This is a genomic window from Micromonospora sp. CA-240977 (assembly GCF_050942285.1).
GTDB lineage: Bacteria > Actinomycetota > Actinomycetes > Mycobacteriales > Micromonosporaceae > Micromonospora.
The window spans coordinates 1-111,425 of sequence record NZ_CP192055.1 but is presented as its reverse complement, the minus strand read 5'-3'; the positions used below and the strand labels follow the sequence as shown (position 1 = coordinate 111,425).

General features: G+C 70.9%; 109 protein-coding genes, 4 tRNA genes and 1 riboswitch (1 of these 114 running past the window's edge). Of the genes, 50 read left to right on the top strand and 63 right to left on the bottom strand.

Features of this window, described 5'->3' with window-relative positions; genetic code table 11:
• Nucleotides 1-281 carry the 3' portion of a PAQR family membrane homeostasis protein TrhA gene (gene trhA, locus ACQPWW_RS00565; RefSeq protein WP_433128055.1) on the top strand. Its footprint begins 397 nt before the window's first position, so only the last 281 of its 678 coding nucleotides appear in the window; its start codon lies beyond the left edge, outside the window; its stop codon occupies nt 279-281.
• Nucleotides 282-568: 287 nt separating this feature from the next.
• On the opposite strand, the gene ACQPWW_RS00560 is transcribed toward trhA, so the two are convergent.
• Nucleotides 569-856 (bottom strand): DUF6458 family protein, encoded by a 288-nt coding sequence (locus ACQPWW_RS00560; protein ID WP_433128053.1) that lies wholly within the window; start codon nt 854-856, stop codon nt 569-571.
• A gap of 112 nt (nt 857-968) precedes the next feature.
• Here ACQPWW_RS00560 and ACQPWW_RS00555 point away from each other — a divergent pair, with 112 nt between their 5' ends.
• Nucleotides 969-1,508: a SixA phosphatase family protein gene (locus ACQPWW_RS00555; RefSeq protein ID WP_433128051.1), complete on the top strand. Its 540-nt coding sequence runs from the start codon at nt 969-971 to the stop codon at nt 1,506-1,508.
• A 45-nt stretch (nt 1,509-1,553) separates the two neighbouring features.
• On the opposite strand, the gene ACQPWW_RS00550 is transcribed toward ACQPWW_RS00555, so the two are convergent.
• From ACQPWW_RS00550 to ACQPWW_RS00535, 4 genes are all read right to left on the bottom strand, one after another.
• On the bottom strand, nt 1,554-1,823 hold the full coding sequence (locus tag ACQPWW_RS00550; protein WP_030487564.1) for a DUF6458 family protein: 270 nt from the start codon (nt 1,821-1,823) through the stop codon (nt 1,554-1,556).
• 288 nt (nt 1,824-2,111) lie between these two features.
• A complete protein-coding gene (locus ACQPWW_RS00545; protein ID WP_433134039.1) occupies nt 2,112-3,968 on the bottom strand; it encodes an acyl-CoA dehydrogenase in 1,857 nt (618 codons plus the stop codon).
• 117 nt (nt 3,969-4,085) lie between these two features.
• Nucleotides 4,086-5,210 (bottom strand): PP2C family protein-serine/threonine phosphatase, encoded by a 1,125-nt coding sequence (locus ACQPWW_RS00540; RefSeq protein WP_433134037.1) that lies wholly within the window; start codon nt 5,208-5,210, stop codon nt 4,086-4,088.
• Between the two features lie 104 nt (nt 5,211-5,314).
• Nucleotides 5,315-5,947: a septal ring lytic transglycosylase RlpA family protein gene (locus tag ACQPWW_RS00535; RefSeq protein WP_433128049.1), complete on the bottom strand. Its 633-nt coding sequence runs from the start codon at nt 5,945-5,947 to the stop codon at nt 5,315-5,317.
• A 187-nt stretch (nt 5,948-6,134) separates the two neighbouring features.
• Between ACQPWW_RS00535 and ACQPWW_RS00530 the strand changes: the two genes are divergently transcribed.
• A complete protein-coding gene (locus ACQPWW_RS00530) occupies nt 6,135-6,686 on the top strand; it encodes a phosphoribosyltransferase family protein (RefSeq protein ID WP_433128047.1) in 552 nt (183 codons plus the stop codon).
• 49 nt (nt 6,687-6,735) lie between these two features.
• A complete protein-coding gene (locus ACQPWW_RS00525; RefSeq protein ID WP_433128045.1) occupies nt 6,736-7,167 on the top strand; it encodes an ASCH domain-containing protein in 432 nt (143 codons plus the stop codon).
• A gap of 97 nt (nt 7,168-7,264) precedes the next feature.
• Here ACQPWW_RS00525 and ACQPWW_RS00520 read toward each other — a convergent pair whose 3' ends face one another.
• Nucleotides 7,265-8,146 carry an LLM class flavin-dependent oxidoreductase gene (locus ACQPWW_RS00520; RefSeq protein ID WP_433128043.1) on the bottom strand — a complete coding sequence of 294 codons (882 nt, stop codon included), beginning with the start codon at nt 8,144-8,146 and terminating at the stop codon, nt 7,265-7,267.
• A 48-nt stretch (nt 8,147-8,194) separates the two neighbouring features.
• On the opposite strand from ACQPWW_RS00520, the gene ACQPWW_RS00515 reads away from it, so the two are divergent.
• The 4 genes from ACQPWW_RS00515 to ACQPWW_RS00500 all read left to right on the top strand — a co-directional run bounded on the left by ACQPWW_RS00515 (nt 8,195) and on the right by ACQPWW_RS00500 (nt 10,504).
• Nucleotides 8,195-8,689, top strand: a complete 495-nt coding sequence (locus ACQPWW_RS00515) for an N-acetyltransferase family protein (RefSeq protein WP_433128041.1) — start codon at nt 8,195-8,197, stop codon at nt 8,687-8,689.
• Nucleotides 8,690-8,740: 51 nt separating this feature from the next.
• Nucleotides 8,741-8,935, top strand: a complete 195-nt coding sequence (locus ACQPWW_RS00510) for a hypothetical protein (protein WP_433128039.1) — start codon at nt 8,741-8,743, stop codon at nt 8,933-8,935.
• Nucleotides 8,936-9,123: 188 nt separating this feature from the next.
• Entirely contained in the window at nt 9,124-9,828 is a 705-nt protein-coding gene (locus tag ACQPWW_RS00505) for a dihydrofolate reductase family protein (protein ID WP_433128037.1), read from the top strand.
• A 31-nt stretch (nt 9,829-9,859) separates the two neighbouring features.
• On the top strand, nt 9,860-10,504 hold the full coding sequence (locus ACQPWW_RS00500) for a dihydrofolate reductase family protein (RefSeq protein ID WP_433128035.1): 645 nt from the start codon (nt 9,860-9,862) through the stop codon (nt 10,502-10,504).
• Between the two features lie 75 nt (nt 10,505-10,579).
• Here the strand turns inward: ACQPWW_RS00500 and ACQPWW_RS00495 are convergent, their stop codons facing one another.
• Nucleotides 10,580-10,945: a VOC family protein gene (locus ACQPWW_RS00495; protein WP_433128033.1), complete on the bottom strand. Its 366-nt coding sequence runs from the start codon at nt 10,943-10,945 to the stop codon at nt 10,580-10,582.
• A gap of 161 nt (nt 10,946-11,106) precedes the next feature.
• On the opposite strand from ACQPWW_RS00495, the gene ACQPWW_RS00490 reads away from it, so the two are divergent.
• The 4 genes from ACQPWW_RS00490 to ACQPWW_RS00475 all read left to right on the top strand — a co-directional run bounded on the left by ACQPWW_RS00490 (nt 11,107) and on the right by ACQPWW_RS00475 (nt 14,046).
• Complete coding sequence (locus ACQPWW_RS00490) at nt 11,107-11,862, top strand: hypothetical protein (RefSeq protein WP_433128031.1); 756 nt, start codon at nt 11,107-11,109, stop codon at nt 11,860-11,862.
• Entirely contained in the window at nt 11,859-12,212 is a 354-nt protein-coding gene (locus ACQPWW_RS00485) for a transcriptional regulator (RefSeq protein WP_433128029.1), read from the top strand. Before ACQPWW_RS00490 ends, ACQPWW_RS00485 begins: the two co-directional genes overlap by 4 nt.
• Before the next feature lie 143 nt (nt 12,213-12,355).
• Nucleotides 12,356-13,300: an ATP-binding cassette domain-containing protein gene (locus ACQPWW_RS00480; protein ID WP_433128027.1), complete on the top strand. Its 945-nt coding sequence runs from the start codon at nt 12,356-12,358 to the stop codon at nt 13,298-13,300.
• A complete protein-coding gene (locus ACQPWW_RS00475) occupies nt 13,297-14,046 on the top strand; it encodes an ABC transporter permease (RefSeq protein ID WP_433128025.1) in 750 nt (249 codons plus the stop codon). Before ACQPWW_RS00480 ends, ACQPWW_RS00475 begins: the two co-directional genes overlap by 4 nt.
• Here ACQPWW_RS00475 and ACQPWW_RS00470 read toward each other — a convergent pair.
• Nucleotides 14,030-17,167, bottom strand: coding sequence for a BTAD domain-containing putative transcriptional regulator (locus ACQPWW_RS00470; protein WP_433128023.1), 3,138 nt, complete (start codon nt 17,165-17,167; stop codon nt 14,030-14,032). The two genes, ACQPWW_RS00475 and ACQPWW_RS00470, sit on opposite strands and share 17 nt — an antisense overlap.
• A gap of 37 nt (nt 17,168-17,204) precedes the next feature.
• Complete coding sequence (locus ACQPWW_RS00465; protein ID WP_433128021.1) at nt 17,205-17,591, bottom strand: winged helix-turn-helix transcriptional regulator; 387 nt, start codon at nt 17,589-17,591, stop codon at nt 17,205-17,207.
• A 102-nt stretch (nt 17,592-17,693) separates the two neighbouring features.
• On the opposite strand from ACQPWW_RS00465, the gene ACQPWW_RS00460 reads away from it, so the two are divergent.
• From ACQPWW_RS00460 to ACQPWW_RS00440, 5 genes are all read left to right on the top strand, one after another.
• On the top strand, nt 17,694-18,317 hold the full coding sequence (locus ACQPWW_RS00460) for an NAD(P)-dependent oxidoreductase (RefSeq protein WP_433128019.1): 624 nt from the start codon (nt 17,694-17,696) through the stop codon (nt 18,315-18,317).
• Nucleotides 18,317-18,739, top strand: a complete 423-nt coding sequence (locus ACQPWW_RS00455; RefSeq protein ID WP_433128017.1) for a nitroreductase family deazaflavin-dependent oxidoreductase — start codon at nt 18,317-18,319, stop codon at nt 18,737-18,739. The genes ACQPWW_RS00460 and ACQPWW_RS00455 overlap by 1 nt, the downstream gene beginning before the upstream one ends.
• A gap of 36 nt (nt 18,740-18,775) precedes the next feature.
• Nucleotides 18,776-19,825, top strand: a complete 1,050-nt coding sequence (locus ACQPWW_RS00450; RefSeq protein ID WP_433128016.1) for a S66 family peptidase — start codon at nt 18,776-18,778, stop codon at nt 19,823-19,825.
• A 124-nt stretch (nt 19,826-19,949) separates the two neighbouring features.
• Nucleotides 19,950-20,228, top strand: coding sequence for a hypothetical protein (locus ACQPWW_RS00445; protein WP_433128015.1), 279 nt, complete (start codon nt 19,950-19,952; stop codon nt 20,226-20,228).
• 247 nt (nt 20,229-20,475) lie between these two features.
• Nucleotides 20,476-21,291: a cellulose binding domain-containing protein gene (locus tag ACQPWW_RS00440; protein WP_433128014.1), complete on the top strand. Its 816-nt coding sequence runs from the start codon at nt 20,476-20,478 to the stop codon at nt 21,289-21,291.
• Between the two features lie 231 nt (nt 21,292-21,522).
• On the opposite strand, the gene ACQPWW_RS00435 is transcribed toward ACQPWW_RS00440, so the two are convergent.
• Both ACQPWW_RS00435 and ACQPWW_RS00430 read right to left on the bottom strand, forming a co-directional pair.
• Nucleotides 21,523-21,596: transfer RNA gene (locus ACQPWW_RS00435), tRNA-Gly, on the bottom strand.
• Between the two features lie 166 nt (nt 21,597-21,762).
• Nucleotides 21,763-22,323, bottom strand: coding sequence for a pyridoxamine 5'-phosphate oxidase family protein (locus ACQPWW_RS00430; protein WP_433128013.1), 561 nt, complete (start codon nt 22,321-22,323; stop codon nt 21,763-21,765).
• A gap of 99 nt (nt 22,324-22,422) precedes the next feature.
• Here ACQPWW_RS00430 and dcd point away from each other — a divergent pair, with 99 nt between their 5' ends.
• Nucleotides 22,423-23,001 (top strand): dCTP deaminase, encoded by a 579-nt coding sequence (gene dcd / locus ACQPWW_RS00425; RefSeq protein WP_433128012.1) that lies wholly within the window; start codon nt 22,423-22,425, stop codon nt 22,999-23,001.
• 62 nt (nt 23,002-23,063) lie between these two features.
• Here dcd and ACQPWW_RS00420 read toward each other — a convergent pair whose 3' ends face one another.
• Complete coding sequence (locus ACQPWW_RS00420) at nt 23,064-24,050, bottom strand: NlpC/P60 family protein (RefSeq protein WP_433128011.1); 987 nt, start codon at nt 24,048-24,050, stop codon at nt 23,064-23,066.
• A gap of 67 nt (nt 24,051-24,117) precedes the next feature.
• Nucleotides 24,118-24,253: riboswitch (cyclic di-AMP (ydaO/yuaA leader) on the bottom strand.
• A 235-nt stretch (nt 24,254-24,488) separates the two neighbouring features.
• On the opposite strand from ACQPWW_RS00420, the gene ACQPWW_RS00415 reads away from it, so the two are divergent.
• A complete protein-coding gene (locus tag ACQPWW_RS00415) occupies nt 24,489-26,468 on the top strand; it encodes an N-acetylmuramoyl-L-alanine amidase (RefSeq protein ID WP_433128010.1) in 1,980 nt (659 codons plus the stop codon).
• A 55-nt stretch (nt 26,469-26,523) separates the two neighbouring features.
• On the opposite strand, the gene ACQPWW_RS00410 is transcribed toward ACQPWW_RS00415, so the two are convergent.
• From ACQPWW_RS00410 to ACQPWW_RS00390, 5 genes are all read right to left on the bottom strand, one after another.
• Entirely contained in the window at nt 26,524-27,534 is a 1,011-nt protein-coding gene (locus tag ACQPWW_RS00410) for an NlpC/P60 family protein (RefSeq protein WP_433128009.1), read from the bottom strand.
• Between the two features lie 167 nt (nt 27,535-27,701).
• Nucleotides 27,702-28,703: a hemolysin family protein gene (locus ACQPWW_RS00405; RefSeq protein ID WP_433128008.1), complete on the bottom strand. Its 1,002-nt coding sequence runs from the start codon at nt 28,701-28,703 to the stop codon at nt 27,702-27,704.
• On the bottom strand, nt 28,696-30,021 hold the full coding sequence (locus ACQPWW_RS00400; protein ID WP_433128007.1) for a hemolysin family protein: 1,326 nt from the start codon (nt 30,019-30,021) through the stop codon (nt 28,696-28,698). The genes ACQPWW_RS00405 and ACQPWW_RS00400 overlap by 8 nt, the downstream gene beginning before the upstream one ends.
• 103 nt (nt 30,022-30,124) lie before the next feature.
• Complete coding sequence (locus ACQPWW_RS00395; protein WP_433134772.1) at nt 30,125-32,323, bottom strand: (Fe-S)-binding protein; 2,199 nt, start codon at nt 32,321-32,323, stop codon at nt 30,125-30,127.
• A gap of 208 nt (nt 32,324-32,531) precedes the next feature.
• Nucleotides 32,532-32,795 carry a cell division protein CrgA gene (locus tag ACQPWW_RS00390; RefSeq protein WP_355028490.1) on the bottom strand — a complete coding sequence of 88 codons (264 nt, stop codon included), beginning with the start codon at nt 32,793-32,795 and terminating at the stop codon, nt 32,532-32,534.
• A 221-nt stretch (nt 32,796-33,016) separates the two neighbouring features.
• Here ACQPWW_RS00390 and ACQPWW_RS00385 point away from each other — a divergent pair, with 221 nt between their 5' ends.
• The 4 genes from ACQPWW_RS00385 to ACQPWW_RS00370 are packed head-to-tail and all read left to right on the top strand — an operon-like array spanning nt 33,017 to nt 36,381.
• Entirely contained in the window at nt 33,017-33,817 is an 801-nt protein-coding gene (locus tag ACQPWW_RS00385) for a DUF881 domain-containing protein (RefSeq protein ID WP_433128006.1), read from the top strand.
• Nucleotides 33,814-35,445: a class E sortase gene (locus ACQPWW_RS00380; RefSeq protein ID WP_433128005.1), complete on the top strand. Its 1,632-nt coding sequence runs from the start codon at nt 33,814-33,816 to the stop codon at nt 35,443-35,445. Before ACQPWW_RS00385 ends, ACQPWW_RS00380 begins: the two co-directional genes overlap by 4 nt.
• Before the next feature lie 4 nt (nt 35,446-35,449).
• The gene (locus tag ACQPWW_RS00375; RefSeq protein ID WP_433128004.1) at nt 35,450-35,728 is read left to right on the top strand and encodes a hypothetical protein; all 279 of its coding nucleotides are present in this window, start codon (nt 35,450-35,452) and stop codon (nt 35,726-35,728) included.
• A gap of 2 nt (nt 35,729-35,730) precedes the next feature.
• Nucleotides 35,731-36,381: an aminodeoxychorismate/anthranilate synthase component II gene (locus tag ACQPWW_RS00370; protein ID WP_433128003.1), complete on the top strand. Its 651-nt coding sequence runs from the start codon at nt 35,731-35,733 to the stop codon at nt 36,379-36,381.
• Between the two features lie 15 nt (nt 36,382-36,396).
• On the opposite strand, the gene ACQPWW_RS00365 is transcribed toward ACQPWW_RS00370, so the two are convergent.
• Genes ACQPWW_RS00365 through ACQPWW_RS00330 form a run of 8 tightly spaced genes read right to left on the bottom strand, consistent with a single transcriptional unit; the run spans nt 36,397 to nt 46,152 of the window.
• On the bottom strand, nt 36,397-37,158 hold the full coding sequence (locus tag ACQPWW_RS00365; RefSeq protein WP_433128002.1) for a SanA/YdcF family protein: 762 nt from the start codon (nt 37,156-37,158) through the stop codon (nt 36,397-36,399).
• A gap of 5 nt (nt 37,159-37,163) precedes the next feature.
• Complete coding sequence (gene pknB / locus ACQPWW_RS00360; protein ID WP_433128001.1) at nt 37,164-38,981, bottom strand: Stk1 family PASTA domain-containing Ser/Thr kinase; 1,818 nt, start codon at nt 38,979-38,981, stop codon at nt 37,164-37,166.
• The gene (locus tag ACQPWW_RS00355; protein ID WP_433128000.1) at nt 38,978-40,387 is read right to left on the bottom strand and encodes a protein kinase domain-containing protein; all 1,410 of its coding nucleotides are present in this window, start codon (nt 40,385-40,387) and stop codon (nt 38,978-38,980) included. Before ACQPWW_RS00355 ends, pknB begins: the two co-directional genes overlap by 4 nt.
• A gap of 1 nt (nt 40,388) precedes the next feature.
• Nucleotides 40,389-41,894: a peptidoglycan D,D-transpeptidase FtsI family protein gene (locus ACQPWW_RS00350; RefSeq protein WP_433127999.1), complete on the bottom strand. Its 1,506-nt coding sequence runs from the start codon at nt 41,892-41,894 to the stop codon at nt 40,389-40,391.
• A complete protein-coding gene (locus ACQPWW_RS00345) occupies nt 41,891-43,381 on the bottom strand; it encodes an FtsW/RodA/SpoVE family cell cycle protein (RefSeq protein WP_433127998.1) in 1,491 nt (496 codons plus the stop codon). Before ACQPWW_RS00345 ends, ACQPWW_RS00350 begins: the two co-directional genes overlap by 4 nt.
• Before the next feature lie 30 nt (nt 43,382-43,411).
• Nucleotides 43,412-44,875: a PP2C family protein-serine/threonine phosphatase gene (locus ACQPWW_RS00340; RefSeq protein ID WP_433127997.1), complete on the bottom strand. Its 1,464-nt coding sequence runs from the start codon at nt 44,873-44,875 to the stop codon at nt 43,412-43,414.
• The gene (locus ACQPWW_RS00335) at nt 44,872-45,357 is read right to left on the bottom strand and encodes an FHA domain-containing protein FhaB/FipA (protein WP_433127996.1); all 486 of its coding nucleotides are present in this window, start codon (nt 45,355-45,357) and stop codon (nt 44,872-44,874) included. The genes ACQPWW_RS00340 and ACQPWW_RS00335 overlap by 4 nt, the downstream gene beginning before the upstream one ends.
• Before the next feature lie 6 nt (nt 45,358-45,363).
• Nucleotides 45,364-46,152: an FhaA domain-containing protein gene (locus tag ACQPWW_RS00330; RefSeq protein WP_007454122.1), complete on the bottom strand. Its 789-nt coding sequence runs from the start codon at nt 46,150-46,152 to the stop codon at nt 45,364-45,366.
• Between the two features lie 206 nt (nt 46,153-46,358).
• On the opposite strand from ACQPWW_RS00330, the gene ACQPWW_RS00325 reads away from it, so the two are divergent.
• From ACQPWW_RS00325 to ACQPWW_RS00315, 3 genes are all read left to right on the top strand, one after another.
• A tRNA-Leu gene (locus tag ACQPWW_RS00325) sits at nt 46,359-46,444 on the top strand.
• A 63-nt stretch (nt 46,445-46,507) separates the two neighbouring features.
• Entirely contained in the window at nt 46,508-47,623 is a 1,116-nt protein-coding gene (locus tag ACQPWW_RS00320; RefSeq protein WP_433127995.1) for an NAD-dependent epimerase/dehydratase family protein, read from the top strand.
• Nucleotides 47,620-48,426, top strand: a complete 807-nt coding sequence (locus tag ACQPWW_RS00315; protein ID WP_433127994.1) for a WecB/TagA/CpsF family glycosyltransferase — start codon at nt 47,620-47,622, stop codon at nt 48,424-48,426. The genes ACQPWW_RS00320 and ACQPWW_RS00315 overlap by 4 nt, the downstream gene beginning before the upstream one ends.
• Before the next feature lie 65 nt (nt 48,427-48,491).
• Here ACQPWW_RS00315 and ACQPWW_RS00310 read toward each other — a convergent pair whose 3' ends face one another.
• Nucleotides 48,492-50,048 carry a S8 family peptidase gene (locus tag ACQPWW_RS00310; RefSeq protein ID WP_433127993.1) on the bottom strand — a complete coding sequence of 519 codons (1,557 nt, stop codon included), beginning with the start codon at nt 50,046-50,048 and terminating at the stop codon, nt 48,492-48,494.
• Between the two features lie 215 nt (nt 50,049-50,263).
• Here ACQPWW_RS00310 and ACQPWW_RS00305 point away from each other — a divergent pair, with 215 nt between their 5' ends.
• Nucleotides 50,264-50,863 carry a hypothetical protein gene (locus ACQPWW_RS00305; RefSeq protein ID WP_433127992.1) on the top strand — a complete coding sequence of 200 codons (600 nt, stop codon included), beginning with the start codon at nt 50,264-50,266 and terminating at the stop codon, nt 50,861-50,863.
• On the opposite strand, the gene ACQPWW_RS00300 is transcribed toward ACQPWW_RS00305, so the two are convergent.
• The 3 genes from ACQPWW_RS00300 to ACQPWW_RS00290 all read right to left on the bottom strand — a co-directional run bounded on the left by ACQPWW_RS00300 (nt 50,831) and on the right by ACQPWW_RS00290 (nt 52,516).
• Nucleotides 50,831-51,232: a hypothetical protein gene (locus tag ACQPWW_RS00300; RefSeq protein WP_433127991.1), complete on the bottom strand. Its 402-nt coding sequence runs from the start codon at nt 51,230-51,232 to the stop codon at nt 50,831-50,833. The two genes, ACQPWW_RS00305 and ACQPWW_RS00300, sit on opposite strands and share 33 nt — an antisense overlap.
• A 211-nt stretch (nt 51,233-51,443) precedes the next feature.
• The gene (locus tag ACQPWW_RS00295; RefSeq protein WP_433127990.1) at nt 51,444-51,665 is read right to left on the bottom strand and encodes a DUF397 domain-containing protein; all 222 of its coding nucleotides are present in this window, start codon (nt 51,663-51,665) and stop codon (nt 51,444-51,446) included.
• Nucleotides 51,635-52,516: a helix-turn-helix domain-containing protein gene (locus ACQPWW_RS00290; RefSeq protein ID WP_433127989.1), complete on the bottom strand. Its 882-nt coding sequence runs from the start codon at nt 52,514-52,516 to the stop codon at nt 51,635-51,637. The genes ACQPWW_RS00295 and ACQPWW_RS00290 overlap by 31 nt, the downstream gene beginning before the upstream one ends.
• Before the next feature lie 628 nt (nt 52,517-53,144).
• Here ACQPWW_RS00290 and ACQPWW_RS00285 point away from each other — a divergent pair.
• Complete coding sequence (locus ACQPWW_RS00285; protein ID WP_357809296.1) at nt 53,145-53,429, top strand: hypothetical protein; 285 nt, start codon at nt 53,145-53,147, stop codon at nt 53,427-53,429.
• A gap of 109 nt (nt 53,430-53,538) precedes the next feature.
• On the top strand, nt 53,539-53,994 hold the full coding sequence (locus tag ACQPWW_RS00280) for a hypothetical protein (protein WP_433127988.1): 456 nt from the start codon (nt 53,539-53,541) through the stop codon (nt 53,992-53,994).
• Between the two features lie 7 nt (nt 53,995-54,001).
• On the opposite strand, the gene ACQPWW_RS00275 is transcribed toward ACQPWW_RS00280, so the two are convergent.
• Together ACQPWW_RS00275 and ACQPWW_RS00270 are read right to left on the bottom strand one after the other, a co-directional pair.
• Nucleotides 54,002-54,865, bottom strand: a complete 864-nt coding sequence (locus ACQPWW_RS00275) for a PASTA domain-containing protein (RefSeq protein WP_433127987.1) — start codon at nt 54,863-54,865, stop codon at nt 54,002-54,004.
• A gap of 166 nt (nt 54,866-55,031) precedes the next feature.
• The gene (locus ACQPWW_RS00270; RefSeq protein WP_433127986.1) at nt 55,032-55,718 is read right to left on the bottom strand and encodes a PASTA domain-containing protein; all 687 of its coding nucleotides are present in this window, start codon (nt 55,716-55,718) and stop codon (nt 55,032-55,034) included.
• 126 nt (nt 55,719-55,844) lie between these two features.
• On the opposite strand from ACQPWW_RS00270, the gene ACQPWW_RS00265 reads away from it, so the two are divergent.
• Entirely contained in the window at nt 55,845-57,260 is a 1,416-nt protein-coding gene (locus ACQPWW_RS00265; RefSeq protein ID WP_433127985.1) for a hypothetical protein, read from the top strand.
• A gap of 25 nt (nt 57,261-57,285) precedes the next feature.
• Here the strand turns inward: ACQPWW_RS00265 and ACQPWW_RS00260 are convergent, their stop codons facing one another.
• Both ACQPWW_RS00260 and ACQPWW_RS00255 read right to left on the bottom strand, forming a co-directional pair.
• A complete protein-coding gene (locus tag ACQPWW_RS00260; protein WP_433127984.1) occupies nt 57,286-58,764 on the bottom strand; it encodes a glutamate--cysteine ligase in 1,479 nt (492 codons plus the stop codon).
• Nucleotides 58,765-59,060: 296 nt separating this feature from the next.
• Nucleotides 59,061-59,642 (bottom strand): YceI family protein, encoded by a 582-nt coding sequence (locus ACQPWW_RS00255; RefSeq protein ID WP_355028515.1) that lies wholly within the window; start codon nt 59,640-59,642, stop codon nt 59,061-59,063.
• 99 nt (nt 59,643-59,741) lie between these two features.
• On the opposite strand from ACQPWW_RS00255, the gene ACQPWW_RS00250 reads away from it, so the two are divergent.
• Nucleotides 59,742-60,248 carry a MarR family winged helix-turn-helix transcriptional regulator gene (locus ACQPWW_RS00250; protein ID WP_433127983.1) on the top strand — a complete coding sequence of 169 codons (507 nt, stop codon included), beginning with the start codon at nt 59,742-59,744 and terminating at the stop codon, nt 60,246-60,248.
• A 229-nt stretch (nt 60,249-60,477) separates the two neighbouring features.
• Here ACQPWW_RS00250 and ACQPWW_RS00245 read toward each other — a convergent pair whose 3' ends face one another.
• The 3 genes from ACQPWW_RS00245 to ACQPWW_RS00235 form a co-directional block, all read right to left on the bottom strand.
• Nucleotides 60,478-63,168 carry an ATP-binding protein gene (locus tag ACQPWW_RS00245; protein ID WP_433127982.1) on the bottom strand — a complete coding sequence of 897 codons (2,691 nt, stop codon included), beginning with the start codon at nt 63,166-63,168 and terminating at the stop codon, nt 60,478-60,480.
• Nucleotides 63,169-63,299: 131 nt separating this feature from the next.
• Entirely contained in the window at nt 63,300-64,448 is a 1,149-nt protein-coding gene (locus tag ACQPWW_RS00240) for an acyl-CoA dehydrogenase family protein (RefSeq protein ID WP_433127981.1), read from the bottom strand.
• Nucleotides 64,449-64,520: 72 nt separating this feature from the next.
• Entirely contained in the window at nt 64,521-66,053 is a 1,533-nt protein-coding gene (locus tag ACQPWW_RS00235; protein ID WP_433127980.1) for an acyl-CoA carboxylase subunit beta, read from the bottom strand.
• A 168-nt stretch (nt 66,054-66,221) separates the two neighbouring features.
• On the opposite strand from ACQPWW_RS00235, the gene ACQPWW_RS00230 reads away from it, so the two are divergent.
• Nucleotides 66,222-66,782, top strand: a complete 561-nt coding sequence (locus ACQPWW_RS00230) for a snapalysin family zinc-dependent metalloprotease (RefSeq protein WP_433127979.1) — start codon at nt 66,222-66,224, stop codon at nt 66,780-66,782.
• Nucleotides 66,783-66,842: 60 nt separating this feature from the next.
• Here the strand turns inward: ACQPWW_RS00230 and ACQPWW_RS00225 are convergent, their stop codons facing one another.
• The 3 genes from ACQPWW_RS00225 to ACQPWW_RS00215 all read right to left on the bottom strand — a co-directional run bounded on the left by ACQPWW_RS00225 (nt 66,843) and on the right by ACQPWW_RS00215 (nt 69,844).
• Nucleotides 66,843-67,754 carry a hydroxymethylglutaryl-CoA lyase gene (locus ACQPWW_RS00225; RefSeq protein ID WP_433134770.1) on the bottom strand — a complete coding sequence of 304 codons (912 nt, stop codon included), beginning with the start codon at nt 67,752-67,754 and terminating at the stop codon, nt 66,843-66,845.
• A gap of 81 nt (nt 67,755-67,835) precedes the next feature.
• Nucleotides 67,836-69,173, bottom strand: coding sequence for an acetyl-CoA carboxylase biotin carboxylase subunit (locus ACQPWW_RS00220; RefSeq protein ID WP_433127978.1), 1,338 nt, complete (start codon nt 69,171-69,173; stop codon nt 67,836-67,838).
• A 71-nt stretch (nt 69,174-69,244) separates the two neighbouring features.
• A complete protein-coding gene (locus tag ACQPWW_RS00215; RefSeq protein ID WP_433127977.1) occupies nt 69,245-69,844 on the bottom strand; it encodes a TetR/AcrR family transcriptional regulator in 600 nt (199 codons plus the stop codon).
• 82 nt (nt 69,845-69,926) lie between these two features.
• On the opposite strand from ACQPWW_RS00215, the gene ACQPWW_RS00210 reads away from it, so the two are divergent.
• On the top strand, nt 69,927-71,150 hold the full coding sequence (locus ACQPWW_RS00210; RefSeq protein ID WP_433127976.1) for an MFS transporter: 1,224 nt from the start codon (nt 69,927-69,929) through the stop codon (nt 71,148-71,150).
• Here ACQPWW_RS00210 and ACQPWW_RS00205 read toward each other — a convergent pair.
• Nucleotides 71,147-72,304 carry an FAD-dependent oxidoreductase gene (locus tag ACQPWW_RS00205; protein WP_433127975.1) on the bottom strand — a complete coding sequence of 386 codons (1,158 nt, stop codon included), beginning with the start codon at nt 72,302-72,304 and terminating at the stop codon, nt 71,147-71,149. The two genes, ACQPWW_RS00210 and ACQPWW_RS00205, sit on opposite strands and share 4 nt — an antisense overlap.
• Before the next feature lie 106 nt (nt 72,305-72,410).
• On the opposite strand from ACQPWW_RS00205, the gene ACQPWW_RS00200 reads away from it, so the two are divergent.
• The 3 genes from ACQPWW_RS00200 (at nt 72,411) to ACQPWW_RS00190 (ending at nt 74,790) form a co-directional block, all read left to right on the top strand.
• The gene (locus ACQPWW_RS00200) at nt 72,411-72,992 is read left to right on the top strand and encodes a TetR family transcriptional regulator (protein ID WP_433127974.1); all 582 of its coding nucleotides are present in this window, start codon (nt 72,411-72,413) and stop codon (nt 72,990-72,992) included.
• A gap of 68 nt (nt 72,993-73,060) precedes the next feature.
• A complete protein-coding gene (locus tag ACQPWW_RS00195) occupies nt 73,061-73,609 on the top strand; it encodes a SigE family RNA polymerase sigma factor (RefSeq protein ID WP_433127973.1) in 549 nt (182 codons plus the stop codon).
• Nucleotides 73,606-74,790, top strand: a complete 1,185-nt coding sequence (locus ACQPWW_RS00190; RefSeq protein WP_433127972.1) for a hypothetical protein — start codon at nt 73,606-73,608, stop codon at nt 74,788-74,790. Before ACQPWW_RS00195 ends, ACQPWW_RS00190 begins: the two co-directional genes overlap by 4 nt.
• Before the next feature lie 85 nt (nt 74,791-74,875).
• On the opposite strand, the gene ACQPWW_RS00185 is transcribed toward ACQPWW_RS00190, so the two are convergent.
• From ACQPWW_RS00185 to ACQPWW_RS00175, 3 genes are all read right to left on the bottom strand, one after another.
• On the bottom strand, nt 74,876-75,778 hold the full coding sequence (locus ACQPWW_RS00185; protein WP_433127971.1) for a sulfurtransferase: 903 nt from the start codon (nt 75,776-75,778) through the stop codon (nt 74,876-74,878).
• A 73-nt stretch (nt 75,779-75,851) separates the two neighbouring features.
• The gene (locus ACQPWW_RS00180; protein ID WP_433127970.1) at nt 75,852-76,298 is read right to left on the bottom strand and encodes an imidazolonepropionase-like domain-containing protein; all 447 of its coding nucleotides are present in this window, start codon (nt 76,296-76,298) and stop codon (nt 75,852-75,854) included.
• Between the two features lie 2 nt (nt 76,299-76,300).
• Nucleotides 76,301-77,068, bottom strand: a complete 768-nt coding sequence (locus tag ACQPWW_RS00175; RefSeq protein WP_433127969.1) for an SGNH/GDSL hydrolase family protein — start codon at nt 77,066-77,068, stop codon at nt 76,301-76,303.
• Between the two features lie 240 nt (nt 77,069-77,308).
• Here ACQPWW_RS00175 and ACQPWW_RS00170 point away from each other — a divergent pair, with 240 nt between their 5' ends.
• Both ACQPWW_RS00170 and ACQPWW_RS00165 read left to right on the top strand, forming a co-directional pair.
• On the top strand, nt 77,309-78,448 hold the full coding sequence (locus ACQPWW_RS00170; protein WP_433127968.1) for a transporter substrate-binding domain-containing protein: 1,140 nt from the start codon (nt 77,309-77,311) through the stop codon (nt 78,446-78,448).
• Nucleotides 78,334-79,503: a hypothetical protein gene (locus ACQPWW_RS00165; protein ID WP_433127967.1), complete on the top strand. Its 1,170-nt coding sequence runs from the start codon at nt 78,334-78,336 to the stop codon at nt 79,501-79,503. Before ACQPWW_RS00170 ends, ACQPWW_RS00165 begins: the two co-directional genes overlap by 115 nt.
• Nucleotides 79,504-79,555: 52 nt before the next feature.
• Here the strand turns inward: ACQPWW_RS00165 and ACQPWW_RS00160 are convergent, their stop codons facing one another.
• Nucleotides 79,556-80,731 carry a TolB family protein gene (locus ACQPWW_RS00160; protein WP_433127966.1) on the bottom strand — a complete coding sequence of 392 codons (1,176 nt, stop codon included), beginning with the start codon at nt 80,729-80,731 and terminating at the stop codon, nt 79,556-79,558.
• Complete coding sequence (locus tag ACQPWW_RS00155; protein ID WP_433127965.1) at nt 80,728-81,258, bottom strand: SigE family RNA polymerase sigma factor; 531 nt, start codon at nt 81,256-81,258, stop codon at nt 80,728-80,730. Before ACQPWW_RS00155 ends, ACQPWW_RS00160 begins: the two co-directional genes overlap by 4 nt.
• A 179-nt stretch (nt 81,259-81,437) precedes the next feature.
• Between ACQPWW_RS00155 and ACQPWW_RS00150 the strand changes: the two genes are divergently transcribed.
• From ACQPWW_RS00150 to ACQPWW_RS00135, 4 genes are all read left to right on the top strand, one after another.
• A complete protein-coding gene (locus tag ACQPWW_RS00150; RefSeq protein WP_433127964.1) occupies nt 81,438-83,207 on the top strand; it encodes a proline--tRNA ligase in 1,770 nt (589 codons plus the stop codon).
• A gap of 56 nt (nt 83,208-83,263) precedes the next feature.
• Nucleotides 83,264-83,689 (top strand): CBS domain-containing protein, encoded by a 426-nt coding sequence (locus tag ACQPWW_RS00145; protein ID WP_433127963.1) that lies wholly within the window; start codon nt 83,264-83,266, stop codon nt 83,687-83,689.
• A 70-nt stretch (nt 83,690-83,759) separates the two neighbouring features.
• A complete protein-coding gene (locus tag ACQPWW_RS00140) occupies nt 83,760-84,188 on the top strand; it encodes a SufE family protein (protein WP_433127962.1) in 429 nt (142 codons plus the stop codon).
• Between the two features lie 20 nt (nt 84,189-84,208).
• Complete coding sequence (locus ACQPWW_RS00135) at nt 84,209-84,844, top strand: DsbA family oxidoreductase (RefSeq protein ID WP_433127961.1); 636 nt, start codon at nt 84,209-84,211, stop codon at nt 84,842-84,844.
• Nucleotides 84,845-84,915: 71 nt separating this feature from the next.
• Here ACQPWW_RS00135 and ACQPWW_RS00130 read toward each other — a convergent pair whose 3' ends face one another.
• The 6 genes from ACQPWW_RS00130 to ACQPWW_RS00105 all read right to left on the bottom strand — a co-directional run bounded on the left by ACQPWW_RS00130 (nt 84,916) and on the right by ACQPWW_RS00105 (nt 89,084).
• Nucleotides 84,916-85,464 (bottom strand): YbaK/EbsC family protein, encoded by a 549-nt coding sequence (locus tag ACQPWW_RS00130; protein ID WP_433134768.1) that lies wholly within the window; start codon nt 85,462-85,464, stop codon nt 84,916-84,918.
• Nucleotides 85,465-85,559: 95 nt separating this feature from the next.
• The gene (locus tag ACQPWW_RS00125; RefSeq protein WP_151487707.1) at nt 85,560-85,754 is read right to left on the bottom strand and encodes a hypothetical protein; all 195 of its coding nucleotides are present in this window, start codon (nt 85,752-85,754) and stop codon (nt 85,560-85,562) included.
• Nucleotides 85,755-85,791: 37 nt separating this feature from the next.
• Complete coding sequence (locus ACQPWW_RS00120; protein WP_433127960.1) at nt 85,792-86,574, bottom strand: SDR family oxidoreductase; 783 nt, start codon at nt 86,572-86,574, stop codon at nt 85,792-85,794.
• Nucleotides 86,575-86,669: 95 nt separating this feature from the next.
• Nucleotides 86,670-87,323, bottom strand: coding sequence for a GAP family protein (locus ACQPWW_RS00115; protein WP_433127959.1), 654 nt, complete (start codon nt 87,321-87,323; stop codon nt 86,670-86,672).
• A 51-nt stretch (nt 87,324-87,374) separates the two neighbouring features.
• Nucleotides 87,375-88,763 (bottom strand): MFS transporter, encoded by a 1,389-nt coding sequence (locus tag ACQPWW_RS00110; protein WP_433127958.1) that lies wholly within the window; start codon nt 88,761-88,763, stop codon nt 87,375-87,377.
• A gap of 60 nt (nt 88,764-88,823) precedes the next feature.
• Complete coding sequence (locus ACQPWW_RS00105) at nt 88,824-89,084, bottom strand: hypothetical protein (RefSeq protein WP_433127957.1); 261 nt, start codon at nt 89,082-89,084, stop codon at nt 88,824-88,826.
• Between the two features lie 217 nt (nt 89,085-89,301).
• Between ACQPWW_RS00105 and ACQPWW_RS00100 the strand changes: the two genes are divergently transcribed.
• The 6 genes from ACQPWW_RS00100 (at nt 89,302) to ACQPWW_RS00075 (ending at nt 97,030) form a co-directional block, all read left to right on the top strand.
• A complete protein-coding gene (locus ACQPWW_RS00100) occupies nt 89,302-93,744 on the top strand; it encodes an HAD-IC family P-type ATPase (RefSeq protein WP_433134766.1) in 4,443 nt (1,480 codons plus the stop codon).
• 51 nt (nt 93,745-93,795) lie between these two features.
• Nucleotides 93,796-94,596: an MBL fold metallo-hydrolase gene (locus ACQPWW_RS00095; protein WP_433127956.1), complete on the top strand. Its 801-nt coding sequence runs from the start codon at nt 93,796-93,798 to the stop codon at nt 94,594-94,596.
• Between the two features lie 64 nt (nt 94,597-94,660).
• Nucleotides 94,661-95,149 (top strand): AAA family ATPase, encoded by a 489-nt coding sequence (locus ACQPWW_RS00090; RefSeq protein ID WP_433127955.1) that lies wholly within the window; start codon nt 94,661-94,663, stop codon nt 95,147-95,149.
• Between the two features lie 183 nt (nt 95,150-95,332).
• On the top strand, nt 95,333-95,818 hold the full coding sequence (locus ACQPWW_RS00085; RefSeq protein WP_433127954.1) for a hypothetical protein: 486 nt from the start codon (nt 95,333-95,335) through the stop codon (nt 95,816-95,818).
• 223 nt (nt 95,819-96,041) lie between these two features.
• Nucleotides 96,042-96,689 (top strand): MOSC domain-containing protein, encoded by a 648-nt coding sequence (locus ACQPWW_RS00080; protein WP_433127953.1) that lies wholly within the window; start codon nt 96,042-96,044, stop codon nt 96,687-96,689.
• A gap of 215 nt (nt 96,690-96,904) precedes the next feature.
• Nucleotides 96,905-97,030, top strand: coding sequence for a hypothetical protein (locus ACQPWW_RS00075; protein ID WP_433127952.1), 126 nt, complete (start codon nt 96,905-96,907; stop codon nt 97,028-97,030).
• 43 nt (nt 97,031-97,073) lie between these two features.
• On the opposite strand, the gene ACQPWW_RS00070 is transcribed toward ACQPWW_RS00075, so the two are convergent.
• The 6 genes from ACQPWW_RS00070 to gyrB form a co-directional block, all read right to left on the bottom strand.
• Nucleotides 97,074-97,149, bottom strand: a tRNA-Ala gene (locus tag ACQPWW_RS00070).
• A 42-nt stretch (nt 97,150-97,191) separates the two neighbouring features.
• Entirely contained in the window at nt 97,192-97,320 is a 129-nt protein-coding gene (locus ACQPWW_RS00065) for a DLW-39 family protein (protein ID WP_357377297.1), read from the bottom strand.
• Nucleotides 97,321-97,363: 43 nt separating this feature from the next.
• A tRNA-Ile gene (locus tag ACQPWW_RS00060) sits at nt 97,364-97,437 on the bottom strand.
• A 151-nt stretch (nt 97,438-97,588) separates the two neighbouring features.
• Nucleotides 97,589-98,500 (bottom strand): DUF3566 domain-containing protein, encoded by a 912-nt coding sequence (locus tag ACQPWW_RS00055; protein ID WP_433127951.1) that lies wholly within the window; start codon nt 98,498-98,500, stop codon nt 97,589-97,591.
• Between the two features lie 4 nt (nt 98,501-98,504).
• Nucleotides 98,505-101,027: a DNA gyrase subunit A gene (gene gyrA / locus ACQPWW_RS00050; RefSeq protein ID WP_433127950.1), complete on the bottom strand. Its 2,523-nt coding sequence runs from the start codon at nt 101,025-101,027 to the stop codon at nt 98,505-98,507.
• A 130-nt stretch (nt 101,028-101,157) separates the two neighbouring features.
• Nucleotides 101,158-103,104, bottom strand: a complete 1,947-nt coding sequence (gene gyrB, locus ACQPWW_RS00045) for a DNA topoisomerase (ATP-hydrolyzing) subunit B (protein ID WP_433127949.1) — start codon at nt 103,102-103,104, stop codon at nt 101,158-101,160.
• Nucleotides 103,105-103,626: 522 nt separating this feature from the next.
• On the opposite strand from gyrB, the gene ACQPWW_RS00040 reads away from it, so the two are divergent.
• Nucleotides 103,627-104,181: a hypothetical protein gene (locus tag ACQPWW_RS00040; protein WP_433127948.1), complete on the top strand. Its 555-nt coding sequence runs from the start codon at nt 103,627-103,629 to the stop codon at nt 104,179-104,181.
• Here the strand turns inward: ACQPWW_RS00040 and ACQPWW_RS00035 are convergent.
• On the bottom strand, nt 104,166-104,666 hold the full coding sequence (locus ACQPWW_RS00035; RefSeq protein ID WP_433127947.1) for a MarR family winged helix-turn-helix transcriptional regulator: 501 nt from the start codon (nt 104,664-104,666) through the stop codon (nt 104,166-104,168). The genes ACQPWW_RS00040 and ACQPWW_RS00035 overlap by 16 nt on opposite strands.
• A gap of 118 nt (nt 104,667-104,784) precedes the next feature.
• Between ACQPWW_RS00035 and ACQPWW_RS00030 the strand changes: the two genes are divergently transcribed.
• Nucleotides 104,785-105,012, top strand: a complete 228-nt coding sequence (locus tag ACQPWW_RS00030; RefSeq protein ID WP_433127946.1) for a hypothetical protein — start codon at nt 104,785-104,787, stop codon at nt 105,010-105,012.
• Nucleotides 105,013-105,021: 9 nt separating this feature from the next.
• On the opposite strand, the gene ACQPWW_RS00025 is transcribed toward ACQPWW_RS00030, so the two are convergent.
• The 5 genes from ACQPWW_RS00025 to dnaA all read right to left on the bottom strand — a co-directional run bounded on the left by ACQPWW_RS00025 (nt 105,022) and on the right by dnaA (nt 111,425).
• Complete coding sequence (locus ACQPWW_RS00025; RefSeq protein ID WP_433127945.1) at nt 105,022-105,636, bottom strand: DUF721 domain-containing protein; 615 nt, start codon at nt 105,634-105,636, stop codon at nt 105,022-105,024.
• Nucleotides 105,626-106,759, bottom strand: a complete 1,134-nt coding sequence (gene recF, locus ACQPWW_RS00020; protein WP_433127944.1) for a DNA replication/repair protein RecF — start codon at nt 106,757-106,759, stop codon at nt 105,626-105,628. The genes ACQPWW_RS00025 and recF overlap by 11 nt, the downstream gene beginning before the upstream one ends.
• A 16-nt stretch (nt 106,760-106,775) precedes the next feature.
• Nucleotides 106,776-107,648 (bottom strand): phosphogluconate dehydrogenase (NAD(+)-dependent, decarboxylating), encoded by an 873-nt coding sequence (gene gnd, locus ACQPWW_RS00015; RefSeq protein WP_433127943.1) that lies wholly within the window; start codon nt 107,646-107,648, stop codon nt 106,776-106,778.
• Between the two features lie 40 nt (nt 107,649-107,688).
• The gene (gene dnaN / locus ACQPWW_RS00010; RefSeq protein WP_433127942.1) at nt 107,689-108,822 is read right to left on the bottom strand and encodes a DNA polymerase III subunit beta; all 1,134 of its coding nucleotides are present in this window, start codon (nt 108,820-108,822) and stop codon (nt 107,689-107,691) included.
• Nucleotides 108,823-109,595: 773 nt separating this feature from the next.
• Nucleotides 109,596-111,425 (bottom strand): chromosomal replication initiator protein DnaA, encoded by a 1,830-nt coding sequence (dnaA, locus tag ACQPWW_RS00005; protein WP_433127941.1) that lies wholly within the window; start codon nt 111,423-111,425, stop codon nt 109,596-109,598.

The window sequence follows — 111,425 nt, the reverse complement described above, 5'->3', positions numbered from 1 at the left end:
TCCTGCCGCACGCGCCGCGGTGGGTGTCCGCGCCGCTCTACCTGGCGCTGGGCTGGGTGGCGGTGGCCATGCTGCCGGAGATCCTGCACGGCGGCGGCGTCGCGGCACTGGTACTGCTGATCGTCGGTGGCGCGATCTACAGCGTCGGCGCGGTCTTCTACGCGCTGCGCCGGCCCAACCCGTGGCCGACCGTCTTCGGTCATCACGAGTTCTTCCACGCCTGCACGCTGCTGGCGGCGCTCTGCCACCACATCGCGATCTACTTCGCGCTGTTCTCCTGACCTCCGCAGGCCAACGAACCCGACCGCGAGCAAACCACCGACACCCCGCGCCCTCCACGCCGACGCCGCGCGCCCTTCATGATCGTGCTCGATCAAGGATGTAGTGGCCTCGCTCGCGCCCAAGGGCACTACAACCTGGATCGAGCACGATCATGGGGCCGTTCGACCCCGCGGCGACCGAGGCGCGTCGGGGCCGGCCGCGACGTCGCGGCCGAGACGCGACGCCGGACCAGAAAGCGAGCCGGGGCCCCGCGACGCTGCGGGACCCCGGAGTTCGCGAGCGAGGATCAGAGCGGCCGGCCCGGCCGACGCACCTCGCGGTACTCCTGCACGACCTGGTTGTCCTGGACCGGCACGACCCGGTCAGCCACCACGCGCTCTTCGCGGACCGGCGCGGCGACCACTGTGCGGCGGCGGCTGTTCCAGAAGTAGAGGGTCGTGATCAGGCCGGCGACACCGGCCAACATCAGCACCCAGCCGACCACTGACAGGTCCAGCCAGCCCAGATCAGCCTCTACGGCGAATGCGAGGATCGCGCCCAGCGCGATCAAGAAGATGCTGCCACCAATGCCCATGTCTCGCTCCTCGGCTCTAACCTGGCGTACGACGCGCCGCGGCCGTCGGTAGGGGTGCGGCATCCATCGACTTACCCAGGCACGGAGATCGCCAATCGGGCAAGCTGGGGGCATGACGGACGCCGACCCCGAGACGCGGACACTGGTGTTGCTGCGCCACGCAAAGGCCGAGCAGGGCAGCGACGCGGCAGACGATGACCAGCGCCCGCTCAGCGCCCGCGGGGAGGCCGACGCGGCAGCGGCCGGTGCCTGGTTGGCGCACCACGGGTTGCTGCCCGACGTGGTGATCTGCTCGACGGCCAGACGTACCCGGCAGACCTGGCACGGGGTGGCGATGGGGATGACCGGGGCACCGCCGGAGGGTGGCCCGGCCGGGCCCCGGCCGACGGTCCGCTACGAGCCCGGCGCGTACGACGCTCACCCGGAGGAGCTGTTGGCGCTGGTCCGTACGGTCGACGCCGCGGCACGCACGGCACTGTTGATCGCCCACAATCCGGGCATTTCGCTGCTCACGGCCCTCCTCGACCCGGAGGGTGCGCCCGATGAGGGTCTGCGGACCGCCGAGCTGGCGGTGCACCGTGGTCGGTTCGCCTGGGCGGAGGTGGGTCGGGCGGGAGCGCCGATCACGGCACGGCACACCGCACGCGGCTGAGCCACCCGTCGATCATCGACGGGTGGCTCACTGTGCGTGCCGGCGTCAGGACGGCGGCGCGGTTGGTGGCGGTGGGTCTGGCGGCGGCGGCATCATCGCCGTCGGATGGGAGAGCCGGTTCTCCTCCACGATGAGGGTCCGGGCCCGCTTCCGTCGGTCCTGCCAGAACCAGACGGTGGTGAGCAGTACCGCCAGCCCGGCCAGGATGAACACCCAGCCGACCGCCCGCACGTCGATCCACCAGACGTTGGCCCTCAGTGCGAAGGTCAGGATCGCGCCGATCGCGATGAGAAAAATGCCGCTTCCTACACCCATGTGCGCTGCACTCCCCCGTGCGGTGGCTCTGGGCGTTCCCTTTCGAGGTCACGCGACGGTTACCCGCCACGCCAGCGGCATACCCGACCGGGCTCGCCCAATACGCGACGCGAGCCGGGCTGAAGCAGAGCGAAGGGGCGGAGAGGGGTGTCGCGGGAGGGAAGCCGGCAGCCCGGGAGGGGCACCCACCCCGAGACACGGCGACGGCCGGCGGGGCAGTGCCCCACCGGCCGTCGGTGTCGGTCCCTGGTGGTGCGACCCGGGACCGTCAGCCGTGCCGTGGCACGGTCAGAAGGCCTCCTCCGGGAGGTCCATGATGTCGAGGTCGGTGCTCTCGATGATCCGCCGGTCGGCGCCGATGCGCGGCAGCACCTCGCGGGCGAAGAAGCGGGCAGCGGCCACCTTGCCGGTGTAGAACGCCTTGTCGCTGGCGGAGACCTCGCCGGCCAGCGCCTTCAGCGCCACGTCAGCCTGCCGCTGGAGCAGCCAGCCGACCACCAGGTCGCCGATCGCCAGCAGGAAGCGCCGGCTGCTCAGCCCGACCTTGTAGAGCGCGCGGGTGTCGCCGCCCTGCGCCTCGCCCAGCCAGCCGGTCAGCACACCGAGGATGTTCTGCACCTCGGCGAGCGCCTTGCCGAGCGCCTGCCGCTCCTCCTTGAGCTGGCCGTTGCCCGCCTCGGAGGAGATGAACTCCTGGATCTCGCCGGCGACCGCCATCAGCGCCTTGCCGTTGTCCCGGACGATCTTGCGGAAGATCAGGTCCAGGCTCTGGATCGCGGTGGTGCCCTCGTACAGGGTGTCGATCTTGGCGTCGCGGACGTACTGCTCCAGCGGGTAGTCCTGGAGGAACCCGGAGCCGCCGAAGGTCTGCAGGGCCTCGTGCCCGAGCATCTCGTACGCCCGCTCCGAACCGACGCCCTTGACCAGCGGCAACAGCAGGTCGTTTACCCGCTTGGCCAGCTTGGTGGCCTTCTCGTCACCGGCGGCCTCGGCGATGGCGACCTTGTCCTGCCAGGTGGCGGTGTAGAGGACAAGGGCACGAAGACCCTCGGCGTACGACTTCTGCAGCAGCAGCGAGCGGCGGACGTCCGGGTGGTGGGTGATCGTGACGCGCGGGGCGGTCTTGTCCGCCTGCTGGATCAGGTCGGCGCCCTGCACCCGGCTCTTCGCGTACTCGAGGGCGTTGAGGTAGCCGGTGGAGAGGGTGGCGATGGCCTTGGTGCCGACCAGCATCCGGGCGTACTCGATGATCATGAACATCTGCCGGATGCCGTCGTGCTTGTCGCCCAGCAGCCAACCCTTGGCCGGTACGCCGTGCTCGCCGAAGGTCAGCTCGCAGGTGTTGGAGACCTTCAGGCCCATCTTGTGCTCGACGTTCGTGGTGTAGACGCCGTTGCGCTCACCCAGCTCGCCGGTGGTCTCGTCGAAGTGGAACTTCGGCACCACGAAGAGCGACAGGCCCTTGGTGCCGGGGCCACCGACGCCCTCCACCCCGACCGGGCGGGCCAGCACGTAGTGCACGATGTTGTCGCTCAGGTCGTGCTCGCCCGAGGTGATGAAGCGCTTCACGCCCTCGATGTGCCAGGAGCCGTCGGGCTGCTGGGTGGCGCGGGCGCGGCCGGCGCCCACGTCCGAGCCGGCGTCCGGCTCGGTGAGCACCATCGTGGAGCCCCACTGCTTGTCGATGAAGAGCCTGGCCCACTTCTTCTGCCGCTCGGTGCCCTCGACGTGCAGCACGTGCGCGAAGGACGGGCCGGAGGCGTACATCCAGATCGGCGCGTTCGAGCCGAGCACCAGCTCGGCGAGGGCCCACCAGAGGGCGCGTGGCGCGTTCGTGCCGCCCAGAGCCGGCGGGAGGTCGAGCCGCCAGAACTCGGAGTCCATGAATGCCTGGTAGGACTTCTTGAACGACGCCGGCAGCGGCGCGGTGTGCGTGGCCGGGTCGAACACCGGCGGGTTGCGGTCACTGTCGGTGTAGCTGGCGGCCAGGTCCTCGCGCGCGAGACGGTCAAGCTCGGCGAGGAAGCTGCGGGCGGTGTCGGTGTCGAGATCCGAGTACGGCTCCTGGCCGAACGACCGGTCGGCGCCGAAGACCTCGAACAGGTTGAACTCGAGGTCCCGCAGGTTGCTCTTGTAGTGGGTCATGCTCACTGGCCCCGCTTCCGGACAGGTGTTACCGATCAGTAACCCCGACTGTATTACTCGCGGGTAGGCAGCGACAAGCGGATCACCCAAGTGACGGCGATTACACACCTGCTCGGCTCAGCTCTCGGCGGCGCCGACCTCCCAACTTGGGACGGCCGCCGCGGCGCCGGTACGAGCACCGACGTACTCCATCAGGACCAGGGCGATGTCGTCGTCGAGCCGGCCGTGGACCCACTCGATCAGGGCGGTCTCCAGGGAGGCCAGCCCGTCGGCGACAGTGCCGTGACCGAGCAGCCGCCAGGCGCGGTCGGCGGTGGGGAAGAACTCACCGTCCCGCCGCGCCTCGCCGAGGCCGTCGGTGAACAGCAGCAGGCGGTCGCCCGGCTCCAGGCGCTCGACGCGGGGGCGGACCACCGGCATGAACCCGAGCGGGGGCGCCGGCGCCGGCGGTTCCAGCGGGATCACCGCGCCCCGGCGCAGCAGCAGCGGTGCCGGATGCCCGCAGTTGACGATGGTGAGCGTGCCGCCGCGCTCCTCGACCAGCGCCGCGGTCACGAAGTCCTCGTCGCCGACGTTGCGGGCCACCGCGCGGTCCAGGTCGGCGACCACGGCGCGCAGGTCGGCCCGCTCGTACGCCACGTGCCGGTAGGAGCCGAGAACGATGCTCGCCAGCCGTACCGCGTCCAGACCCTTGCCACGCACGTCACCGATGATCATGCGGACGCCGTAGGGCGTGTCGATCGCCTCGTACAGGTCACCACCGATCTCGGCCGTCGCGGTGGAGGAGATGTAGCGTCCCGCGACCGAGAGCGTCCCGACCTGCGGCCCGAGCGGACGCAGGACCGCCTGCTGGGCCACCGAGGCGAGCTTGGTCAGCTCGATGATCTGCTCCGCCTGTCGCTGCCGGACCGACGCCACCGCCACCGCCAGTCCGGTGGCGACCGCGACCGAGACCACGTTGACCGGGGTGATCATCGACATCTTCGGCTCAGTCAGGGCGAAACCGGCCCCGGCCAGGGTCGCCATGATGCCCACCCCCAGCACCACCGGCCAGGACGCCACGGCGGCGGCCAGCAACGGTACGGCCGACAACAGCGCGACGTAGTGCGCGAAACGGCCGTCCGCCGCCTCCACCGCCGACACGATCGCGAGCAGGACAAGGGCCGCGCCGAGGCCGGCGCGGGATCCGGGGCTCAGCGGGCGACGGCCCGACTGGAGGAGTCGCGTGGGTACGACTGACAGTTTGCCTGATCGACGTGAATCGGTGAATGAACCTGACCCGTCGTCCGAGAAGGTTCTGTCCGGCCGGCCCGGTTGACCGGCCGAATCGGCGCGACCCGGCCCGGTCAGCCGAGGACCTCGTAGCGGACGGAGAGCGCGCCCACGTCGACCGAGGCGATGGTGGCGAACGCGGCCCGGGAGAGGTCGAGGCAGCGGCCGTCGATGAACGGGCCACGATCGTTGATCCGCACCACTACCGACTTGCCGTTGGCCGGGTTGGTCACCCGGACCTTGGTGTTGAACGGCAGCGTCTTGTGCGCGGCGGTCAGCGCGCTCGGGTTGAACGACTCACCGTTGGCGGTCAGCTGCCCGTCGGAGTAGAACGACGCGCCACACGAGCCGCTCTCCAGCACCTTCGGTGCCGCTGTGGTCTTCTTCGCGGTCGGCTTCGGCTTCGGCGGTGCGGTACGGGCCTTGCCCCGGGAGGCGGCCTGCTGCGACCGGATCGCCGACGGGCTGGCGGACGCGCTCGGCGAGGGGCTGGCGGTCGGGGAGACGGCCGGGGAACTGGGGGTGAGGCTGCTCGCGGCGGTGGTCGGGGCGAGGTCGAAGGTCGCCTGCCCCGACGGGCCGGAACCGGAGGTCAGCTGCACGGCACCGACAGTGCCGCCGACCGCGAGGGCGACGCCGACCGCCGCGGTGGCCACGATGCCCGCCGGGGAGGAGAAGATGCGGGTACGGGAGTGCCTGGCTGCCACCGGCCCGGTCCTTTCGTCGTCTGAACAAACCGGGTCGGACCGTAGCGAGAGAAGCACTTCCGACGTCAACGTGATCATTGTGGTATGCCCGTATTTGCACTGGTACGTGTAGCCGATCATCCGACCCGGGGTGGGCCGGCCGGCCCGGGTGCCGACGCGCCGACCACGGGTGCCGCAGGATGAACGGATGCCCGCTGAGCTGACCGCACGCCTGGCCGCCCTGTTCCAGTGGATCGACCCCGGCCCGGACACCAGTCATCTGGTCAGCGACATCTCCGGCTGGTGGCGGGACCCAACCGTGCTGGCGGAGCTGGGGCCGGCCCTGGTCGCGCCGTACCGGGCCGCCGGGCCGACGGTGGTGCTCGCCCCGGCGGTCACCGGGCTGCTGCTCGGGCCGTTGGCCGCCACCGCCCTCGGGGTCGGCTTCGTGGCCGCCCACAAACCCGGTGACGGGCGGCTGCCGGCCGGACCGCTCACCTGGGCGCAGAGCCCACCGGACTACCGGGGCCGGCGGGTCGACCTGGCCGTCCGGGACCAGCACCTCGGCCCCGGCGACCGGGTCCTGGTGGTGGACGACTGGGTGCGTACCGGCGCGCAACTCCACGCCCTGTACGACATCTGCTCCGCACGCGGCGCCGAGGTGCTGGGCACCGCGGTGGTGGCTGTCGACTGCCCGCCGGAGGTCGCGGCCGAGCTACGCATCACCGGCCTGGTCAACGCGGCGGATCTGCCAGCTTGACTGCGTATTGCGGCGGCGGCGCGCGGCGTGCTGGCCTAGCCTCGGCAGGATGTGGCCTCGGATCGGTGAACTGCGCACCCTCGCCCTCGGTACCCCCGGTGAGCTGCGGGCGACCCTCAACACCCTGGTACTCGCCGGCGTGAAGACGGCGACGGCCGGGCGGCTCGCCGAGTACGCGGAGGAGGGCGAGGAGTTGGAGCACGTCGGCGAACGGTTGGCGCTTGTCGACGACGACGACGCGCTGACCGGCGTGGTGGAGATCACCGAGGTCGAGGTGGTCCGCTTCGCGGAGGTGTCCTGGGACTTCGCCCACGCCGAGGGCGAGGGTGACCGCTCGATCGAGGAGTGGCGGGCCGGGCACTCGGCCTACTGGGCGCGGCTCGGCACCCCGGTCGACGGCGACACTCCGATCGTCTGCCTCCGCCTACGGCTGGTCTCCGGCGGCGAGGGCGGGGTGGCCAGCGGCGACCTCGGCACCTGAGCCGGTCGCGTCGGCAGCGCGGGCTGGCGCTGCTGTCCGCCACCGGCGCTGCCCCGCCACCGGCGCTGTCCCGACCGCCGGCGCTGGTGGTGCGTGGTCAGCCGCGTAGCTCCGGGAGCAGTCGGGTCGCCACGTCCACCAGGACGGCCTCGTCGCCCGCGTACCAACTGCTGGCCCGCGGCCAGTGCGTCACCACGTCGGTGAAGCCCAACTCGGCGGCCCGGCCGACCTGATCGGCGAAGAACTGCGCGCTGCTGAGCGAGAAGACCGGCGCGGCGTCCAGCGAGAGGTAACGGTCCAGAGTGGCCGGATCACGGTCGGCCTCGGCCAACGTCCGGTCCATCCGCGCGGACAGTGCCGCCACGCTGTCCCACCAGCCAGCCAGGTCGTCGTCGTCACCGGTGCCGGTGGTCACCCAGCCCTGACCGAAGCGCGCCACCAACCGCATCGACCGTGGCCCGTTGGCGGCCACCACGAACGGCACCCGGGGCTGCTGCACGCAGCCGGGGTTGTTGCGGGCGTCCACGGCGGCGAACCAGTCACCACGCCAGGTGGTGCCGTCCTCGCGGAGGATCAGATCCAGCAGCTCGGTGAACTCGGCGAACCGTTCGACCCGCTGGCGCGGCGGCAGCGTCTCGCCGCCCAGCACCGCCGAGTCGAAACCGATGCCGCCCGCGCCCAGGCCGAGCAGCAGCCGACCGGCGGAGACGTCATCCACAGTGGTGATCTGCCGGGCGAACGCGGCCGGGTGCCGGAAGTTCGGCGACGCGACGAGGGTGCCCAGTCGGATGCGGGAGGTCACCGAGGCGGCGGCGGTCAGCGTGGACATCGAGTCGAACCACGGGCCGTCGACGAGGTCCCGCCAGCCCAGGTGGTCGTACGTCCAGGCGTGGTCGAAGCCCCACTCGTCGACCTGCCGCCAGCGACGCTGCGCCTCGGCCCAACGCTGGTCCGGCAGAATCACGATGCCAATCCGCATGATCGCCAGCCTAGCCGTGCCCGAACGGGCTGCCCTAGCATCACGCCCATGCGGGGGACCGGCCCAGCCGTGCGACCGGCGAGCCTTTCGGACGTGCCGGCGCTTGTGGAGTTGCGCCTGGCGAACGCCGAAGCGCACCTCGCACTCGACCCCGACGTCTACCGCCTGCCGCAGCCCGAGGCGGTCATCGAGCACTTCACCGCCGTCCTCAACGACGCGACCGGCCGAAACGCGGTTCTTGTCGCTGAGCATGACGGGCAGGTGGTCGGAATGGTCGAGGTGCTGCGCCTGCCCGAACCGCCCGCCCACCAGATCCTTCGCCCCGAGCCCTCGGCGCAGATCCACACGGTGGTGCTCGGCGGGGCACGGGGGCGTGGGGTCGGCTCCGCGCTGCTCGACGCGGCGGACCGGTGGGCCGCCGAGCACGGGCTCTCCTACCTGTCCGCAGGCGTCCACCACCACAACGTCAACGCGGTTCGCTTCTACCGTCGCCACGGCTACGCACCGTCCGGCACCTCGTGGGCCAGACGACCCGCTGGTTAGGGCCAGCGTCAGGGACACCGTCGCCGCCCGAGCTTGGCTACCGTTCCGCGGGTGGACATACGGGAACGACGAGCCGGCACGGTACGGATGGTCGGCAACCTGGCGCTGATGGCGGGTTTTGTGATCTCGCTGCTCAGCATGCCGTCCGGCTCCGAGCAGCTGAAGCCACAGATCCTGGCCGCGTTCCTCATCCTGACCGGCCTCGGCCTGCGGATCGAGGCGGCGATCGTCGACCGGAAGCCCTAGATCCACTGCTGCTGTCGGTCCGCGCCCTCCGGGCATGCCCCACGGTGATCGCCTGGCGGATGACCCAGGCGCCCTGCCTGAGGTGACACGCGTCACACTGTTCCCCGGTAGGGACGTGGTGTTCGGCTCCGACCCCTCGGGGAGCGACACCCGCTGTGAGGTGTCAGCCGAGGAGAGGATCAGGCGCGATGACGAAGGTGACCGCACAGCTGTCGGTGTCGGTGGACGGCTTCTACGCCGGCCCACAGTTCGACGGGAACGGCAACTGGATGGACTCGGCGGAGAGCGCCAAATTCTTCCGGGTCACCCGGTGGGCGACCGAAGCGGCGGCCTGGCGCGAACGGCAGGGCTTCGCCGGCGGGGAGCAGGACACCAACTCCGAGGTGATCGCCGAGTCGTTCGGCGCGGCCGGCGCGTACGTGATGGGGCGCCGGATGGCCGACGGGGGTGAGATCCCCTGGGGTGACGAGCCGCCGTTTCGCGCGCCGGTCTTCGTCGTCACCCACCGCTCCCGCCAGCGACTTCTGAAGGGAGGTGGCACCAGCTTCACCTACGTCACCGACGGCGTGGCCAGCGCCGTCGAGCAGGCGCGCGCCGTGGCCGGTGGCAAGGATGTCGCGGTGGCCGGGGGTGGCGGCCTGGTGCGGCAGGTGCTCAGGGCCGGCCTGCTCGACGAGTTGGAGTTGCACGTCGTACCCGTCGTGCTCGGCACCGGCCTGCGGCTCTTCGACGCGGACCTCGACCTGGGCGACCGGGAGGGAATCGAGCTGACGCCGACCCGCGTCCTCGCCACCCCCGAGGTGACCCACATCCGGTACGCGGTGCGCGGTCGCGCCCCGCTCGTGCTCGACGACCGGGGCAGCGGAGGCGGCCCGACGGTGACCGCGAGCTGAATCCGACCCGTCAACCCGAGAGGGGATCCTCATGCCGCAACTGCTGCGGGTGCAGTGCTTCAACGTTTCGCGCGACGGGTTCGGCACCGGAGAGGGGCAGAGCCTGGAACTGCCCTTCGGCCACGCGGACCCCACAGCGCTGTTCTCCTGGCGTGCCGCCACCGCCAGCTTCGTGTACCGCACCGAGCCGGGCGGCACCCGGGGCCTGGACGACTACCTGACCCGCGACGCCGAGTGCAACATCGGCGCGGAGATCATGGGTCGCAACAAGTTCGGCCCCCAGCGTGGCCCGTGGGAGAACCTTGACTGGCAGGGCTGGTGGGGGGACAACCCGCCGTTCCACACGCCGGTCTTCGTGCTCACCCACCACGTACGCCCGTCCTTCACCCTGGCCGACACCACCTTCCACTTTCTCAACGCCAGCCCGAGCGAGGCGCTGGCCCAGGCGAAGCAGGCGGCCGCCGGCCGGGACGTACGCCTCGGTGGTGGGGTGGCGACCATCCGCGAGTTCATCGAGGCCGATCTCGTCGACACGATGCACATCGCCGTCGCGCCCGTCGACCTGCACCGGGGCGAGCGGCTGTGGGACAGCCCCGACGAACTGCTCGACCGCTTCCACCTCGAGTCGGTGCCCAGCCCGAGCGGGGTCACCCATCTCCTGTTCTGGAGACGATGACCGACCCTCCGCACAAACAGATCTTGGACAGTTTCCGTTCAGGCGTAACGGAAACTGTCCAAGATCTGCGAGGTTTCAGAGCCTGGACAGCACCAGCAGCCGGTTGCCGTCGGGGTCGGTGACCCGTGCGGACCGCTCACCCCAGGGCTGGTCGACCGGCTCCTCGGTGACTGTCGCTCCGCCCGTGCGCAGCGCGCCCACTGCCGCGTCGCAGTCGTCGGCGTAGACGCACAACTCCCAGCGGTGCCAGTCGGCCGGCCCGCCAGCCTCCGGGTTGGCGGCCAGGCCGAGCTCGCTGCTGCCCAGCCGGAGAGCGACGAACTCCGGGGCACCCTCGGCCGGGAATCGGTAGGTCAACTCGAAGCCGACCACGTCCCGGTAGAACGCGATCAGTCGTGGCAGGTCAGGTGTCGTCACGATCGGAAACGCCTCGGTGAACACGAACCACCTCCACGCCGGACCCTAGCCGGTGCCGAGGTCCGGCAGGAACCACCGCTGTCGATCCCCGCGGATGTCATCACCGCGCGGAACGCTTGCGCAAAATGATTTGCGATGCAAACCTATTGGCAGTGCAGTATCGATGCACCAGCCTGGAGGTCACCGTGTCGGACCGATCGAGCACCGCGCCGAACAGCGGCAACACACCCGCAGAGCTGCTGGCCTCGGTGACCGCCCTCCAGCGGCGTACCCGGGCCGTCCGCAACGCGTACTGGCTGCCGCTGTTGCTGTTCGGCCTCCTGATGGCGGCGGCCGCACCCCTGTACGTCGAGTCGGTGGAACCGCTCGCCATGCGTGTCGGCCAGGACAATCCCGCACTGACCGGCCTGGGTGGGGATTTCCTCGAACGCTCGGCGGCGCTCGGCTGGTACTGGCTGGCGGCGCTCATCGGCGGCTACCTGCTGAGCCTCCTGTGGTATCGGTGGCATGGTGTGCGGGTGGGCGTCCAGACACCGGCTCGGCCGTACGTCATCGCCGGCATCGTGGGCACCGTCGTCGGGCTCGTGCTGCCGATCGTGCTGCGGTACCTGCTGCTCAACACGGCGACGGTGATCTCGAGCGGGACCAGTTGGGTGACCACACCACTGCTGGGCATCTCCAATCGCGGCATGATCCCGCACCTGGTCATCGCGGTGGGGCTGCTGGTCCTGGCTCGACTGGAACGCAGCCGTGGCCTGACGGTCGTGGCGGCGGTCTACGCCGCGGCGATCATCCTCGTGACCGTCTACTTCCAGACCACCGACTTCCAACCGGGGGACCTGAACCGCCACAGCTTCCTGCTGGCGGCCCTGCTGCCCGCGCCGATCCTGCTCGTCGGCGGCGGCCTCGCCCTCCACAACACGATCAAGAGGTCCGCGTGAGCAGTAACGCGGAGACCGCCGGCCCGGGCACCGGCGGGCACCCGACGAACGGGCTCAGCGACACCGTCCACCAACGCAACAGGCTCGGCATCCTCACCATCGCGGCGGAGGCCGATCGGGTGGAGGTCGCCTACCTGCGCCAGGCCCTCGAACTCACCGCCGGCAACCTCTCCCGGCACCTCGCCGTGCTGGAGGAGGCGCAACTGATCCAGATCGAGAAGGGCTACCACGGGCGCAGGCCCAAGACCTGGATCAGGATCACCGCCCAGGGGCAGGCCGCGCTGACTGCCGAGATCGAGGCGCTGCGGGAACTCCTCCGACGCCACAAGGAATTCCGGGCCTCCACCTGACGGCCAGCGGGTCCGCGGCGCAGCGGCGTCCGGCCTGAACCGGCAGGCCCTCGCCGTGGACGTCGCCGACACCGTGACCAGTGTCAGTGGCCGTGTCAGGGCCATGTCAGGGGGGTGACAGTCCAGCCGCCGATGGTGGTTGCATGACGAGTTCAGCGATTGCGGTCTCCGGGCTGCGGAAGACCTACAAGGACAAGGTCGTGCTCGACGGCATCGATCTGGATGTCCCTGCGGGCACGATCTTCTCCCTGCTCGGTCCGAACGGGGCGGGCAAGACGACGACGGTGAACGTGCTGACCACGTTGGTGAAGGCCGACGGTGGGACCGTACGCATCGCAGGGCACGACGCCGCCACCCAGGCCAAGGCGGTACGCGCGGCGATCGGTGTCACGGGCCAGTTCGCGGCGGTGGACGAGTTGCTGACCGGCCGAGAAAACCTGGAGCTGATGGTGGATCTCAGCCAGGTGCCCGGCAAGGACGGCAGGCGAGTCGTCACGGAGCTGCTGGAGCGGTTCGATCTGGTGGAGTCGGCACAGAAGCCGGTGTCGACCTACTCCGGTGGCATGCGCCGGAAGCTGGACCTGGCGATGACGCTCGTCGGCGACCCGCGGATCATCTTCCTCGACGAGCCGACGACGGGCCTGGATCCACGGAGCCGCCGCACGATGTGGTCGATCATCCGTGACCTGGTGGCCGACGGCGTGACGATCTTCCTCACCACCCAGTACCTGGAGGAAGCCGATCAGCTCGCCGACCGGATCGCCGTGCTCGACCAGGGGCGCCTGGTCGCCCAGGGCACGCCCGACGAGCTCAAACGCCAGATCCCCGGCACCCACGTCCGGCTCCGGTTCACCACCGTCGCCGAACTCGACGCGGCAGCCCGGGTGCTCGTCGACTCCACTCGGGACGACGAGGCACTGGCCCTGCGGGTGCCAAGCGATGGCGGTACGGCCTCGCTGCGCGCCCTGCTCGACCGGCTCGACGAGTACGCGATCACCGCCGAGGGGTTCTCCGTGCAGACGCCGGACCTCGACGACGTCTTCCTCGCCCTGACGGGCAGCCGCACCCAGGAGGTTTCCGCGAAATGAGCGCCACGTCCCACTCGATCGTCATGCTTCGTCGCAACTTCAAGCACATCACCCGGAACCCGACCTCGGTGTTCAACGCGGTCCTGATGCCGATCGTGATCATGCTGATGTTCGTGTACATGTTCGGCGATGCCTTCAGCGTCGGTGTCGACTACATCGACTACGCCACTCCGGGACTGATGCTGTTGGCGGTCTGCTACGGGCTGGGGGCCACCGCGACCGCTGTGAACTCCGACATGACGAAGGGCATCATCAACCGGTTCAAAGTCATGCACGTCTCCCGCGGTGCGGTGCTGACCGGCCACGTCGTCGCCAGCGTGCTGACCAACCTGGTCGCCATCGCGGCCCTCGTCGGGGTGGCCTTCCTGCTCGGCTTCAGCCCGTCGGCGAGCCTGCTCAACTGGCTCGGCGCGATCGGCGTCATCGTGCTGCTCGGCTTCGCCGCCGGTTGGCTCACCGTCGCCCTGGGGCTTTCGGCGAAGTCTCCGGAAACGGCGGGGCTGGCCTCCGTACCCCTTGTCATGCTGCCGTTCTTCAGCAGCGCGATCGTGCCGGCGGAGAAGATGGGACCCGGGCTGCGGGAGTTCGCGGAGTACCAGCCCTTCACGCCGATCATCGAAACTCTGCGCGGCTTCCTCACCGGCACGCCGTCCGCCGGTGACGTGATCCCCGCCCTCGCCTGGTGCGTCGGCATCGCGCTCGTCGGCTACCTGTGGGCGCGTTCCACGTTCACGAAGCGAGCGTGACCGCGACCAACCGAGTCCAGTCCGTCCGACTGCCGTCCCGCGCCGCCTCGGCGAAGCCCACTTCGCCGAGGCGGCGCAGCACTTCCTGCTCGATCCGGGCCACATCCGGCTGGGAGTGGTCCTGCCGTCCTCGTACCCCGGTGCTCGCGGCGATCAGCCGCGCGGCCTGCTCGTACCGCTCACCGCGCAGCGCCAGGTCCGCGACTCCGACGAGAGCCCGCGCGATCGAGGGCGCGTGCCCCGTCTCGGCCGCCGCCGCGCAGGCCGACGAATGGTGCCCGCGTGCCTCGGCCAGGTCGTCGGCGACATAGCCGAGCAGGTCGTGAGTCAGCAGGCGGACGTGCGCCTCCTTCGCCTCGTCGTGCAACAGGGTGGTCGCGACACCTACCTGTCGGACCACCTCTTCGGCGTCGCCCCGCCAGCGAGCGAGTTCCGCCTGGGACAGAGCCAGCACGGCCAACGCGCCAGGCCAGGTGACCCGCGCCGCACATCGCCGGGCCTCGGCCATGGCAGCCGCGCTCGACTCCTCATCACCGAGCAACCAGTACAGCTGAGCCTGCCGGGACCGCATCCGGATGATGTCCTCGACGGTGCCGACCTCGGTGACGACCGCTGTCGCCTCCTCGTAGTGCTCGCACGCACCGGCGAACTCACCGCGTACGGCAATCAGCTCCGCCAACTCGGTCAGGGCGAAGGAGATCCCGAACCGTTCGCCGAGTGCCCGGAACTCGGCGAGCGCCGCCACGAGATACGCGTCCACGTCCCGGCCGTCCTGGCCGAGGATGATCCGCATCTTGCCGAGTTGCAACCGGGCCAGTGCGCGTACCCAGGGATCCTCGTCGTCAAGTAGTGGTTCCCACGCGGGCAGGATCGCGTCCGGTGCTCGCAGCATGCGTTCCAGCGGGACGACGAGCGCCATCCCCGGGTGGCTGCCGTGGCTGCGCTGGCTGAACTCGTACGCCTTGTGGATCCACTCGGCGGCCTGGTGTTCGTCGCCCGGCCCCGAGTTCACGAAGAGCACGACGAGCGCGTACACAATGGCCCGGATCTCGTCGCTGACGTCACCAGGCGTCTCGGTGGCCGCCGTGATCAACTCCATGCCTTCGGTCCGGTGGCCACCGAGCCACCAGTACCAGCCGGCACTCGCGGCCAGCCGCATTGCCGCGTGCGCTTCGCCGGCGGCGAGGGCGCCGCGCATCGCGGAACCGATGTTGTCGTGCTCGACGTCGAGAATGGCGAGCCATTTCACCTGGTCCGCACGGCGAAGCTGCGGCTCCGCGGTAGCGGTCAGTGCACTGAAGTACTCCAGGTGCGCGTGGCGCGCCACGTCGGACTCCCCCGCCTCGACAAGACGGTGCGCGGCGTACTCCTTGATCGTGCCGAGCATCCGGTAGCGCGGGGCCTCGTCGCCCTCGACGACCACCAGCGACTTCTCGGCCAGCGCGGTGACCAGTTCGAGCACATCCTCCTGCTCGACGTCATCGCCGGCGCAGACCCGTTCGGCCGCTTCCAGGCTCGCCCCGCCCGAAAACACCGAGAGCCGGCGCAGGACCGCCCGTTCGGCGTCGGACAGCAGCTCCCAACTCCAGTCGACCACCGCGCGCAGCGTTCGGTGCCGGGGCAACGCGGTACGGCTGCCGCCGGTCAGCAGGCGGAACCGATCATCGAGTCGCCTGGCGAGCTGGTCGATGGACATGGTGCGCAACCTGGCAGCCGCCAGTTCGATAGCCAGCGGCATCCCGTCCAGCGCCCGACAGATCCGCGCCATCGTCGACAACGTGGGGGCGTCGACCGCCAGATCCCTCCGCACGGCGCCCGCCCGGTCCCGCAGCAGCCGGACAGCGGGAGAGGCTTCGATCCCATCGAGGTCGGCGTGGACGTCCGGCAGGGCCAGCGGCGCGACCGGCCAGAGCGCCTCACCGGTGATGCCGAGCGGTTCCCTGCTCGTCGCGAGGATCCGCAGTCGCCGACACTCCCCCAGCAGCCGGTCCGCGAGCACCGCCGCCGACTCGATGACGTGCTCGCAGTTGTCCAGGATCAGCAACACGTCCCGCTCGCGGATCGCGGCGACGAGCCGGTCGATCAACTCCATGCTCGGCGCCTCGCCGAGCAGAGCGTCCCGGAGTCCGAGCCCCGCGAGCGTCGCCTGCACCACGTCACCGTCCGCGCCGATGGCGGCGAACTCGACAAGCCAGGCGCCGTCCGGCAGGTCGTCGAGCATTCGGCGCGCGGTTTCCGTGGCCAGCCGGGTCTTCCCCGACCCACCCGGCCCGATCAGGGTCGTGAGCCGGTGTTCGGCGACGAGGGCGCCCACCTCGGCAACGGCCTCGTCCTTGCCGATGAAGCTGCTCAGTTCGGCACGAAGGTTGGTCTTCCGGTTCTCATCGCGCCGTCGGACCTGGCCCCGCAGGAGCGCGACGTGCAAGGCCGAGAGTTCCGGCGAGGGGTCGACGCCCAGCGCGTCGGCAAGGGCCTCGCTCGTGCGCTGGTACACGAGCAGTGCCTCGTTGTCTCGGCCGCTCGCGGCGAGGGCCCGCATCAACGCGAGAGCAAGCCGCTCCCGCACCGGATGCGCGGCCACCAGGTCGGTCAGCTCCGCGACCAGCTCCCGGCCGTGGCCGAGGCTGACCTCCACGTCGAAGCGATCCTCCATGGCGGTCAGACGCAGCCTGTCGAGTCGGGTGACCGCCGCGTCGAGTGCCGTGCTGTCGACCAGACCGACGTCCTGCATTGCCGCACCACGCCACAGGTCGAGGGCCCCGCGCAGCCGCCGTACCCGCTGCGGGCCCTCGTCATCGCGGGCCTGGTCGACAAGGCGTTCGAACCGCACGGCGTCGACCACGTCGGGTTCGATCACCAACCGGTAGCCGTCCGTCTGTCCCTCGATCGACCCCTCCGGCAACGCCTTCCGCAGCCGGGAAACCAGGCGGTGCAGGGCGTTCGCCGCATCGGAGGGCGGGTGTTCGCCCCAGATCCAGGTGACGAGGGTCCCCTTCGGGACCACGTGGCCCGGGTTGAGCGCGAGGACCGTCAACAGGCCGCGCAGCCGCGCGCCCGGCACATCAATGAGGGTGCCGTCGTCCGCGCGAACCTCGAATGGACCAAGCATCCCGACCTGCACCTGGCAGATCTTGCCATGAACATGAAAAGTCTCTGTGTCACCGAGCGCTGTGCAGCCGGGTGCCGTTGTCGTACGACTCGCGGGCGTCGAGCAACTCGTCCCAGTGCCGCTCGGTCCAGGCGCAGGCAACCGCGATCGGTTCGAGCATGCTGCGACCCACCGGGGTCAGCTCGTACTCCACGTGCCGGGCAACCTCGGTGACGACTGTGCGCGTGATCAGCCCGTCCCGTTCCAGGGAGCGCAGCGACTGGGTGAGCACCTTGGGGGTGACGCGGCGCAGCGGCACGCGCAGCTCGGAGAAGCGACGAGGCCCCTGCTCCAGACAGCGGATGATGAGCGCCGCCCACTTGTCCCCGAAGCGGATCGGGTTGAGCGAGGACGGGCACAGCTCGTCGAACATGTCGGCGGGCAGCGGTTGCCTCATCGCCAAACCATAACTGGTATCCCGGCGGTAACCACGACCCTCGATAGCGTCGGCGAACCGGCCGAGCGGGAGGGCTCCGGCCTCCACGGAGAGGCGTGAATCATGAGGATCGTGGTCTTCGGCGCGGGCGGCCGAGCCGGACGACGGGCCACCGCCGAGGCGCGCCGACGCGGCCACCAGGTCACCGCGGTGGTGCGCGACCCGGCCGGGCACAGCGACCTGGTCGACGTACGTGTGGTCGCCGGCGACGTCGTCGACGCCGGGAGCATCGCGCGGGCAGCCGCCGGGCACGACGCCGCCATAAGCGCCGCCGTCGACCTGACCATGCCGCCGCACGACTTCTTCACCGCGTCGTCGCGCGCCCTGGCCACCGGCCTGGCCACGGCAGGCGTACGTCGCCTGGTGGTGGTCGGCCTCGCCTCGATCATGCCCGGGGCGTCCGGTGCAGCGCTCATGGACGAGCCCGGCTATCCGAACGAGTACCGGTCCTTCTACCTGGGCCACGCGGCGGGCCTCGACGAGCTTCGAACCTCGGACCTCGACTGGGTGTACCTGGCGCCCGCCGGTGACTTCGACCACGACGGCACGCGCACCGGCCACTACCGGCTCGCCGAACACGGCGACCCGACCAGTCGGATCAGCTACCCGGACTTCGCCATCGCCCTCGTCGACGAGATCGAGGAACCCCGCCACCACCGCACTGCCGCGAGTATCCGGGAGGCGTGATGCCCGAGGTCCACGACAGCCCGAACGCCTGGGTCGCGGAGCACATCCGCCGCTTCGAGGCGACCGGCGGACGGCCCCGGCCCGGAGTGAACGACCTGCTCCTGACGACCCGGGGCCGAAGAACCGGCCAACTGCGCCGCACCGCACTCGTCTACGCACGCGACGGCGACAGGTACGTGCTGGCCGCCTCCAACCGTGGTGCCGAGCACCACCCGGCGTGGTACCTCAACCTGCTCGCCGACCCGTACGTCACGGTGCAGGTCGGTACGGAGACCTTCAGCGCGTACGCGCGCCCCGCCACCGCTGGGGAGCGTCCGCAGTTGTGGCGGCTGATGGTGTCGGCCAGTTCGGAGTACGCCGCCTACCAACGACAGCTCACCCGGGAGATCCCGGTGATCCTCCTGGAACCCGTCTCGAAATGAGATGCGCACTGACGGGCCGCCCGGTTGGATCTCGGCATGGAGCATGAGCTTGTTCGTCCGCGGAAGGCCCGACCCGGCGACCGGATCGCGATTCTCTCGCCGTCCTTCGCCGCGGCTGGCGCGTTCCCCGAGATTCACGAGCAGGCCATGCGACGGCTCGCCGACCTGACCGGCCTCGTGCCCGTCGAATACCCGACCACCCGCAGGGTCGGTGCGACCGCGACGGCACGCGCAGCGGACATCAATGCCGCCTTCGCGGACCCCCAGGTACGCGGCATCCTCGCCGTCATCGGTGGCGACGACCAGATCACGGTCATCCCGCACCTGGACGCCGAACTCGCCCGAGCAGACCCGAAGCCGTTCCTCGGCACCAGCGACAACACCAACCTGCACCACTGGCTCTGGGGCCTCGGCATCGCCAGCTTCTATGGCGGCTCCTCCCAGGTGCACCTCGGCCCCGGGCCGGCCGTGGACGACATCCACGCCCGGTCGCTGCGAGCGGCGTTACTCACCGGCGAACGGCTGGAGATCACCGATCCGGGCGAATCCGAGGATGTCGGGATCGAATGGACCGATCCGCGGGCGTTGACGTCCTTCGGAGAGCGCGAACCGACGCAGCCGTGGAGTTGGCACGGCCCGCGCCGCGCGGTCACCGGCCCCACCTGGGGTGGCTGCCTGGAGGTCATCCAGTGGATCCTGACGGCGGGACGTTTCCCATTTGCTCCGGCGGTCCTACAGGGCGGGGTGCTGGTCATCGAGACGTCGGAGGAGCTCCTCCCCGCGCGCGACGTCGGCTTCATCGTCCGCTCACTTGGTGAACGTGGCTTTCTCAGCGCCGTCGACGCGGTGCTGGTCGCCCGTCCGCCGGTCTCCGACCACGCCCGCCGACCAGCGGCCGCGGATCGCGCACGACTACGTGAGCAGCAGCGTGACACGGTCGTGGACGTGGTGACCCGCTACAACCCGGAGGCAGTCGTCTGCGTCGGCATCCCATTCGGCCACACCCGACCGCAGTGGATCCTTCCCCATGGCGGCCCGGTCACAGTTGATGGCGTGGCACGCCGGGTGTTCGCCGACTATCGATAGCGCTCCTCACCCGAGCAGCGCCGCCGTCAGGCCCAATCTCAGACAGGTGATCCGACGAGCCCATTGATGCCGGTACGGGCGCGTGACCGAGGGCGGGCGTCGTCTGGGGTGGGAGGCTGAGTACGTGGGGCTGAACAAGGAGACGGCGGCGCGGCTCGCCGATGCACGTCTGGCCGAATGGCACCGCGTCAGCTATGGCGAGTGGCGCGCACTGCTCGACGACAAGGACATACGCCAGATCGTCGGCGAGGACGGCGAGCGGTACACCGTGGTCAGCTACGCCCTCGACGACGGCGATGAACGCATCCGCATGGTGGTGGCCGTGGATGACCGGGGCGGGTCAGCGTTCGTTCCGCTGGTGCGCGACGAGATCATGATGCCGGATGGCACCTTCGTCGAATGACCTCTTCGATGTGCTGGGCAGGCAACCGCGCTTGTCGCCGTCCGGCCTCGCTAGACGGCCCGGCAAGTGGCTTGGAGTGACCCCGGACGGCCCGAGCTAATGGCACGCGTTTGAACCACCAAGCGGACGTGGGTGTCGCGAACACGTCAGCGATGGAGACGACCGCCTATCCGATCAATTGACAGATATTGATGGATGCGGTCAACTGGCGACGCCCGTATCCCCCGGCTCACCCAGGAGGACCCTCTTGCGTACGCTCCTGACCCTCGCCGCGGCCGCCGTCTGCGCCGCCGGTGCACTGGCCGTCCCCGCAGCGGCGGCGCAGGCCGATCCGGCCGGCACCGCCCCGGCCGGCGCGACCGCCCCGGCCGACGCCTGCGCCGGTACCGTCCAGATCCAGTCGCTCACCTTCAACCCGCCGCGGGTGGTTCCGGGCCAGGCCGTCACCGCCACGGCCGTCGGGCAGAACTGCACCGCCCAACAGCAACAGGTCTCCACGGCGATCTACGCCCGGTTCGTCGGCTCCACCCCCGGCATCCCCACCGGCTGCCCGGCCCTCCCCTCGCTGCCAGGCTGGGCGGTCACCGTCGATCCGGGCGCGACCTTCAGCTGGCACGACGGTTACTTTGTGTCCACCGGCTGTACGGCCACCGGCCTGGAGGTCACGGTCCGGGTAGAGGACGACGCCACCGGCGCCCTGCTCACCCGGACCGCCACGGTGCCGATCGACCCGCCGCCGGCGGTGCCCTGCACCGTGAGCTACCGCACCGGGAGCGAGTGGCCGGGAGGCTTCACCGCCCAGATCACCATCAAGAACACCAGCACCGTGCCGATCAACGGTTGGACGCTCAGCTTCACCTTCCCCGGTGACCAGCACATCGTCCAGTCCTGGTCCGCCACCGTCCAGCAGAGCGGTGCCACCGTCACGGCCCGGAACCCCAGCTACAACCCCCTGGTGGCGCCGGGCGCCTCGGTGGTCTTCGGCGTCCTGGGCACCTGGCAGGCCAGCGACGCGGTGCCGATCGCGTTCACGCTCAACAACGTCAGCTGCGCCGCCGGGTAGCCCGCGCACCGGACCGCGGGACGTCTGGGCGGCCAGGCGCCCGGGGGCCACTCCCGGCAGGCCCGCCGTCGCAGAGCGCGGATCCTAGGGAAGCCTCAAGCCGAGCAGGCGTCGGACGCGACCGGTCGCCGAGGACGACGGGACGGGCTAATGGCACACCACCCTGTTTCAGCCCTCTGAAACTACGGAAGCCCCGGCGGGACCATCGGTCCTGACCAGGGCTTCCGTGCGTGGAGCGGGTGACGGGAATCGAACCCGCACTGTCAGCTTGGGAAGCTGATGTTCTGCCATTGAACTACACCCGCAAGCGGCACCACTGTACCCGAGTCGCCGAGCCTGTGCACCCAGGCACCCCCGCCCGCCACCTGTCCGCGCCGGCAGGGACGGGTCGGTGCCAGCGGCGGTCGAGGGCTCACCAGCGGTGCCGGCTCCGTCAGTACAGAGCCGGCACCGATGGTCGCTGGGCCGTGGTCAGGCGGCCGTGCACTGGACGTCACGGCTGCGGCGGGTTGGGCGGGTCTGCGGTACGGCGACCGGCGCGGCAGCCGCCGCCGACGGGGCCCGTGGGTCGAGCCAGACCCGAACGGCCGGCCGGGCCGGCGCGAGGCCCGGAATGCCAGCGGTGTGCTGCTCGCGGCGCGTCAGCATCGCCACGTCGACGGTGAACTCGAACAGTTGCCAGTCGACCAGCGGCTCCGCGCGAGCGCCCTGCGCCAACCTGGCGACTCGCGCCGGATCGGTCACCGGACGGGCGCGCCCCGCCACGTACGCCTCGTCGTCGCTCTCCTCCGGAGGGAACGAGTGCAGCGCGTAGCGGCCGTCGCGCTCGAGGTCACGGCGCTTCGGGGAGTCGATGATGAAGCAGAACAGACCCTCGTCGGTGATCACCGGGGAGACCGGATGGACGCGGGGCCCGCCGTCGGCGCGGACGGTGGCCAGGTAGCCGAAGCCCGGCCCGTACTGCTGGAGGAGAACGCGGATCCCGTCGGCGAGTCGGGGCTCGTCGGCGGCGAATTCGGACCAGGAAGCCATGCCAGCATTCTATCGAACAAATGTACGAGCAGCGACCTCGACGCGCTGGTCACCGGCACCGAATCCGGGCACTTTCGGCGGCGCGGCTATGGTGGTCCGATGCTGCTCTCCGACCGCGACCTGGTCTCCGAGATCAAGGCCGGCACGCTGGGCCTGGAGCCGTTCGAGCCCACCCTGGTCCAACCCTCCAGCATCGACGTGCGACTGGACCGACTGTTCCGGGTCTTCAACAATCACCTCTACACCCACATCGACCCGGCGATGCAGCAGGACGACCTGACCTCGGCGGTCGAGGTGCCCGACGGGGAGCCGTTCGTGCTGCACCCCGGGGAGTTCGTGCTCGCCTCGACGCTCGAGGTCATCTCGCTTGGCGACCAGCTCGCCGGCCGACTGGAGGGCAAGAGCTCACTGGGCCGGCTCGGGCTGCTCACGCACTCCACCGCCGGCTTCATCGACCCCGGCTTCTCCGGTCACGTCACGCTGGAACTCTCGAACGTGGCGAACCTGCCGATCACCCTCTGGCCGGGCATGAGGATCGGGCAGCTCTGCATCTTCCGGCTCTCCTCGCCGGCCGAGCACCCGTACGGGTCGGCGGTCTACGGCTCGCGCTACCAGGGGCAGCGGGGGCCGACACCGAGCCGCGCCTGGCAGCACTGGCGCACCTGGCCCACCCGCTGACCCCGTGACGACGAGGGCCCGTCGCGACTCGTCGCGGCGGGCCCTTCGGTCAGCTCTCTCGATCAGCCTGGACGGCCGTAGCTGTGGATCGGGCCGTCGTCGACCTTCTTCATCTTGATCGGTTGACCGGCCTGCGAGGCGTGCACCACCCAGCCGCCGCCGACGTACATGCCGACGTGGTGGATGTCGCTGTAGTAGAAGACCAGGTCGCCGGGGCGTAGGTCGGCCCTGCTGACGTTCTTGGTGGCGCGGCTCTGCGCGGCGGCGTTGTGCGGCAGGGACACCCCGGCCTTCGCCCAGGCGGCCAGCATCAGCCCGGAGCAGTCGTACGAGTTCGGGCCCTCGGCACCCCAGACGTAGGGCTTGCCGATCTGCGCGCAGGCGAACTTGACAGCCGTGCCGGCGGCGCCGCCGGGGTAGCTGCCGGGGCAGGGCGCCGGGCGCAACGGACCGCCGCCACCGCTGCCGTACACCTTGAGGCGCAGCTTCTGCAGCTTGTCGATCTCCTCGTTGATCTGCTTCTTCTTCGCCGCCAGCTGAGCCTCGGTGCGGGTCAGCTGGGCCACCATCTCGTCGAGCGGCGCCTTCTGGCTGGCCAGCTCGTCGCGCAGGTCGGCCACCTCGCGGATGTCCTGCTGCTGGTTGTGCGCGAAGCGGTCGAGTATCTCGAGTTGGCCGACCACCTCGCTGGGTGACTGGCTGCCCAGCACCGCGTTGACGGTCAGCACGGTCTCGCCCTTGTAGGCGCGCACGGCCAGAGCGCTGACCTTGTCCATCGCGGCGTCGACCTGACGCTCCAGCGGGGCGATCCGGGCGGCCAGCGCCTGGGCCTGCCTGCGCTTGGCGGCGAGGTCGATCCGGGTCGCGTTGTGCTGCTCGATGATCGGTTCGAGTTTGTTCCAGTCGGCGTCGATCTGGCGCTCGATCTCGGCGACGGACGGGTCGGCGTGGGCCGCCGTGGCGCTGCCGGTCAGGACGACGGCGACGCCGGCCAGTGCGGCGAGCGCGGTGGTGAAGCGGGACCAGCGTGGGCGCGGCGCGATCGACATCGGGCCGGCTGGTGCCGACCGCTCGGACGACGGCCGCGGGGCATGGAGTGCCACCGGGGTTCCGTACTCCTTCTTCCTGACCGCCTACCGGGTTAGCTGACGGGTTCGGGCGGGAAGTCGGCGCCCTACCGCAGTGGCTGCGGATTCACCCCGAGGGACATGGGTCCCCGGTTCGTTTGGAAACGACTCGGCGGTGTCGGTCCGTTACCACCCGGGCTGGGTGGAGCTGCTATCGGGCCGACGAATGACCAGAGTAGAGACGCTTGTTACCACTCCGCAACCCGTGCGGCCGTGACACTCCGTACCGATCGGAGAGGGTCACCGACCGTACGTGAAGATTTCTTTCCCGACGAGTCGACACATGGAAAGGTATTGACGCGGGCTCCCGGCCGGCGCGAAGGTGGCCTCATCTTCACCCGCGAAAATCTAGGGGGTTCGATGCACCATCCAACCCTGCTCGCCGGCCGGCGCGCACTGCTCGCCGTCGCCGTGGTCGCCGCCGCGACCGCGGTCCCACCACCCACCTACGCCGCCGCCGCACCCGCCGCCGACCGCCAGCAGCAGTACGCCGCCGCGGCGGCCGAGTACGGCGTACCGACCGACGTGCTGCTCGGCGTCTCCTACCTGGAGTCCCGCTGGGACAGCAACGCCGGCACACCCAGCACCAGCGGCGGTTACGGACCCATGCACCTGACCGACGCCCGACACGTGGCCGCGCTGCCCGTGGGGGGCCACCACGACACCGGCACCGAGGACCCGCGCGGCGACGACTCCCGTACCGCGCTGGCACCCGCGCCCCGGCCGGCCGAGGACCCGGCGCCACCCGCCGCCGCGTTGCAGACAGTGGATGCCGCCGCCGCCCTGACCGGCGCGGCCCCCGACGCGCTGCGCACCGACGCGGACGTCAACATCCGGGGCGGGGCGGCGCTGCTGGCCTCGTACCAGCGGGAGTTGGGCGCGCCGGTCGGCGCCGGCACCGACCCGGCCACCTGGTACGGCGCGGTGGCCCGTTACGCCGGCGCGGACAGCGCCGACGCCGCGGCGGCCTTCGCCGACGAGGTCTTCACCACCATCGGCGCCGGCGAGTCGCGGGTGACCGACGACGGCCAGCGGATCACGCTGCCGGCCCGCGCGATCCGTCCGGAGCGCTCCTGGCTGGACCGACTGGGTCTGCGCCGACTCGCCCGCCCGGACGGGCTGGAATGCCCCCGGACCATCTCCTGCGAGTGGATCCCGGCGCCCTACGCGGCGTTCGGCGAAGGGGACTACGGCAACCACGACCTGTCCGACCGGCCGGCCCGGCAGAAGATCGAGTACATCGTCATCCACGACACCGAGGGAAGCTGGGCCACCACCCTGCAACTCGTCCAGGACCCGACCTACGTGAGCTGGCACTACACGCTGCGTTCGGTGGACGGGCACGTCGCCCAGCACGTCCGGACCAAGGATGTCGCCTGGCACGCCGGCAACTGGTACGTCAACGCCAAGGCGGTCGGGCTGGAGCACGAGGGCTTCGCGGCGCAGGGCACCTGGTACACCGAGGCGATGTACCGGACCTCGGCGAAGCTGGTCCGGCACCTCGCGCTGCGGCTGGGCGTCCCGCTGGACCGCCAGCACATCATCGGCCACGACAACGTGCCCGGCACCATCGCCGCGAACGTCAGTGGGATGCACTGGGACACCGGCCCGTACTGGGACTGGACCCACTACTTCGAGCTGCTGCACGCGCCCCGGTTGGACACCGGCACCCCGGCCACCGGTCTGGTCCGGATCGACCCGGACTTCGCCACCAACCAGCCGGCGTTCGTCGGCTGCGTCACCGCCGGTGTGCCGTGCGCGCCACGCGGCTCCTCGGCGGTGGTGCTGCGCTCCGCTCCGGCCGCGGACGCGCCACTTGTCAACGACATCGCGCTCCGCCCGGACGGCAGCCCGAACACCATGGAGGTGTCGGACCACGGCGCCCGTGCCTCCGCCGGCCAGACGTACGCGCTGGCCGGTCGGCAGGGTGACTGGACGGCGATCTGGTACCTCGGGCAACGGGCCTGGTTCCACAACCCGGCGTCCGCGCCCACCGCCAGTTGGACCGTCGGCCTGGTGGCCACCCCGAAACCCGGCCGGGCCACCATCCCGGTCTACGGGCGGGCCTACCCGGAGCAGGCGGCCTATCCGGCCGGAGTGCCCTACCAGACGATCTCGCCACTGCAGTACACGCTGGCCGCCGGGCAGCGGTACGCCGTCGGCGCGGTGCTGCCGGGCGAGTACTACCGGGCCAGCACCATCGACGGCTCCTCACCAGGTGACTGGACGGTGATCCGCGGCAAGAACCGGTACGCGCAGATCCAGTTCGGCCACCGCATCATGTACGTCGACCTGGCCGACGTGCAGCTCCTGCCGTCCCCGCTGGGCGCACCCCGCTGAGAACCGCGACGGCCCCCGGTCGGTGACCGGGGGCCGTCGTGTCGCACGTGGTGGATCAGGGTCTCCGGAACCCGGCGACGGGCATCGTGTTGATGCTCGACACCTGCACCGGTTTACCGGCACGTGGTGCGTGCACCATCTGGTTGTTACCCAGATACAGCCCGACATGACTCAGGCCGGAGAAGAAGAAGACCAGGTCACCGGGGCGGGCATCGGCTCGCGCGACGGCCTTCCCCTCGTTCCACTGGTCACCGGTGTGGTGGGTGAGGTAGATCCCGGCCGCCTTGTAGGCGTACTGGGTCAACCCCGAACAGTCGAACGAGTTCGGGCCGGTGGCGCCCCAGACGTACGGCTTGCCGACCTTGCCGCAGGCGGTTTTGATCGCCGTGCGGGCGGCAGCGCTGACCACTCCGTTGATGGTCGGGCAGGCCGCGGTCACCACCGTGGTCTTCGGCATCGACGCCTCAAGCTGCTTGATCTCGGCGTCGATCTGCTTCTTCTTGGCCGCCAGCTCGTTCTGCTGCTTGGTCTGAGTGGTGATCAGGGTGTCCAGCTTCTGCTTCTCGCCGTCGTACTTGGCCCGCACGGCAAGGACGCCCTCGACCTCCTTGCGCTCCTGCGCGGCCAGCCGGTCGAGGATGGTGAGCTGCTCGGTGAGCGTGTCCGGCTTGGCGCTGACCAGCAGTGCGCCAATGTCGTGCGACGGGCCCGAGATGTAGTAGCGGGAGGCGAGATCGCCGACCCGGTTGAGCGCCAACTCGCTCTGCAACGCCAGCGGCTCGATCTTCTTTTGCAGGTCCGCCGACTTCTGCCGATTTACCTTCAGCTGCGCCCTGACCTTGTTGTACTGCTCGATGGTGGGCTCCAACTGCTCCCACTTCTTGTCGATCTGCGCTTCGATCTCGTCGACCGTGGGCGCGGCGTGCGCCGGGGCGGCGAGCAGGCCCGCGCCGACCACCGCGGCGGCGACCAGGACGAGCAGACGATGACCGGCCCGGCGTAGACCACCAGGCCGAGCAGACGCATTCAGGTCGTGACGATGAGGGGGCATGATTGCCACCGGCACCGACTCCTTTGCAACCGACCGCCGGGCGCCTCGCGTGAGGGAAGGGCCGAGGCAGACGACCCACAGCGGTCGGTGCCCCACATTAGGGAAGCGCGGAGCGGTAATCAAGGCGAGCGCGGTAACCGTCACTGTCGTGCAACCGCTTGCACACCAAGGGTATTGGCGCATCAACCAACGATTGCCGTCAATACGTCATCAAGGGTGACCACACCGAGCGGGCGCCGGCCGTCGCTGACGAGCACCATGTGCCGCCGTTCGCGGCGCATGGCCAGCAGCAGATCCGCCAGCGTACGCTCCGGCGGCACCACCGCCAGCGGCCGGTAGACCTGGGCCGGCACCGGCGATCGGCGACCCTGCCCGGCGTACCCGAGCACGTCCTTGACGTGCACGAAGCCGAGCACCCGACGGGTCGACCGCTGCACCACCGGGAACCGGGACCGGCCGGTCCGGGTCGCCAACACCTCCAACGACGCCGGCGAGACGTCCTCGGCCACCGTCACCACCGTCGACCACGGCTGGAGGGCGTCCGCCGCGGTGCGGCTGTGCAGCGCCAGGGCACCGGTGATCCGGACGTGCTGCTCCTCATCGAGCAACCCCTCGGTGCGGGCCTGCGAGACGAGCCCGGCCAACTCCTCGGCGGTGAACACCGTCTTCACCGCCTCCGACGCCTCGACCCGCCAGATCGCGAGCACCCGGCGGGCCGCCCACTTCATGGCCAGCAGCAGCGGCTTGGTGGCCACACAGAACGCCAGCATCGCCGGGCCGAGCCAGAGTGCGGAGACCTCCGGACCGGCCAGCGTGATGTTCTTCGGCACCATCTCACCGACGACCGTGTGCAGGAAGACCACCACGCCCAGGGCCAGCACGAACGCCACCGGGTGCACCGCCCGCTCGGGCAGGCCGGCCGCGTGGAACGGTGGCTCCAGCAGGTGCGCCAACGCCGGCTCGGCGATCGCGCCCAGGCCCAGCGAGCAGACCGTGATGCCGAGCTGCGCGCCAGCGATCATCAACGGGATCTGGTTCATCGCCGACAACGCCCACCGGGCCCGCTTCGACCCGGCGGCCAACGGCTCGATCACCGTCCGACGGGACGCGATGAGCGCGAACTCACTGCCCACGAAGAACCCGTTGCCGAGCAGCAGCAGGACGGTCACCAGCAGCTCAGTCATCGTCGTCCGGTTCCGCCGGGCGCAACACCCGGACCTGCTCGATCCGGTGTCGTTCCACCTCGACCACTGTGAACTCCCAGCCGTCCGCCTCGACCGTCTCGCCTGCCAGCGGAATGTGCCCGAGCTGGGCCATCAGGAAGCCGGCCAACGTCTCGTAGGGCCCCTCGGGGAGCCGGAAACCGGTCTGCTCGGCCACCTCGTCGGAGCGGAGCACCCCGTCGACAAGCACTGTGCGCTCGCCGCCGGGCACTGTCAGCTCGACCGGGTCGACGTCGTCCACACTCGCCGGGTCGAACTCGTCGGCGATCTCCCCGACCAACTCCTCGACGAGGTCCTCGATCGTCACCACGCCGTCCGTGCCGCCGTACTCGTCGACAACGATGGCCAGGTCGGCCCCGGCCGCCTTCAACGCGGCAAGCACGCCGTCCAGGTTGAGGCTCTCCGGCACGTACACCGGCTCACGTGCCACCGAGCCGACAACTGTCGACGTCCGGTCGGCCAGCGGCACGCCCAGCGCGTCGGGCACCCCCGCCACACCGGTCACCAGGTCCAGGGTCTCCTCGTACACCGGGAACCGGGTCCGCCCGGTCTGCCGGGACTGTTCGAGCAGCTCGGCCACTGTGGCGGTGGCGCGCAGCGCGACCACGTCGACCCGGGGCGTCATCGCCTCGGCGGCCCGCTTGTCGCCGAACCGGATGGTGCGGCGCAACAGCATCGCGGTGTCGGTCGGCAGCGCGCCGGCCCGAGCCGAGATGGCCGCCAACAGGCCCAGCTCCTCCGGCGAGCGGGCGCTGGCCAGCTCCTCCTGCGGCTCGACGCCGAGCGCCCGGACCAGCCGGTTCGCGGAGCCGTTCAACCCCCGGATCAGCCAGCCGAACGTCCGGGAGAAGGTGTGCATCGGACCGGCAGTGGCCAGCGCCGCCGGCATGGGCCGGGCCAGCGCCGCGTTCTTCGGCACCAACTCGCCGAAGAGCATGGAGAGCAGCGTGGCCAGGGCCAACGCCAGGAACGGGGTGAACCGCTCGGTGCTCTCCCCGGCCACCGGGCGCAGCAGCGGGGTGAAGAGCCGCGCCAGGGCCGGCTCGGCCAGGTAGCCGGTGAGCAGCGCGGTGATGGTGATGCCGAGCTGCGCGCCGGAGAGCTGGAAGGAGAGTTCACGCAGCGCCGCGCGTACCGTGAGGGCGGCCTGGTCGCCTGCGGCGGCCCGCCTGTCGATCTCCGCGCGGTCGACAGTGACCAGGGCGAACTCGGCCGCGACGAAGAACGCGTTGCCCGCGGTCAGCGCAACGAAACCGACCAGGGGCAACAGCGCGGTCAAGAGTAGGCCGTCGATGTCGCCTCACCTCGGCGAGATTCTTGCACGACGGCGGCGGACCCTGAGGGCCGCCGCCGTCGATGCGCAGAACCCGGGGGTACGCGCCTCAGCCGCCGACCGGCGCCGTTTCCCTGCCGCCCTGCGGCTGCTCGGGCTTCACCGAACGGAGCAGCACGCTCGCCACGTCGATGACCTCTACCTGCTCGCCGGCGCCCTTGCCGTTGACCCCGTCGTTGAGCATCGTCGAGCAGAACGGGCAGCCGACGGCGACCGTCTTCGCACCGGTGGCCATGGCCTCCTCGACCCGGTCCACGTTGATCCGCTTGCCGATCTTCTCTTCCATCCACATCCGCGCGCCGCCCGCGCCGCAGCAGAAGGAACGCTCGCTGTTGCGCGGCATCTCGGTGAGCTCGCCGGCGATGGCGTCACCGAGAACCTCACGGGGGGCCGCGAAGACCCGGTTGTGCCGACCGAGGTAGCAGGGGTCGTGGTAGGTGACGCCGCCGTCGACCGGCTGCACCGGGGTGAGCTTGCCGGTGGCGACCAGGTGGGCCAGCAGCTGGGTGTGGTGGACCACCTCGAACTCGCCGCCGAGCTGGCCGTACTCGTTGCCCAGCGTGTTGAAGCAGTGCGGGCAGGTCGCGACGATCTTGCGCTTGGCCTTCTCGCGGCCCTCGAACGCCTCGTTCAGCGTCTCCACGTTCTGCTGGGCGAGCATCTGGAAGACGAACTCGTTGCCGATCCGCCGCGCCGGGTCGCCGGAGCAGGTCTCGCCCTCGCCCAGGATCGCGAACGTCACGCCCGCCTCGTTGAGCAGCGTGGCAACCGCGCGGGTGGTCTTCTTGGCCCGGTCCTCGAACGCGCCGGCACAGCCGACCCAGAACAGGTATTCGAAGTCGTCCACCTCGCCGACCCGGGGCACCTCGAAGTCGAGACCCTTGGTCCAGTCCTCGCGGGTGTTCTGCGGGGCGCCCCACGGGTTGCCCTTGTTCTCCAGGTTGCGCAGCATCACGCCGGCCTCGGAGGGGAAACTCGACTCGATGAGCACCTGGTAGCGGCGCATGTCGACGATGTGGTCCACGTGCTCGATGTCCACCGGGCACTGCTCGACGCAGGCGCCGCAGGTGGTGCAGGACCAGAGCACGTCCGGGTCGATGACACCGCCCTCCTCGGCGGTGCCGATCAACGGCTTGTCGGCCTCGGCCAGGGCCAGCACGTCCAGGTGGGCGAGCTGCGCCTGGGTGGCCTTCTCCTCGCCGGTCAGGTCCTTGCCGCCGCCGGCCAGCAGGTAGGGCGCCTTGGCGTACGCGTGGTCGCGCAGGCTCAGCACGAGCAGCTTGGGTGACAGCGGCTTGCCGGTGTTCCAGGCCGGGCACTGCGACTGGCAACGGCCGCACTCGGTGCAGGTGCTGAAGTCCAGCAGGCCCTTCCAGCTGAACTGCTCGACCTGGGCGACGCCGAACTGGTCCTTCTCGGGGTCGGCCTCCTCGAAGTCGAGCGGCTTGCCCTGGCTCGTCATGGGGCGCAGCGCACCGAGGCCGGAGCCGGCCGGCCTGGTCGGCTCACGCTTGAAGAAGATGTTGGGGAACGCCAGGAAGCGGTGCCAGGCGACACCCATCGTGACGTTCAGCGAGATGACGATCAGCCAGGTCATCGAGATAATGATCTTGATGGCGGCGGCGACGCTGACCCCGTCGGCCCAGTCGGGCAGCACCGCACCGACGGCGTGACTGACCGGGGTGGCCCAGAACGGGAACTCGAAGTGGTCCGTGGCGACCTTGAAGCCCCGGATCACGAACCCGAAGATCAGGACCAGCAGCACGATCCACTCGACGAAGTAGCCCTGCCACATTGTCGAGCCGGTGAACCGGGACCGCCCGCCCGGCCGGGTCGGACGGTTGCGCAGCCGGATCGCCATCAGCACCACGATGCCGACCAGGCCCAGCACCCCGATGATCTCAGTGACCAGGCCGAAGATCGTCCAGTGCCCGATGACCGGTAGGCCACCGTCCGTGGTGACCACCTCGAAGTACGCCTCGAGCACCAGCAGCGACAGCACGACGAAGCCGACCATCACGAACCAGTGCGCGGCGCCCACCACGCCCCACTTGAGCATCCGGGTGTGGCCGGCCGTCTCCACAAGCATGGTCCTGGCGCGAGCGACCTTGTCGGTGAACCGTTCCGGTGCGGGCTGCCCGAGCCGGATGACTGCCACCATCTTCAGGACCGCACGCACCGCAAGCCACACCGCAACGGCGGTGATGGCGGCCGCGAGGATCGTGGTGACGATCTGGACGCTGCCCATCGAGTTGGCCTCCCCGGTCTGCTGCCTGATGACCTCGCTCTGCTCGGTCATGCAATGCAGCCTACGCGAAGGTTACCCAGCAGTAACGTGAGTCATCTCGCAGTAGGCCACGCTGCCTGCGGACACCATAGGGGGCCCCACCCGATCCTGCCGGGCAGGGGCACGCTGGGGTGACGTGGGACCGCCGACGCGACGGCCCCGAGCCGGCTCAGCGCCAGCGGGAGAGCAACGCCAGCGAGGCGACCATCGCGCCGAAGCCGACAGCGAGGTTCCAGTAACCCCACGCCATGACCGGGTACTCCTGCTCGGACAGGTAGTAGAGCACCAGCCAGCCGATGCCGACGACGATCAAGGCGACCGCGGTGACGGGCAACCACACCGGGCTAGGCTTGCGCGTCGACGCCGCCGTCGTCGGACGAACGTCCGTCGGCGGGGTGTACACCTTCTTCTTGCGGACCTGAGACTTGGGCACGACGCTCTCCAGAGGGGTGACGACCTCGTCCGGCCTGACAACCGGGCGCGGGGGCGACGGTCCATGGCCAATAATGTTCGACAGCTAGCGTAGTCCCGATTGCCCGTCCGGACCATGAATGGGGTCAGGCCGGTGCACGGAGTGACCGAAAAAGGCGGGACTGTTCGCATCACCGGCCCAGCCGGGGCGGACCGATCCCCGAGACGCGGAAGGAACGCTCGGTGGAGTACACATCCGGCGCAACCTCCTGGCAGAAGGTCCTCCGACGGGCCGCCGCCGGGCTACTGCCCCGGCGACCGCGTCAACGCCGACCGGGCTGGTCGATCGGAGTGCCCCTGATCGCCGCCGCGGCGGGGCTGCTCTTCACCACCACCGCGACCACCGCTGGTGGCACCGCGCTGCGTGAGGACCGACGGCCCCAGCTCAACCAGCTCATCGAGGACCGACGCGAGCAGGTGGCGGCGAGCGAACGCCGGGCCGCCACGCTGCGCGACGAGGTCCAGCAACGGACCAACACGCTGGCCGGCTCGGACGCCCCGATCAAGGATCAGCAGGATCGCGCCCAGGGCAGCCTCCAGGCCGCCGGGTTCACCGCCCTCGCCGGACCCGGGGTCACTGTCGAGCTGAACGACGCGCCGCAGCTCGACCAGACCCAGTCCGACGCCGACAACGACGACCTGGTCGTGCACCAGGCGGATGTGCAGGCGGTGGTCAACGCGCTCTGGGCCGGCGGAGCGGAAGCCATGTCAATCATGAACGTCCGCGTGCTCGCGACCAGCGCGGTACGCTGCGTCGGTAACACCCTGCTGCTCCACGGCCGGGTGTACTCCCCACCGTTCAAGATCGTAGCGATCGGCGATCCCGCTGCCCTCCAGCAGGCCCTCGCCAGCTCTCAGGGAGTCCAGTGGTTCAAGGACGCGGTCGACGACTACCAGCTCGGCTACAAGGAAACGGCATCCACGGTGCGAGTCCCAGCATTCGAGGACTCGACCTCCCTACGCTCGGCCACGGTGCCTGAGTGAGCGCGCCGGACGAGCGTCGCGACGGGCGGCACCGGGACCAGGCCGAGGATCCGACCGCCTTCCTGCCCAAGGTCGACCGGCCCGAGCCGGCACCGGCTCGGCCGACCTCGGCCGGCAACTGGCCCGAGCCGATGCTGCCCACCCGGCCCGAGGCGTCGCGACCGCCGGCCACGCCTGAGCCTCCCCGCCCGGCCGACCCGGTCCCCGACCCCCGGGGTGTCGACGCACCCCCGCCGTGGCCAGGCAGCACCGCCCCCCGACCCGGCCCGCACGGAGGGTTCGACGGTGTGCCCGCGCCCGGCCAGCCGGGGGCGGGCAACCCGGGGCCGATCCGACCCCCCACGCCCACCGGCCCGTCCACCCGACCGGTGCCCGGGGCCGCGGCGCCCACCCATCCGGCAGCGCCGGCCACCGGTGGCGCGTCAGGTGCCACCGGGACTCCCCTGAGCACGCCCGGTGGGAGGCCGACCCGGCCGACGACCTCCGGCACGCCGGGTCAGCAGGCCCCGTCCGGCCCTCCGGCGCCACCGCTCGCCGACTCGCCGACCGCGTTCATCCCCCAGATCGCCGCCCGGCCCGCACGCCCGACCGGCTCCCCTGCCGCTCCGTCCGCGTCCGGTCCGGATGCCTCGTCGTCCGCCGGGCCGACCCGTGCCGCCGCCACCGGGCCGGGCCGTGCCCCCGCCACCGGGCCGGATCGCGTCGCCGACCCGGCCGCCACCGCGTTGATTCCCACAGTGCCCGGCACCCCCACCACCCGCCCACCAACAATGGACTCGACAGCGCTGATGGGTGCCGTTCCCCGCACGGCAGGCCCCCAGGAGCCGACCGGCGGCGACAACCCCGGCGAGCCGCCCCGGCCCCGGCGTGGCGAGCGGGTGGTCCAACTCCGACCGCACCAGACCGGCGAGGGCTACAAGAGCGTCTACTCCGAGCTCACCCGCCCGTCGCTCGGCTCCCGAATCCGCAGCGGTGTCCGCGTCACCGGCGAAATCCTGATCACCTTCGGCCTGGTGGTGCTGCTCTTCGCCGGCTACGAGGTGTGGGGCAAGTCGGCGATCGTCGACGCCCACCAGAACGACCTCAACAGGGCACTCAACCAGGCGTGGGGCCCTACCGACGACCCGACCGTCGCTCCGTCGGTCGGCCCGAGCGTCAAACCGTCGCCCCCGGTACGCGGCAAGCCGCTCGCCGGCCTCTACATCCCCAAGCTCGACAAGAACTGGGTAGTGGTCGAGGGCGTCACCCAGCAGGACATCCGCTTCGCCCCGGGCCACTACCCGGGCAGCGCCCTGCCCGGCCAGGTGGGCAACTTCTCCGTCGCCGGCCACCGCAACCGGGCCACCTTCTGGCGGCTGGACGAGCTCGACGAGGGCGACGCGATCGTCGTCGAGACCAAGACCGACTGGTACATCTACCTGGTGTCGCGGTCGCGGATCGTCCGGCCCACCCAGGTCGAGGTGGTGGCGCCGGTGCCCGGCGAGCCGGACAAGAAGCCGACCAAGCGGATGCTCACCCTGACCACGTGCAACCCGAAGTTCGACAACTACCAACGCCTGATCATCCACGCCGAGCTGGACCGCACCCAACCCAAGTCGGCGGGCCGCCCGGCGGAGCTGGGAGGCTGACCCGATGTACGCGTTCATCTGGCGCAAGCTTCCCTTCGGCCTGGCCGGAAAGCTGATCGGCTCGGTGCTGCTGGTGGCCGCCACGGTGGCCCTGCTCTGGTATGTCGCCTTCCCCTGGGCCGAGCCGCTGCTGCCCTTCGACGACGTGCAGGTCGAGTCCGGCGTCCCCGTGGAGTCGGGCGACAGCGCCCCGGCGATCGGCGACACCCCGGCCGGCGAGGAGCACGAGCTGCCGTACGACACCGACCAGAACAACCCCGCGCCGCCCTCCCCGAGCAGGTGACAATGCGCATCCTGGTGATCGACAACTACGACTCGTTCGTCTTCAACCTCGTGCAGTATCTGGGCCAGCTCGGCGTGGCCTGCGAGGTCCGCCGCAACGACGAGATCGACGTCGACGAGGTGGGCAGGGTGGGCGCGGCCGGCATCCTGCTCTCACCAGGGCCGGGCAGCCCCGACCGGGCCGGCATCTGCCTGGACGTCATCCGCCGGTACGCGGGGGAGCTGCCGATCTTCGGTGTCTGCCTCGGTCACCAGGCGATCGGCGAGGCGTTCGGGGCGACCGTGGCGCGCGCACCCGAGCTGCTGCACGGCAAGACCTCCGAGGTACGGCACCAATCCGTCGGCGTGCTCGCCGGCCTACCCGACCCGTTCACCGCCACCCGGTACCACTCCCTCGCCGTGCTGCCCGACACGCTCCCGAGCGAACTGGAGGTCACCGGCTGGACCGGCTCCGGCGTGGTGATGGCGATGCGGCACCGGACCCTTCCCATCGAGGGCGTCCAGTTCCACCCCGAGTCGGTGCTCACCGAGGGCGGCCACCTGATGCTTGCCAACTGGCTGGCCGGTTGCGGTCACCAGGAGGCGTTGGAGCGCGCGCCCGCGCTGGCCGCCGAGGTCGACGCCCGCCGCCGATCGGCCTTCGCCACCACCTGAGGCTCCGCCGCTCGATCAGCGGTCAGCACCCTGGCCCTGGCCGCGCAGCGCGTCCCGCACCGCCGGATCCGCTGGCGAGCGGATCGCCGGCGGGCGACCACGGGCCGTGTCCCACGCCGCCTTGCCGCTGGCAAAATACTCCCGGACCGACTTCTCGACGTACATGAGCCGTCCGCAACCGTCGCACCGCGCGGTGACGCCGTCGACGTCGAGGCCGAGCTGCCGGCACAGCGTCACCGCCCGGGACAGGTGGAAGGACTGGGTCACGATCAGGGCCCGCCGGACGCCGTACACCTCGCGCGCTCGGGCGCAACTGTCGTACGTGTCTAGGCCGAAGGGGTCGGCCACCACGCGACGCGCCTCGACACCGAGCCCGGTGAGGTACGCCGTCATCACCGCTGGCTCGTCACCCGACGTGCCGCCTCCGTCGCCCGACACGAGCACGACCCTGGCCCGTCCGCTGGTCACCAACTCGGCGGCGGTCTCCAGACGGCCGGCGAGCCGGTCACTGGGCCGTTGCCGATCGGCCGCCACTGCGGTACCGAGGACGATCACCACGTCGGCGGTCGGCGCGTCGGCCTCGGCGTACACGTGGCCGCGGGCGGCGAGCGTCGTCCACAGCCAGGGAACACTGGCGAGCAGCAGCGCGACGACGCCCAGGATGACCACCCGTCGGCGTCGGGGACGTCGGCTCACCACCGACCCGACGCCGGACACGTCGGCGTCACTCATCTCGTCGTCTGGGCCCCGCCGCAAGCCGGCCAGGGGCTCCGCCACCCGCCCTAGTCCTCGGGAAGTCGGCTCGGCGGGGGTGGGAGCGGCAGACCGACGCCGCCTCCGTTGCCGGGCGTGGTTGGCGTGGCCGTCGGCGTGCCGGTCGGCGTCCCGGGGGTCGGCGTCTCGACCACCTTCTCCGGGATGCCGATCTCGATGGTCACTGTCCTGTCCTTGGCCAGCTCGGTATTCGGAGCCGGATTCTGCTTCTGGACCCGGCCGGCCTGGTCTGCCGGCACCTCGTCACCGTCGCGGAACTCGACCTTGTAACCCGCCTCGCGAAGCTCCTGGGCGGCCTCGTCCCGCGTCGAGTTGATCACGTTGGGCACCTTGCTGACGTTGCCCCTGGAGACCTCGACTGTCACCTTGCTGCCCTGGGCGACGGTGGTCCCCGACGGCGGCGTCAACTTGAGCACCGTGCCCTTGCTCGCGGGGTTGTCCACCTGCTTGTCCTGGACGACCAACCCCTGGTCCTCAAGCTGCGACTTGACCAGCTCGTACTGGGAGTTGACCAGGTTGGGGGGAATCTTCACGTCGGGCTTGCCGTCGCAGAGCTGAATGGTCACCGTGCTGGACTGCGCCAGCCGGGTGTTCGGCGGCGGATCCTGCGCAGCGACAGTGTCCTTCGTACAGTCGTTGTTCCGGACCGGCTCACCCAGCTTCGGCTGAAGGTTGGCGGCTTGGATCTCGGCGACCGCGACCGCCTGGCTCTTGCCGGTGAGGGTCGGCACCTTCTTGTTGGCCTTCTCCTGCTGCTGGTTCCAGAGCAGGGCGGCGACCAGAGCGATCACCGCCAGCACACCGACCGCGCTGAACGTCGCGATCAGCCAGGAGGACGCCTTGCGCTGACGCGGATCGCCCACCCGGGCCATCTGCCCGGTCTGCGGCCCACCGGCGGGAGCCGGGTAGCCACCCCGGCCGCCAGCCGGGGCCATCGCCACCGTCTCCGCCTCACGCAGCACCGGGGTGGCCAACACGGGCCGGCCGGCGGCGGCGCGGAGCAGGTCGGCACGCATCTCGCCGGCGCTCTGGTAGCGGTTGAGCGGATTCTTCGACAGCGCCTTCAACACGATCGCGTCGACCGCCGGCGTGACGTCCGGGTTGATGTCGCTCGGCGTCGGCGGCGTCTCCCGTACGTGCTGGTAGGCAACACTGACCGGGCTGTCCCCGACGAACGGCGGGTGCCCACAGACCAGCTCGAACAGCACGCAGCCGGCCGCGTACACATCGGAGCGGGCGTCGACGGCCTCGCCACGCGCCTGCTCCGGGGACAGGTACTGCGCCGTGCCGATCACCGCGCTGGTCTGCGTCATGGTGGTCGCGCCGCTGGCCAACGCGCGGGCGATGCCGAAGTCCATCACCTTGACCTGGCCGGTCTGGGTGAGCATCACGTTGCCGGGCTTGATGTCCCGGTGGATGATGCCGTGCCGGTGGCTGAACTCCAGCGCGGCGCACATGTCGGCGCAGATCTCCAGCGCCCGGCGCGGCTGCAGCCGCCCCTCGGCGCCGAGGACCTCCTTCAAGGTCCGACCGTTGACGAACTCCATCACGATGAACGGCAGCGTCTCGCCGGTCGGCGCGGTCTCCTCGCCGGTGTCGTAGACCGCCACGATCGCCGGGTGGTTGAGCGACGCGGCGTTCTGCGCCTCCCGGCGGAACCGCATCTGGAACGTCGCGTCCCGGGCCAGGTCGGTCCGGAGCATCTTGATCGCGACGTCCCGACCGAGCCGGAGGTCGCGACCGCGGTGCACCTCGGCCATGCCGCCGTAGCCGAGCAGCTCGCCGACCTGATACCTGCCACCGAGCAGGCGGGCCTGCGCTGTCATCGCGTCTGTCGTCCTTCGCTCGTCGTCGTCCTGCCGTCTCCCGGCTGGACTCGTACCTTCCGACGGTACGACGTCTGGGTCGGATCGTCGCGCCCGTCGAGTCGCAGCGCGCCGGACGTCACGGTGCGCGCACTCGTCCCGACGGGTTCGCCGGCCTGCGACTGTTTCTTCAGGTTGAAGGAAATCACGCCGGAGCAGAGCAGGACCAGCACGGCCAGGAAGATGGCGAGAAGCACCATGCCGGGCCGGGACCGCCGGGGCTCGGGGGACGGCGCCGACGGGACGGCCTGCCGGGCGTACGCCGCCGGTTGTTGCTGCCGGGGCGGCGCCGACGGCACCGCCGCGGCGCCGCGCGGGTATCCGTTCGGTGCGGCCGGCGGCCGGGCGGACGGGACGGACGGCGCGACGGCGGTGGGGCGCGGCTGCTGGGCCGACGCGACAGCGGTCGGCCGGGGCCCAACGGCCGGCGGACGGGCGCCCGGCGGACGCATCTGATGTGCCTGCGGCACCTGGGCCCTACCGGGCGCGGCCGGCGAGGCCGGCGCCGCGGAGACCGGCCCCGAGTTGCCACCGGCCCGGGCCTGCTGGGAGAGCGCGGCCTTGAGCTGGCGGGCGACCGCGGCGAGAGCCGCGGCGCTCGGCCAGCGGGCGGCCGGGTCCTTGGCCAACGCCCGTTCGACAACCGCGCGGACCTGCGGCGGGATGTCGGCGGGCAGCGGCCGGGGCGTCTCCCGCACGTGCCGCATGGCGATGTCGAGCGGGTTGTCGCCCTCGAACGGACGCCGCCCGGCAAGGCACTGGTAGGCGACCACGCCGAGCGCGTACACGTCCGACGCCGGGCTGGCCACACCGCCGGTGGCCTGCTCGGGTGAGATGTACGAGGCGGTGCCGAGCACCGAACCAGCGGCGGTGAGCTGGCCGACCAGGTCGGAGCGGGCGATGCCGAAGTCGGTGAGCACGAGCGTGCCGTTCGGCCGGACCAGCAGGTTGCCCGGCTTCACGTCGCGGTGCACGATGCCCTTCTCGTGCGCCGCGTGCAACGCGTCGGCGGCCTGCGCGACAAGGGCCATCGTCCGGGCCGGGGTGAGCCGGCCGACCCGGCTCAGCGTGGACGACAGGGCGTCGCCCTCGACGTACTCCATGACCAGGAACGCGATCTGCTGGTCGTTGCCGAAGTCGTAGACGTCAACCACCCCGGGGTGGTTGATCGTGGCCATGGTGCGGGCCTCACCGCGGAACCGCTCGGCGAAGTCGGGGTCGTCGAGCAGGGCGGGGAGCAGGCTCTTGACCGCGACCGTACGGCCGAGCACCTGGTCGGTGCCGCGCCAGACGTCGCCCATGCCGCCGCTGGCGATCCGCTCGTCGAGACGGTAGCGGTTGCCGAGCTGGACGCCGGGGCTGAGCATGTCAGCGACCCCCAGGGTCGGCGATGGCGGCCCGCATGATCTGGCCGGCGATCCGGGCTGCCTCGCCGCTGCCACCGGGGCCGGCCTGCTCGAGCATCACGCAGACCGCGGAGACCGGTGTGCCGTTCTTGTCCAGTGCGAAGCCGATGAACCAGCCGTGGTCCGGCCGGTCCGGCGCGGACTGCGCGGTGCCGGTCTTGCCACCGACCGTGTAACCGCTGATCGCGGCCTTCCGGCCGGTGCCGTTCTGGACGACGCTGACCATCATCTCGCGCAGGTCGGCGGCGATCTGCGGCTCGACGGGCTGGCGCAGCTCCCGTGGCTTGGCGGTGTAGTAGCTGGTGGTCCGGTCCGGGGCGAGCTGCTGCTGGACCAGGTACGGCCGCATCTGGCTGCCGTTGTTGGCGATCGCACCGGCGATCATGGCGCCTTCGAGCGGGGTCATCCGGACGTTGTTCTGGCCGATCGAGGACTGGGCCAGTGCGGCCTGGTCGGTGCTGCCGTCCGGGTTCTGCATGTCCCCGGTCCGGCTCGCCGCCGTGGACAGACCGTCCTCGCCGAGGTGACCGACGGTGAGGCCCTCCTGCTCGAAACCGAACTGGCGGGCCTTCTCCTTGATCGTGTCGGCGCCGAGCCGCACGCCGAGCTGCGCGAAGCCGGTGTTGCACGAGTCGGTGACCGCCTCCAGCAGGGTGACCTTGGGCTCGGGGCAGATCGACGATTCGGCGTTGCGGATCGGGGTGCCGGAGGTGGGCGGCGTCCACGTGGAGCCGGCCGGGATCTGGGTGCTCTTGCCGACGCCGTTCTCTAGCGCCGCCGCGGCAACCACGATCTTGAAGGTGGAGCCCGGCGGCAGTGTCTCGCTGAGCGCCCGGTTCTTCAGGGGGCCCGCCGGGTCCTGATCCAGCTTGTTGAACGCCGCGGCCGCCTCGCTGCCCGTGTGGCTGGCCAGCGGGTTCGGGTCGAAGCTGGGCATGGAGACCAGCGCCTGCACCGCGCCGGTACGGGGGTCGATGGCGATGGCCGCGCCCTTCTTGGCCCCCACCTGGTTGTTACGCAGCTGGTTGTAGGCCGCGTCCTGGGCCCGCTTGGAGAGGCTGAGCAGCACGTTGCCGCCACCGGTGTCGTCGCCGGTGAACATGTCCTTCAACCGGTCGCCGATCAACTGGTCGCTGGTGCCGGCCAGGAAGTCGTTCTCCACCTGCTCGATGCCCTGGTCGGCAAGGTTGACCGGCTTGTAGCCGAGCACGTGGGCGTACTCCGCGCCGCCCGGGTAGGTGCGCAGGAACTTCAGCTTGCCGGTGGTCTCCTTGCTGGTGGCCAGCGCGGTGCCGCCGGCCTCGATGTTGCCGCGCTTGCGCTTGTAGTCGGCAACCTGGACCCGACCGTTGTAGTCGCTGGTCCGGTACTCGTCGGCCTTTTGGAACTGCACCCAGTTGAGGTTCGCGAAGAGCAGGCCGAACAGGACCATGACGACGACGCCGACGCGGCGCAGTGGTGCGTTCACGGCTTGATCACCTCCGTGGGAGCACCGTGCAGCTGCTCCGGCGCGCCACCGGCGGGTCGGGCAGCCTTGCTGGCGCTCCCGCCGACCGGCCGGCGTGCTCCGTCGGAGACCCGCAGCAGCACCGCGATGAGCAACCAGTTGGCCATCAGCGACGAGCCACCGGCGGACAGGAACGGGGTGGTCTGACCGGTCAGCGGGATGAGCTTGCTGATCCCGCCGACGATCACGAAGACCTGGAGGCCGAGGGTGAACGCGAGACCGCCGGCGAGGAGCTTGCCGAACGAGTCCCGGACCGCGAGCGCGGCCCGCAGCCCCCGCTCCACGATCAACAGGTAGACGACAAGCAGGGCGGAGAGGCCGAACAGGCCGAGCTCCTCACCGAGGCCGGCGAAGATGAAGTCGTTCTGCACCTCGGGCAGGATGTCCGGTTGGCCGCCGCCCGGCCCGGCGCCGAAGAGCCCACCCGTGCCCAGGGCGAGCAGCCCCTGCACGAGTTGGTAGCCCTTGTCGGTCGGGTCGGCGAACGGGTCCAGCCAGATCTCCGCCCGGACGTAGAAGTTGGCGAACGGGCCGCCGACCGTCGAGCCGAGGAAGTAGGCGAGGTAGGCCCCACCGAAGAAGAGGACCAGACCGATCAGCAGCCAGCTGACCCGTTCGGTGGCGATGTAGAGCGTCACCACGAACATGCCGAAGTAGAGCAGCGAGGTGCCCAGGTCCTTCTCGAAGACGAGGACCAGGAGGCTGACCAGCCAGACGCCGACCACCGGGCCGAGGTCACGCCCGCGCGGGAAGTCGATGCCGAGGAACCGTCGACTCGCCAGCGAGAGCACCTCGCGCTTGCGGACCAGGTAGTAGGCGAAGAAGACGAGCAGCGCCAGCTTGGCGAACTCACCCGGCTGGATGGAGAAACCACCCACCCGGATCCACAGCTTCGCACCGTTGATCTCGGAGATGCTCGACGGCAGCACCGCCGGGAGCATCACCAGCACGATGCCAGCCAACCCAAGGGTGTACGAGTACCGGGAGACCGAACGGTGGTCGCGCATGAGGGCGAGCAGACCGGCGGCGAGGATCACCGCGGCGAGCGTCCACGCCAACTGCCGACCACCGATGCCGGCGAAGATGGCCAGGCTCTCCCGCTCGGCGACCGGGGCGTCGCCCAGGTCGATCCGGCGGAGGAAGCCCACCCCGAGCCCGTTGAGCAGGGCCACCGCCGGCAACAGCGCCGGGTCGGCGAACGGGGCGAGGAATCGGATGACCAGATGCAGACCGAGGAAGACCGCACCGAGCGCGGCGGCGGGCATCCAGAAGTCCGGGGTGACGGTGTCCAGCAGGTTCGCCTCGACGGTCGCCCCGTACGCGGCCACCAACGCCATGGCGAGCAGCAGCAGGGACAGCTCGGCGTTGCGGCGCGACCGCGCCAGGCGTACGCCGGACTGCTCGCCCGCGGTGGCGGGCGAGGATGCCGGTGTGGCCGCTACGGTCACAGGTGGAGTCCTCGGGATCTCAGCCGACGCTCACTCAGGAGACCGGCAACCGGCCGGGTCGAGCGCCGGCGTGGCCGAGTCGGAGGGCGTGTTGTCGGGCGTGGTGGACGAACCGGTCGCACCGACAGCGGCGGTGGCACCGACGGTCGGGCTTGCGCTGACAACCCCGTTTGAGGTCGGAGACGCGATGGTGCTCGGGCTGCCGTTCGGGCTCGGCGATGGGTCGGCCGGGGTCGGCGTGCCGCCCGCCGAGGCGGTCGGATCGAGCGGGCAGAGCGGCTTCAGGTTGGGGTTGCTCGGGGTGTCACTGGTCAGCTCGGCGAGCTGGCGCTCGGCGTCCGGCTCGCTCTTGGCCCGGATGCCGACCTTGACGGTGTCCTGCGCCGCGACAGTGAGGTCGTCCAGTCGGGTGCCGCTGCGGCGGTGCACGGTGGAGAGGTCCATCCCGGCGATCTGACCCTGGACGCCACGGAAGACGGCGACCTGGCCCTCCTCGGTGGCACCCACGTAGTACTGCCGCTGGGTGTACGTCCAGCCGGCGAAGGCACCGCCACCGATGATCACCAGCAGGGCCAGCGCCATGGCGGCGGTCCGCACCGGACGGCGCTTCGGCCGGTCCGGTTCGTCGTCCGAGGTCGCTGGCTCCTCGGGGGCGGCCGGACGCGGCGCGGCGAGCGCGGAGGCTCGGGCGGCCGGTGTGGAGTTGTCCGCCGACGTCGCCATACCGCGGTCCCGAGCGGCGGCACCGCCGACGATCGGGCTCGCCTCGACGATGTCCTGGTCCGTGGCGTCGGCGATGATCACGGTGATGTTGTCCGGTCCGCCGCCGCGCAGCGCGAGCTGCACCAGCCGCTCGACGCACTGCTGCGGGTCGGTGTACTCCCGCAGGGTCTCGCCGATGGTTTCGGCGCTGACCACACCCGACAGGCCGTCGCTGCAGATCAGGTACCGGTCGCCGGGCAGCACCTGGCGCACCGAGTACTCCGGGTCGATGTCCCGGCCGTCGAGGGCCCTGGTGAGCAGCGACCGCTGCGGGTGGCTGCTCGCCTCCTCGGCGCTGATCCGACCCTCGTCGACGAGCATCTGGACGTACGTGTCGTCCTTGGTGATCTGCGCGAAATCGCCGTTGCGCAGCAGGTAGGCCCGCGAGTCGCCGATGTGGACCATTCCCAGCTTGCTGCCGGTGAAGAGGGTCGCCGTCAACGTGGTGCCCATCCCCTCCAGCTGCGGGTTGGCGTCCACCGTGTCGCGGAGTTGTTGGTTGGCGGTGCCCACGGCCGAACGCAACGCGTCGACGAGAGCGTCCCCGGGGACGTCCTCGTCGAGCGGCGCCATGGCACCGATGACGATGTTGCTGGCGACGTCACCGGCGGCCATGCCGCCCATGCCGTCGGCAACGGCGAGTAGCCGCGGCCCGGCGTAGACGGAGTCTTGATTACCGTCTCGGATCAGACCGCGGTCGCTGTGGGCCGCATAGCGCAGGGTCAGAGTCATGGCCGTAATTCGAGGGAAGTGCGGCCGATCCGGATCGGCACGCCGAGGGGGACGGGGGTTGGTCCGGTGACCTTAGCGCGATCGAGGTACGTGCCGTTAGTCGAGCCAAGGTCCTCGACGTACCACTGCCCCTCACGCGCCACGAGCCGGGCGTGTCGCGCGGAGGCGTAGTCGTCGGTGATGACCAGGGTGGAGTCCTCAGCTCGACCAATGGTGATCTGCGCGTCACCGAGAGTGATCCTCGTGCCGGCCAGCTGACCGGCTGTCACTACCAGCTGATGCGCCGCCCTGCCCCGCTTCACCTTTGCCGGCTTCGCCGCCTGCCCCGTCGAGGCGCCGACCGCGCGTGGCGCGGCCACCAGGCGACCCGAGCGGGCGCCCGCGAAGAGATCCCGCCGGATCACGCCGACCACTGTGAACACGAAGATCCACAGCAGGATCAGGAACCCGAACCGGGCAACGGTGATGACCAGTTCCGGCAAGGCGGGTCAGCCGTCCACGCGGAAGGTCAGCGTCGTCGTGCCGAGCTGGACCATGTCACCGGGGTTGAGCGCGACAGCGGAGACCCGCTGCCCGTTGACCATGGTGCCGTTGGTCGAGCCCAGATCGGTCAGCACGACCTGGCCCCCGTCGAAATCCAACCGGGCGTGTCGCCGGGAGATGCCGACGTCGGGCAGACGCAGGTTGGCCTGATCGCCGCGACCGATCACCGTCGACCCCATCTGAAGGGGGTAGGTGCGACCGTCGCCGGAGACCAGCCGCACGTTGCGACCGCCACCGTGCCCGGGCGGAGGGCCGTAGCCGCCGCCCTGGTCGTACGCGGGGTAGGCGGGCGGGCCGGCGTCATAGCCGGGTGCCGACACCGGGGCGACCTCGCCGCCGGTGTAGACCTCGGCTGTGACACGGAACATGCCCGTGTCCAGGCCCTCGCCTCGCTCGATCTCGACGATCACGTCGCCATAGACAGTCCAGGCCTGCTCGCCGATGAACTCCGCCTGCGACTGGGCCAACTCCTGGGCCAGCGCAGCGGCGTACGGCGCCAGCCGACTGTGGTCGAACGGCGAGAGATCGATCACGTAGCGGTTGGGCACCAACGTGCGCCCACCGGCCAGGATCGCCTTGTGCGCCTCGGCCTCCCGCTGCATGGCGTTGAGGATCTCCACGGGGTGGACCACCCCTTTGAAGACCTTGGCGAAGGCCCCTTCGACCAGGCCTTCCAGACGCTTCTCGAAGCGTTGCAGCACGCTCACCGGCTCCTCCTCGGGTCCCGAGGACATGATGGTATCCGGCCGGCGCGCGCGCAGCTCACACGCCGCTCGGCCACCTGCTCTCGGCCCGTTCGGAAGGGCCGGGATTGCCGTGCTAATCTTTCGTCCGCCACGAACGGTAATCGTTCGTGGCGAGCGTCTGGGACAGCGTAGTATTCCCGGGGCCGTTGGAGACAGCGGGGCCGGGGCGGCTAGAGTGTTCCGGGTTGTGCCACGGGGATGTGGCGGAATGGCAGACGCGCACGGTTCAGGTCCGTGTGCCCGAAAGGGCGTGGGGGTTCAACTCCCCCCATCCCCACCACGACGAGGGCTCCGCTTACCGCGGGGCCCTTCCGTCATATCGGGGCGGGCCGGGCGTCACGCTATGCTGCGATGGATTCTGTCTCCGATGGACCAGGAGTGGCGTGTGAGTGTCGCGTTGGTGACAGGGTCGGGTGGCCTGATCGGCTCCGAGGCGGTCCGGCACTTCGCCGGCCTCGGTCTGGACGTCGTCGGCATCGACAACGACATGCGCCGGTATTTTTTCGGCGAGGACGGCTCCACATCCTGGAGCCTTGAGCGGCTCGCTCGTGACCTGGGCGACTCGTACACCCATTTCGCTGTGGACATCCGGGACCGGGACGGCCTGGAGCAGGTCTTCAAGAAGTACGGCTCGGACATCGCCGTGGTGATCCACAGCGCTGCTCAGCCGAGCCACGACTGGGCGGCCAAGGAGCCGTACACGGACTTCGACGTGAACGCCGGTGGCACGCTCAACATCCTGGAGAACACCCGCCGGCACGCGATCGACGCGCCGTTCATCCACTGCTCGACAAACAAGGTCTACGGCGACCGGCCCAACAGCCTGCCGCTCATCGAGCTGGAGACACGGTACGAGCTGCCCGAGGACCACCGGTGGTACCAGGGCATCACCGAAGAGATGTCGATCGACCACTCGCTGCACTCGGTCTTCGGCGCCTCCAAGGTCGCGGCGGACGTGATGGTCCAGGAGTACGGGCGCTACTTCGACATGAAGACGGCCTGCTTCCGAGGCGGCACGCTGACCGGTCCGGCGCACTCGGCGGCCGAACTGCACGGGTTCCTGGCGTACCTGATGCGCTGTGTGATGGAGGGTCGGACATACAACCTGTTCGGCTACAAGGGCAAGATGGTCCGGGACGCGATCCACTCCCGTGACGTGCTGAGCGCGTTCGAGGCGTTCTTCCGGGCCCCGCGCTCCGCGGAGGTCTACAACCTCGGTGGCGGCCGGCACTCCAACACCTCCCACATCGAGGCGTTCCGGATCGCCGAGGAGATCACCGGCCGCGAGGCGCAGATCAACTACGTCGAGCAGAGCCGCACCGGCGACCACCAGTGGTATGTCAGCAGCATGGCCCGGTTCGAGGAGCAGTACCCGGACTGGAAGATCAGCTACGACGTGCCGATGATCCTGCGGGAGATCTACGAGGCCAACGTGGGTAAGTGGGTACCCAAGGCATGACCGCGCGGACCAAGCGCAACGTGCTCGGCGTCCTGGTCGACGCCACCGACTACGCGACGGCGACCGACGCGGTGGTGACGGCGGCGCACGAGCGGCGTCCGCTGGCGCTTACCGCGTTGGCCGTGCACGGCGTGATGACCGGGGTGCTGGATCCGGCGCACAACGCGCGACTCAACTCCTTCGACGTGGTCACGCCGGACGGGCAGCCGGTGCGGTGGGCGCTCAACCTGCTGCACCACGCCGGGCTCTCCGACCGGGTCTACGGGCCGACGCTGACCCTGCACGTGCTGTCGCGCTTCGCCGACGAGGGGCTGCCGGTCTACCTGTACGGCTCGACCGAGGAAACCCTCGGCCGGTTGATCCCGGCGCTGGAGCGGATGTTCCCGGCCCTGAAGATCGCCGGGGTGGAGCCGTCCAAGTTTCGGGCCGTCCAGCCGGGTGAGGACGCCGAGATCGCCGACCGCATCCGATCCAGCGGGGCCCGGCTGGTCCTGGTCGGGCTGGGCTGCCCGCGCCAGGAGGTCTTCGCGTACGCCATGCGGCCGCTGCTGGACATGCCGTTGATGGCGGTCGGCGCGGCCTTCGACTACCACGCCGGGTTGCTCCGCCAGCCCCCGCGCTGGATGCAGCGTGCCGGTCTGGAGTGGTTCTGGCGTCTCGGTCTGGAGCCGAAGCGGCTCTGGCGCCGCTACGTCATCCTCAACCCGGCCTACCTGAGCCGGCTCGTCGCACAGAAGGTCGGCCTGTGGAAGGCCCGCCCGCCGGCGCCGGCCACCGAGCGGCCGGCCACTTTCTCGGTCTGATCCGATCCGTACGACGCGAGGCCCCACCCGGTCCACCGGATGGGGCCTCGGTCGTGAAGGACCGGTCAGACGGTCAGGGTCCAGGTGTTGATGTAGCCGGTGTCGGCCGCGTAGGTGTCCCGCACCTGAAGCCGCCAGACGCCGTCGGCGGCCTCACCGGAGACGTTTGCCGTGTACGTGGCGACCACGTTGTCGGCGCTGTCCGAGGTGCTGCTGTTCTTCAGCCGGTACGCGCTGCCGTCCGGCGCGAGCAGGTCGATGACCAGGTCACCGCGGTACGTGTGGACGATGTTCACAGCGACGGTGGAGGCCGACGAGGCGTTGCGTCCACAGCCGGAGATGGTGATGGAGCTGGTCACCGCCGAGCCGGCGTCCGGGATCGACACGTCGGAGCCGTTGGTGCCGGTGCAGCCGGTGGGCGGCGGCGGGGTGGTGCCGGTGCCCACGTAGAGCAGCAGGTTCGGCGAGCCCGAGCCGGGGTTGGTGACCACGTTGGGTGTCGCGTTGGCCACCAGCTGGTTGCGGACCTGCGCCGGCGTCCAGCCCGGGTTGGCGCTTGCCACCAGGGCCGCCGCTCCGACCACGTGCGGCGTGGCCATCGAGGTGCCGCTGATCGTGTTGGTCGCGGTGTTGCTGTTGTACCAGGCCGAGGTGATCGACGAGCCGGGCGCGAAGATGTCCAGGCAGGTGCCGACGTTGGAGAACGACGACCGGGCGTCCGAGCTGGTCGTCGAGCCCACCGTGATGGCCTCCGTGGTACGCGCCGGCGAGGTGTTGCACGCGTTCGCGCCGTTGTCGTTGCCGGCCGCCAGGCCGTACGTCACACCCGAGGCGATCGAGTTGCGCACGGCGTTGTCGAGCGAGGTGTTCGCGCCGCCGCCGAGGCTCATGTTCGCCACCGCCGGCTTGATCGCGTTCGCGGTGACCCAGTCGACGCCGGCGATCACACCGGCGTTGGTGCCGCTGCCGGCGCAGTTCAGCACCCGTACGCCGACGAGTTGGACGGCCTTGGCCACCCCGTACGTGGACCCGCCGACGGTGCCGGCGACATGCGTGCCGTGCCCGTTGCAGTCGTCTGCCGCTCCGCCGTCCACCGCGTCGTAGCCGGACGTGGCCCGGCCGCCGAAGTCGTTGTGGGAGAACCGGATGCCGGTGTCGATGATGTAGGCGTGCACGTTGCTGGCCGTGTTGGGGTAGGTGTAGGAGCTGTCCAGCGGCAGGTTGCGCTGGTCGATCCGGTCCAGGCCCCAGGAGGGTGGGTTGGCCTGCGTGCCGGAGATGGACACCGTGTGGTTCTGCTCGACGTACGCCACCGCCGGGTCGGCCGCGATCCGCGCCGCCGCGCTCGCGCTCACAGTGACCTCGAAACCGCGCAGCGCGGCGCCGTAGGTGCGGGCCACCGTGCCGCCGTGGCGGCCGGAGAGCCGCTTCGCGGTGTCGCCGACCCGGTCGCGGGCCACGGCGCTGTCCTTGAGAACGACGATGTAGCTGTCCGGCACGGCGGTGGCTCCGCCGGCGGCCCTGACCACACCGGCAGGTTCGGCGGCCAGGGCTGGCGTGCCGACGGCGAGCACCGTCGCCGTGGCCACCCCGACCAGTACGGACCTTCGTGGAAGACCCATCTCCTACCTCCCTCTGACCGATGGCGGAACGTGACCACCGGTCCCAACATCAATCGACGCTTGCCGATCTAGCTGAGGGTAGGTCAGCGACCGGGCAGTTAAACATGTCGGAACGTCCATATCTCCGTGCGATGCCCCCTACGGGCCGGACGTCCGGGGCGGACCGGGGACCGGCCCGGATTCGCCTCACCGTGATTCGGGAAAGACTCTCGAACATGGAGAGTCACCTCACCATCCTGCTTCCGGTAGCCGCCATCTGGCTGGCCGCCGGCGTTGTCGCCGACGGGCTTCCCCGGCTGCGTAACACCCGCGTGCTGCGCCGGCGTACCGGATGGTTGCTGGTGCTGGCCGTCACCGGCGTGGCGCTCACCGCGGCCGTGCTCGGCGGCGGTCTACTCAGTGCCGGCACCGCGCCGGTCGACCGGGCCGCCGCCGGGCTCACCCTGGCCGCCGGCCCGGCACTGGTGGCGACGGTCTGCTCGCTGCGACGGATCCGCCGGCTGTGGGCCGGGGCGGGCGCGTTCGCCAGCGCCCCCGGCACGCCAGCGCCACACGGGCTGCGCGCCGCCGCGGCCCACCCGCTCGTCGGCTTGCCGCTCCAGGTGACAGCCCTGACCATGGTGCCGGCGGTGATCGGGGCGGTCGGCTCCGACCTCGGCGCCGACCCGGGTGTCACCGGGCCGGCGATCACCGTGGGCGCGCTCGCGGTGATCGCCATCGGAGTCCGGCACGCGCTACGGCACAGCCGGTTCGCCGAGCGGGCCCAGCCCGTCGCTCCGCGATCAGCGCGGACGACCAGCCCCCTGCACGTATAGCAACTCCAGGATCGCCCTTGTCGCCTCGAACCAGCGGTCCAGCCAGTCCGACGGTGGCAGGCTGCCCTTCGGCGGCAACTCCATCAGCAGGCCGCGGAGCAGTGGATGGTCGGCCAGCGATCCGCTGGGCTCCATCGGCCAACCGTTTGGCGGAAACGACGGCTCCACCAGTGGGTTCGGGTCCAGCGAGGGCAGCGAGAGCGGAATGTCCGCCGACTCCGAGGCCGACGTGTCCCGCCCGCTCATCTCCTGGTCGGTCGACACCACCTCGGTCAGTACGCTGTCCCGACGCGCCCCGCGGTACTTTCCACCGAACCGCTCCGGTTTTCCCGGACCGTTGGTGAGATTGTCTGACCCGATCGTCGTCATCCGTCTCGCCTACCTCGCTCGGTTGCCGGTCGGTGCGACGGGTCGTCGACCTGCGCCGTACCGACCAGTTCAACGAGACGGGCCGCCTGTGGCGACGGGAATCCCGGCGGAACCTCGCCGACCGTCCCCAAACCCACCCGATCCTTTCCGGACACGGCAAGGACCCCCGTCCGGATTCGAATCCGGACGGGGGCCTCGGCTGACCACGCGGTCAGGCCGCGCCGAACGCACCGCCTCGGGTGCCGCCGACGAAGGCGTGCCAGTCACTCGGTGCGAAAACCAGGGCCGGGCCCGCCTTGTCCTTCGAGTCCCGCACTCCGACCGCCCCCGTCACGTACGCCACCTCGACGCAGTTGTCACAGTTCGGCCCGCTCTTCGAGCTCTTGAACCATGCTGCCTGCGTCAGGTCCACGGGGAACCTTTTGGTCGCCATTTCCACAACGGCTCCTCTGCCAGTTTTGCGATGTGTGCGACGGACTCCTCAGGACGTATGGCCGCAGCGCGGATGTGATCGAAGATGAAGCTGTACTTCTGCAGTTCGTCGCTCTTCTCGAGGAAAAGCCCACCCGTGGCGTTCTCCGCGTACACAACATCCGGATCACCGGGCTCAGGGAAGCTGAGGATCGTGAAGGTGCCGTCCATGCCGGCGTGCGCGCCTACCTCGAAGGGCAGGATCTGCAGCGTCACGTTCGGCAACTCGGCCGCCTCGACCAACCGCTTGAGTTGGCCACGCATCACCTCGTCCCCGCCTACCGGCCGACGTACCACCGCCTCATCGAGTACCACCCACAGATCGACCGGATCGTCCTGGGTCAATAACGACTGACGGCCCAGACGGACACGCACCCTCTGGTGCACCTGATCGGCGGTGAAGTCTGGCCGAGCCGCGCGGATCATCGCCCCGGCGTACTCCTCGGTCTCCAGAAGACCCGGCACGACCTGCTGTTCGTACGCCCGGATCGAACTCGCCGCCGCCTCCAGCCCGACGTACGCGCCGACGAGCACCGTGCTGTACGGATGCCACCAACCTTTTTGTCGGGCCTCCCGGGCGATCTGCACCAGCTCGTCGCTCTCGGCGCCGACCACCCCGTAGATCCGCAGCATGTCCCGGACGTCGCGGGGCGTGGCGGTGGTGTGCCCGGTCTCGATCCGCGAGACCTTCGACGCCGAGCACTCCAACTGTTCGGCGACCACCTCGATGGTGATCCCGGCGGACTCACGCTGGCGGCGCAGCTCGGCACCGAGCCGCCGCCTTCTGATGGTGGGACTGCGCCGCTCACTCATCGCGCAACCCGTGAGTCGCTGGTCCCCGCCGCTGGCTGCTCGACCCCACTCGGGCTACCTCCGGTCGACGCGCCACTGGCTGACACCCGCCGGGGGCGCGACCGTCGTCCGGCGAGCGTTCGCGACGAAAGGGGGTGGTGCCGGTCCTCGGCCGGCCGCGACGGGCGAAACCGGCTCCCAGTGTGCCGTCCGTACGCGGAAGGCATCAATAGGCCTTTCGCGGGACTCGCTCACGTATCGGCAAAAGTCGACGTGCAACTTGCATGAAGCACGTCCCTGATGCACTCTGTCCGTATGGCACGGGTTACTCAGCGTCTCGGCCCGCTCCCTCGCAGTGGTGACCCCACCGCGGCGGGGAAGCCCGGCACAGCGCGGGCCCGGCCAGCACGACCGAGACGTGCTCCGGGGTAATGACCCCGCCGCTGCAAGCCGGCAAGCTGCGGCGGCGGGCGCGGTTCCCGGAAGCATCCGGGTGGTGGTCGGGTGGCGGCACGCCACCAGCGAGGTACGGCCCGACCACCACCATCCGCACCACCGGTTCACGAGGCACGACCCCGTCACCGGCCGAGACGTCCCCCGTTCAGGCACCGCCGGCGCAGCTGCCGGCCAATCCTCCCCAGGAGCCCATGTGCTTCCCCGCACCGGTGACGTACTGCTCGTGACTCGCGCGGCGAGTGTCCAGTTCCTCCGGCCCATCAAGTTCCGGGTGATCCGGGTGCTGGACTGGCCCACCTACGACGGTTGGCTCTGGCTCGACGGCTACGAGTTGAACGCCGCGGGCGACGCGGTCAACCGACGGTCGATCTTCGTCCAGCGCGACGGGTTGCAGCAACTGCAGGCAGCCCCCGAACCCCGCCCGCACACCGTCCGGGCCCGGCGACCGGTCACCCGTACCCCGCTCCGGGTCGGCTGACCGACCCGACCCGATCCGCCGCCGGTGGGCGTGCCGTCGCCATAGAATTGGTACGCCCACCCCGGCACCGTTCCACCCGCGCGTCCAGGACCCTGACCCTGGGATGGTCATGGTCAATCAGCCCGCCCTGCGGCGGCACCACCGCTCCCGTATCGCCTACGCATGTGGACTACTCGCCCTCCTCGGGGCGATGGTCACAGCCCTGATCCTCGTCCGCGACCCGGCGATGTCGTCCACCCGGCTGACCGCACCGGTTCCCGCACCGGAGATCACCGTGATCGACGATCACCCGCCGACGGACGACGGTCCACCGGCAGCCGAGGAACCCGACTGGTTCGGCGCCGACAGCTCGGACACCAGTGCCGCCACCACCGACCCGACCGGGTCGGTCGCCGGCCGTGGCGCCGGCGGCCAGTCCGACGGCCGTCAGCAGCTCAGCGAAGCGGCTCCGGCCGGGCACACCGCGACGGACACCCGCCGCTCCCTGTTCTGGTCCGGGATCTTCGGCCTCGCCATCTCACTGGCCGGCCTCGGCCTGGTCGGCACCCGACGGCGAATGTGGTGACCACCGGTCAGGGCGTGCTCGTCACCGTCGGGCTCGGCGCGGTCGGGCTCACAGCGGTCGAGGGCCGAGCCTGCGAGATGATCAACAACACCTCGTCGTCGGTCGACACGGGCGTGCCCGTTCCGGGCTCGGTGCCCACCACGATCCCCGGCGGCAGCTCCGACGGCCGGTACACCACCCGGTAGGCAAGGCCGAGCCGGCCCAGCAACCCCTCGGCGGTGGCCTGCGGCAGGCCGGCGAGCGGCGGCACCGGCACCTCGACCGGCGCGCTGGTGGCCGGCGGGCTGCTCGGCGCCTCGCTGGTCGGCGCCGCCGAGGAGGGCGACGCGCTGGTCGGCGCGGCACTTGTGGCACTGGCTGGCGGGACCGACGGGGTGGGGCCCGGATCGTCCCGGTCGTCATCCTGGTTGGCGAGCACCAACCAGAGCGCCCCGCCGAGCAGGCCGGCGAGCACCAGCGCGAGAACACCCCACAGGATCGGCAGCCACCATCGCCGGCCGCCCTGCTCCTCGACGTACCACTCCCCGGCGGGTTCATCCGGCCGGGGCGGCCGAACCTCGGCACGGCCCGACCACGACGGCGCTGTCGACCGCTCCGCGGGCAGCCGCGTCGTCTGGTCGCCAGGCGTAGCTGGTGCGGCCGACGTGGTTGGCGTGCGCGGCGGGGTGGCGGCGGAACGGTCGATCGGCATTGTCTGGTCGGGCGACCCGGCGGGACGAGCCGGGACAGTCCGGTCGATCGGCGCCGTCTCGTCCGGCTCGCTGGTGGGTCGGGTCGGTCGCGGTGGCTCCGCCCGGTCGGCGGGCGGCGGCAGTGGGCGGGTCCGGTCGTCGTGCTCGCCGGCGGGAGGCTCCTGGGGGTCGTCGCTCATCGCACGTCCTTTCCCGAACCGGACGGGCGTCATGGCCCTCGACCGTCAACCTAGTCGCCCAACCCGCCGTCGGCGGGGATCAGCGTGCCGAGCCGCGCCGCGGGTACGTCGCTCCTCCTCGGCACGCACCTCCGGCCGCGACGACGATCAGGTCACCGGTGTGCGATCAGAGAGTCGGCTTCGCCGTCGGTTGTTCGGGTGCGTCCGCCCCACACCAGATGCTGACCTCGTCGTTCCACCGGGCCGGGCCGTCCTCGACCGGCTCCTGCCGGGCGACCTTTCCGCTGCGGCCGCTGAGGTAACGCGGGTAGAGACCCTCGTCGATCAGCTCGTCCACGGCTTTGGCGCAGTCCTTTCCGACCACGTCCGGCACCTCGGCCTCGGGCGCTGGCCCCGCCACCTGAAGTTGCACAGTCGTGCCCCGGGCAACCGGGGTGCCCACGACCGGCGAGGTGCTCTCGACCGTACGACCGGCTCCGCCGCCGAAGACGAGCCGCCAGCCCAGCCGTTGCTCGCGCAGCGTGTCCCGGGCCTGCACGAAGTCGGTGCCGAGCACCGGTGGCACGGTCAGGCCGGCTCCCTTGGTCGCCGTGGCGGAGGTCCGCACGGCCGACGGCGTGGTCCGGCCGGTGCTCGGCCGGGGCGCGGTGGCCCGGCTGGTCGGCGGGCCGGTCGTGGTCGCGGCGGCCAGCGGATCCCCCGAGGGGTCGTCGCCGTCGCCCGCCAGCAGCCAGCCGCCGGTCGCGCCGATCGCGGCGAGCAGCACAACTGCCAACCCACCACCCAGCCACAGGCTGGCCCGGCTCGGGCCGCCGCCCGCGGCCTCCTGCGGGCCCGTGTTCGTGTCCGTCATACCGCCCACCGCCTCATCACCGGCGACCGTACCGTCCGCCGCCCAATCCGCCGCACCGACGGTCCGTCCATCCCGGCGGGTCGCTGCGACTCGCCGCGCCGACGACGGGACGTTACGCTGCCCGGCATGGCCAGACAGGGCTGGGGAGTGTCGATCGCGACCGCGGTCGGGGTCGCTGCCGGCGCGGGCGCCGCGCAACTGGGCTTCGGCTACGGGCTCGGCGTCATCACCTGGACGCCCACCGATGCCGGAGCCACCGACACGGCCTGGGCCGACGGCCTCGCCTGGGCCACCTGGCTCGCCGCCAGCTCGACGGTCCTCGGCGCGGTCTGTGCGCAGCGGTTGCACAAGCGCGGAACGCCGACGACCGCCACGCCACCGATGACCGGTCCGAAGACGACAGAGGATTCCGACCCGCCGACCGCCACGGACCCAGCTGCCGCCGACGGGACCGACCCGGAGCCGGCGGACAGCCGGTCGCCGCAGGTGACCGAGGCGCCGCAGGTCGCCGAGGCGCCGTCCGCCGAGCGGGGTGGGTTGCTGCGGCGGGTGGTCCTGGCGCTCGGCGCCGGGATCGGCGGGCTGGTCACCGTCCTGCTGATCGCGGTTCCCGCGCGGGTCGCGACCGGCGCCGACACCGGGGCACCGCAACGGACCGCCGCCGTGCAGGCGGCGCTGGGCATCCTGATCGGCGTGCTCGTCGCCACCTGGGCGCTTCGCTCCCGGGCCGCCGCGATCAACGTGACAGCGACGGCCGCCTGGCTGTGGCTGCTCGCGGTGGTCTCGGTGATCGACGGGGTACGCGTCGGACGGGGGCTGACCGGCGCCCAACTCGGCACCTGGCAGCTCGATCCGGACCACCCGCGGTACTGGATCTCCGACCAGCTCTACTGGCCCGGCGCGCTGTTGGCACTCGTGCCCGCGCTGCTGATCGGCGTGCTGGCCGCCCGGCGGACGGCCCGGACGGCCGGGCACCGCGTCGGGGCCGCGGCCTCCGGGGCCGCCGGTCCGGTGCTCGTCGCGCTCGCCTACCTGACCACCCTGCCGCACTGGTCGACGCTGGGTCCCGCGCAGCTCTCCACCCAGCTGATCGCCCCGTACGCCGTGATCGCCGGAATCGGCGGCTCCGTGCTCGCCGCTGTCCTCGCCGAACGCGCCGAGCGGGGTCGGGCGGCCCACCGAAGCGCGGCGGCCTCGGCCACGAGGACAGAGCGCCGCCCGGTGACTGAGGTCGACTCGACCCGGGCCACAGTGGACGGGCCGACCCCGGCCCATCGGGCCGACCCGACTCCATCGGCCGGACCCGACTCCGAGTCGTCGACGTCCGGCCGGTCCGTCGACACCGCGGGCCGGCGCGGCCGGGCCGACACCGCACCGGCGACAACGGGCTCCGCGGCGGGTGCGGGTGCCGCACCCCGGGTGCCCACGCCGCGTACCGAGCCGGACCTTTCCGGTCCCGCCGAAGCCGCGGAGGATCCGACGCCGAGCGGTCGGCGCACCCGCGCGACCCGCCGGTCCGCCCGCCCCACCACCAGCGACTGAGCCCGGCCGCCGGGCGGCGGTGCGGTCAGGGCACCGGCCAGGTGTGCACGGGTTCGTTGGCGCGCTGGAGTTCCGCGTAGCGCTGGACCATGTGGTGCAGCGCGGCCGTCCGGTCCATGCCGTGCCGCCGCTCCGCCGCCCAGACCGCCTCGGTCTGCCAGACGGCACCGTTGCGGCCGGTGCGGCAGCGTTGCTCGATGATGCCGAGCAGCCGGTCCCGCTGCGCCGGGGCGACGCCGAAGCCGTCCAGGCCGGCCGCGGCGGTGGGCAGTAACCGCTCCAACACCAGTTTGGTGACCGGCACGTCGCCGAGCCCGGGCCAGTGCAGCACCGCGTCGAGGCCACGTCGGGCGGCGGCTTGGAAGTTCTCCTCGGCGGAGCTGAAGGTGAGTTGGCTCCAGATCGGGCGGTCCGCCTCGGCCAGACCCCGCGCCAGCCCGAAATAGAAGGCCGCGTTGGCGAGCATGTCCACCACAGTCGGGCCGGCGGGCAGCACCCGGTTCTCCACCCGCAGGTGCGGCCGGCCGTTCATGATGTCGTAGACCGGGCGGTTCCACCGGTAGACAGTGCCGTTGTGCAGCCGCAACTCCCCGAGCTGCGGCACCCCGCCGGCATGCAGCACCTCCACCGGGTCCTCGTCCTCGCAGATCGGCAGCAGCGGCGGAAAATACCTGACGTTCTCCTCGAAAAGATCGAAGATCGAGGTGATCCACCGTTCCCCGAACCACACCCGGGGTCGTACGCCCTGGGCCTTGAGTTCGTCGGGACGGGTGTCGGTGGCCTGCTGGAACAGGGCGATCCGGGTTTCGGCCCACAGTTGACGCCCGTACAGGAAGGGGCTGTTCGCCCCGATCGCCACCTGCACCCCGGCGATGGCCTGGGAGGCGTTCCAGTAGTCGGCGAAGCTGTCCGGTGCGACCTGGAGGTGGAACTGGAGGCTCGTGCAGGCAGCCTCGGGCGCGATCGAGTCGGTGTGCGTCCGCAACTGCTCGACGCCACGGATGTCCAGCTCGATGTCCTCGCCGCGGGCGCCGACGATCTGGTCGTTGAGCACCCGGTAGCGCTCGTTCGTGGAGAGGTTGTCCTCGACCAGGTGCCCCTCGGTGAGGGTGGGCAGGATGCCGACCAGGACGATCTTCGCGTCGGACTTGGCCGCGCGCTCGTCGGCTCTGGCGATGCTGCCGCGCAGGTCGTGCTCGTAGTCGGCGAAGCCGGTGCCCTCGATCAGTCGGGGTTCGGCGTTGAGCTCCAGGTTGAACTGCCCCAGCTCGGTCTGGAACAGCGGGTCGGCGATGTTGGCGAGGATCTCCTCGTTGCGCATCGCCGGCTCGGCGGCCGAGTCGACCAGGTTGAGTTCGATCTCCAGGCCGGTCATCGGCCGGTCGGCGTCGAACCCGAAGTCGTCGAGCATGAGGGCGAAGACATCCAGGCACCGCCGCACCTTCTGCCGGTAGCGGACGCGATCATCCCGGGTGAAGGCGCCCTGCGAGACGTCCCTGCCCATGTGTCCTCCCGACAGCCGGCGCGGTCGGGATTTTCCGTCCCGGAAAGCGCATTGTGAACCCTCCACGGTAAGAGCGCCCACCTGACCGGGGCCAGAGGCCGACGGCGGTGATCCGACATCGACCGGAGCGGGCGCGCTCGTGGCGCCATCTGTACCCCGTTCGTCGACGGACCGGACGCGATGGCGGCGCGAGCCGCTCGTGACAAATACCACGGTGTCGGCGTCCGCGGCGGAGACGACACCGGGCCCACGCCGACGTGCGGCGTGGGCCCGGTGTACCGGCGGTGCGGGGCGGATCAGGCCTGGCGGACGGCCTCGCCCTCGATCTCGATCTTGATCTTGCGGCTGACCAGCACGCCCCCGGTCTCCAGGGCGACGTTCCAGGTCAGGCCGAACTCCTCGCGGTCGATCTCGGTGCTCGCGGAGAAACCGAAGATGTCCTGACCGAACGGGCTGCGGCCGACACCCTCGAACTCCACCTCCAGCTCGACCGGCCGGGTAACGTCCTTGATGCTCAGCTCACCGGTGAGCACGAACTCGCTGCCACGACGGGACTTGACCCCGGTGCTGCGGAACTCGAGCGTCGGGAACTTCTCCGAGTCCAGGAACTCGGGGCTGCGCAGGTGCGCGTCCCGGTCGGTCTGGGTGGTGTCGATGCTGGCGGCCTGGATGGTCGCGACGACCGACGACTGCAGCGGGTCCTCGGCGATGGTGATGGTGGCGGTCGCCTCCTTGAACTCACCGCGAACCTTGCTCACCATCATGTGCCGGGCAACGAAGCCCACCCGCTTGTGCGCCACGTCGAGGGCGTAGGTGCCAGCCGCCGGGATGGTGAGGCCGTCCCAGTCGCGGGTAACCGCATCGATGCTGCTGGTCATGTTGCTGTCCTCCAGGAGATTGTTTAGTAGCCCAACGACTGCTCAAGCAAATGTAACCGCAACAATATTCCCGCTGTCAAGTACTGCTAGGATTACCGAGTGACCAACGTCTTCGACGATCCCCGGATCACCGCCGTCGGCCTGCTCTTCGAGGCACACGCCGGGCTGTCAGCCCGGTTCACCGCCCAACTCGAGGAGCACGGCCTCTCCGCGGTCGAGTTCGAGGTCATCACCCGACTGGCCCGCTCGCCGGGCAACCAACTACGAATGACCGACCTCGCCGCGCAGACCTCGTTGTCGACGAGCGGCGTGACCCGGGTGGTGGACCGGATGGAACGTGACGGGTTGCTGACCCGCCGGGCCTGCCCGAACGACCGACGCAGCTCGTACGCGGTGGTCACCGCCGCCGGGATGCAACGACTGAACGAGACGCTACCCGGGCACCTACAGATGATCGAGCAATGGTTCACCGGCCAACTCGATCCGAAGGCACTGGCGGCCCTGCTCGACGGGCTGCGGCGGGTGCGCGACGCCGCGCATCCGTGCGCCACCGCCGGCAGCGACGACGTCAGCCCCGAGCAGGAGACCGGCCCCGCCCAGCCCTGAGCGCCGCGCGACGACGGTCTGCCAGCACCGGCAGAAAGACCGGCAGAACTGAGCCAGCCAAGCCGAAGAATTCGGCCTAACCCGACTTTCCGCTCCCGTGGCGGTGGCAGGCTTTCTGCACCGGGGATTCACCGGGGGGTGACGGCGCGGGCGAACAGCGAGGGGTAGCACCAAGGGGGCTCTTCGTCCGCGCCACTCTCCCGCCCGTGGGCAGGGGCACCCGTCCCGCCTATGGCGCTTCCGGGCCACTCCGGGCGGCCGTCAGGGCGTAGAGCAGTCCCGACTCCTGCGGCAGCAGCCGAATGCCGCTCTCCTCGCAGGCCCGATCCAGCCGCTCCAGGACCGCCGGGTCCGCGGTGCTCGCGGCAAGTCCCACCAGTGCCTCCACCACGTCTCGGCGCTCCTGACCTCGGGCGTCCGCGGCGGCGGCGAACCACTCGGCGGCCAACTCCCGGTCACCCCGGTGCAGCGCCAGATTCCCTTCGATCAACGCACAGAGCCCCGCCTCCGGCCCGCCCGCGGACAGCGCCGCATCCTCCACGCGTTGCCTCGGCGCCACCGCCCGCCGGGCCGTCGTTCGCAGCGAATCGGCCGCCACCGCCTCGGCGGCCCCCGCCCGCAGCTCGGTGAGCACCTCTGTCGCCTCCGCGGTCCGCCCGTCCTGAGCCAGCGCCAACCCGATCTTCCCCAGCACCCGACTGCGGCTTTTCGGATCACCCAGCTCGGACAACGCCGCGAGCGCCCGCCGGCCATGGTCCACCGCGTCCGCGTACCAGCCCTCCAGGCGGGCGACCTCGGCTCGATTGGCCCAGGCCTGCACCCGAAGGCGATGCTCCCCACTCTCGGCGGCGAGCCGGTCCATCGCGGCGAGCCTGCGGCGGGCCGCGGCCAGGTCACCGGACCGGATCTCGTGCCAGGCAAGACTGTGCTGGGCCACCGCCAGATCCCGGGTACGTCCGTTGCGGGCGGCCAACCGCAGCGCCGTCTCGGCCTGCTCGCGAGCCTCGTCCTGCCCGCCGACGGAGATCAGCAGGGTGCCGAGGACGTCTCGCGCCTCCAGCTCCCCGGTGACGTCGCCGGCCTGTCGGAAGATGTCCAACGCCGCACGCGCCGTCGACAGCTCCTCGGCGCCGGCGCCGTGCTCGGCGGCGAGCCGGGCAACCCCGAGCGCGGCCCAGCCACGCAGGATCGGATCAGCGTCGGCGGTTTGCGGGTCCGCCAACAACCGCCGCAGCCACTGTCGCCCGGCGACGTCGCGCCCACGGAACCGCCACCAGCGGGTCAGGCACGCCGCCAGCCGCAACGCTGTCAACGGGTCGTCAGTCGTCGCGTGCGCCAGCGACGAGCTGATGTCACCGCTCATCTCGTCCAGCCGGTGCACCGCCTCGGGCAACCGGGGGCCGACCAGGTCGTTCGCGGTCCGCGCCACCAGGCGCGCGATCACCTCGGCGTGCCGACGTCGGATGCAGGTCAGCTCATCCGCGCCGGCCGCCTGCTCGACGGCGTAGTCGCGGACCGCGTCGAGCAGCCGGAACCGGAACGGTCCGGTGCCGCGTACGCTCAGCAACCCGAGCTCGACGAGCCGGTCCAGCAGCGGGACGGGGTCGATCGCCACAGTGCCGTCCCGGTCGGCCTCGTCGCCGAGCATCTCCTCGGCCAGCTCCACCGACCAGCGGTCGTCGAACACGGCAAGCTGCCGCAGTGCCGCCCGCTCGTCGGGCGCCAGCAGTCGGTAGCTGGTGGCCACCGCGTCGCGCAGGGTGACCGACACCGCCGCCGGGCCGGGCTCCGACTCGCTGGATCGACGGGCGGGCGCATCGGGGGCGTTCCAGCCGGGGCGGACCGCCGGATCGGCGGAAGCGGCGAGGTCGAGCACCCGGTGGCCGTACCGGTCGAGCAGCTCGGTGAGGTCGAGCAGCCGACCCCGGGCGGCCATCAGCTCGATGGCCAGCGGCAGCCCTCCCAGCCGGCGGACCAGCGCGGCGAGCGCCGGCAGCTCGTCGGGGGTGGGCGGCTCCCGGCGGACCTGAGCCAGCCGGGAGGTGAACAACGCGACAGCCGGCCAGGATTCGAGGGTGGCCGCCCCAGCCCGTTCGGCGCCCGGTGGCGGCACGTCGAGCGGTGCGACGGGCCAGACCCTCTCACCCGACAGTCCGACCGGGTGCCGCCCGGTGACAAGCACCCGCAACGAGGGCACGGCACCGATCAGCCGGTGCAGCGCCATGGCCACCGGGCCCGGCGCGTGCTCCACCGCGTCCATCACCAGCAGCGCCGGCCGTCCGGCGAGCCGGGCCACGAGCTCCGTCAGCCGTGCCGCTCTCAGCACGGCCATCGAGGCGGCGAACACGTCCGGCCCGTCCGAGCCCTCAGCGACAAGCATTCCGGCCACACCGCCCGGGTGGGCGGCGGCCACCAGGTGGGCCACCGCCGTTGCCAGCGCGGTCTTGCCGACGCCGGCCAACCCGACCAGGCTGACCAGCCGAGGCCCGCGCTCGGCCGTCAGCATCTCGGCCAGCTCGGTGAGGTCGCGATCCCGGCCGACCAGCGCGACCGGCGGCGGCAGTGCGGCCGGCGGGTTGGTGGATGCCGCCCGCGACGTCGTCCGCTCATCGATCCCGAGCGCCGTCGCCGTGGTGTCCGGCCGGGGTGACTCAACACCGGAGGGGCCGCGGGCGGCGGCCAGGAACGCCGCCCGGCTGGCGCCGGTCAGCGCCAACGCCGTGGCGAGCAGCTCGACGGTGGTGCGTTGCGGCCGGACCGACCGCCCCCGCTCCAGGTCACGCACCGTGCGCACGCCCACGCCGGCCCGGGACGCCAACTCGGCCTGGGTCAGGCCGGCGGCGCGTCGATGCTCGCGGAGCAGCTCCGGCAGGGAGGTACGACCAGCCGGGCTCCGGGACCGATCATGATCCGGAGTCATGGCCACGAAGAGTACGGATGGACTACGACCGCCGGCAGCCGAACGTCGGGCTGCCGACGCCCGTTCGCCGATAATCCGACAGCCCTACGGACAGCCCTGCCAGGGCCGATCGGTAGGCCTGCGGCGGACCTTCAGAGACCCAGATCGCGAGCGATGATCATGCGTTGCACCTCGCTGGTGCCCTCGCCGACCTCCAGGATCTTGGAGTCCCGCCAGAAGCGGGCCACCGGGTACTCGTTCATGAAGCCGTACCCGCCGTGGATCTGGGTGGCCTCCCGGGCGTTGTCCACGGCGATCGTGCTGGCGTGCAGTTTGGCGATGGCGGCCTGGCGCTTGAACGGCTCGCCGGCCAGCATCCGGGCGGCGGCGTCGTAGTAGGCCAGTCGAGCGGTGTGCGCCTTCAGCTCCATGTCGGCGATCTTGAACTGGATGGCCTGGTTGGCGCCGATCGGCCGGCCGAACGCGTGCCGCTCCTTGGCGTACTTGATCGACTCGTCGACGCAGCCCTGGGCGAGGCCGACCGCCAGCGCGGCGATGGCGATCCGGCCCTCGTCGAGGATCCGCAGGAACTGGGCGAAGCCCCGGCCCCGCTCGCCGAGCAGGTTGGCCGCCGGCACCCGGCAGTCGTCGAACGTCAGCTCGTGGGTGTCCGAGGCGGTCCACCCGACCTTCGAGTAGCCCGGTGCCACTGTGAAACCGGGCGTGCCGGTCGGCACGATGATCGTCGACAGCTCCTTGGAGCCGTCCGGGTTCGTGCCGGTCACCGCCGTGACTGTCACCATGGCCGTGATGTCGGTCCCCGAGTTGGTGATGAACGCCTTCGACCCGTTGATCACCCACTCGTCACCGTCGAGCACCGCCCGGGTCTGGGTGCCGGCGGCGTCCGAACCGGTGCCCGGCTCGGTGAGACCGAACCCGGCCAGCGCCTCGCCGCTGAGCAGCCTGGGCAGCCACGTCGCCTTCTGCTCCGGCGTGCCGAACCGGTAGATCGGCATCGCGCCCAGCGAGACCGCCGCCTCCAGCGTGATGGCCACGCTGGAGTCGACCCGGGCCAACTCCTCCAGGGCCAGGCAGAGCGCAAAGTAGTCGCCGCCCATACCGCCGTGCTCCTCGCCGAAGGGCAGGCCGAACAGGCCCATCTTGCCCATCTGGCGGATCACCTCGTACGGGAAGGTGTGCTGCTCGTAGTGCTCGGCGATGACCGGGGCGACCACCTGGCGCGCGAAGTCCCGCACGCTCTCCCGCAGCGCCGCTTGTTCGTCGGTGAGCCGGAAGTCCATCTCATCCTCCTGTAAGGACGGTCCGTCGGGCGCTCGTGACGCCGGGACGGGTCGCTGGGGGTGGGTCGAGGATCAGACCGGGGTGACGCCGTGCCGACGGCGAGAGAAGTGCCGATCCTTCGTACGGGCGGCCGCGAAGCGACGGACCAACTCGGTCCGCAGGTCGTGCGGTTCGACGATGGCGTCCACCACCAACTCGCTGGCCAGCCGGACGACGTCGATGTCCTGCTCGTACTCGGCCCGCTTGGCGGTCACGAAGGCGGCTCGTTCGTCGGCGTCCGGGATAGCGGCGATCTTGTTGGCGTAGACCGCGTTCACCGCGGCCTCGGCGCCCATGACCGCGATCTTCGCGCTGGGTAGCGCGATAGTGGCGTCCGGCTCGAACCCGGGGCCGGCCATCGCGTAGAGGCCGGCGCCGTACGCCTTGCGGACCACCACGCAGATCTTCGGCACCGTCGCCTCGGAGATCGCGGTGATCATCTTGGCGCCGTGCCGGATGATGCCCTGCTTCTCCACCGCGCTGCCGACCATGAAGCCGGGTACGTCGCTGAGGAACAGCAGCGGCACGTTGAACGCGTCGCAGAGCTGCACGAACCGGGTCGCCTTGTCGGCCGAGTCGACGAAGAGCACGCCGCCCTTGAACATCGAGTTGTTGCCCAGCACGCCGACGACCTGGCCGTCGAGGCGGCCGAAGCCGATGGTCAACTCCTTGGCCCAGAGCGCCTGGATCTCGAAGAACGAATCCTCGTCGAGTAGGCCCCTGACGTACCGCCGCATGTCGAACGCCTGCCGTTCGCTGGCCGGCACCAGCGCGGCCAGGTCGGCCTTCGCGGGCGCGGCGACCGCCGGCGCGGTCGGCGGCGCCTGGGTCCAGTTCGCCGGCAGGTACGACAGGTAGGTCTTCACCACGTCCAGCGCGTCGGCCTCGGTCTTGCAGAGGAAGTGCCCGACGCCGGACTCGGTGGTGTGCACCTTGGCCCCACCCATCGCCTCCAGGGTGGTCTTCTCCCCGGTGACCATCTCGACCATCCGGTCGGAGCCGAGGTACATGCTGGCGTTGCCGTCGACCATGGCGACCACGTCGCAGAACGCCGGAATGTACGCCCCTCCGGCGGCGCTCGGGCCGAACAGCGCGCACACCTGCGGGATCGAGCCGGAGGCGCGGACCTGGTTCCAGAAGATCTTGCCGGCGCCGCGGCGGCCGGGGAAGAGGTCGACCTGGTCGGTGATCCGCGCGCCGGCCGAGTCGACCAGGTAGACCATCGGCACGCCGGCGCCGTACGCACGCTCGATGATCCGGATGATCTTCTCGACGGTGCGGGCGCCCCAACTGCCGGCCTTGACGGTGGAGTCGTTGGCCATCAGGCAGACCTGCCGCCCGTCGATGGTGGCGGTGCCGGTGACCACGCCGTCGGCGGGCAGCCCGTCGGCGAGCGCGTTGGCGTAGAGGCCGTCCTCGACGAATGAATCCTCGTCGACAAGGAGCGCGACCCGTTCGCGGGCGAAGAGTTTGCCCTTGGCCGTGTTGGCCGCGTGGTACTTGTCCGCGCCGCCGGACCGGGCCCGCTTGCGCAGCTGCTCCAGTGCCTCACCGTCGAGCGTCACGCCGACCCCCTCGCCATCCGACCTGAACGATCGTTAGGCTAGCGCATCGACGCGACCGACCGCGACCCATGAGCGAATCAGACGGCGAAGCTCAGAGCAAGACATTGAAAAACATGAATACTTGTCGCTAGGCTCCTGGCACCCCCTCCTCCCGGATTGGAGTCAGCGATGACCTCACGACTCAGTCGGCTCGCGGTCGCCCTGGTGGCGACGGCAGGTGCCACCCTCGGCGTCACGGTCGCCAACCCCGCGCCCGCGTCCGCCGCCATGACCATCTGCTACAACACCAGCCAGGCGGGCAGTTACGCCGGCACCGCGAACCAGGCCGCCTCGATCTGGAACAACGCCACAGTCAACCTGACGCTCTCCGCGAACTGCGGCTCCAACCTGCGGATCTACCAGATCACCGGCGGCGGCTCGTACGCCGTGCGGACCAGCCTCGGCAACGGCCGGGTCTACATCGACACCCAGCAGGCGGCGCAGTACAGCCCGCTGCGGATCATGACGCACGAGATCGGGCACATCCTCGGCCTGCCGGACAACTACAACGGCAACTGCGCGATCCTGATGTCCGGCGGCAGCGCCGGCACCAGCTGCACGAACCCGTACCCGAGCACCACCGAGGCGAACCGGGTGAGCAGCCTCTTCGCCGGCACGTTCAGCGCCACCGACCGCAACGCGGACATCTTCCGGGACAGCTGGCCGGCAGCGCTCGCTCCGGTGAGCTGACCGACCAGGTACGTCGGAGGGGCCGGCACGCTGCCGGCCCCTCCGCGCGTCTCCGAGCGGTCAGCGCGGCATCGGCGTCAGTCGGGTGCGTGGACCGGCGCGCAGGACGCCGGACGGCAGCTTCTTACCGAGCAACTCCTCGGCCAGTTCCGCCGCCTCGATGAGCGCCGCCAGGTCGACGCCGGTGTCGATGCCCATGTCGTGCAGCATGTGCACGGCCTCCTCGGTGGCCAGGTTGCCGCTCGCCCCCGGCGCGTACGGGCAACCGCCCAGACCGCCCACGCTGGCGTCGAACTCGGTGACTCCCAGCTCGAGCGCTGTCAACAGGTTGGCCAGCGCCGTTCCCCGGGTGTTGTGGAAGTGCAGCAGCACCGGCACGTGCGCGTTGCGGTCGCGTACCGCGGTCAGCAGCTCGCGGACCCGGCGCGGCGTGCCCATTCCGGTGGTGTCGCCGAACGCGACCCGGTCCGCGCCGTCACGGACCACCCGGTCCACGATGCCGGCCACCCGCCGCGGGTCGATGTCCCCCTCGTACGGGCAGCCGAAGCTGGTCGCCACGATCACCTCGACCCGCGCGGAGGCGCCGTGCAGCAGGTCGATCAGCTCGGCGATGTCGTCAAGCGACTCGTCGGTGGACCGGTTGACGTTGCGCCGGTTGTGCGTGTCGCTGGCCGAGACCACCACCTCGACCTCGGTGAAGCCGGCCGCCAGGGCGCGCTGGGCGCCCCGGGTGTTCGGCACCAGCGCCGAGTAGCTCACCCCGTCGGCCTTGAGCGCTCGCTGCCACACCTCGTCGGCGTCGGCCATCTGCGGAATCGCCTTCGGGTGGACGAACGACACCGCCTCGATCCGGCGTACTCCGGTGCCGGAGAGGGCATCGAGCAGCCGGACCTTGGCCTCGGTTGGAATCGGGTCCTCGTTCTGCAACCCGTCCCGCGGCCCAACCTCACGAATCGACACGGAATCTGGCAACTGGCTCATCGGTCACCTCGCTGTGACGTCGGATCGGGACAGCACGTCGGCCGCTCTGCTCTGCTTACCTGTACGCGCCGATCAGCGCATTCGGGGGACGATGGCGGTGTCGTAGGCGCCGGAGACGAACTCCTCGTTGTCGAGCAGCTCGGTGAAGAAGGGGAGATTGTTCTTCGGGCCGGCAATCTGGAAGGCGGCCACCGCGGTCTTCGCGCGTTCCAGCACCTCGTCCCGGGTGTCGCCGGTGACGATCAGCTTGGCCAGCAGGCTGTCGTAGAACGGGGTGACCGTGTTGCCCTCGGTGTAGCCGGAGTCCACCCGGACACCCGTACCCGTCGGCTCCACCCAGGTTCTGATCACACCGGGACCGGGCAGGAAACGCTTCGGGTCCTCGGCGTTGATCCGCATCTCGATGGCGTGACCGCGCGAGGTCAGCGCGTCCGGATCGAACGTCGGGGCCAACCCGGACGCCACCCGCAACTGCTCCTCGACCAGGTCGATACCGTAGACGTACTCGGTCACCGGGTGCTCCACCTGCAGCCGCGTGTTCATCTCCAGGAAGAAGAACTCGTCGGTGGCCGGATCGAGCAGGCACTCCACGGTGCCGGCGTTGCGATAGCTGACCGCCTCACCCGCGCGCACCGCCGCCGCCAGGAGGCGGGACCGCAGCTCCGGCGAGACCGCCGGCGACGGGGACTCCTCGACAAGCTTCTGGTTGCGGCGTTGCACCGAGCACTCCCGCTCGCCGAGCGCCACCACCCGGCCGTCGGCCAGGCCGAGGATCTGCACCTCGACGTGCCGCACCCGGGGGAAGAACCGCTCGATCAACACCGAGCCGTCCCCGAACATCCGCTCGGCGAACGCGCGCACCTTGTCGTACTCGGTGCGCAGCGCTGCCTCGTCGACGGCGACGCCCATGCCCATGCCGCCACCACCGGCCGCGGCCTTGACCATCACCGGGTAGCCGATCTGCGCGGCGGCCGTCACGGCCGAGTTCAGGTCGGCGGCCGGTTCGGTGGTGCCGGGCGCGACCGGAACACCGGCCGCCGCCATCAGGTTCCGAGCGTTGATCTTGTCGCCCATCGCGGTGATCGCGTCCGCGCCGGGTCCGACCCAGATCAGGCCGCTGGACTCGACGGTACGGGCGAACTCGGCGTTCTCCGACAGGAAGCCGTACCCGGGGTGGATGGCCTGGGCGCCTGTCGACTTCGCGGCGGCGAGGATCGCCTCGGTGTTGCGGTAGCTCAGCGCCGGGGCCGGCGGGCCGATGAGGACCGCCTCGTCGGCCTCGGCCACGAACGGCAGGTCGGCGTCGGCCTCCGAGTACACAGCGATCGCGCGGATGCCGAGTCGCTTGGCGGTCCGGATGATCCGGCGGGCGATCTCGCCCCGATTGGCGACCAACAGTGACTCGATCATGTTTCCTCCCGGCGTCCGGATGGTGGGACGATGTCAGGGAATCATGACCGGCCTGCTTCTGACGAGTCCGCTCAGGCGAGCAGCGCGGCCAGTGTCGCCCCGCGCAGCAACTCGGCACGACGCCGCCGGTCCACCTCACCACCGAGGAACGGGGTCGAGTTCATCAGGCCGAACGCGGCGTGCGCGAGCACCCGCGCCTCACCGTCGGGCATGCCCGGGTGCAGCGCCGTGAGCACCGTCACCCACTCCTCCACGTAGAGCCGTTGCAGGCGGCGGATGCGCCGCCGCGGCTCCTCGGGCAGGCGGTCCAGCTCGTGCAGGTGCAACGCGATCACCGCCGGGTTGGCCAGCGCGAACTCGACGTGAAAGTCGATAAGCGACTCCAGCACCTCACGCGGACCGTCCGGGTGCCCGGCCGCGCGTTCCCGCCCGCCGGCCAGCAGACCCTCACTCACGGGGATGAGCGCGGCGGCCAGCATCGCCTCCTTGCCGGCGAAGTGGTGGTAGAGCGCCGGACCGGTGACCCCGGCGGCCGCGCCGATGTCGTCCATCGACACACCGTGATAGCCGCGGGCGGCGAACAGACCAACCGCGATCTCCAGAATCTCGTCCTTGCGGGACCTGCGGCGGCCCGCGCCCGCCGCACCCCGTGCCTGCTGCTCCACCGTCACCGGGCAAGCCTAGACCGCGAACTGCCTGCGGTGGAGGGCAGCGGCTTGACCCTCGACCCGGTTGAACCCGCACGGTCACCGGATGACCTCCCCTCCGCTCGGCCGAAACTTCCGGCTGCTCTGGTCCGCCGCCGTCTCGTCGAGGCTCGGGGACTCGCTGCGTACGCCGGCACTGGCCCTGCTGGCCGCGGCGGTGACCCGCGACCCCCGGATCATCGCTGCGGTCACCGTTGCCGGTCAGCTGCCGCCACTGCTCTTCGGCCTGCTCGGCGGCGTGTACGCGGACCGCTGGGACCGACGTCGGACAATGGCTCTGGTCGACGGCGTACGCGCCGCCGTGGTGGCGGGGCTGGCCGTGGCGGTCGCCCTCGACCGGGTCGGCGTCGCGGTGCTGCTGCTGGCCGCGTTCCTCCTCGCCGCGTTGGGCACGCTCTTCGACTCCGCGTCGTTCGCCCTGCTGCCGGCGCTGGTGCCCCCGGACGCGCTGCCCCGGGCGAACGGTCGGCTCCAGGCGGGGTCCGCGGTGGCCGGCGGCTTCCTCGGCGCACCCGCCGCCGGTGTGCTCTTCGCCCTCGCCCCGGCCCTGCCGTTCGCCCTCGACGCCGTCACCTTCGCCGCCGCCGCCCTGCTCGTGCTGGCCCTGGCGCCGGTTCCGGTCGCGAGCGCCAACGCACGACGCGGGTCGGTGTGGAGCGAGATCGCCGAGGGTGTGCGCTGGTTACGCGGCCATCGGGCACTGTGGCGGGTCACAGTGCTCGCCGCCGCCTGCAACCTGGCGATCAGCGGCATCATGGCGGTGCTCGTGCTCTACGCGCTGGACGTGCTGCGGGTGCCGCCCGCCGGGTACGGGTTGTTCGCCGCGGCCGCCATCGTCGGCGGGGTGGCGGGGGCGCTCGGTGCGGGTCGGCTCGCCGCCCGGCTCGGCACGCTGCCGGCGCTGCGTGCCGTGCTCGCCGCGCAGACCGTGGCGCTGACCGGGTTCGCGCTGGCCCGCGATCCGGTGCCGGGTGGCCTCGCGTTGGCCGTCTTCGCCGCCGGGACCGTGGTGTGGAACAGCCTGTGCGCGTCGTACGGGCAGCGGCACGTGCCGGCCGGGCTGCTCGGCCGGGTCGGTGCGGCGCAGCGGATGGTGGGTCTGCTCACCGCACCGGTCGGGGCGGTGCTCGCCGGCCTGGCCGCCGCGGCGTACGGCACGGTGCCGGTGGCGGGCGCGGCGGCCGGCACGTTCGCGCTTGTCACAGTGGCCGCGTGGCGGACACTGCTGCCTGCCGAACCCGGCGTGCTGAGCCCCAGCGGGGCGGCCTAGCCCGGCGCCGGCGTCCGGTGCGACAGCCCGGACAGGCGTAGCGCGACCTTCCGGCGGGCCGGCGGCAGTGCACCGAGCAGCCGGATCAGCACGTCCCGGGCGGGTCGGCGGGCCGGGGAGACAGTCGCCAGTCGGGTCAGCCCGGCGGCGAAACTCAGCACGTCCTCGGCCATCGGCCGCTGCCGGGCGCTGTAGTCGTCGAGCAGCGACTCCGGACCTCCGTCGAGCACGTCCGCCACGGCGGTGCCGAGGGCGACCGCGTCGCAGATGCCGAGGTTCATGCCCTGACCGCCGGCCGGGCTGTGCACGTGCCCGGCGTCCCCGGCCAGCAGGACGGGCCCGGCCCGGAAGGTGTCGGCGATCTGGTGATGCACCCGGAACCGGGAACCCCAGAGCACCTCGGTCACCCGGTCGGGTCGCCGCGCCGGGCCGCGCTCGTCGAGCAGCGTCTGGAGGTACGCCGCCCCCGGATCCGCCGGAGCCGTCGCCACCGCGGCCACCAGCCGGACCACCCCGTCCGGCAGCGGCGCCCAGATCAGCGGGCCGGACCGGGCCAGGAAGAGCGCCACCTCGTCGCCGGGCAGGACGCTGTCCACCCGCACGTCGGCGAGCACGAAGGATTCCTCGTCGCGGGGGCCGGTGAAGCCGATGCCGGCGGCCTTCCGGACGGTGCTGTGCAGACCGTCGGCACCGACCACGTACCGGGCGCGCAGCGCCGACCCGTCGATCTGCGCGAGCACCCCGTCACCGGTCGGGCTCAGACCGGTCAGCCGGCACGGCCGTCGTACCCGGACGCCGAGGGCGTCCAGCTCTGCGGTGAGGACCGCCTCGGTGACCGACTGCGAGACCAGCAGCGCGTAGGGGAAGCGGGACGGCAACTCGTGGAACGGCACCGTCAGCAACACCCGGTCCCGGTCGCGGACTGTGAAGCGCGGCGACCGGATGCCCTGCGCGACCATCGGCGCCGCGGCGCCGATCCGGTCCAGCACCTCCAGGGTGTACGCGTGCACGACCGCCGCACGGGAGGTCGTCGGCGGCTCGGTCAGCTGGTCCAGCACCGTCACCTCGATCCCGCGTCGGGCCAGCGTCAGCGCGGTGGCGAGACCGGTGGGGCCAGCGCCCACCACCAGCACGTCGGTGCTCACGGGCAGCATGGCCACCTCCGGGGAACCGTTGCCAACAGATGTTGGCAAACACTTGTTGGCAACGCTAGGGCGCTGCTGATTGTGTGTCAACAGGTGTTGGCATACGGTCGTCGACATGACAGCGTCCGCCCAACCGACCCACCCCCGACGCTCCGACGCCACCCGGGCGGCGATCCTGCGAGCGGCCCGGGAACGCTTCGCGGCGGACGGATACGAGCGCGCCACGATCCGGGCCATCGCCGCCGACGCCCAGATCGACCCGTCGATGGTCATGCGCTACTACGGCAGCAAGGAGGGGCTGTTCGCGGCGGCCGCCGAGTTCGACCTCCGGCTGCCCGATCTGGCCCGGGTGCCGCCCGCCCACCTCGGCGAGGTGCTGATCCGGCACTTCCTCGCCCGGTGGGAGGGCGACGAGACGCTCGTGGCGCTGCTCCGCGCCGCCAGCACCAACCCGGGCGCCGCCGAGCGGATGCGCGGCATCTTCGTCGACCAGCTCGCCGCAGCCGTCGCCACGTTCGGCACCGACCCCGCGACGACCGCCCGCCGCGCCGGTCTGGTGGCCAGTCAGATCCTCGGCCTGGCCTTCACCCGATACATCGTCCGCCTGCCACCCGTTGTGGAGACGCCAGCCGAGGAGCTGGTCCCCTGGATCGCACCGACTCTGCAGCGCTACCTGACCGGGGCGCCGGAAAACTGACCCAACCTTTTACCCCTCCCCGTGCGTCTGCCAGGTGACGCGCAACGCGACGGCCGGGAGGGGGGCGGATGGCACCGACGGGACGCGACGGACGTGACGGCTACCTCGCCTTCGTGGAGAGCCACCAGCACCGGCTGCTCCGGGCGGCCTATCTGATCTGCGGCAACCAGCACCAGGCCGAGGATCTCCTTCAGGACGCCCTGCTCAAGCTGGCGCTGCGCTGGGGGTCCGTTCGGGACGGCGACCCGTCCGCGTACGTGCGGGCCATCCTCTACCGGGACGCGGTGTCGTGGTGGCGTCGCCGACGGCGGGAATGGCTGAGCGCCGCGCCACCGGACCGGGTGACCCACGACCGGGACGGCGCGCTGCGGCTGACGCTGCACGACGCACTGAGCCTGCTGCCGCCCCGGCAGCGGGCCGTTCTGGTGTTGCGCTACTACGAGGATCTGACCGAGGTCGCCACCGCCGAGGCGCTCGGGGTGACCGTCGGCACCGTGAAGAGCCAGTGTCATGCGGCGCTGCGCCGCCTCCGCGAGGTCACCCCGGACCTCACCCGGGACGCCCGGCCACGGCAGGGCTCGGCCGACCTGGCCGCCGGCGCGGAGGTGAACCCGTGAACGAGCAGGACCTGCGCCGACTGCTGACCATCAGCGTCGAGGACGTCCTGCCCAGCCAGCCGGCAACGGCCGGCTGGGACCGGGCTCGGCGCACGCGACGTACCCGACGGGCCGCCGGCGTTGTCGCAGTGGCCGTGGCGCTGGTCGGCGCCGGCACGGTGGCGGCCCTGCGACCGCCCGACCCACCGCCGAATCACTCGGTGGCGCCGACCCCGACCGTCGTCCCCACGCACGCCGACCCGGTGCAGCACGCGCCCGCCGAGCTGGCCTTCCCACCCGATCCGCTCGCCCGGCTCGGCGGCCCGGCGACAGTGCCGCTGTCCGAGCGGCCGGTCCAGCGGGCGCTGGCGCTGTTCCAGCCGACGGACGAGGAGAATCGCGCGGACGGCCCGGTCCGGGTGCTCGGCAACGACGGCGTGGTACGCGCTCTCGACGTGGTGACGCTGGCACCGACCCGTGACGCGGGCGGCAACGAGGCGTCCGCCGTGAAGCCGGGCGTGCTGTCGCCGGACGGCCGGTCGGCGGCGTTCGCGCAGACCAAGGAACTTGTCATTGTCGACCTCACCACCGCAGGGGTACGCCGGATTCCCCTCGACGGCTATCTGGAGCTGGTCATCTGGGCGCACGACCGGGTGCTGGTCGGGGGCGAGGACCGGACGTACGCGGTGGACCGGATCACCGGCGCGGCGAGCAGGATCGACGTGTCGGCCTGGGTCCTGGCCGCACCCGATCCGGAGGGCAGCCGCGAGGCGGCGCTGATCGAGTTGATCGGCGACCGGGATGACCTGACACTGCGCAGCCGGACCGCGCGCGAGGCGACGATCCGTTCCGAACAGCGGATCACCGGCGACCGGCTGCCCTCGCCGTACCAGATCAACGAGTTCTACGGCCGGGGCTGGCTGCACGGCGAGCGGCTGGCCAGCGCGGCGTGGATCACCAGCGGTGAGATCGACGGCGCCGAGGGCACGGCGGTGCTTGATGCGCGGACCGGCGCCGTGTCCCACCTGCTCGACCTGGGCCGGCAGCGCGCAAAGGGCTGCTGCGAGGTGCTGGGCTGGGACAACAAGGGTGCGGTGCTGCTCCGGCTGGAACCGGCCGCCCTGGCCCGCTGGAATCCGGAGACCGGCGAGGTCACCGGCATCGTCCGGGAGCTGCGCGGCGTGATCGCGCTCGCCGGCTGAACGACCGTCCCCGCGCGACAGGGCATCGCGCGGGGACGGTCCACGTCACCGCGGCCGCTCAGGCGGCCAATCCACCAGCGGCCGCTCAGGCGGCGAGGCCGCCGGGCTGGTCGCCCTTGACGACGGGTGCCCGGACCAGGTTGCCCCACTCGGTCCACGAGCCGTCGTAGTTGCGCACCTGCGGGTAACCCAGCAGATGCCGCAGCACGAACCAGGTGTGGCTGGACCGCTCGCCGATCCGGCAGTACGCGATCACGTCGTCGTCGGGGCTCAGCCCGAGCTGATCGGCGTAGATCGCCTTCAGCTCGTCGGCCGACCTGAACGTGCCGTCCTCATTGGCGGCGGACTTCCACGGCTTGCTGACCGCGCCCGGGATGTGCCCGCCCCGCAGCGCGCCCTCCTGCGGGTAGTCCGGCATGTGCAGCGTCTCGCCGGTGTACTCACCCGGCGACCGGACGTCGACAAGCGGCCGGCCGGCGGCGATGTGCGCCATGACCTGCTCACGGTAGGCCCGCAGCGGCGCGTCGTCGCGCAGCGGCACCGGGTAGTCGGCACGGGGACGAGCCGGCTTGTCGCGGGTCACCTCGCGCCCCTCGGCGATCCACTTCTGCCGGCCGCCGTCGAGCAGCCGCACGTCGGCGTGGCCGAAGAGCGAGAACACCCAGAGGGCGTACGCGGCCCACCAGTTGAAGTTGTCGCCGTAGAAGACGACGGTGTCGCCCCGGCCGATGCCCTTCGCGGCGCACAACTCGGCGAAGCGCTCGGCATCCAGATAGTCGCGGGTCACCTGGTCGTTCAACTCCAGGTGCCAGTCGACCTTCACAGCACCGGGAATGTGACCCGATTCGTAGAGCAGCACGTCCTCGTCGGACTCGACAACCACGAGGCCCTCGTCGCCCAGGTGCTCGGCCAGCCACTCGGTGGTGACCAGACGTTGCGGATCGGCGTACGACTGAAGGCGGGGATCAGGATCGTTCGGCACAGACATGATCCCCAAACTACGCCGTAACCCGGGTCGATGAACGGCCATCGCTGTGCGACGGAGCGCACGCCAGGCTTCCTCAGGCGCGACGGTGGGCGATCCGGCCCGCGACCACTGTCACCAGGCAGACACCGTCGGCGGCATGAACCGCGAGGTCGGCGCGCTCACCCGCCCGTAGCGTGGGCGGCACGGCAGCGGGCAGCACGAGCAGGTCACCCCGGTCGACGGCGACCCGCAGGGCCGGATCGGCCAGGTGCTCCAGCAGCACCGCCGTCACTCCGTTCCGCAGCAACGCGTGCACCCGCTCGCGCGGGGTGGGCGCCGCCGGCAACGGGCCGTCGTGCAGCAGGCCCGGCCCCAGCGTGCCGGGCCAACCGCGGACCCGAACGCCCGCGTACGTCGCACTCAACTCGGCCAGCGGGCCGACGGCCTCGATCCGGTCACCGCTCACCACCACTGCGTGCTCGGGCTGCGACGCGCCATCGGCGGTGCGCCGCAGCAGCGGTGCGGTGTGCAGCGTGCGCACCGTCAGTCGACGATCGGCCCGAGCAACGGACGCTTCGCCGTCACCCTGTCACCGGACGACCGGCCGGTCAGCCGCCGCTTCAGCCAGGGCGCGAGGTGCCGACCGGCCCACCGCACGTCGGCGGCACGGGCAGCCAACCACGGCGACGGCGCCGGGTGCGGCGGGACCATCAGCCACTCCTCGTCGCAACCGACGCCGAGCGCGTTCAACACCTGCCCCGCGACCCGCCGGTGACCGGCCGGCGAGAGGTGCAACCGGTCGGTGCTCCACAGCATCGGGTTGAGGAAGGTGTCGTCGGCGTACAGGTCGACCATGATGGCGCCGTGCCGCTCGGCGGTCTCGCCGACGGCCTGGTTGAGCAACTGCACCCGGGGGGCGACGAGGCGCTGGCCGGGCAGCCGGGCCATCACGTCGGCGAACCGGAAGAGCAGCACGTCCGCACCGCCCGAGCGCAGCTGCCGGACCACCTCGTCGAAGCGGGACACCAGCGCGTCCGGGTCGAAGGTGCGGCGCAGCACGTCGTTGCCGCCGGCCGCGAAGCTGATCAGATCCGGCTTCATCGCCACCGCCGACGGCACCTGCTCGGCTACCACGCTGGGGAAGAGCCGACCCCGGATGGCCAGGTTCGCGTACCGGAAGTCGGGCCCCGCCTCGGCGGCGAGCCGAATCGCCACCAGGTCCGCCCAGCCTCGGTAGGTGCCGTCCGGGTACGCGTCATCCATGCCTTCGGTGAAACTGTCCCCGACCGCGACAAAACTGCGCCAGCGCACCTGCGCCCCCTCACACCGCTCGTTGCCTGCGGCGACCAGTCTGTCACCGGGGGCACTGCGCGCAGTGCCCCGATCGGGCGACGTGGCGGAGGTCATGGGCCAGCGGATCGTTCCGGCCACTGGATCAGAAATCGGTCAGGCGCTACTGTCGCCAATCCGGCTGGTGGCGCAGTGCCGTGGTTCGCGCCCAGGCCCCACAATGGGGGCCGATCACCGGTCCGAGCGGCGGGGAGGGCCTAGTTGAGCCAGGCAAGCGAGCCGAGCCCTCCGGGGCCGACCCCACCGGCGACCACCTCGCCGCGCACCGCACGGACCCGCCAGATCCGACTCGTGGGGCTCGTCGTCGCGCTGGCCGTCCTGGCCGCCGCCCTGGTCCCGATCGTCCTCGCGATGGGGCCGCCGACCCGGGACGAGTTGCTGGAGAAGGCCGGCCTCAAGGGGAAGCAGCAGCTCGTCATCGGGGTGAAGGACGACCAGCCGGGCATCTCGCAGCACCTTGCGAACAACGTCTGGAAGGGCTTCGACGTCGACATCGCCTACATGATCGCGGGCTATCTCGGCTTCGACCACTCCCAGGTGCGCTTCGTGCCGATCGAGAGCGAGGACCGGGCCCGTCGACAGGCCCGGGACAACGACGGGTTCGTCATCGTCGACCTGGTCATCGCCTCGTACAGCATCAACGACAAGCGCCGGGAAGAGGGCGCCGTCTTCTCCGCGGCGTACCTGCACACCGAGCAGTCGGTGGTCACCCTGAAAAGCTTCAAGGGGCCGGTGAGCAGCCTGGAGGATCTCCGTGGGCTGACGGTCTGCTCGCTGACCACCTCGACGTCCATCCAGCGTCTCGCCGAGGCCGGCGCCACCCCGGTGGGCCGGAACAGGATCAGCGAGTGCGTCCAGGAGCTGTACGACGGCAAGGTGCAGGCCGTCACCACCGACGCGGCGATCCTCGCCGGCTTCGTCACAGCCGACCAGCCGGGCGACGACGGTCAACGCTTTCCGGTGGCCCTCAAGAACGCGAAGCCGTTGCAGCACTGGGACATCGGCTCGTCGCCGCAGGAGCGGTGGGGCGTCAACGTCGGCCCCAACCAGGCCCTGCTCGACCTGGTCGACCTCGCGCTCTACGAATCGGCAAAGGACGAGGAGAACTCGGCCTGGGAGAACGCGTACAACGCCAACCTCCGTTGGCAGCAGGGATACAACCTCCCGCAGCCGGTCGCGGAACAGCAGCAACCCGACGCGAGGAAGGTGGAGGTGCGACAGTGGCCGTGGGAGAGGATCGCGCTACCGCCCCCGGCGCACCCCGGATCGTCACCAGTTTCGCCGAGACCCGCCGCCCGCGCCGGATGGCGGGGGCGCGGCAGGCGCAGCAGTGGCTGCTGACCCTCCTACCCGCCTTTCCCGTCCTGCTTCTGGTGCTGCGACTGTGGCAGCTCAGCCAACAGGACATGTCCACGATGCTGCTGCTGGTGCAGTACGTCAGCCCGCTCGGCCTGCTCAGCGCCCTGCTGATCGCGCTGGTGTGGGCGTTCCCCGTCGTCGTGCTCACCTTCGGGGTGCTCGGTCGACTGCTGCGGCTCAGTGCTCCGGACCGGTTCGACCCGGAACGGTCACTGCTGGCCTCCGGAACGGCCCGCACCCCGGGCTGGGTGATCAGCGCCGCGGTCGCGCTGGGGGCGCTGACCTGGCAGCTCCGCTTCCTGCCGTCGCTGCTGATGCTCGCCCTCTGGCTGCTCGCGCTGCGTACCCGCTATCTGCACCCGGACCAGCCGACCCGGGTCCTGCTGGTCAGTGTGGCGCTGCCACTGGCGGCGGCGGTTCTGGCGTACAGCGTGCTGGGGCCGGCGATCTGGACGGCGTACCACGATCGCGAGTGGGGCACCGCCGCGCTGCTGGCGGTGCCGCCCGCCGCCACCGTGCTGCTCACCGGCCCGATCCCCGGCTGGATCGCCCCGGCGCTGACCCACGGCCTGGCGTTCACTGTCGCCGGCGTGCTCCCGGTGGTGATGGGCGCGGTCTTCCTCCGGGTGCCGCTGTTGCCCACCGCCGCGATCGAGGTGGTGCCGAAGGAACCCGCAGGGACGGCCCCGGCAGCACCGGCCGTGACAACCGCGACGGGTGAGGGCGCGCTGACCCCGGGCGACGGAGCCGGGGCGCCGCCGGCCGCCGACGCTGGCCCGGAGGTGGTGCTCGGCGCGCTCATCGCGGTCACCGACACCTCGACGATCGTGCTGGACCGGGCCGCCACCGTGCGGTTCCTGCCGAACGGTTGGGTCGAGTCGCAGGTCCTCTGCCCACAGGTGACGGCAGTGCCGTACAGCCTCGTGTCGGTGCGTGGTTGGCCGGTGGAGGAGACCGCGCTGAATTGGATGATGCCCAGGCGGCCGGCGGCCGATCCGGACGTCCGCTGTGAGGGCCGACTCCCCAGCGCGCGGTGACCCGGACCCGGTGGCGGGCCACCAGGGGGTGGCCCGCCCTCCGCCCGCTACGTCAGCCCGCAACGGCAAGGATCTGCATGTCCGCCAGGCTCGCCGGCTCGGCGGTCTCGGAGATCTTGCGGCCGTCCGCGCTGACAAGCAGCACGGCGTGCCCGCTGCCGTCCCGCACCCGCACGACCATCGAGCCGTCGGTCGGGAAGTACACCTGCCGCAGCTCGCGGCCGCCGAGTGGCAGCCGGATCTCCTTACCCGTCCGGGTGTCCAGCACGACGTTGACCCACAGGTCGCGAGCGACGTCGCCAGCGTCCTCGGTCGGTTTCGTCCGCAGCAGCGCGATCCGGGAGCCGTCCGGGGAGAGGCTGGTGATGTCGTTGCTGCGCCAACCGTCCAGGGAGAAGCCGGGGACGACGCGCTTCGTCGTGCCGTCGGTGCCGTAGAGCGTGACCCCGGCGTTGGTGTTCATGGCGATGGTCTGCCCGTCCGCGGACCAGAGGGCGTGACATGCCTCAGGTGCGGACTTCCACCAGCGCACTGTCGATCCCGTCGAACGCACCTCCAACATGCCGTACCGGCCGGGTTCACCCGAAGCGTTCGACGTCGTCTCGCGGAACAGCAGTTGCCGCCCGTCCGGCGACCAGACCGGGGTGACGCAGTACGGGTCGACACCCGAGCGCACCTGCCGCCGGTCGGAGCCGTCGACGTTGGCGACGAACAGGTTGTTGCCGGTGTCGCCGCTGTCCACCCAGGCCACCCGATGGCCGTCCGACGAGACACTCACGTTGCCCTTCAACGCGAGAGCGGGCAGCGCCAGCAGGCGAACCGGGTTGTCGCCGGGGTGCCAGGACCGCAGGTTCGCGCTTGTCGCGCCGGTCACCTCGGCGGGCCCGTAGAAGAGCCTGCCGATCGTCACAGTCGGCGTGTTCGCGCTGGACCCGCCGCTGGGCGGGCTGCTCGGGGTGCTGGGGGATGACGTCGGGCTGGGCGGTGCGGTCGGCGTCGCGGTCACCGACGGGCTGTCGGCGGGAAGCGGAGCCGGAGACTGGTCCGGGCGGATGGCGAAGGCGGTGCCGGCCGCCGCCGCGATCAGCACCAGCGCGGCAGCCGACGTGGCCACGGTGCGCTGGATCCCGAGCCGGCGGGACGTCCGCAGGGTCCGGTCCCGCAGGTCGACCACGGTGACCTCTTCGGCCAGGTCGGCCAGGTCGAGCCGGAGGCGCTGGTCGTTCATCGGGTGCTCCCTTCCAGGACGTACAGCTCGGCGAGTTCGGGGGCGACGGCGCGTAACTTGGCCAGTGACTTGGCGGTCTGGCTCTTCACCGTGCCGACGGTGACCCCGAGCAGATCGGCGGTCTCCGCCTCGGTGCGGTCCTCGAAGAACCGCAGCACCAGCACGGCCCGTTGCTTCGGGGAGAGCTTCGTCAGCGCCGACCGGAGGGTGAGCCGCAGGCTGGTCTGTTGCGCGTGGTCCGGGGCCGAGCCGCCTCCGCGGGGCTCGGGCAGGTCGCCCGGCATCGACTCGGGTACCCGGCGTCGCCGCCACCAGGACACCTGTAGGTGGTACATGACCTTGCGCGTGTACGCCTCGGCGTTGCCGCTGTGGTGCAGCCGGTTCCAGGACCGGTGGGTCCGGGCCAGCGCCGACTGGACGAGATCCTCGGCCAGGTGCTGGTCACCGGTGAGTAGGTAGGCCGAGCGCAACAACGCCGGCGTGCGGGTACGGACGAACGAGTCGAACTCACTCAGCAGAGGGTCCACACGGGCCGATCCTTCGGGTCGTGGTGCATGGGGAACGTGATGCCTCTCCAGACGTCGCCCTGGGCAATCGTGGTTGCCGACACGGACCGACAGCTTTCGTGAGTTCGCCGAGTGACGTCCGTCGACGCGCCGGACGAATTGGGTCGCTCGGCCGGTCGGCACGGCTCTACGCTGCGCGCATGCTGCTACGCATGTCGACCCTGCTGCTCCGGACCCTGCGCGAGGACCCGGCCGACGCGGAGGTCCCGAGCCACCGGCTCCTCCTGCGGGCCGGTTACATCCGCCGCGCCGCGCCGGGCGGCTACACCTGGCTGCCGCTGGGCAAGCTGGTGCTGGATCGGATCACCGACGTGGTGCGTGGCGAGTTGTTTGCGATCGGCGACCAGGAGGTGCACTTCCCGGCGCTGCTGCCGGCCGATCCCTACCGGACGAGCGGCCGGTGGACGGAGTACGGCGACGACATCTTCACCCTCGCCGACCGGCGCGGCGCCGAGCACCTGTTGGCACCCACCCACGAGGAGATGGCGGCGCTGCTGGTCAAGGACCTGTTCACCTCGTACCGGGACTTCCCGGTGACGCTGTTCCAGGTGCAGACGAAGTTCCGCGACGAGGCGCGACCCCGGGCCGGGCTGCTGCGCGGCCGCGAGTTCCTGATGAAGGACGCGTACTCCTTCGACCTGGACGAGGCGGGGCTGCGGGACGCGTACGCCCGGCATCGCGCGGCGTACCAGCGGATCTTCGACCGGTTGGGCCTGGACTACGCGGTGGTGCACGCGATGTCCGGCGCGATGGGTGGCTCCGCGTCGGAGGAGTTCCTGGCGGCGACACCGGTCGGCGAGGACACCTTCGTCGGCTGCACCGCCTGCGCCTACGCGGCGAACACCGAGGCGGTGGTCACCCGTGCGCCGGCCGCCGCCGACCCGACCACGCAGCCGGCGACCGAGGTGCACGACACACCGGAGACCCCGACCATCGCCGGTCTGGTGGCGCTGGCGAACACCAGGCGGTTGGGCGGCCGGGACGGCTGGACCGCCGCCGACACCCTGAAGAACGTGGTGCTGTCCGTCCGGCGGCCGGGTGTCGACCGGGCCGAGCCCCTGGTGATCGGGTTGCCCGGGGACCGGGAGGTCGACCTGAAGCGGGTCGCCGCCGCGCTGGCGCCGGCCCAGGTGGCCGTCTTCGACGAGTGGGCCGAGCATCCGGAGCTGGTACGCGGGTACCTCGGGCCGCAGGTGCTCGACAAGCTGGGCATCCGCTACCTGGTCGATCCCCGGGTGGTGCCCGGCTCCGCGTGGCTGACCGGGGCGAACGAGCCGGGCCGGCACGCGACCGACGTCGTCCACGGGCGGGACTTCACGCCCGACGGGACGATCGAGGCGGCCGAGGTGCGCGCCGGTGACAGCTGCCCCGACTGCGCCGACGGCGAGCTGACCATCCGGCGGGGCATCGAGATCGGCCACATCTTCCAGCTCGGTCGCCGGTACACCGACGCGTTCGCGGTCGACGTGCTCGGGCCGGCCGGCAAGCCGGTCCGGCCGACGATGGGCTGCTACGGCATCGGGGTGTCCCGGGCGGTCGCGGCGATCGCCGAGCAGCACCACGACGACCGGGGACTGGTCTGGCCGGCGGCGATCGCGCCGTGCGACGTACACCTTGTGGTGGCGGGCAAGGGGCCGCAACTCGACGCGGCGCTGGAGCTGGGCGGGCGTCTCGCCGCCGCCGGCCTGCGGGTGCTTGTCGACGACCGCACGCACGTCTCGGCCGGGGTCAAGTTCACCGACGCGGAGCTGATCGGCATCCCCCGGGCCGTCGTGGTCGGCCGCCGACTCGCCGAGGGGTACGTCGAGCTGCGTGAGCGGGCCGGCGACGCGCGCACCGAGCTACCGCTGGACGGTCTGGTGGACCGACTCGTGCACGAGGTACGCCAGGAACGTGGAAACCTGGTGTAGCTGCCGCGTCACCGGGTAGTGCAGTCGGATCGGGTGGAACGCTTTCGGAGGCTCTGATGACCGGTTACCGGGTCAGTGACGTGATGACCAAGCAGGTCGTGTACCTGCCGGCGGAGACCACCCTGGACGAGGCGGCCAGGGTGATGAAGGAGGCGGACATCGGCGACGTGGTCGTCACCGACGGCGCCAGCCTCGCCGGCATGCTGACCGACCGGGACATCGTGGTGCGGGCCGTGGCGGAGAACAGCTCCCCCGCGGCCACCACCATCGGCTCGATCGTCACCCGTGAGGTGGTCATGATCGAGCAGCACTGCACGGCGGGCGAGGCGGCGGCGCTCATGCGAGACCGGGGCATCCGCCGGGTGCTGGTCTGTGACACCGATCGCAAGCTGGTCGGGATCGTCTCCCTCGGCGACCTGGCCATGCAGCTCGACCCCACCAGCGCCCTCAGCGAGATCAGCGAGCAGACGCCGACGGCGTGACGAACGGGCCGGGTCAGGCGCGGTGTGCGCCGCCGGCCGGTCGGCAGGTGACCGGCGGTAGCCTCGACGCATGGCTGACATGCCGGCCCGACTGGCCGAGATCGTCGACGAGTTCGCTGCCGCGCCGCGTGACCTGGTGCTGGAGATGCTGCTGGAGTATGCGGACGTCATCCCGGTGCTGCCGGCGGGCGCCGCCGAGCGCGAGGGCATGGAACAGGTGCCGGAGTGTCAGACGTCGTTCTTCCTGCGCGCCGAGGTGACCCCGGAGGGCACCGTGGCGACGATCTTCGACTGTCCGCCGGAGGCGCCGACCACCCGGGCGTTCGCCGGGATCCTCGCCGAAGGGCTGGCCCAGGCGAGCCCGGAGGAGGTGCTGGCCGTGCCGGACGACCTCTATCAGCGGATGGGCCTGGCGCAGGCGATCAGCCCGCTGCGGATCCGCGGCGGCACGGCGATCCTGGGCCGGCTCAAGCGTCAGGTGCGGGAACAACTCGGCTGACCGCTAGGTTGCCACCGATCATGGAGATCGAGATCTACGCGGACGTCATCTGCCCGTGGTGCTACATCGGCAAGCGCCGCCTGGATGAGGCCCTCGCCAGCTATCCGGGCGAGGTGACGGTCCGCTACCGGCCGTTCCAGCTCGACCCGTCGCCGGTCGCCGAGCCGCTTCCCCTGGTGGAGGCGCTGGCCGGCAAGTTCGGCGGCCCGGAACGCGCCAGGCAGATGATCGCCCACGTGACCCAGGTCGCGGCGGCTGACGGGCTTCGACTGGACTACGACCGCGCGGTGATCGCCAACACCTTCGACGCGCACCGGCTGGTCTCCTACGCCACCGACCACGGTCGGGCGGCCGAGCTGGTCGAGGCGCTGTACCAGGCGCACTTCGTGCAGGGTGTCGACGTGGGTTCCCGCGAGGCGCTGGCCACCCTGGCCGGCACTGTCGGCCTGGACACGGCCGACGCACGCCGCTTCCTCGACTCCGACGAGCGCGTCGCCGACGTCGAGGCCCAGTTGGCCACCGCCCGGGATCTCGGCATCACCGGCGTGCCGATGTTCGTCCTGGCCGGGAAGTACGCCGTCTCCGGCGCCCAGGAGGTGTCGACCCTGCTCGCGGCGCTCGCCGAGGTCGAGCAGCGCGAGGCCGCGGCACACTGAGCCACCGGGCCGGGCACCGGCATCGATGATCACGATGTTTCACGTGCAACAACATCGATGCCGGTTGCTGCTCAAGCTGGCCTGGCCAGCCCTTCCACCACCTGCGCGCCGGGCAGCGCGCCCAGCGCCGGCCCCGGCAGCGCGATCTTGCTGTGCCGTACGCCGGACCCGATGATCACGTGCGGGGTGGCGATGACCCGCGCGTCCACCAGGATCGGCCACTGCGCCGGCAGCCCGATCGGGGTGATGCCGCCGTACTCCATCCCGGTCAACTCGACAGCGTCGGCCATCGGGGCGAAGCTCGCCTTGCGGACGTCGAGCGCCCGGCGGGCCACCCCGTTCACATCGACTCTGGTGGTGGCCAGGACGATGCAGGCCGCGTAGCGGACCACACCCTCACGCTTGCCCGCCACCACGACACAGTTGGCCGACACGTCCAGCCCCACCTCGTACGCCGCACAGAACGCGGCGGTGTCGGCAAGCTCGGCGTCGATCGGCGCGACAAGCACATCGTTGACGTCCACCGGCGCGTCGGCGGGCCACTGGGCGATGGCTTCCGCCACCGGCGGGGCGAGCAGGTCGAGGCGGGCGCGGGCGGGTTCGGTCTTCAGCGTTCCCATCACGGGTGCGATCTTCGCATCCGCCACGCTGAACCGCCCGGCGGCGTCCGGACCACCGCGGGACGCCACCGGTCCGGGCCGAACCGATCCGGTGCTCAACTGCCGGCGAGGAACGCGTTGTCGCGCATGAAGGAGCGGTCGCGGGCAGCCGCCAACTCCTCCTCGCGCCGGGCTCTGGCCCGTTGCAACTCCAGATCCTCCAAGGCGTGCCGGACTCCCAGCCGGATCACGCCGTAGAGGAAGACGAAACCGAAGACGTAGAGGATCACAGTGGTGACGACAGCGAACATGGCGTCACCGTAAGACGAACGTGAACCGTTGTTGCTCTCATTTCCGCCCCGTTCCCCCGTACGTGTCGGCGAGGTGGTCGGCCCACGTGCGGACGCCCCGGGGCAGTGCCTCGGTGACCAGGCCGCCGCCGCGCAACTCGCGACCGAGTCGACCGGGAATCCGTACCGGCAGCAGCGGCCGGCGCGAGCCTCGGGCCTCCCGCCACGCCCGGACCGCCTCGTCGAAGCGGAGCACCTGCGGCCCGCCGTACTCCTCGATGGCGCCCAGCGGGCCGGCGACCAGCCGGGCCGCCAGTCGGGCCGCCACCTCGCCCGGATCGACAGGTTGGGCGAGCACCGCCCGGTCCCCGATCACCGGCCCCAGCCGGGCGCTGGAGGCGAGCAGGTCGTCCAGGAACTGTGGGAACTGGGTGGCCCGCAGCACCGACCACGGCACCGGGCCGGCCGCGACCACCTCTTCGGCGGCGAGCTTGTGCCGGTAGTACGGCATCGGCACCCGATCCACCCCGACGATCGAGATGTAGACGAGGTGCCGCACACCGGCCGCGCCAGCGGCCACCACGAGCCGTCGGGTGCCCAGCACGTCCACCTGATGGGTCTTCCCGCCCCGCGGCGCGGACGCCAGGTGCAGCACCGCATCCATCCCGGACACCGCCTCGGGCAGCCCGTCGCCCGTCGCCAGGTCCGCCACCCCCCACTCGACCTCGGAGCCGGCCCGCGGCCGTCGGCTGGTGGCCCGGACGGTCATCGCGTCACCGCGCAGCCGGGCAAGCACCGCACGCCCCAGGTGACCGCTCGCCCCGGTGACCAGAACCCTCATCCCGTCCTCCTTCCCGCCGTGAACCACGGCACGCCGTCGTCCCCCTCGGAGTCGACGAAACGACCTGGCGACTCCGTGACCGGGTGTGCCCCGAGTCACCCGGAGCGGATCAGGTCCAGCACGGTCAGCAACGCGAAGAGCGCGATGACGATCTCGTTGACGATCCAGGCATGCCCCTCGGCCCACTCGCGCATCCAGGTCAGGGCGCGCGCCGCCTTGTCCCCGAGCAGCAGCAACGCCAGCAGGGGCAGAGCGAGTAGGAACACGGTGAGCAGCACGAACGGCGCCAGGTGCCACCACGGCAGGTGGTGTCGGGCCACACTCGCCCCCACCGCGGCCATGGTCAGGTCATCGGTCGGCGTCACCACGAAGAGCAACGCGCCAAGTCGCAGTGCCGTACGCGGGTCGGCGTGCTCGATGCTCCCCAGCCACCTCGGCGGCCCGGACCGGTTCCGCCGTACCCACACCACAACGGCCAGGCCGACAAGCAGCGCGAGGACCACCAGGTCGATGGCGGGACCCCGATCGACAGTGCCGGCGGCGGCACTGGCGTCGGCGGCCAGCCCGCCCACCCAACGGGTCAGCAGCCAGCTCACCGTCACTCCGGCGGTGACCACCAGCCCGGCCCCGGCGAGGAAGCCCAGTGACGCCGCCCGGGGCCGGTCCGACGAGGCGAGGAAGACCGACACGACAAGTTGACTCCCGGCGACCATCACCACGGCGAGCGGCAGGATGGTCAGGAAGTTCATCGCCCGCCATCCTCCCGGCCCCACCAGGCCGGGCGCGACCAAATCCGTGGATCAGCCGCCCTGTCGCACGCTTCCGCCCACCACGACGCGGCCGGCCAGCAGCGCCCCGAGCAGCGCCAGGCCCGCCGTCACCGCCAGAGTCGCCGCGTAACTGGCCGGGCCAGGCGCACTTCCCGCAGCCAGCACGGCACCGGTCAGCGCGAGCACGGTCGCCGCGAAGAGGGAGTCGCCCAGTTGCAGGGAGGAACTGTTGCGGCCCTGCTCGCCGGGAGCGGACAGCTCCAGGGTGAGCACCGACAACGACGGGTAGAGCAGCCCCATGCCGAGGCCGGCCACCGCCCATCCGAGCACTGCGACAGCGACCGGAAGCTCGGGCCGGACGGCCAGCGCCACAGTGGCAGTGCCGACCGTGATGCAGCTCAACCCGACGCGCGGCAGGCTGGCCCGGGACGCCGGCACCGGGATCCGGCCCTGCAACCAGGAACCGGCCGACCAGGCCAGCGCGCCGACAGTGAGGACCAGCCCGGCGGCGGTCGGCGAGAGACCCCGTTCCCGGGAGAGCATCAACGGGATGACCACCTCGGCGCCGACGAAGGCCGCTGACGCCAGCCCGCGCAGCCCCACCACTGTGGGAAGCCCTCGGGCCGCCCGCAGGAACCCGGCCGGCAGCAGGCGCGGCGCACAGACCAGCAGGCCGACCACGGCAAGCGCGATGAGTGTCAGGGCGGTGACGCCGCGCTGCTGCCCCCCGATGTGCAGCAGAGCGGCGCTCACCGCGGCCCCACACGCCCAACCGATCCGCCCCACCGCGCCAACTGGTGGCCGGGTCGTCGCGCTGCGCCCCAGCGACCGCAGGCCGGGGTGGATCAGCAACACCGCTGGCACCGCCACCGCCGGCACCGCGAGGAAGACCCACCGCCAGCCCAGGCGCTCCACGATCAGGCCGGCCACCGCCGGCCCCACCAGCGACGGTACGACCCACGCCGCCGCGAACGCCGCGAAGATCCGCCGGTGCAGTTCCGGTGGGTACGCCTGCCCGACGATCACGTAGAGCGCCACCGAGAGCAGCCCGCTGCCGAACCCCTGCACCACCCGCCCGACGACCAGCACACTCATCGCGTGGGCCGTCCCGGCGATCAGCAACCCGACAACGAACCAGGCGACCCCGTGCCACATCGGGCCCCGGGGGCCTCTGGCGTCACACCAGATGCCGGAGACCACCATGGCCAGCACGCCAGTGGCGAACGGGCCACCGAACGCGATCCCGTACAGCGCCACCCCGTCCAGGTTGCGGGCGACGGTCGGCATCGCCGTACCGACCGCCAGCGCCTCGAACGCGAGCAACGAGATCAACGCGACGCTGCCCACCGTCATGGCGCGCAGGCGGGGTGCGAACAGCCCCGGTACGGCCGGTGCGGTGGTGGCGACTGTGCTCGGCATGACCCGAGCATGCGACTTCAACCTGGATTCAGGTCAACCACCGGTGACCCGGCTCTCGCCTCAGGCGTCCTGCAACGCCTGCCCGACCCCGCGCACCAGTCCCGATAGGTGCTGGTCGGCCAGCAGGTGACCGGCGGTGACCACCAGGGCGATCGGCCACTCGATGACCTGGAACGCGGCGAGCACACCGAGCCCCGCGTAGTAGGCGACCTTGTCCGGTGGCGGTACCGCCACCTCGCCCAGCATCGGTAACACCACCCGCCGCCTGTACATCCGGACGTTCTCCCGCGAGCCGTTCAGATGTCGCGTCAGCGTGCTCATGCCGGCCTCCCCATGTCCGGTGATGGTCGTCGGATTCCACGGGCCACCCCGTCCATGCGCCGGCAATGACGGAAAGTTCCACCACCGCGAGGGCATAACGGATGGCAGGTCGGGAAGCCAGGCCGCCGGACGTGCAGCGGTGGGAGGACGAAATGGCCAACGTCAGGACCAGCAGCAACAGGGAGTCGGGCCGGCGTCCGTCCAGCCGTACGCCTCGATGACGGCGGCGGGTCGCGCAGCCGGCCGCATCCTGCCGTCCTTCGGCATGCCGCACCTGGTCGGCGAGGCGTCCCGGACCGTCGGTTCGGCCGCGACCCGGCTGGCCCGGACGGCCGGACTGACACGGCGTCGGGTCTGGTCCCGGCCGGGTCGACACCACATCGAGGTGCACGGTGTCTGCCAGGACGGTGGGAACCAGCTTGCCCGTCAGGTGGAGGGCGCGCTGGAGCGGCTGCCCGGGGTCGCCTGGGCACGGGTCAACGCCCCGTCCGGGCGGGTGGTGGTTGCCGTCGAGGCCCCCGAGCCGGCGCTGCGCGACCTGATCGCCACGATCAGCCGGGTCGAGCGGACCTGCGACCACGAGCCCGACCCGGAGATCCCGCCACCGCACCCACCGGAGGAAGGGCCGCGAACCCCCCGCACCCTCGGCGCGCTCGCCTCGGACGCGCTGGGCCTGACCATCTCGGCGGCCACCCGGATCCTGCCGTTCGCGCCGCTGCCCGGTGAGGTGGCGGGCCTGCTGGCCGCGGTTGACCTACAACCGAAGCTGCACGGGCTCATCGGCAAACGGCTGCGCTCCGACCCCCGCGCCGACATCCTCTTTCCGCTTGCCGAAGCGGTGGTGCAGGGCCTGACCGGCCGGTGGACCGGAATCGTCCTGGACGGCGCCCAGCGGGTGGTGCAGTGGGGCGAGGCACGGGCCCAGCTCTCGGCCTGGGAGCGGGCCGAGTCACGACTGACCGGCGACGCGGAACGGGCCACCGCCCGCTGGCCGGTCATCGAGCGGCCCCGCCCGAAGCCGGACGGCCCGGTCGAGCGCTACGTCAACCGCATGCTCGCCGCCGGGGCGGCGACGGGTGCGGCGGCCATGCCGTTCGCCGGGCCGAAACGGGCCTTCGCGGTGGGTCTGTCGACGCTGCCGAAGGCCCCCGGCAGCGGACGCGAAGGGTACGCCGCCCAGCTCGGCCGGATGCTCGCCCGGCGCGGTGTGATCGCGATGGACCGCGGCGTGTTGCGGGAGTTGGACCGGATCGACACGCTCGTGCTGGACGCCGCCGTGCTCGGCTCGGACCGGGGCGTACTCGCCGATCTCGCGCCGGTGCCCGGTGCGGACGTCGACCAGGTCGCGGAGCGGGCCTTCGCGCTGTTCGACCCGGACGATCCCTCCGCTTCCCGCACCGAGGACGGCTGGCGGCTCGGGCCGCTGGATCAGCTGCCCACCACCGACCTGGGCGACATCCCGGACGCCGATCGGCTGCGCTCCGCCGGCGGCCAGCTACTCGGCCTCGCCCACGGCGACCGACTCGCCGCACTGTTGCGGGTCGAGCCGGAACCCGCGCCCGGCGTCGACGGCCTGCCGGCCGCCGCCCGGCAGGCCGGCCTGCGGCTGGTGGTGGCCGGCGGCGACGAGCAGCGGTACGGCTTCGCCGATGCGATGCTGCCCGGCGGCGATCAACTGGCCGAGTCGGTACGCGCGTTGCAACGCGACGGCGCCGTGGTGATGCTGGTTTCCGCGGACCGCAGGGCGCTCGGCGCGTCCGACTGTGGTCTCGGGTTCGCCGCCCCGGAGGACCTGCCGCCCTGGGGCGCGCATCTGCTTGTCGGTGCCGACCTGCGGGTGGTGTCCCTGGTGATCGAGGCGACCGGGGTGGCTCGGCGTACGGCCCAGCAGAACATCCGGCTGGCCATGGCCGGCACCGGTCTCGGAGCGCTGGGCGCGTTCACGGCCCCGCCGACCGAGCTGCCCGGACGGTCGCTCGTCGCGGTGAACGGCGCGGCCGGGTTGGCCTTCGCGAACGGGGTCTGGCAGGCCCGCCGGCTGCACGACCAGTCGGACACCCCGGCGCCGGTCACGACCGCCTGGCACCTGATGCCGGTCCGTACCGTGCTCGACCACCTGCGCACCACGCCGGGCGGTCTGGCCAGCGCGGAAGCGCAGCGCCGGCACCACGGCGGCGGCGGAGACGGCGATGCCGGACCGCGGAGCGGTGGTCTGCTGCGTGCCTTCGTGGACGAGTTGTCCAACCCGCTGACCCCGGTGCTGGCCGCCGGGGCGGTGCTGTCCGCGTCGTTCGGCTCGCTTGTCGACGCCGCGCTGGTGGGCAGCGTGGTCGGTGGGTCCGCCCTGATCGGCGCGGTGCACGAACGCAACACCGAACGGTCGCTGGCGGAGCTGCTGTCCCGTTCGGCGGTGACCGCACGGGTCCGCCGGGACGGCGCCGAGCAGGTTCTCGCCGCCGAGGACCTGGTCCTCGGTGACGTCATCGCCCTGGAGCCGGGTGACTCGGTGCCCGCCGACTGCCGCGTTCTGGAGTCGGTGGGCCTGGAGGCGGACGAATCGTCGCTGACCGGTGAGTCGCTGCCGGTCGCCAAGTCCAACCGACCGGTGGTGGCCGCCGCCATCGCCGACCGACACTCGATGCTCTACGAGGGCACCACCGTCGCCGCGGGGCACGGCACCGCCGTGGTGGTCGCGACCGGTTCGGACACCGAATCCGGTCGCAGTCTGGCGCTCGTTCGGCAGGCCCCACCGGCGAGCGGGGTGGAAGCCCGGCTCGGTTCGTTGACAAGTGCCGCCATCCCGTTGGCCGCCGGTTCGGCGGTGGCGGTGGCCGGCGCGGGCCTGCTGCGGGGCGTACCCCTCGCCGAAACGGCGGCGACCGCGGCGAACCTCGCCGTGGCGTCGGTGCCGGAGGGGTTGCCGTTCCTGGTCAGCGCGGCGCAGCTGGCCGCCGCCCGGCGGTTGGCCGAGCACGGCGCGTTGGTCCGCAATCCGCGCACGATCGAGGCGCTGGGTCGGGTGGACGTGCTCTGCTTCGACAAGACCGGCACCCTCACCGAGGGCCAGTTGCTGCTCGCCGGGGTCGGTGACGGCGTGGGCGACCGGTACGCCCCGGTGGACCGGCTGGACGACCGGCTCCGGTTGACGCTGGCCGCGGCGCTGCGCGCCACCCCCGCCGCGGCCAATCCGGAGGAGTTGGCGTTGCAGACCGACCGGGCGGTCCGCCGGGGCGCCGGGGTGGCCGGGGTGGTGGAGCAGACCGGTGCCGGGGGTTGGCGGGCTGCCGGAGGGCTGCCGTTCGAGCCGTCCCGTGGCTATCACGCGAGCATCGGTGAGACCGAGGGTCGCCTGTTGTTGAGTGTCAAGGGTGCTCCGGAGACGGTGCTGCCGCGTTGTTCGGCCCGGCGCACCGACGGCAGTCGAGAGCCGCTGGACGACGCCGGCCGCGCGGAGCTGGAGCGGATGCTTGCCGATCGGGCCGGGGCGGGAAACCGGATCCTGGCCGTCGCCGAGTGCCAGGTGGACGGCCCGAAGGTGACCGACGCCGACGTCCGGGGGCTGACCTTCGTGGGTTTCCTGGCCCTCGCGGACGGGGTCCGGGAGAGCGCGGCCCCGGCGGTGCGCCGGATCCGCCAGGCCGGCGTGCACACCATCATGATCACCGGTGATCATCCGGCCACCGCCGAGGCGATCGCGGCCACCATCAGTGAGCACGACGAGCAGCGCGTGGTCACCGCCGGTGAACTCGACAGGCTGGACGACGACGCGCTCGCCGAGCGGTTGGCGAACACCGACGTGGTGGCCCGCTGCACCCCGGCGCACAAGGTGCGGATCATCCAGGCGTTGCAGAAGTGCGGGCGGACCGTCGCGATGACCGGTGACGGTGCCAACGACGCCCCGGCGATCCGGCTGGCCGACGTCGGCATCGCCCTCGGCCAACGGGGCACCCCGGCGGCGCGGGCCGCAGCCGACCTGGTGGTGACCGACGACCGGTTGGAGACCATCATCGCCACCCTGGTCGAGGGTCGGGCGATGTGGTCGTCGGTGCGACACGCGCTCAGCATCCTGGTCGGCGGCAACCTCGGCGAGATCGCGTTCAGTGTGCTGACCGCCGCGGCGACCGGCCGCTCCGCACTCACCGGTCGACAGCTGCTGCTTGTCAACCTGCTCACCGACCTGGCGCCGGCACTGGCCATCGCGGTCCGGCCACCCGCGTCGGACCGCACCGAAAACCTGCTCCGGGAAGGCCCGGACGCGGCGCTCGGCGAAACCCTCACCAGGGAGATCGGCCTCCGGGCGGCAGCGACCACGCTGGGCGCGACCGCCGGCTGGACGATGGCCCGGTACACCGGACGCCGACAGCGGGCCGGCACCGTCGCCCTCGTCTCCCTGGTCGGCACCCAACTCGGACAGACCATCCTGGCCGGCGGCACCAGCCCGGCCGTGCTGGCGTCCACTGCGGCGTCACTGGGCGTGCTCGTCGTGGTGGTGCAGACGCCGGGGGTGAGTCAGTTCTTCGGCTGCACCCCGCTCGGGCCGGTGGGCTGGACCATCGGGGCCGGCTCGGCGCTCGGTGCGACCTTCGCCAACGGCGCGCTCACCAAGCTGATGGAACACGTGCCCCAGGCCCGACCCGACACCACCTCTACGGACCGCTGAGCCGAATGCCCACGGCTCGTCGGGGTACCGCAGTCGGCGGAGGTGGGCACAGTGGCGGAACAACCACAGGTGACGTTCATCGGCACCGCGACGACGGTGCTGCGGATCGGCGGGTTCACAGTGCTGACCGACCCGAACTTCCTGCACCGGGGTCAGCGGGCGTACCTGGGCAAGGGTTTGTGGTCACGCCGGCGCACGGACCCGGCGCTGCGGATCGCCCAGCTCCCGGAGCTGGACGCGGTGGTCCTGTCCCACCTGCACGGCGACCACTTCGACCGGGTGGCCCGCCGGGAACTGGCCCGCGACCTGCCCATCGTCACCACCCCGGCGGCGGAACGCAAACTGCGTCGCTGGGGCTTCCAGGCCGCCCAGGGCCTGCCGACCTGGTCGTCCCGAGAGCTGCACCGCGACGGTACGACACTGCGCCTGACCTCAATGCCCGGACAGCACGGCCCGGGCGCCCTGGACCTGCTGATGCCCGACGTGATGGGCACGATGATCGACGTGGAGCGCGCCGGGCGGCGCGAGTTCCGGCTGTACGTCACGGGTGACACCCTCAACCGGCCGCTGCTCACCGCCATCCCCGAGCGTTACCGGGACGTCGACGCGATGCTGATCCACCTCGGCGGCACGAAGGTCGCCGGGATCCTGCTCACCATGGATGCTCGCCAGGGCGCCGACCTGGTGGAACTGGTCCGCCCGAAGCTGACCGTGCCGATCCACTACGACGACTACCCGGTGTTCCGCTCGCCGCTCGCGCACTTCGTCGACGAGGCCCGCCGCCGTGGCTGGGTGAAGCAGGTACGCACCATCTCCCGCGGCGAGACCGCGCCCCTCACCCCGTCCTCCTGACCACCGACCGAGCTGGCTCCCGACAGCGATCGCCGCCCCATCGAGGCGTCGATAGGGTGCCCCCGTGGACCAGTCGAGGCCTGTCGTGTTTCTCCTTGTGGGGCTGCCAGGCTCAGGCAAATCGACATACGCCCGGGCGCTGGAACAGACCGGGGTGGTTCGGCTGTCGGTCGATGACGTTCTGCGGGCACGACACGGTCGACTGGGGAAGGACTACCCAGCCGACCGCCACGTCTTCGTGCTGGGTCCGATCGTCGAAGATGTGCGGCGGCAGCTCGTCGAACTGATCCGAAACGGCCGCTCGGTCGTGCTGGATCACGGCCTGGGGCAACGTCGCGAACGCGACGACTACAAGCAGCTTGTTGAATCGCTCGGTGCTGGCTGGCGTTTGCTGCACTTCCGCGTCGATCAGCCCGAACTGAGGCGGCGCCTTGCCATCCGGAATGAGGATGCGGCGTTCGGCATCATCTCGCCTGAAACACTGGAGTGGATCGCCGCCGTCTCGGAGGAGCCACACGGCGAGGGGGAAGAGATCGTCGCGCAACCTGGCTGATCGAGCGGGTCACCGTCGGGCAGGGGGAACATCCGCCGGCCTCGCCAGTGCCCCTCCCGTGGCTCGCCCACGCTCGACGCCCCTCCGCCAGCAGGCCCGGAGGTCCTCCCATTAATTGATCCAACCCGTTCGACCGCGACTGGTAGCGTGCGGACGGAGATGAAGATCATAAGGGAGACATCAATGTACCGATCCCGGCTTGCCCTGGGTGGCTGCGCTATCGCGGCGGTGATCGCGATGTCGAGTTGCGACCCGCAGCCCGCCTCGGAGGGATCCGCAACCTCGTCGACCCCGACGGCGTCGAACGCTGCCCCAAGCGCTACCCCGGCCGCCTCGAGCGTTGCGCCGGCCAACGACGCAGCCACGATAAAAGCCTGCGACAACCTCAAGAAGGACATCAAAGATAACGCGGACAAGGTTGCTAAAGCAGAGAAGATCGGCCCGCCGGCCGGGCACATCGCGGTAAGTGCCCAGTGGATCGCTGGATCGGCTGCGGTCATCGCACACTCCATCGGCGCGACAGAGACGGTCAGCAATGCCGCCGAGAAGGTCCAGCAGGAGATGTCGAACCTGAGCGACGAGTACAACAAGTCCGCCGAGGCCAAGCCCAGCAAGAAGAAGCTGGAAGCCGCCGTCAAGGAGCTGCTCGCCGCCTGCTCGGCGACCTGACCCGCACCGGCTACCGGCCGCCACGCCCAGGAGCTGACCGCCGTTGACCCTCGGCTCCCGTGCCAACGGGCACGCCGCATCCCCGCCTTGCCGAGGATCAAGACCCTTGCCGGGTGACGCCGATCGCTGCGGCTTCCCAGCAGATCCATCCCAGACCGGCGTGGCGGCTCTCCGGCCGGGAAATGAGTCGCTTCGAAGGGCAACTGGCCCTACCTTCGCTCCCATGAAGCTGCTTTCCGTCAATGTGGGTAGGCCTCGACCCAATCCATGGAAGAAGCTGAGCGCGACAGGAATTGACAAGCGCCCGGTTGCCGGCCCGGTCGCCGTCGTTGCCCCCGGCCCGAAGGGCACCGGCGAAGTCGGTCTCGTCGGCGACCGTGTCTACGACGTGAAGCACCACGGCGGTACTGACCAAGCTGTCTACGCCTACGCCCGCGAGGATCTCGACCGCTGGGAGACCGAGTTGGACAGGCCGATTGCGAACGGCAGCTTTGGGGAGAACCTGACGACCATCGACCTCGATGTCAACCGCGCGCTGATCGGCGAGCGTTGGCGGATCGGGGCGGACGTCGTCCTCGAGGTGTCCTGCGCGCGGATCCCCTGTGCGACATTTCAGGGCTGGCTGCAACAGCAAGGCTGGATCAAGCGGTTCACGCAGGCCGCGTTGCCGGGTGCGTATCTGCGCGTGATCAAGGCAGGCGATATACGCGCCGCCGACCCGGTCGAGATCGTGTACCGGCCCACCCACCAGGTGACCGTTGAGCTCGTCTTCCGCGCGATGACACTCGAACCGGAACTGTTGCCGCAGCTGCTGGCCGCCGAGGCACTGCCCAGGGGAGAAAGGGAACTGGCCCGCAGTCGGTGCCCCTGAGGAGCGCCGAGTTCGGGGCGGGCCCGCCCACCACGCTGCCCCCATACCCCCGGATAGGTGCCCAAGGACTGCGCCGCCTGGTCGGGGTCAAGGGTGGCCGCAGGCCATCGGCGTGCCGACGCGCAGCGCCCTCGACGCCGGGCGGGTGGCGTAGAGGATCGGGCAACCGGGGGATGCGACCTCGGCCTGGTCTTCGCCAGCACGATCGGCACCCGATGGAGTTGCTTGCGCACTTTACGATCCGGATGACGGCCGATACCTACCGGCACGTCCAGCCGGTGCGCGCTTGTCAGGCTGCCTCAGCGCTCGAACGGGTGCTGGGCGAGGAGGGGACGGCGTGACCGCTCGGCTGTACTCGGATTCGAGATCAGCCGGGGAAAGTGCTGGTGGAGCCCAGGGGACTCGAACCCCTAACCCCTGCCTTGCAAAGGCAGTGCTCTGCCAGTTGAGCTAGGGCCCCGTGGACGACCGCGGCGACGATCGCTCGTCACCGCGTCAGACGTCAGCGCAGGTCGGGTGCGGTGGTCGCCTCGTGCCAGAGGGCGCGCTCGTCGCTCGAGGCCTTGATCTTGTTGAACACGACGGCGGCCACGCCGACGACGCCAGCCAGAATCAGCAGCTTCTTGAACATGGGGCGACCCCTCGCGCTCGACTACCGTCGGACGACAATGCGGTGGGGCTAGATGGAATCGAACCATCGACCTCAGAGTTATCAGCTCTGCGCTCTAACCGACTGAGCTATAGCCCCGCGTTGCGACGAGCAAGATTAACCCATCCGCTCCGCCGGCCCCAAATCGGGGTCCGGGCCTGCGAGCCGGGCCGTCGCCGCCTGCCACAACCTACCCGAGTACGGGACGCCGGAGCGACCGCATTCCGCGGTGCCCCGGCGTCCCGTTCACTCAGTCCCGCTCGGCGAGCGTCAGCTCGATCCCGCCGACCAGGTCAGCGCAGACGTTGTAGACGAACGCTCCCAGCGTGGCCAGCGCGGTGAACAGCACCACGTTGACCAGGCCGATCAGCGCCGAGCTGAGGATCACGCCCTTGGCGGTGATCTGGAAGCCGCTGGTGCTCTGCCCACCGCCGGCGTTGACCAGGTCGCTCAGGCTCTCGTTGACGCTCTTGAAGACACCCATCGCGTCCAGCGCCAGGTAGAGCACCGAGGTGGCGACCACCAGAACGATGAACAGCACCACCGAGACGGCGAACGCGAACTTCATCACCGACCACGGGTCGATGCGCTTCAGGTTCAGCCGTGCCCGGCGCGGTCCGCGGGACGCGGCCGAACTGACCGATGTACGCGCCGCACGTACCGCATCACCGACGCGGGCAGCCCCGACGGCCGACGCGTTGCCGATGCCCGGCGGCAGGCCACCGCCGCTGACCGGGCGGCCGGCAGCGGAGGTACGCGCCCCGTCGGACGGCGGCTGGGTCATGCCGGGTGTGATCCGGGGCTGGGTGCCGGTAGCCCCGGTCGACGCGGCCTGGCCGGGCCGGACGTTGATCGGCTGGGTGGTCCCCGGCCGGGCCGAGGGTGCCGCCGCCGAACCCGGAGGTGTGGCGGCGGCGGTCGTCGGCGCCTCGGCACCGGACGCCTCGGTCTTGTCGCCCGAACCAGCGTCATCACTGGGCGGTTCCGGCGGGGGTGTCATGCCCGGGGCCCTTGTGAATTTCGGGGCAGGCGCGTCGGCGGGGACCGTCGCCCGGCCTACGGCCGCGCGGCCGGTCGCTGGTGTGCCGCCCTTGGCGGCCTCCTCGTCGACCGGGTTGGCCGAGGTCCCCGTGTTCCCCGACTTCGCCTGTGTCTCCGTCATTCAACTAGTCCTGTTCGTCAGGCTCGTCGGCATTGCGAGCAATCGCCACGATAGTCACGCCGTCCGGGAGGTCCATCAGCTTGACCCCCATTGTGTTCCGGTCACGCGTACGGCGTACAGGCTTCACCGGAGTCCGAATGACACCACCGTTGCTGGTGATCGCGAACAGCTCGTCGTCCGGATCGATCACCACCGCGCCAACCAGACCACCGCGCCGTTCGGTGATCTTTGCAGTCAACACGCCCTTACCTCCCCGGCCCTGCACCGGGTATTCCTCGATCGGGGTCCGCTTCGCGTATCCCCCGTTCGTGGCCACCAGAACGTCCAAACCCTCCCGAACGACCTCCATGGCGAGCAGGACGTCGTCGTCCGTGAAGCGCATGCCGATCACACCCGAGGTGGCCCGGCCCATCGGCCGCAACGCCTCGTCCGAGGCGTTGAACCGGATGGCCTGCGCCTTCTTGGAGACCAGCAGCAGGTCGTTCTCCGGCGCAACCAGCGCAGCACCGACCAGCTCGTCCTCATCGCGCAGGTTGATCGCGATGATGCCGCCGGAACGGTTGGAGTCGAACTCCTCGAGCCGCGTCTTCTTCACCAGGCCGTTCTTCGTGGCCAGTACCAGATAGGGGGCTACCTGGTAGTTCGGGATCTCAATGATCTGCGCTATCTGCTCGTCGGGTAGGAAGGCGAGCAAGTTGGCCACGTGTTGGCCCTTGGCTACCCTACTGGCCTCCGGCAACTCGTACGCCTTGGCCCGGTACACCCGGCCCTTGTTCGTCAGGAACAGGATCCAGTCGTGGGTCGAGCAGACGAAGAAGTGGCTGACGATGTCGTCCTGCCGCAGCGTGGCGCCACTGACGCCCTTACCGCCGCGTCGCTGCGAGCGGTACAGATCGACCTTGGTCCGCTTGGCGTACCCGGTGCGGGTGATCGTGACGACCACGTCCTCGCGGGCGATGAGGTCCTCCATCGAGACCTCGCCGTCGAACGGGATGATCTGCGTCCGGCGGTCGTCGCCCCACTTGGTGACGATCTCGCCCAGCTCCTCCGAGACGATCTTCCGCTGCCGCTCGGGCTTGGCGAGGATGTCCTTGAGGTCGGCGATCTCGATCTCGAGCTTGGCTAGGTCGTCGATGATCCGCTGCCGCTCCAGAGCGGCGAGCCGGCGCAGCTGCATGTCCAGGATCGCGGTCGCCTGGATCTCGTCGATCTCCAGCAGCCGGATCAGGCCCTGCCGGGCGTCGTCCACTGTGGGAGAGCGCCGGATCAGGGCGATCACCTCGTCCAGCGCGTCCAGCGCCTTGCCCAGGCCGCGCAGGATGTGTGCCCGCTCCTCGGCCTTGCGCAGCCGGAACGCGGTCCGCCGGCGGATCACGTCGATCTGGTGCTCGACGTAGTAGCGGAGGAACTGGGCCAGGTTGAGCGTGCGCGGCACCCCGTCGACCAGGGCCAGCATGTTGGCGCCGAAGGTCTCCTGGAGCTGGGTGTGCTTGTAGAGGTTGTTCAGCACGACCTTCGCGACCGCGTCGCGCTTGAGCACCAGGACGATCCGCATGCCGGTACGGCCGGAGGACTCGTCGCGGATGTCGGCGATCCCGGCGAGCTTGCCCTCCTTGATCAGCTCGGCGATCCGCTCGGCGAGATTGTCCGGGTTGACCTGGTAGGGCAGCTCGCTGACGACCAGGCAGGGGCGGCCCCGCTTGTCCTCCTCGACCTCCACCACGGCGCGCATCCGGATCGAGCCGCGACCGGTGCGGTACGCGTCCTGGATCGCCGTGGTGCCGACGATCAGGCCGTAGGTCGGGAAGTCCGGGCCCTTGACGATGCCGAGCAGGGCTTCGAGGGTGGTCTCCTCGTCCTCCTCCGGGTGCTCCAGGCACCACTGCACCGCCGCGCCGATCTCCCGCAGGTTGTGCGGCGGGATCTTGGTGGCCATGCCGACCGCGATGCCCTCGGAGCCGTTCACCAGGAGGTTGGGGATCCGCGACGGCAGGATGGTGGGCTCCTTGGCCCGGCCGTCGTAGTTGTCCTGCAGGTCGACGGTGTCCTCGTCGATGTCCCGCAGCATCTCCATGGCGAGGGGGTCGAGCTTGCACTCGGTGTATCGCATCGCGGCGGCCGGGTCGTTACCCGGCGAGCCGAAGTTGCCGTTGCCGTCGACCAGCGGGTAGCGCAGCGACCAGGACTGCGCCATCCGGACCAGCGCGTCGTAGATCGCCGAGTCGCCGTGCGGGTGGAACTGACCCATCACGTCACCGACGACACGGGAGCACTTCACGTAGCCGCGGTCCGGACGGTAGCCGGAGTCGAACATCGCGTAGAGGATCTTGCGGTGGACCGGCTTGAGGCCGTCCCGGACGTCCGGCAGCGCGCGACCGACGATGACGCTCATCGCGTAGTCGAGGTAGGAGCGCTGCATCTCCACCTCGAGCCCGACCGGTTCGATCCGGTCGTGCGCGACCACCGCGGCGATGGCCTCGGCGGGGACCTCAGGCTCGTTCGGTGTGGACTCGGGAGAATCGGTCACTGTATACCCTTATCAGACTCAGAGTCGTTTTTGTGCTGTGGATAACCGCTGTGGATACCGGCGAAGCTGTGGATAACTCTGTGGACCGGTGGAGCGGCCGGGCAGCGCCCGGCCGCTCCACCACGGTCTGTCAGATGTCCAGGAACCGGACGTCCTTGGCGTTGCGCTGGATGAACGACCGGCGCGCCTCGACGTCCTCACCCATCAGCACGCTGAACAACTCGTCGGCGGTCGCCGCGTCGTCGAGCGTGACCTGACGCAGGGTACGCGTCGCCGGGTTCATCGTGGTTTCCCACAACTCGGGATAGTTCATCTCGCCGAGGCCCTTGAAGCGCTGGATGTCGTCCGGCTTCGCGTTCGGCTTCTTCTGCTGACGCAGCGCGATGAGCCCGTCCCGCTCACGGTCGGAGTAGGCGTACTGCGCGTCGTCGCCCTTCTTGTTCCACTTGATCTTGTAGAGCGGCGGGGCGGCCAGGTAGACGTGCCCCAGCTCGACAAGCGGACGCATGAAGCGGAACAGCAGGGTGAGCAGCAGCGTCTGGATGTGCTGGCCGTCAACGTCCGCGTCGGCCATCAGCACCACCTTGTGGTACCGCAGCTTCTCCATGTCGAAGTCGTCGTGGATGCCGGTGCCCAGCGCGGTGATCAGCGCCTGGACCTCGTTGTTCTTCAGAACCCGGTCGATCCGGGCCTTCTCCACGTTGAGGATCTTGCCGCGGATCGGCAGGATCGCCTGGGTCCGCGGGTCACGGCCCTGCTTGGCCGAGCCACCGGCCGAGTCGCCCTCGACGATGAAGACCTCGGACTCACGCGGGTCGGTGGACTGGCAGTCGGCCAGCTTGCCCGGCATCGAGCCGGACTCCAGCAGTGACTTGCGCCGGGCCAGCTTGCGCGCCTGCTGGGCGGCGATCCGGGCGCGAGCGGCCTGGGACGCCTTCTGGATGATCGTCTTGGCCTCGGCCGGGTTGCGGTCGAACCAGTCGACCAGCCGGTCGTTGCAGACCCGCTGCACGAAGCTCTTGACCGGGGTGTTGCCCAGCTTGGTCTTGGTCTGACCCTCGAACTGCGGGTTGGTCAGCTTGACCGAGATGATCGCGGCCAGACCCTCGCGGATGTCCTCGCCGGAGAGCTTCTCGTCGCCCTTGAGCAGCTTCTTGTCGGTGCCGTACCGGTTGACCACGCTGGTCAGCGCGGACCGGAAGCCCTCCTCGTGGGTGCCGCCCTCGTGCGTGTTGATGTTGTTGGCGAAGGTGTAGACCGACTCGCCGTACGACTCGTTCCACTGCATGGCGATCTCGAGGGACATGCCCTCCTCTTCGGCCTCGAACTCGACCACCGTCTTGTGCATCGGGTTCTTGGAGGCGTTGAGGTGTCGGACGAAGTCGGCGATACCGCCGTCGTAGCGGAAGGTGACCTCGCGGGTCTTGCCTTCCTCGTCCTGCGGGACCCGCTCGTCGAGCAGGTGGATGGTGATGCCCCGGTTGAGGAAGGCCATCTCCTGCAGGCGTCGGTAGATGGTCTGGAAGTCGAAGTCGACAGTCTCGAAGACGTCGGGGTCAGGCCAGAAGGAGACCGCAGAGCCGGTGCGGTCGGTGGTCTCGCCCTTTTCCAGCGCGGACGGCTTGGACTGGGTGTACTGCTGCCGCCAGACGAAGCCGGACTTGTGGATCACCACTGCCATCTTCGTCGACAGCGCGTTCACCACGGAGACGCCGACGCCGTGCAGCCCGCCGGAGACCGCGTACGCCTTGCCGTCGAACTTGCCGCCCGCGTGCAGCACGGTCAGCGCGACCTCGACACCCGGCTTCTTGAGCTTGGGGTGCAGGTCGACCGGGAAGCCACGGCCGTTGTCGGTGACCTGGACGCCGCCGTCGGCGAGCAGCACCACGTCGATGGTGTCGCAGTAGCCGGCCATCGCCTCGTCCACGGCGTTGTCCACGACCTCCCACACGAGGTGGTGCAGGCCGCGCTCGCCGGTGGACCCGATGTACATACCGGGCCGCTTGCGGACCGCCTCCAGCCCTTCGAGAACGGTGATCGACTCTGCGCCGTACTCCTGCTTGTCCTGCGCTGCCACCCTCGGCCACTTTCTCGCGTCCGCCGCGCCGGTAGGGGCGCGTCGGGCGCGGGTTCGGCGGACAGGACGCGACGTCGGCGCGTGGACCGGTGCCGGAGACCTCCGGACAACGGGTCGAACGCGCCGGTCGCCGCGGTTGCCCGCGGATCGCGATCGGCTCGACCCGACGCGGAGAATGAATCTGGGGCCACCGGCCCCGTCCCTCTCCCACACCGGGTCTTCGTCTCGCTGTCAATCCTACTGTGCGTGGGGGACAGAACCACCACTCGGCACCCTCAGAGAGGCGGCTGAGAAGTCCGTAGCCGGCAGAACCCCGTTGCCCGCGACTCCCCCCACACGCCAGGGTCCGATCGCACGCGCCGTCCCCGGACGGGTTGACCCGCGCTCGGGCGGGTCGGGGGTCGCGGCCAGAGCGTCAGTGCCGTACGTTTGCGGCGCTCCGGAACCAGGCTTGATCTTTACCCGCCGGAACCGGGACGATCGACCCGATCGACCCGACACGTGCTCTTTAAGAGGTGACAGATGGGGCTGGACAACGTCGCGGTGCACTGGCCGCGTACCGGCCGCTTCTACGATCCGGTCGCGCCGGCCGAGTTCGTCGACTTCGGCGAGATCGTCGATCTGCCCCGGATCTCCGCGCCGACGGCGGCGCTGGCCGAGCTGATCGCGAAGACCGGCACCATCCGGGCGACGGCGTACACCGAATTGGTGGATCTGCTGCTCGGCCTGGAAGGTGTGTTGTACGCCACAGACGCCGCCGCCGAGGACGAGGACCCGGTGATCGACCCGGACGGCTGCTCCTGGATCGCCAGCGGCATCGAGCGGTTCGTGGCCGCGCACCGCGCGGACGGCGAGGCGGTCACCTTCGAGTCGGTGAGCACCGTGCTGCGCTCCCTGCTCGGCGACGGTCGGTTGGCCGAGCAGCAGCTGCGTTGGCTGGAGAGCCGGCTCGACGCGCTGCGCGACGAGAGCGGTGACCCGCCGCAGTGGAACTTCACCTGCGCCGAGCTGGGCGTGCTGGCCGCGTTCTACCGGCGCTGCGCCGAGCGCGGTTTCGCCGTCTACGCCGACGCCTGACCCGCCGCGCCACTGCCTGCGGCGGTCTGGTCGCCGCCCGGTCGGTTGGCGGCGGCGATCACCTGGGTGAGCACCGCGTGCAGGTGTTGCAGGTCCTCGACGGGCAGCCCGAGTCGCCGCACGATCGCCGGTGGGATCAGCTCCGCCTGACTCCGCAGCGCGGCGCCGCTGGCGGTGAGGGTGACGGCAAGGCTGCGCTCGTCGCCCGGGTCGCGTTCCCGGCGTAGGTAGCCGGCCGCCTCAAGGCGCTTGAGCAGTGGTGAGAGCGTGCCCGGGTCGAGCTGCAACAGGCGGCTGAGGTCGCGGCCGGACAGCGGCGCGTGCTGCCAGAGCGCCAGCATGACCAGGTACTGCGGATGGGTCAGCCCCATCGGTTCCAGGAGTGGCCGGTAGACGGCCACCACGCTGCGCGCGGCCACCGAGAGGGCGAAGCAGACCTGCTGCTCCAGCGCCAACGGGTCGACACGATCCGGTTGTCCGCTCATCGGTTGCTCTCACCAGGCACGGTGACTACTCTACCGATCATTGGTGTACCAAGCATTGGTGCACCAATGATCTGCTCGGGTGACGGGCGGGCGAACGCGGAGCGGGAAAGGGCGGCAGATGAGCGAGGACGGCGCGGCCAACAAGGCCCCGGGCGAGGGCGGCCGACTCCTGAGCTGGGCCTTCCGGCACCTCGCCGGCCCGGCCGAAGGGGTCCACGGCGCGGTGCAGGGCGGCTCGGCCGAGGCCCGCGAGGCGTGGAAACGCGACCTGGCCGAGCGCAAGCGCTACACCCGGGAACAGCGCGAACGCAGGCGAGCGGCCCGCGAGGCCGACCGGAAGGGCTGAGGAGCCAACTCAGCCGTACGTGTCGCGGGGGCCCCGGCCGCGCACCCGGCGTGGCCCCTTCCCCCAGGAGGGCGCGGCCGGGCCGTGGATGTGCAGCTTGCGCACCACGTTGTGACCGACCTCGCTGGCGATCTGCTTGAGCAGCGAGCCGGCGAGCAGACGCAGTTGGGTCGCCCACGCGGTCGAGCGCGCCTCCACGGTCAGCTCGCCGTTCTCCAGCTTGACCGGGCGACTGTGCTGAGCGACCTCCGCGCCGACGACCCGCTCCCAGGCGCCGAACACGGTGGCCTCCGCCGCCGGCTGCTGCCAGCCCCGCGCCTTCACCAGCCGGTTGAGCACCGCGCTGAGCGGCTGCGGGTCGCGCGGGTCCGGGCCGGGCCCGGAGTAGCCACGCAACCGCCGCCCCGACCCACCGGCCGCGTCGCCGCCGGCGCCACCGGGGGTACGCCGGGCCCGGGCCGCCGACTGCCGGCGGGACAGCGCCGCGTCGAGCACCGCCCGAGCCAGCTCCGGCCCGCTGGCGGCCGCCGGCTCACCGCCCGTCGCTTCCGCCCCTGGGGTACGCGCGGGCGCGGCGTCGCCTCCGCCGGCCCCCTGTCGTGTGGGGCGTGGCTCATCCGACACGGCGTACCGTCCCTTCGCCGACCTGATAGCGGGTGCCGCGCAGAGCCGCTGGCACATCGTCGTCCACCGCGCAGGTGACGAGCAGTTGACTCGCCCCGCCGACCAGCTCCGCCAGCCGCTCCCGGCGGCCGGTGTCCAACTCCGCGAAGACGTCGTCGAGCACCAGCACCGGCTCGATGCCGTCGGCGCGCAGCAGGTCGTACCCGGCCAGCCGCAGCGCCAGCGCGAACGACCACGACTCACCGTGGCTGGCGTACCCCTTGGCGGGCAGCGGGCCGAGGGTCAGCGCCAGCTCGTCGCGGTGCGGACCGACAAGGGTGGTGCCCCGTTCGATCTCGGCCGAGCGGGACGCGGCCAGGGCGGTGGTCAGCGCCTCGGCCAACGCGGCCCGGTCGGTGGTCGGCTCGGCCAGCTCGATCGACGGTCGGTAGGCGATGCTCGCCGCGCCCCGACCGGCGGCCACCGCGTCGTACGCCTTGGCGACGTGCGGGGTGAGCGCGGCCACGAGCTCCAGTCGGCCGGCGAGCAGCTCCGCGCCGTGCTGGGCCAGGTGGGTGTCCCAGACGGCGAGGGTGCCGAGGTCGCCGCCACGCGACCCGCCGGTCTTGCGCGCCAGGTACGCGGTGCGCAGCAGGGCGTTGCGCTGCTTGACCACCCGCTCGTAGTCGGCCCGCACGCCCGCGTACCGGGGCTGGCGGTTGACCAGGAGGTCGTCCAGGTAGCGGCGCCGCTCGGACGGGTCGCCGCGGACCAACTCAAGGTCCTCCGGGGCGAAGAGCACGAGTCGCAGGGCGCCGAGCACGTCCCGGGCCCGCCGGGCCGGTGAGCGTCCCAGCCGGGCCCGGTTGGCCTTGCCGGGCACGATCTCCAACTCGACAAGGAGCTCCCGGCCGTCGTGCACCACGGCACAGCGGATCACCGCGGCGGTGGCGCCCATCCGGACCAGCGGCGCGTCGGTGGCGACCCGGTGTGAGTCCAGGGTCGCCACGTAGCCCAGCGCCTCGACGAGGTTGGTCTTGCCGACGCCGTTGGCGCCGGTCAGGACGTTTGCCCCCGGCTGGAGGTCGACGGCCACCCGCTCGTACGAGCGGAAGTCGACAAGTTCCAGCCGGTGGACATACACAGGTTGTGGATACCGCTCAGCGCTTGTGGACGGCGTGGCCACCGAACTGCTGACGCAGCGCGGAGACGGCCTTCATGGTGGGCGAGTCGTCCTGCCGCGAGGTGAACCGGGCAAACAGCGACGCGGTGATGACGTTCAGCGGCACCCCCAGGCGGACCGCCTCGTCGACGGTCCAGCGGCCCTCGCCGGTGTCCTCGGTGTAGCCGCTCAGGTCGGCCAGCTCCGGGTCCTCGTCGAGTGCCCGGTCCAGCAGGTCCAGCAGCCAGGAACGGACGACTGTGCCCTCCCGCCAGGACTTGATGACGCCCGGCACGTTCGTCACCAACTCCGACGCCGCCATCAGCTCGTAGCCCTCGGCGTAGGCGTGCATCAGGCCGTACTCGATGCCGTTGTGCACCATCTTCGAGTAGTGCCCGGCGCCGACCGGCCCGGCGTGCACGAAGCCGAAGTCGCCCTCCGGCTTGAGCGCGCTGAAGATCGGCATCAGCCGGTCCACGTGCTCCTGGGCGCCGCCGACCATCAGCCCGTAGCCGTTCTGCCGGCCCCAGACGCCGCCGGAGACTCCGACGTCGATGTAGCCGATGCCCCGCTCGTTGAGCCGCTCGGCCCGGGGTGCGTCGTCACTGAAGCGCGAGTTGCCGCCGTCGATGATGATGTCGCCCTCGCCGAGCACCTCGGCCAGTTCGTCGATGGTGGCGTCGGTGACACCGGCGGGCACCATGACCCAGACCGCGCGCGGCGAGTCGAGCTTCTCTGCCAGGCCCGCGATGGTCGGGACGTCGCTGAGCTGGGCGTTGTGGTCGAAACCGACCACGTCGTGACCAGCGGCCCGCAACCGCTCCCGCATGTTGCCGCCCATACGGCCGAGTCCTACAAGGCCGAGCTGCATGTGTTTCTACCTCCGTGGATCTGGGTGTTGCTTGGCGCGATCAGCGCGAGACGCGGATCGGCATGATGAGGTACCGGTACCCCGGAATGACCTCTCCATCCTCGCCGGCGGGGGAGATCACCGCGGGCTTGAAGGCGTCGACGAACGAGAGCACGGCGGTCTGGGAGCCCAGGTTGGCCAGGCCGTCGATGAGGTACTGCGGGTTGAACCCGATGGTCAGCGCGTCACCGGTGAAGGTGGCCTCCATCGCCTCGCTGGCCCGCGCCTCCTCGGAACCGCCGGCCTCGACCACCAGGCCGTCGGCGCTGAAGCTCAGCAGCACCGGGGTGGTCCGCTCGGCGACCAACGCGACCCGCTTGACCACCTCGATGAGGGTGCTGACGGGCACCCGGGCGGCGGCGTTGTGGGTGGCCGGGAAGAGCGAACGCACCGGCGGGTAGTTCGCGCCGTCGAGCAGGCGGCTGGTGGTGCGGCGGGTGCCGCCGGCCAGGCCGACCATGCCCTCGCCAGCGGCGCCCTGGGCGAGGGCGAGGGTGACCTCGCCGCCCAGCGGTCCGAGGGCCTTGGCGGTGTCGTTCAGGGTGCGGGCGGGCACCAGGGCGTTGATGCTCACGTCGGGGTCGTCCGGCTGCCACTGGATCTCGCGCAGCGCCAGCCGGTAACGGTCGGTGGCGAGCATCGACAGCGTGTTGCCGGAGAGCTCGACGCGGACACCGGTCATCATCGGCAGCGTCTCGTCCCGGCCGGCGGCGATGGCCACCTGGGAGACCGCCGTGGCGAACGCTGCCGCGTCGACGGTGCCGGCGCTCTGCGGCATCTCGGGCAGCGCGGGGTAGTCCTCCACCGGCATGGTGGGCAGGGTGAACCGGGCGCTACCGCAGACCAGCTCGAGGTGGGCGCCGACCGCGGCGATGTCCACCGGCTTGGCCGGCAACGCCTTGGTGATCTCGGCGAGCAGGCGACCGGAGACGAGCGCGGCGCCGTCGGCGTCACCCTGCACCTCGACTGTCACCTGGCTGGAGACCTCGTAGTCGAACCCGGAAACCCGCAGGTTGCCGTCGGTGACCCGGAGCATCACCCCGGCGAGCACCGGTACGGATGGCCGGTTGGGCAGGCTCTTCGCGGTCCACGCCACGGCCTCGGCGAGCGCGTCGCGCTCCACTCGGAACTTCATCAATGCCTCCGCGTCGACGTCAGCGACAACTCTCTCATGCCGACCGCTGCCTACCGTCCCGCCCGACCGTGCGGGTACCCATCGCACCTTAGGGCGCGGGGGTATCGGCTGTGCGCCCGACCCCATGCTTCGTGTCGGTGCTGACCGGTCGATCGGGCAGCGTTCGGCACGATCCACAGAAAGCCCAACGGTGATGATTGGTTTTTGTTCTCTTAGAAGAGATAACTCATCGTCTTCATCGCACCTGTGCAAACTGTGGAAAACCCGAGTCTGCGCAGCTCAGACAGGTTATCTACAGGTGATTTAGCTGTGGAGAACCGGGGGTACAACCGGCTCGCCTGTCCACAGCCCCGCCTCGGCGGCCGGTTGTCCACCGTTGTCCACCGGTTGTCCACCGGTAATCCACCGACTTTCTCCCCAAGCCTGTGGATCACGACGAAGATCACCATTGCCGTCATCCCCAGAACCTTCAACAGCTCGTACACAGGTCGACGGTCATCGGTGGAAAACGTGACGGTTGTCCCCAGGCGTCCACAGCTCCGTACACAGGGTTTCTCCACAGCCTGTGGGTAACCGGCGATGGACGGTCCGTAGTTATCCACCGACGGTGGACAACGAGCTGTGGACAACGAGTGGCGGTCGAAGCGGTCACGGGCACCATGCTGTGGCCTACACCATGTCGAGAGTCCAGTCGGAGACCCGAAAAAACGCCCGGCCGGAGATCCGGCCGGGCGTTTCCTGGGCTGCGTGCCGATACGACGGCGGCGTACGCCTCAGCTGTTCTGCTTGATCCGGTTGGTCAGCTCGGCGATCTGGTTGTAGAGCGAGCGACGCTCCGCCATCTGCTGACGGATCTTCCGGTCCGCGTGCATCACGGTGGTGTGGTCCCGGCCACCGAAGGCCTGCCCGATCCGGGGCAGCGACAGCTCGGTCAACTCCCGACACAGGTACATGGCCACCTGCCGGGCGTTGACAAGCACCCGGGACCTGGACTGACCGCGCAGATCCTCCAGACTCACCCCGAAGTAGTCGGCGGTCGACGCCATGATCTGGTCGGCGTTGATCTCCGGCCCGGCGCCGTCGGGCATGAAGTCCCGGAGCACCTCCTCGGCCAGGGACAGCTCGACGGTCGACCGGGTCAGGCTGGCGAACGCCGTCACCCGGATCAGCGCGCCCTCCAGCTCCCGGATCGAGTTCGACACCCGGGACGCGATGAACTCCAACACGTCCGGCGGGGCGTACATCCGCTCCTGCGCCGCCTTCTTCTGCAGGATCGCGATCCGGGTCTCCAGGTCCGGCGGCTGGATGTCGGCCAGCAACCCCCACTCGAACCGGGTTCGCATCCGGTCCTCCAGGGTGGCGAGCTGACGCGGCGACCGGTCGGAGGTGATCACGATCTGCTTGTTGGCGTTGTGCAGGGTGTTGAAGGTGTGGAAGAACTCCTCCTGCGTACGCTCGCGGTTCTCCAGGAACTGGATGTCGTCGATCAACAGGATGTCGACGTCGCGGTAGCGCCGCTGGAACGCGCTGGTCTTGTCGTCCCGGAGCGAGTTGATGAAGTCGTTCGTGAACTCCTCGGTCGAGACGTACCGGACCGAGCGGGCGTTGCCGAGTGTCGTGGCGTAGTGCCCGATGGCGTGCAGCAGATGGGTCTTGCCCAACCCGGAGTGCCCGTAGATGAACAGCGGGTTGTACGCCTTCGCCGGTGACTCCGCCACCGCGACGCTCGCCGCGTGGGCGAACCGGTTGGACGACCCGATGACGAACGTCTCGAACATGTACTTCGGGTTGAGCCGGTTGCCGCCGGTGTCGGCGCCGGGCAGCCGGCGGTCGTCGCGGCCACCCGCCCGGTGGTCCACTCCGCTGCGCCCCGGGCCGCTGTCCGTGCCGCCGTCGCGGGGCATCGCGCGGATCACGTGCTGGTCGCGCGGCGACCCCGAATCTTCCCGGTAGCGCGGCTCGTAGGGCCTGGTGTCCGGGCCGGGTGGGTCGAGGCGAGCGGCCTGCTCGTCGTAGCCACGCCGGTCCGGTCCTGGTCGGGACGGCCGCATCGGTTCCGCGAACGCGGCGCTGAACAGCGCCTCCTGGCCGTCCCTGCTGGCCGGAATCAGGCCGGACCGGTGGCCGTCGATGGTCGGCGCGAGCGGCGGACCCGCCGGGGCGGGAGGCGCGACCGGGTCGGGCATCCGGGGGGCGTGTGACTGCTCGGGCACCATTGGGTCAGCGGTCGGCCGAACACCGTGGTCGTCGTCGAGGGGCGTGGCGGCCGGGCCCTCGACGTCGAGCGACCCGATCTCCGGGGCGCTGCGGTAGACGGTGCCGGCCGGTCGGCCCGTGGCGTCCTCGGCCACCCGAACGGTGACCGCCACCTGGATCGGCCGGCCGAGCCGGCGGGTGAGCGCCTCCGTGATCGCCGGTCGCAGCCGCGACTCGATCACGTCGCGGGTGAACGCGTCCGGCACCGAGAGCAGCGCGGTGTCCTCGACGATCGCCCGCAGCCGGGTCAGTCGGAGGTAGGCGCGCTGCTGAGCGGAGATGATCTCGTCGGCAAGCTCGTCGGTCGCCGCTAACCACACTGCGGCAAGGTCGGTCGTACCGGCCAC

What these genes read in the sequence shown, in the direction of transcription:
- ACQPWW_RS00560 (WP_433128053.1), bottom strand. Translation starts at nt 856, where the DNA reads ATGGGCATTGGTGGCAGCATCTTCTTGATCGCGCTGGGCGCGATCCTC.
- ACQPWW_RS00555 (WP_433128051.1), top strand. Translation starts at nt 969, where the DNA reads ATGACGGACGCCGACCCCGAGACGCGGACACTGGTGTTGCTGCGCCAC.
- ACQPWW_RS00550 (WP_030487564.1), bottom strand. Translation starts at nt 1,823, where the DNA reads ATGGGTGTAGGAAGCGGCATTTTTCTCATCGCGATCGGCGCGATCCTG.
- ACQPWW_RS00545 (WP_433134039.1), bottom strand. Translation starts at nt 3,968, where the DNA reads ATGACCCACTACAAGAGCAACCTGCGGGACCTCGAGTTCAACCTGTTC.
- ACQPWW_RS00530 (WP_433128047.1), top strand. Translation starts at nt 6,135, where the DNA reads ATGCCCGCTGAGCTGACCGCACGCCTGGCCGCCCTGTTCCAGTGGATC.
- ACQPWW_RS00525 (WP_433128045.1), top strand. Translation starts at nt 6,736, where the DNA reads ATGTGGCCTCGGATCGGTGAACTGCGCACCCTCGCCCTCGGTACCCCC.
- ACQPWW_RS00520 (WP_433128043.1), bottom strand. Translation starts at nt 8,146, where the DNA reads ATGCGGATTGGCATCGTGATTCTGCCGGACCAGCGTTGGGCCGAGGCG.
- ACQPWW_RS00515 (WP_433128041.1), top strand. Translation starts at nt 8,195, where the DNA reads ATGCGGGGGACCGGCCCAGCCGTGCGACCGGCGAGCCTTTCGGACGTG.
- ACQPWW_RS00505 (WP_433128037.1), top strand. Translation starts at nt 9,124, where the DNA reads ATGACGAAGGTGACCGCACAGCTGTCGGTGTCGGTGGACGGCTTCTAC.
- ACQPWW_RS00500 (WP_433128035.1), top strand. Translation starts at nt 9,860, where the DNA reads ATGCCGCAACTGCTGCGGGTGCAGTGCTTCAACGTTTCGCGCGACGGG.
- ACQPWW_RS00480 (WP_433128027.1), top strand. Translation starts at nt 12,356, where the DNA reads ATGACGAGTTCAGCGATTGCGGTCTCCGGGCTGCGGAAGACCTACAAG.
- ACQPWW_RS00475 (WP_433128025.1), top strand. Translation starts at nt 13,297, where the DNA reads ATGAGCGCCACGTCCCACTCGATCGTCATGCTTCGTCGCAACTTCAAG.
- ACQPWW_RS00465 (WP_433128021.1), bottom strand. Translation starts at nt 17,591, where the DNA reads ATGAGGCAACCGCTGCCCGCCGACATGTTCGACGAGCTGTGCCCGTCC.
- ACQPWW_RS00460 (WP_433128019.1), top strand. Translation starts at nt 17,694, where the DNA reads ATGAGGATCGTGGTCTTCGGCGCGGGCGGCCGAGCCGGACGACGGGCC.
- ACQPWW_RS00455 (WP_433128017.1), top strand. Translation starts at nt 18,317, where the DNA reads ATGCCCGAGGTCCACGACAGCCCGAACGCCTGGGTCGCGGAGCACATC.
- ACQPWW_RS00450 (WP_433128016.1), top strand. Translation starts at nt 18,776, where the DNA reads ATGGAGCATGAGCTTGTTCGTCCGCGGAAGGCCCGACCCGGCGACCGG.
- ACQPWW_RS00430 (WP_433128013.1), bottom strand. Translation starts at nt 22,323, where the DNA reads ATGGCTTCCTGGTCCGAATTCGCCGCCGACGAGCCCCGACTCGCCGAC.
- dcd (WP_433128012.1), top strand. Translation starts at nt 22,423, where the DNA reads ATGCTGCTCTCCGACCGCGACCTGGTCTCCGAGATCAAGGCCGGCACG.
- ACQPWW_RS00420 (WP_433128011.1), bottom strand. Translation starts at nt 24,050, where the DNA reads ATGTCGATCGCGCCGCGCCCACGCTGGTCCCGCTTCACCACCGCGCTC.
- ACQPWW_RS00415 (WP_433128010.1), top strand. Translation starts at nt 24,489, where the DNA reads ATGCACCATCCAACCCTGCTCGCCGGCCGGCGCGCACTGCTCGCCGTC.
- ACQPWW_RS00405 (WP_433128008.1), bottom strand. Translation starts at nt 28,703, where the DNA reads ATGACTGAGCTGCTGGTGACCGTCCTGCTGCTGCTCGGCAACGGGTTC.
- ACQPWW_RS00395 (WP_433134772.1), bottom strand. Translation starts at nt 32,323, where the DNA reads ATGGGCAGCGTCCAGATCGTCACCACGATCCTCGCGGCCGCCATCACC.
- ACQPWW_RS00375 (WP_433128004.1), top strand. Translation starts at nt 35,450, where the DNA reads ATGTACGCGTTCATCTGGCGCAAGCTTCCCTTCGGCCTGGCCGGAAAG.
- ACQPWW_RS00370 (WP_433128003.1), top strand. Translation starts at nt 35,731, where the DNA reads ATGCGCATCCTGGTGATCGACAACTACGACTCGTTCGTCTTCAACCTC.
- pknB (WP_433128001.1), bottom strand. Translation starts at nt 38,981, where the DNA reads ATGACAGCGCAGGCCCGCCTGCTCGGTGGCAGGTATCAGGTCGGCGAG.
- ACQPWW_RS00355 (WP_433128000.1), bottom strand. Translation starts at nt 40,387, where the DNA reads ATGCTCAGCCCCGGCGTCCAGCTCGGCAACCGCTACCGTCTCGACGAG.
- ACQPWW_RS00340 (WP_433127997.1), bottom strand. Translation starts at nt 44,875, where the DNA reads ATGACTCTGACCCTGCGCTATGCGGCCCACAGCGACCGCGGTCTGATC.
- ACQPWW_RS00330 (WP_007454122.1), bottom strand. Translation starts at nt 46,152, where the DNA reads ATGTCCTCGGGACCCGAGGAGGAGCCGGTGAGCGTGCTGCAACGCTTC.
- ACQPWW_RS00320 (WP_433127995.1), top strand. Translation starts at nt 46,508, where the DNA reads ATGCTGCGATGGATTCTGTCTCCGATGGACCAGGAGTGGCGTGTGAGT.
- ACQPWW_RS00315 (WP_433127994.1), top strand. Translation starts at nt 47,620, where the DNA reads ATGACCGCGCGGACCAAGCGCAACGTGCTCGGCGTCCTGGTCGACGCC.
- ACQPWW_RS00310 (WP_433127993.1), bottom strand. Translation starts at nt 50,048, where the DNA reads ATGGGTCTTCCACGAAGGTCCGTACTGGTCGGGGTGGCCACGGCGACG.
- ACQPWW_RS00305 (WP_433127992.1), top strand. Translation starts at nt 50,264, where the DNA reads ATGGAGAGTCACCTCACCATCCTGCTTCCGGTAGCCGCCATCTGGCTG.
- ACQPWW_RS00300 (WP_433127991.1), bottom strand. Translation starts at nt 51,232, where the DNA reads ATGACGACGATCGGGTCAGACAATCTCACCAACGGTCCGGGAAAACCG.
- ACQPWW_RS00295 (WP_433127990.1), bottom strand. Translation starts at nt 51,665, where the DNA reads ATGGCGACCAAAAGGTTCCCCGTGGACCTGACGCAGGCAGCATGGTTC.
- ACQPWW_RS00290 (WP_433127989.1), bottom strand. Translation starts at nt 52,516, where the DNA reads ATGAGTGAGCGGCGCAGTCCCACCATCAGAAGGCGGCGGCTCGGTGCC.
- ACQPWW_RS00280 (WP_433127988.1), top strand. Translation starts at nt 53,539, where the DNA reads ATGGTCAATCAGCCCGCCCTGCGGCGGCACCACCGCTCCCGTATCGCC.
- ACQPWW_RS00275 (WP_433127987.1), bottom strand. Translation starts at nt 54,865, where the DNA reads ATGAGCGACGACCCCCAGGAGCCTCCCGCCGGCGAGCACGACGACCGG.
- ACQPWW_RS00270 (WP_433127986.1), bottom strand. Translation starts at nt 55,718, where the DNA reads ATGACGGACACGAACACGGGCCCGCAGGAGGCCGCGGGCGGCGGCCCG.
- ACQPWW_RS00265 (WP_433127985.1), top strand. Translation starts at nt 55,845, where the DNA reads ATGGCCAGACAGGGCTGGGGAGTGTCGATCGCGACCGCGGTCGGGGTC.
- ACQPWW_RS00260 (WP_433127984.1), bottom strand. Translation starts at nt 58,764, where the DNA reads ATGGGCAGGGACGTCTCGCAGGGCGCCTTCACCCGGGATGATCGCGTC.
- ACQPWW_RS00255 (WP_355028515.1), bottom strand. Translation starts at nt 59,642, where the DNA reads ATGACCAGCAGCATCGATGCGGTTACCCGCGACTGGGACGGCCTCACC.
- ACQPWW_RS00245 (WP_433127982.1), bottom strand. Translation starts at nt 63,168, where the DNA reads ATGACTCCGGATCATGATCGGTCCCGGAGCCCGGCTGGTCGTACCTCC.
- ACQPWW_RS00240 (WP_433127981.1), bottom strand. Translation starts at nt 64,448, where the DNA reads ATGGACTTCCGGCTCACCGACGAACAAGCGGCGCTGCGGGAGAGCGTG.
- ACQPWW_RS00230 (WP_433127979.1), top strand. Translation starts at nt 66,222, where the DNA reads ATGACCTCACGACTCAGTCGGCTCGCGGTCGCCCTGGTGGCGACGGCA.
- ACQPWW_RS00220 (WP_433127978.1), bottom strand. Translation starts at nt 69,173, where the DNA reads ATGATCGAGTCACTGTTGGTCGCCAATCGGGGCGAGATCGCCCGCCGG.
- ACQPWW_RS00210 (WP_433127976.1), top strand. Translation starts at nt 69,927, where the DNA reads ATGACCTCCCCTCCGCTCGGCCGAAACTTCCGGCTGCTCTGGTCCGCC.
- ACQPWW_RS00205 (WP_433127975.1), bottom strand. Translation starts at nt 72,304, where the DNA reads ATGCTGCCCGTGAGCACCGACGTGCTGGTGGTGGGCGCTGGCCCCACC.
- ACQPWW_RS00200 (WP_433127974.1), top strand. Translation starts at nt 72,411, where the DNA reads ATGACAGCGTCCGCCCAACCGACCCACCCCCGACGCTCCGACGCCACC.
- ACQPWW_RS00195 (WP_433127973.1), top strand. Translation starts at nt 73,061, where the DNA reads ATGGCACCGACGGGACGCGACGGACGTGACGGCTACCTCGCCTTCGTG.
- ACQPWW_RS00185 (WP_433127971.1), bottom strand. Translation starts at nt 75,778, where the DNA reads ATGTCTGTGCCGAACGATCCTGATCCCCGCCTTCAGTCGTACGCCGAT.
- ACQPWW_RS00160 (WP_433127966.1), bottom strand. Translation starts at nt 80,731, where the DNA reads ATGAACGACCAGCGCCTCCGGCTCGACCTGGCCGACCTGGCCGAAGAG.
- ACQPWW_RS00150 (WP_433127964.1), top strand. Translation starts at nt 81,438, where the DNA reads ATGCTGCTACGCATGTCGACCCTGCTGCTCCGGACCCTGCGCGAGGAC.
- ACQPWW_RS00145 (WP_433127963.1), top strand. Translation starts at nt 83,264, where the DNA reads ATGACCGGTTACCGGGTCAGTGACGTGATGACCAAGCAGGTCGTGTAC.
- ACQPWW_RS00140 (WP_433127962.1), top strand. Translation starts at nt 83,760, where the DNA reads ATGGCTGACATGCCGGCCCGACTGGCCGAGATCGTCGACGAGTTCGCT.
- ACQPWW_RS00135 (WP_433127961.1), top strand. Translation starts at nt 84,209, where the DNA reads ATGGAGATCGAGATCTACGCGGACGTCATCTGCCCGTGGTGCTACATC.
- ACQPWW_RS00130 (WP_433134768.1), bottom strand. Translation starts at nt 85,464, where the DNA reads ATGGGAACGCTGAAGACCGAACCCGCCCGCGCCCGCCTCGACCTGCTC.
- ACQPWW_RS00125 (WP_151487707.1), bottom strand. Translation starts at nt 85,754, where the DNA reads ATGTTCGCTGTCGTCACCACTGTGATCCTCTACGTCTTCGGTTTCGTC.
- ACQPWW_RS00120 (WP_433127960.1), bottom strand. Translation starts at nt 86,574, where the DNA reads ATGAGGGTTCTGGTCACCGGGGCGAGCGGTCACCTGGGGCGTGCGGTG.
- ACQPWW_RS00115 (WP_433127959.1), bottom strand. Translation starts at nt 87,323, where the DNA reads ATGAACTTCCTGACCATCCTGCCGCTCGCCGTGGTGATGGTCGCCGGG.
- ACQPWW_RS00110 (WP_433127958.1), bottom strand. Translation starts at nt 88,763, where the DNA reads ATGCCGAGCACAGTCGCCACCACCGCACCGGCCGTACCGGGGCTGTTC.
- ACQPWW_RS00105 (WP_433127957.1), bottom strand. Translation starts at nt 89,084, where the DNA reads ATGAGCACGCTGACGCGACATCTGAACGGCTCGCGGGAGAACGTCCGG.
- ACQPWW_RS00100 (WP_433134766.1), top strand. Translation starts at nt 89,302, where the DNA reads ATGACGGCGGCGGGTCGCGCAGCCGGCCGCATCCTGCCGTCCTTCGGC.
- ACQPWW_RS00085 (WP_433127954.1), top strand. Translation starts at nt 95,333, where the DNA reads ATGTACCGATCCCGGCTTGCCCTGGGTGGCTGCGCTATCGCGGCGGTG.
- ACQPWW_RS00080 (WP_433127953.1), top strand. Translation starts at nt 96,042, where the DNA reads ATGAAGCTGCTTTCCGTCAATGTGGGTAGGCCTCGACCCAATCCATGG.
- ACQPWW_RS00075 (WP_433127952.1), top strand. Translation starts at nt 96,905, where the DNA reads ATGGAGTTGCTTGCGCACTTTACGATCCGGATGACGGCCGATACCTAC.
- ACQPWW_RS00065 (WP_357377297.1), bottom strand. Translation starts at nt 97,320, where the DNA reads ATGTTCAAGAAGCTGCTGATTCTGGCTGGCGTCGTCGGCGTGGCCGCC.
- ACQPWW_RS00055 (WP_433127951.1), bottom strand. Translation starts at nt 98,500, where the DNA reads ATGACGGAGACACAGGCGAAGTCGGGGAACACGGGGACCTCGGCCAAC.
- ACQPWW_RS00040 (WP_433127948.1), top strand. Translation starts at nt 103,627, where the DNA reads ATGGGGCTGGACAACGTCGCGGTGCACTGGCCGCGTACCGGCCGCTTC.
- ACQPWW_RS00035 (WP_433127947.1), bottom strand. Translation starts at nt 104,666, where the DNA reads ATGAGCGGACAACCGGATCGTGTCGACCCGTTGGCGCTGGAGCAGCAG.
- ACQPWW_RS00030 (WP_433127946.1), top strand. Translation starts at nt 104,785, where the DNA reads ATGAGCGAGGACGGCGCGGCCAACAAGGCCCCGGGCGAGGGCGGCCGA.
- gnd (WP_433127943.1), bottom strand. Translation starts at nt 107,648, where the DNA reads ATGCAGCTCGGCCTTGTAGGACTCGGCCGTATGGGCGGCAACATGCGG.
- dnaN (WP_433127942.1), bottom strand. Translation starts at nt 108,822, where the DNA reads ATGAAGTTCCGAGTGGAGCGCGACGCGCTCGCCGAGGCCGTGGCGTGG.